The 112,936-nt window shown below is 61.7% G+C and carries 116 protein-coding genes and 1 other RNA gene (2 of these 117 only partly in view); 49 read left to right on the forward strand and 68 right to left on the reverse strand.

Annotated elements, in window-relative coordinates:
• A protein-coding gene (locus K328_RS0110685) for a UbiD family decarboxylase (protein WP_028465972.1) crosses the window boundary here: on the forward strand, positions 1-619 show its 3' portion. 890 nt of this gene lie to the left of the window's left edge; 619 of the gene's 1,509 nt are visible here — the last part of the coding sequence; its start codon lies beyond the left edge, outside the window; its stop codon occupies positions 617-619.
• Between the two features lie 9 nt (positions 620-628).
• Here K328_RS0110685 and K328_RS23505 read toward each other — a convergent pair whose 3' ends face one another.
• Positions 629-1,183 (reverse strand): hypothetical protein, encoded by a 555-nt coding sequence (locus tag K328_RS23505; RefSeq protein ID WP_051284787.1) that lies wholly within the window; start codon positions 1,181-1,183, stop codon positions 629-631.
• Between the two features lie 189 nt (positions 1,184-1,372).
• On the opposite strand from K328_RS23505, the gene K328_RS0110695 reads away from it, so the two are divergent.
• Positions 1,373-2,719 (forward strand): TldD/PmbA family protein, encoded by a 1,347-nt coding sequence (locus K328_RS0110695; RefSeq protein WP_028465973.1) that lies wholly within the window; start codon positions 1,373-1,375, stop codon positions 2,717-2,719.
• Between the two features lie 104 nt (positions 2,720-2,823).
• Positions 2,824-3,309: a YHS domain-containing (seleno)protein gene (locus K328_RS0110700; RefSeq protein WP_028465974.1), complete on the forward strand. Its 486-nt coding sequence runs from the start codon at positions 2,824-2,826 to the stop codon at positions 3,307-3,309.
• A 12-nt stretch (positions 3,310-3,321) separates the two neighbouring features.
• Here K328_RS0110700 and K328_RS23510 read toward each other — a convergent pair whose 3' ends face one another.
• Positions 3,322-4,305: a diacylglycerol/lipid kinase family protein gene (locus K328_RS23510; protein WP_051284788.1), complete on the reverse strand. Its 984-nt coding sequence runs from the start codon at positions 4,303-4,305 to the stop codon at positions 3,322-3,324.
• 227 nt (positions 4,306-4,532) lie between these two features.
• On the opposite strand from K328_RS23510, the gene K328_RS0110710 reads away from it, so the two are divergent.
• The 5 genes from K328_RS0110710 to lpxK all read left to right on the forward strand — a co-directional run bounded on the left by K328_RS0110710 (position 4,533) and on the right by lpxK (position 9,451).
• A complete protein-coding gene (locus tag K328_RS0110710; RefSeq protein ID WP_028465975.1) occupies positions 4,533-5,303 on the forward strand; it encodes a UDP-2,3-diacylglucosamine diphosphatase in 771 nt (256 codons plus the stop codon).
• Between the two features lie 13 nt (positions 5,304-5,316).
• Positions 5,317-6,363: a glycosyltransferase family 4 protein gene (locus K328_RS23515; protein ID WP_051284789.1), complete on the forward strand. Its 1,047-nt coding sequence runs from the start codon at positions 5,317-5,319 to the stop codon at positions 6,361-6,363.
• 102 nt (positions 6,364-6,465) lie between these two features.
• Positions 6,466-7,179 carry a lysophospholipid acyltransferase family protein gene (locus K328_RS0110720; RefSeq protein WP_036553869.1) on the forward strand — a complete coding sequence of 238 codons (714 nt, stop codon included), beginning with the start codon at positions 6,466-6,468 and terminating at the stop codon, positions 7,177-7,179.
• A complete protein-coding gene (locus K328_RS23520) occupies positions 7,176-8,477 on the forward strand; it encodes a 3-deoxy-D-manno-octulosonic acid transferase (protein WP_051284790.1) in 1,302 nt (433 codons plus the stop codon). Before K328_RS0110720 ends, K328_RS23520 begins: the two co-directional genes overlap by 4 nt.
• Positions 8,474-9,451, forward strand: a complete 978-nt coding sequence (gene lpxK / locus K328_RS0110730) for a tetraacyldisaccharide 4'-kinase (RefSeq protein ID WP_028465977.1) — start codon at positions 8,474-8,476, stop codon at positions 9,449-9,451. Before K328_RS23520 ends, lpxK begins: the two co-directional genes overlap by 4 nt.
• Before the next feature lie 11 nt (positions 9,452-9,462).
• On the opposite strand, the gene K328_RS0110735 is transcribed toward lpxK, so the two are convergent.
• Both K328_RS0110735 and xseA read right to left on the reverse strand, forming a co-directional pair.
• Entirely contained in the window at positions 9,463-10,281 is an 819-nt protein-coding gene (locus K328_RS0110735; protein ID WP_245577486.1) for a M23 family metallopeptidase, read from the reverse strand.
• Positions 10,278-11,879 (reverse strand): exodeoxyribonuclease VII large subunit, encoded by a 1,602-nt coding sequence (gene xseA / locus K328_RS0110740; RefSeq protein ID WP_028465979.1) that lies wholly within the window; start codon positions 11,877-11,879, stop codon positions 10,278-10,280. The genes K328_RS0110735 and xseA overlap by 4 nt, the downstream gene beginning before the upstream one ends.
• Positions 11,880-11,930: 51 nt before the next feature.
• Between xseA and purD the strand changes: the two genes are divergently transcribed.
• Together purD and K328_RS0110750 are read left to right on the forward strand one after the other, a co-directional pair.
• On the forward strand, positions 11,931-13,220 hold the full coding sequence (gene purD / locus K328_RS0110745; RefSeq protein ID WP_028465980.1) for a phosphoribosylamine--glycine ligase: 1,290 nt from the start codon (positions 11,931-11,933) through the stop codon (positions 13,218-13,220).
• Positions 13,221-13,362: 142 nt separating this feature from the next.
• On the forward strand, positions 13,363-15,156 hold the full coding sequence (locus tag K328_RS0110750; protein WP_028465981.1) for a bifunctional diguanylate cyclase/phosphodiesterase: 1,794 nt from the start codon (positions 13,363-13,365) through the stop codon (positions 15,154-15,156).
• A 36-nt stretch (positions 15,157-15,192) separates the two neighbouring features.
• Here K328_RS0110750 and K328_RS0110755 read toward each other — a convergent pair whose 3' ends face one another.
• From K328_RS0110755 to K328_RS0110765, 3 genes are all read right to left on the reverse strand, one after another.
• Positions 15,193-15,468, reverse strand: coding sequence for a hypothetical protein (locus K328_RS0110755; RefSeq protein WP_028465982.1), 276 nt, complete (start codon positions 15,466-15,468; stop codon positions 15,193-15,195).
• Positions 15,469-15,586: 118 nt separating this feature from the next.
• On the reverse strand, positions 15,587-16,519 hold the full coding sequence (locus K328_RS23525) for a diguanylate cyclase (protein WP_342665342.1): 933 nt from the start codon (positions 16,517-16,519) through the stop codon (positions 15,587-15,589).
• A gap of 107 nt (positions 16,520-16,626) precedes the next feature.
• The gene (locus K328_RS0110765) at positions 16,627-18,588 is read right to left on the reverse strand and encodes an acetoacetate--CoA ligase (protein ID WP_028465983.1); all 1,962 of its coding nucleotides are present in this window, start codon (positions 18,586-18,588) and stop codon (positions 16,627-16,629) included.
• A gap of 191 nt (positions 18,589-18,779) precedes the next feature.
• Between K328_RS0110765 and K328_RS0110770 the strand changes: the two genes are divergently transcribed.
• Both K328_RS0110770 and K328_RS23530 read left to right on the forward strand, forming a co-directional pair.
• Positions 18,780-19,325: a GNAT family N-acetyltransferase gene (locus K328_RS0110770; RefSeq protein WP_028465984.1), complete on the forward strand. Its 546-nt coding sequence runs from the start codon at positions 18,780-18,782 to the stop codon at positions 19,323-19,325.
• Between the two features lie 170 nt (positions 19,326-19,495).
• Positions 19,496-20,467 carry a DMT family transporter gene (locus tag K328_RS23530; protein WP_169721199.1) on the forward strand — a complete coding sequence of 324 codons (972 nt, stop codon included), beginning with the start codon at positions 19,496-19,498 and terminating at the stop codon, positions 20,465-20,467.
• Here K328_RS23530 and K328_RS0110780 read toward each other — a convergent pair.
• On the reverse strand, positions 20,464-20,961 hold the full coding sequence (locus K328_RS0110780; RefSeq protein WP_028465985.1) for a DUF3429 domain-containing protein: 498 nt from the start codon (positions 20,959-20,961) through the stop codon (positions 20,464-20,466). The genes K328_RS23530 and K328_RS0110780 overlap by 4 nt on opposite strands.
• Positions 20,962-21,099: 138 nt before the next feature.
• Between K328_RS0110780 and K328_RS0110785 the strand changes: the two genes are divergently transcribed.
• Positions 21,100-21,861: an SDR family NAD(P)-dependent oxidoreductase gene (locus K328_RS0110785; RefSeq protein WP_028465986.1), complete on the forward strand. Its 762-nt coding sequence runs from the start codon at positions 21,100-21,102 to the stop codon at positions 21,859-21,861.
• 133 nt (positions 21,862-21,994) lie between these two features.
• Here the strand turns inward: K328_RS0110785 and cobB are convergent, their stop codons facing one another.
• Positions 21,995-22,720, reverse strand: coding sequence for a Sir2 family NAD+-dependent deacetylase (cobB, locus tag K328_RS0110790; protein WP_028465987.1), 726 nt, complete (start codon positions 22,718-22,720; stop codon positions 21,995-21,997).
• Between the two features lie 9 nt (positions 22,721-22,729).
• Positions 22,730-23,185, reverse strand: coding sequence for a nucleoside deaminase (locus K328_RS0110795; RefSeq protein ID WP_245577488.1), 456 nt, complete (start codon positions 23,183-23,185; stop codon positions 22,730-22,732).
• A 77-nt stretch (positions 23,186-23,262) separates the two neighbouring features.
• Between K328_RS0110795 and K328_RS23535 the strand changes: the two genes are divergently transcribed.
• The 3 genes from K328_RS23535 to K328_RS0110810 are packed head-to-tail and all read left to right on the forward strand — an operon-like array spanning position 23,263 to position 25,388.
• Positions 23,263-24,366, forward strand: coding sequence for a pseudouridine synthase (locus K328_RS23535; protein ID WP_084608287.1), 1,104 nt, complete (start codon positions 23,263-23,265; stop codon positions 24,364-24,366).
• Positions 24,317-24,889 carry a 16S rRNA (guanine(966)-N(2))-methyltransferase RsmD gene (gene rsmD, locus K328_RS0110805; protein WP_028465989.1) on the forward strand — a complete coding sequence of 191 codons (573 nt, stop codon included), beginning with the start codon at positions 24,317-24,319 and terminating at the stop codon, positions 24,887-24,889. Before K328_RS23535 ends, rsmD begins: the two co-directional genes overlap by 50 nt.
• Positions 24,890-24,917: 28 nt before the next feature.
• The gene (locus K328_RS0110810) at positions 24,918-25,388 is read left to right on the forward strand and encodes a GFA family protein (protein ID WP_028465990.1); all 471 of its coding nucleotides are present in this window, start codon (positions 24,918-24,920) and stop codon (positions 25,386-25,388) included.
• A gap of 6 nt (positions 25,389-25,394) precedes the next feature.
• Here the strand turns inward: K328_RS0110810 and K328_RS0110815 are convergent, their stop codons facing one another.
• The 6 genes from K328_RS0110815 to K328_RS23540 all read right to left on the reverse strand — a co-directional run bounded on the left by K328_RS0110815 (position 25,395) and on the right by K328_RS23540 (position 31,353).
• Positions 25,395-26,279, reverse strand: coding sequence for an ABC transporter ATP-binding protein (locus K328_RS0110815; protein ID WP_028465991.1), 885 nt, complete (start codon positions 26,277-26,279; stop codon positions 25,395-25,397).
• A complete protein-coding gene (locus K328_RS0110820) occupies positions 26,279-27,028 on the reverse strand; it encodes an ABC transporter ATP-binding protein (RefSeq protein WP_028465992.1) in 750 nt (249 codons plus the stop codon). Before K328_RS0110820 ends, K328_RS0110815 begins: the two co-directional genes overlap by 1 nt.
• Positions 27,025-28,083: a branched-chain amino acid ABC transporter permease gene (locus tag K328_RS0110825; RefSeq protein ID WP_028465993.1), complete on the reverse strand. Its 1,059-nt coding sequence runs from the start codon at positions 28,081-28,083 to the stop codon at positions 27,025-27,027. Before K328_RS0110825 ends, K328_RS0110820 begins: the two co-directional genes overlap by 4 nt.
• Positions 28,080-28,976, reverse strand: coding sequence for a branched-chain amino acid ABC transporter permease (locus K328_RS0110830; RefSeq protein WP_028465994.1), 897 nt, complete (start codon positions 28,974-28,976; stop codon positions 28,080-28,082). The genes K328_RS0110825 and K328_RS0110830 overlap by 4 nt, the downstream gene beginning before the upstream one ends.
• Before the next feature lie 130 nt (positions 28,977-29,106).
• Positions 29,107-30,360, reverse strand: a complete 1,254-nt coding sequence (locus K328_RS0110835) for an amino acid ABC transporter substrate-binding protein (protein WP_084608238.1) — start codon at positions 30,358-30,360, stop codon at positions 29,107-29,109.
• A 159-nt stretch (positions 30,361-30,519) separates the two neighbouring features.
• A complete protein-coding gene (locus K328_RS23540; RefSeq protein WP_028465996.1) occupies positions 30,520-31,353 on the reverse strand; it encodes a nitroreductase family protein in 834 nt (277 codons plus the stop codon).
• Between the two features lie 205 nt (positions 31,354-31,558).
• Between K328_RS23540 and K328_RS0110845 the strand changes: the two genes are divergently transcribed.
• The 7 genes from K328_RS0110845 (at position 31,559) to K328_RS23545 (ending at position 37,946) form a co-directional block, all read left to right on the forward strand.
• Positions 31,559-31,765: a hypothetical protein gene (locus K328_RS0110845; RefSeq protein ID WP_028465997.1), complete on the forward strand. Its 207-nt coding sequence runs from the start codon at positions 31,559-31,561 to the stop codon at positions 31,763-31,765.
• 62 nt (positions 31,766-31,827) lie between these two features.
• Positions 31,828-33,264, forward strand: a complete 1,437-nt coding sequence (locus K328_RS0110850) for an amidohydrolase family protein (RefSeq protein ID WP_028465998.1) — start codon at positions 31,828-31,830, stop codon at positions 33,262-33,264.
• Between the two features lie 105 nt (positions 33,265-33,369).
• Entirely contained in the window at positions 33,370-34,104 is a 735-nt protein-coding gene (locus tag K328_RS0110855) for a succinate dehydrogenase/fumarate reductase iron-sulfur subunit (RefSeq protein ID WP_028465999.1), read from the forward strand.
• Positions 34,104-34,433: a succinate dehydrogenase gene (locus K328_RS0110860; protein WP_028466000.1), complete on the forward strand. Its 330-nt coding sequence runs from the start codon at positions 34,104-34,106 to the stop codon at positions 34,431-34,433. Before K328_RS0110855 ends, K328_RS0110860 begins: the two co-directional genes overlap by 1 nt.
• Positions 34,430-34,771: a succinate dehydrogenase/fumarate reductase transmembrane subunit gene (locus K328_RS0110865; RefSeq protein ID WP_245577490.1), complete on the forward strand. Its 342-nt coding sequence runs from the start codon at positions 34,430-34,432 to the stop codon at positions 34,769-34,771. The genes K328_RS0110860 and K328_RS0110865 overlap by 4 nt, the downstream gene beginning before the upstream one ends.
• Positions 34,768-36,525, forward strand: a complete 1,758-nt coding sequence (locus K328_RS0110870) for an L-aspartate oxidase (protein ID WP_036553874.1) — start codon at positions 34,768-34,770, stop codon at positions 36,523-36,525. The genes K328_RS0110865 and K328_RS0110870 overlap by 4 nt, the downstream gene beginning before the upstream one ends.
• A gap of 134 nt (positions 36,526-36,659) precedes the next feature.
• Positions 36,660-37,946, forward strand: coding sequence for a DUF3422 family protein (locus tag K328_RS23545; RefSeq protein WP_036553875.1), 1,287 nt, complete (start codon positions 36,660-36,662; stop codon positions 37,944-37,946).
• Between the two features lie 299 nt (positions 37,947-38,245).
• Here the strand turns inward: K328_RS23545 and K328_RS0110880 are convergent, their stop codons facing one another.
• Genes K328_RS0110880 through K328_RS0110890 form a run of 3 tightly spaced genes read right to left on the reverse strand, consistent with a single transcriptional unit; the run spans position 38,246 to position 43,192 of the window.
• Entirely contained in the window at positions 38,246-40,012 is a 1,767-nt protein-coding gene (locus K328_RS0110880; RefSeq protein WP_028466003.1) for an amidohydrolase family protein, read from the reverse strand.
• A 34-nt stretch (positions 40,013-40,046) separates the two neighbouring features.
• A complete protein-coding gene (locus tag K328_RS25790; RefSeq protein WP_084608239.1) occupies positions 40,047-42,176 on the reverse strand; it encodes a S8/S53 family peptidase in 2,130 nt (709 codons plus the stop codon).
• Positions 42,164-43,192, reverse strand: coding sequence for a trypsin-like serine protease (locus K328_RS0110890; protein ID WP_028466005.1), 1,029 nt, complete (start codon positions 43,190-43,192; stop codon positions 42,164-42,166). Before K328_RS0110890 ends, K328_RS25790 begins: the two co-directional genes overlap by 13 nt.
• A 497-nt stretch (positions 43,193-43,689) precedes the next feature.
• Between K328_RS0110890 and K328_RS0110895 the strand changes: the two genes are divergently transcribed.
• From K328_RS0110895 to K328_RS0110905, 3 genes are all read left to right on the forward strand, one after another.
• A complete protein-coding gene (locus K328_RS0110895; RefSeq protein ID WP_028466006.1) occupies positions 43,690-44,337 on the forward strand; it encodes a hypothetical protein in 648 nt (215 codons plus the stop codon).
• Between the two features lie 162 nt (positions 44,338-44,499).
• Complete coding sequence (locus K328_RS0110900; protein WP_028466007.1) at positions 44,500-45,462, forward strand: fumarate hydratase; 963 nt, start codon at positions 44,500-44,502, stop codon at positions 45,460-45,462.
• Positions 45,426-46,103, forward strand: coding sequence for a fumarate hydratase C-terminal domain-containing protein (locus K328_RS0110905; RefSeq protein ID WP_028466008.1), 678 nt, complete (start codon positions 45,426-45,428; stop codon positions 46,101-46,103). The genes K328_RS0110900 and K328_RS0110905 overlap by 37 nt, the downstream gene beginning before the upstream one ends.
• 134 nt (positions 46,104-46,237) lie before the next feature.
• Here the strand turns inward: K328_RS0110905 and K328_RS26665 are convergent, their stop codons facing one another.
• Together K328_RS26665 and K328_RS26365 are read right to left on the reverse strand one after the other, a co-directional pair.
• Complete coding sequence (locus tag K328_RS26665; protein ID WP_156901275.1) at positions 46,238-46,669, reverse strand: hypothetical protein; 432 nt, start codon at positions 46,667-46,669, stop codon at positions 46,238-46,240.
• Positions 46,662-47,828 (reverse strand): ImmA/IrrE family metallo-endopeptidase, encoded by a 1,167-nt coding sequence (locus K328_RS26365; protein WP_084608240.1) that lies wholly within the window; start codon positions 47,826-47,828, stop codon positions 46,662-46,664. Before K328_RS26365 ends, K328_RS26665 begins: the two co-directional genes overlap by 8 nt.
• 26 nt (positions 47,829-47,854) lie before the next feature.
• Here K328_RS26365 and K328_RS0110915 point away from each other — a divergent pair, with 26 nt between their 5' ends.
• Complete coding sequence (locus K328_RS0110915) at positions 47,855-48,343, forward strand: hypothetical protein (protein WP_028466010.1); 489 nt, start codon at positions 47,855-47,857, stop codon at positions 48,341-48,343.
• Positions 48,344-48,406: 63 nt separating this feature from the next.
• Here K328_RS0110915 and K328_RS0110920 read toward each other — a convergent pair whose 3' ends face one another.
• The 6 genes from K328_RS0110920 to K328_RS0110945 form a co-directional block, all read right to left on the reverse strand.
• Positions 48,407-49,279, reverse strand: a complete 873-nt coding sequence (locus tag K328_RS0110920; RefSeq protein WP_028466011.1) for a hypothetical protein — start codon at positions 49,277-49,279, stop codon at positions 48,407-48,409.
• Between the two features lie 257 nt (positions 49,280-49,536).
• A complete protein-coding gene (locus K328_RS0110925; RefSeq protein WP_205620650.1) occupies positions 49,537-50,049 on the reverse strand; it encodes an HIT family protein in 513 nt (170 codons plus the stop codon).
• A gap of 107 nt (positions 50,050-50,156) precedes the next feature.
• Positions 50,157-52,874: a cation-transporting P-type ATPase gene (locus tag K328_RS0110930; protein ID WP_028466013.1), complete on the reverse strand. Its 2,718-nt coding sequence runs from the start codon at positions 52,872-52,874 to the stop codon at positions 50,157-50,159.
• 88 nt (positions 52,875-52,962) lie between these two features.
• Complete coding sequence (locus tag K328_RS0110935) at positions 52,963-53,259, reverse strand: YciI family protein (RefSeq protein WP_028466014.1); 297 nt, start codon at positions 53,257-53,259, stop codon at positions 52,963-52,965.
• 54 nt (positions 53,260-53,313) lie between these two features.
• Entirely contained in the window at positions 53,314-54,192 is an 879-nt protein-coding gene (locus K328_RS0110940; protein ID WP_028466015.1) for a prephenate dehydratase, read from the reverse strand.
• Between the two features lie 19 nt (positions 54,193-54,211).
• On the reverse strand, positions 54,212-54,967 hold the full coding sequence (locus K328_RS0110945) for a 3-deoxy-manno-octulosonate cytidylyltransferase (RefSeq protein ID WP_028466016.1): 756 nt from the start codon (positions 54,965-54,967) through the stop codon (positions 54,212-54,214).
• Positions 54,968-55,234: 267 nt separating this feature from the next.
• Here K328_RS0110945 and K328_RS0110950 point away from each other — a divergent pair, with 267 nt between their 5' ends.
• The 4 genes from K328_RS0110950 to K328_RS27160 all read left to right on the forward strand — a co-directional run bounded on the left by K328_RS0110950 (position 55,235) and on the right by K328_RS27160 (position 58,073).
• Positions 55,235-55,831: a c-type cytochrome gene (locus K328_RS0110950; RefSeq protein ID WP_028466017.1), complete on the forward strand. Its 597-nt coding sequence runs from the start codon at positions 55,235-55,237 to the stop codon at positions 55,829-55,831.
• A gap of 69 nt (positions 55,832-55,900) precedes the next feature.
• Positions 55,901-56,677, forward strand: a complete 777-nt coding sequence (locus tag K328_RS0110955) for an inositol monophosphatase family protein (protein WP_028466018.1) — start codon at positions 55,901-55,903, stop codon at positions 56,675-56,677.
• A 600-nt stretch (positions 56,678-57,277) separates the two neighbouring features.
• A complete protein-coding gene (locus K328_RS23555) occupies positions 57,278-57,814 on the forward strand; it encodes a hypothetical protein (protein WP_036553883.1) in 537 nt (178 codons plus the stop codon).
• 103 nt (positions 57,815-57,917) lie between these two features.
• The gene (locus tag K328_RS27160; protein ID WP_425411517.1) at positions 57,918-58,073 is read left to right on the forward strand and encodes a DUF6471 domain-containing protein; all 156 of its coding nucleotides are present in this window, start codon (positions 57,918-57,920) and stop codon (positions 58,071-58,073) included.
• On the opposite strand, the gene K328_RS0110970 is transcribed toward K328_RS27160, so the two are convergent.
• Together K328_RS0110970 and K328_RS0110975 are read right to left on the reverse strand one after the other, a co-directional pair.
• The gene (locus K328_RS0110970; protein ID WP_156901277.1) at positions 58,052-58,840 is read right to left on the reverse strand and encodes a hypothetical protein; all 789 of its coding nucleotides are present in this window, start codon (positions 58,838-58,840) and stop codon (positions 58,052-58,054) included. The two genes, K328_RS27160 and K328_RS0110970, sit on opposite strands and share 22 nt — an antisense overlap.
• Before the next feature lie 182 nt (positions 58,841-59,022).
• Positions 59,023-59,289: a hypothetical protein gene (locus K328_RS0110975; protein ID WP_028466020.1), complete on the reverse strand. Its 267-nt coding sequence runs from the start codon at positions 59,287-59,289 to the stop codon at positions 59,023-59,025.
• Between the two features lie 321 nt (positions 59,290-59,610).
• Between K328_RS0110975 and K328_RS0110980 the strand changes: the two genes are divergently transcribed.
• Positions 59,611-60,543, forward strand: a complete 933-nt coding sequence (locus K328_RS0110980; protein ID WP_028466021.1) for a 2-hydroxyacid dehydrogenase — start codon at positions 59,611-59,613, stop codon at positions 60,541-60,543.
• Positions 60,544-60,570: 27 nt separating this feature from the next.
• Here K328_RS0110980 and K328_RS0110985 read toward each other — a convergent pair whose 3' ends face one another.
• Complete coding sequence (locus K328_RS0110985) at positions 60,571-60,933, reverse strand: MarR family transcriptional regulator (protein WP_028466022.1); 363 nt, start codon at positions 60,931-60,933, stop codon at positions 60,571-60,573.
• A 127-nt stretch (positions 60,934-61,060) separates the two neighbouring features.
• Positions 61,061-62,449: a leucyl aminopeptidase family protein gene (locus K328_RS0110990; protein WP_028466023.1), complete on the reverse strand. Its 1,389-nt coding sequence runs from the start codon at positions 62,447-62,449 to the stop codon at positions 61,061-61,063.
• 171 nt (positions 62,450-62,620) lie between these two features.
• Here K328_RS0110990 and K328_RS0110995 point away from each other — a divergent pair, with 171 nt between their 5' ends.
• Positions 62,621-63,280, forward strand: coding sequence for a glutathione S-transferase family protein (locus tag K328_RS0110995; protein ID WP_028466024.1), 660 nt, complete (start codon positions 62,621-62,623; stop codon positions 63,278-63,280).
• Positions 63,281-63,290: 10 nt separating this feature from the next.
• On the opposite strand, the gene K328_RS0111000 is transcribed toward K328_RS0110995, so the two are convergent.
• From K328_RS0111000 to cobU, 3 genes are all read right to left on the reverse strand, one after another.
• On the reverse strand, positions 63,291-64,607 hold the full coding sequence (locus K328_RS0111000) for an MATE family efflux transporter (RefSeq protein ID WP_036553886.1): 1,317 nt from the start codon (positions 64,605-64,607) through the stop codon (positions 63,291-63,293).
• A 124-nt stretch (positions 64,608-64,731) separates the two neighbouring features.
• Entirely contained in the window at positions 64,732-65,709 is a 978-nt protein-coding gene (gene cbiB / locus K328_RS0111005; protein ID WP_051284795.1) for an adenosylcobinamide-phosphate synthase CbiB, read from the reverse strand.
• A 566-nt stretch (positions 65,710-66,275) separates the two neighbouring features.
• Complete coding sequence (cobU, locus tag K328_RS0111015) at positions 66,276-66,806, reverse strand: bifunctional adenosylcobinamide kinase/adenosylcobinamide-phosphate guanylyltransferase (RefSeq protein ID WP_028466027.1); 531 nt, start codon at positions 66,804-66,806, stop codon at positions 66,276-66,278.
• Between the two features lie 99 nt (positions 66,807-66,905).
• Between cobU and K328_RS0111020 the strand changes: the two genes are divergently transcribed.
• Positions 66,906-67,109 (forward strand): hypothetical protein, encoded by a 204-nt coding sequence (locus K328_RS0111020; RefSeq protein ID WP_028466028.1) that lies wholly within the window; start codon positions 66,906-66,908, stop codon positions 67,107-67,109.
• Between the two features lie 21 nt (positions 67,110-67,130).
• Here the strand turns inward: K328_RS0111020 and K328_RS0111025 are convergent, their stop codons facing one another.
• Positions 67,131-68,651, reverse strand: a complete 1,521-nt coding sequence (locus K328_RS0111025) for a gamma-glutamyltransferase family protein (protein ID WP_028466029.1) — start codon at positions 68,649-68,651, stop codon at positions 67,131-67,133.
• Positions 68,652-68,872: 221 nt separating this feature from the next.
• Here K328_RS0111025 and K328_RS23565 point away from each other — a divergent pair, with 221 nt between their 5' ends.
• Positions 68,873-69,871, forward strand: a complete 999-nt coding sequence (locus K328_RS23565) for a 2-hydroxyacid dehydrogenase (protein ID WP_051284796.1) — start codon at positions 68,873-68,875, stop codon at positions 69,869-69,871.
• Positions 69,872-70,096: 225 nt separating this feature from the next.
• On the opposite strand, the gene K328_RS0111035 is transcribed toward K328_RS23565, so the two are convergent.
• Complete coding sequence (locus K328_RS0111035) at positions 70,097-70,963, reverse strand: LysR substrate-binding domain-containing protein (RefSeq protein WP_028466030.1); 867 nt, start codon at positions 70,961-70,963, stop codon at positions 70,097-70,099.
• A gap of 147 nt (positions 70,964-71,110) precedes the next feature.
• Here K328_RS0111035 and acdA point away from each other — a divergent pair, with 147 nt between their 5' ends.
• Both acdA and K328_RS0111045 read left to right on the forward strand, forming a co-directional pair.
• Positions 71,111-72,346: a 3-sulfinopropanoyl-CoA desulfinase gene (gene acdA / locus K328_RS23570; protein ID WP_036553894.1), complete on the forward strand. Its 1,236-nt coding sequence runs from the start codon at positions 71,111-71,113 to the stop codon at positions 72,344-72,346.
• A gap of 37 nt (positions 72,347-72,383) precedes the next feature.
• Complete coding sequence (locus K328_RS0111045) at positions 72,384-73,991, forward strand: thiamine pyrophosphate-binding protein (protein ID WP_028466031.1); 1,608 nt, start codon at positions 72,384-72,386, stop codon at positions 73,989-73,991.
• A 111-nt stretch (positions 73,992-74,102) separates the two neighbouring features.
• Here K328_RS0111045 and K328_RS0111050 read toward each other — a convergent pair whose 3' ends face one another.
• From K328_RS0111050 to ftsE, 4 genes are all read right to left on the reverse strand, one after another.
• Positions 74,103-76,445 (reverse strand): adenosylcobalamin-dependent ribonucleoside-diphosphate reductase, encoded by a 2,343-nt coding sequence (locus K328_RS0111050; protein WP_028466032.1) that lies wholly within the window; start codon positions 76,443-76,445, stop codon positions 74,103-74,105.
• A 130-nt stretch (positions 76,446-76,575) separates the two neighbouring features.
• The gene (locus K328_RS0111055) at positions 76,576-77,235 is read right to left on the reverse strand and encodes a YdcF family protein (protein ID WP_036553896.1); all 660 of its coding nucleotides are present in this window, start codon (positions 77,233-77,235) and stop codon (positions 76,576-76,578) included.
• Positions 77,232-78,137 (reverse strand): cell division protein FtsX, encoded by a 906-nt coding sequence (locus K328_RS0111060; RefSeq protein ID WP_028466034.1) that lies wholly within the window; start codon positions 78,135-78,137, stop codon positions 77,232-77,234. Before K328_RS0111060 ends, K328_RS0111055 begins: the two co-directional genes overlap by 4 nt.
• Positions 78,138-78,140: 3 nt before the next feature.
• Positions 78,141-78,890, reverse strand: coding sequence for a cell division ATP-binding protein FtsE (gene ftsE / locus K328_RS23575; protein WP_051284797.1), 750 nt, complete (start codon positions 78,888-78,890; stop codon positions 78,141-78,143).
• A gap of 227 nt (positions 78,891-79,117) precedes the next feature.
• Between ftsE and K328_RS0111070 the strand changes: the two genes are divergently transcribed.
• Entirely contained in the window at positions 79,118-79,945 is an 828-nt protein-coding gene (locus K328_RS0111070) for a DUF3426 domain-containing protein (protein WP_028466035.1), read from the forward strand.
• A 33-nt stretch (positions 79,946-79,978) separates the two neighbouring features.
• On the opposite strand, the gene K328_RS23580 is transcribed toward K328_RS0111070, so the two are convergent.
• The 4 genes from K328_RS23580 to argH form a co-directional block, all read right to left on the reverse strand.
• Complete coding sequence (locus tag K328_RS23580; RefSeq protein WP_051284798.1) at positions 79,979-82,651, reverse strand: TIGR02302 family protein; 2,673 nt, start codon at positions 82,649-82,651, stop codon at positions 79,979-79,981.
• A gap of 167 nt (positions 82,652-82,818) precedes the next feature.
• On the reverse strand, positions 82,819-84,066 hold the full coding sequence (gene lysA, locus K328_RS0111080; protein ID WP_036553899.1) for a diaminopimelate decarboxylase: 1,248 nt from the start codon (positions 84,064-84,066) through the stop codon (positions 82,819-82,821).
• A gap of 42 nt (positions 84,067-84,108) precedes the next feature.
• A complete protein-coding gene (locus tag K328_RS26870) occupies positions 84,109-84,255 on the reverse strand; it encodes a hypothetical protein (RefSeq protein WP_169721200.1) in 147 nt (48 codons plus the stop codon).
• A gap of 37 nt (positions 84,256-84,292) precedes the next feature.
• Entirely contained in the window at positions 84,293-85,708 is a 1,416-nt protein-coding gene (gene argH, locus K328_RS0111090) for an argininosuccinate lyase (protein ID WP_028466037.1), read from the reverse strand.
• Positions 85,709-85,723: 15 nt separating this feature from the next.
• On the opposite strand from argH, the gene K328_RS23585 reads away from it, so the two are divergent.
• Entirely contained in the window at positions 85,724-86,302 is a 579-nt protein-coding gene (locus tag K328_RS23585) for a TlpA family protein disulfide reductase (RefSeq protein WP_051284799.1), read from the forward strand.
• 52 nt (positions 86,303-86,354) lie between these two features.
• On the forward strand, positions 86,355-87,389 hold the full coding sequence (locus tag K328_RS0111100; RefSeq protein ID WP_036553901.1) for a TAXI family TRAP transporter solute-binding subunit: 1,035 nt from the start codon (positions 86,355-86,357) through the stop codon (positions 87,387-87,389).
• 88 nt (positions 87,390-87,477) lie between these two features.
• On the opposite strand, the gene K328_RS0111105 is transcribed toward K328_RS0111100, so the two are convergent.
• The 6 genes from K328_RS0111105 to K328_RS0111130 all read right to left on the reverse strand — a co-directional run bounded on the left by K328_RS0111105 (position 87,478) and on the right by K328_RS0111130 (position 91,437).
• Positions 87,478-87,705, reverse strand: a complete 228-nt coding sequence (locus K328_RS0111105) for a hypothetical protein (protein ID WP_028466039.1) — start codon at positions 87,703-87,705, stop codon at positions 87,478-87,480.
• Positions 87,706-87,839: 134 nt separating this feature from the next.
• Positions 87,840-88,715 (reverse strand): 3-hydroxybutyryl-CoA dehydrogenase, encoded by an 876-nt coding sequence (locus tag K328_RS0111110; RefSeq protein ID WP_036553904.1) that lies wholly within the window; start codon positions 88,713-88,715, stop codon positions 87,840-87,842.
• 108 nt (positions 88,716-88,823) lie between these two features.
• Positions 88,824-89,759 carry an FAD-binding protein gene (locus K328_RS0111115; RefSeq protein ID WP_028466041.1) on the reverse strand — a complete coding sequence of 312 codons (936 nt, stop codon included), beginning with the start codon at positions 89,757-89,759 and terminating at the stop codon, positions 88,824-88,826.
• Positions 89,759-90,508 (reverse strand): electron transfer flavoprotein subunit beta/FixA family protein, encoded by a 750-nt coding sequence (locus K328_RS0111120; protein ID WP_028466042.1) that lies wholly within the window; start codon positions 90,506-90,508, stop codon positions 89,759-89,761. The genes K328_RS0111115 and K328_RS0111120 overlap by 1 nt, the downstream gene beginning before the upstream one ends.
• A 125-nt stretch (positions 90,509-90,633) precedes the next feature.
• Positions 90,634-91,203 carry a cob(I)yrinic acid a,c-diamide adenosyltransferase gene (locus K328_RS0111125; RefSeq protein ID WP_028466043.1) on the reverse strand — a complete coding sequence of 190 codons (570 nt, stop codon included), beginning with the start codon at positions 91,201-91,203 and terminating at the stop codon, positions 90,634-90,636.
• Positions 91,204-91,242: 39 nt separating this feature from the next.
• The gene (locus K328_RS0111130) at positions 91,243-91,437 is read right to left on the reverse strand and encodes a twin transmembrane helix small protein (RefSeq protein ID WP_028466044.1); all 195 of its coding nucleotides are present in this window, start codon (positions 91,435-91,437) and stop codon (positions 91,243-91,245) included.
• Between the two features lie 286 nt (positions 91,438-91,723).
• On the opposite strand from K328_RS0111130, the gene K328_RS0111135 reads away from it, so the two are divergent.
• The 3 genes from K328_RS0111135 to K328_RS0111145 all read left to right on the forward strand — a co-directional run bounded on the left by K328_RS0111135 (position 91,724) and on the right by K328_RS0111145 (position 93,804).
• Positions 91,724-92,434: a J domain-containing protein gene (locus K328_RS0111135; RefSeq protein WP_245577493.1), complete on the forward strand. Its 711-nt coding sequence runs from the start codon at positions 91,724-91,726 to the stop codon at positions 92,432-92,434.
• Between the two features lie 175 nt (positions 92,435-92,609).
• On the forward strand, positions 92,610-92,927 hold the full coding sequence (locus tag K328_RS0111140) for a hypothetical protein (RefSeq protein WP_028466046.1): 318 nt from the start codon (positions 92,610-92,612) through the stop codon (positions 92,925-92,927).
• A gap of 28 nt (positions 92,928-92,955) precedes the next feature.
• On the forward strand, positions 92,956-93,804 hold the full coding sequence (locus tag K328_RS0111145) for an NUDIX hydrolase (RefSeq protein WP_036553907.1): 849 nt from the start codon (positions 92,956-92,958) through the stop codon (positions 93,802-93,804).
• Here K328_RS0111145 and K328_RS0111150 read toward each other — a convergent pair whose 3' ends face one another.
• Positions 93,805-94,509 carry an SDR family oxidoreductase gene (locus tag K328_RS0111150; protein WP_028466048.1) on the reverse strand — a complete coding sequence of 235 codons (705 nt, stop codon included), beginning with the start codon at positions 94,507-94,509 and terminating at the stop codon, positions 93,805-93,807.
• Positions 94,510-94,611: 102 nt separating this feature from the next.
• On the opposite strand from K328_RS0111150, the gene K328_RS0111155 reads away from it, so the two are divergent.
• A complete protein-coding gene (locus K328_RS0111155) occupies positions 94,612-95,505 on the forward strand; it encodes a LysR substrate-binding domain-containing protein (protein WP_028466049.1) in 894 nt (297 codons plus the stop codon).
• Between the two features lie 15 nt (positions 95,506-95,520).
• On the opposite strand, the gene K328_RS23590 is transcribed toward K328_RS0111155, so the two are convergent.
• Positions 95,521-96,147, reverse strand: a complete 627-nt coding sequence (locus K328_RS23590) for a gamma-glutamylcyclotransferase (protein ID WP_084608246.1) — start codon at positions 96,145-96,147, stop codon at positions 95,521-95,523.
• Between the two features lie 35 nt (positions 96,148-96,182).
• Here K328_RS23590 and K328_RS0111165 point away from each other — a divergent pair, with 35 nt between their 5' ends.
• Positions 96,183-97,268 carry a DUF2125 domain-containing protein gene (locus K328_RS0111165; protein WP_036553910.1) on the forward strand — a complete coding sequence of 362 codons (1,086 nt, stop codon included), beginning with the start codon at positions 96,183-96,185 and terminating at the stop codon, positions 97,266-97,268.
• Here K328_RS0111165 and K328_RS0111170 read toward each other — a convergent pair.
• The 5 genes from K328_RS0111170 to K328_RS0111190 form a co-directional block, all read right to left on the reverse strand.
• Entirely contained in the window at positions 97,245-98,213 is a 969-nt protein-coding gene (locus tag K328_RS0111170) for a prephenate/arogenate dehydrogenase family protein (RefSeq protein ID WP_425411518.1), read from the reverse strand. The genes K328_RS0111165 and K328_RS0111170 overlap by 24 nt on opposite strands.
• A gap of 2 nt (positions 98,214-98,215) precedes the next feature.
• Entirely contained in the window at positions 98,216-99,340 is a 1,125-nt protein-coding gene (locus tag K328_RS0111175) for a pyridoxal phosphate-dependent aminotransferase (protein WP_028466052.1), read from the reverse strand.
• 63 nt (positions 99,341-99,403) lie between these two features.
• Positions 99,404-100,195 carry a chorismate mutase gene (locus tag K328_RS23595; RefSeq protein ID WP_051284801.1) on the reverse strand — a complete coding sequence of 264 codons (792 nt, stop codon included), beginning with the start codon at positions 100,193-100,195 and terminating at the stop codon, positions 99,404-99,406.
• 223 nt (positions 100,196-100,418) lie between these two features.
• Entirely contained in the window at positions 100,419-100,703 is a 285-nt protein-coding gene (locus K328_RS25795; protein WP_051284802.1) for a putative quinol monooxygenase, read from the reverse strand.
• Entirely contained in the window at positions 100,700-101,482 is a 783-nt protein-coding gene (locus tag K328_RS0111190; protein ID WP_028466053.1) for a class I SAM-dependent methyltransferase, read from the reverse strand. Before K328_RS0111190 ends, K328_RS25795 begins: the two co-directional genes overlap by 4 nt.
• 126 nt (positions 101,483-101,608) lie before the next feature.
• Between K328_RS0111190 and gloB the strand changes: the two genes are divergently transcribed.
• From gloB to K328_RS0111205, 3 genes are read left to right on the forward strand one after another with little or no spacing between them, the layout of a single operon-like run.
• Positions 101,609-102,379, forward strand: coding sequence for a hydroxyacylglutathione hydrolase (gene gloB, locus K328_RS0111195; RefSeq protein ID WP_028466054.1), 771 nt, complete (start codon positions 101,609-101,611; stop codon positions 102,377-102,379).
• A 58-nt stretch (positions 102,380-102,437) separates the two neighbouring features.
• Positions 102,438-103,049, forward strand: a complete 612-nt coding sequence (locus K328_RS0111200; protein ID WP_028466055.1) for a glutathione S-transferase — start codon at positions 102,438-102,440, stop codon at positions 103,047-103,049.
• Positions 103,050-103,055: 6 nt separating this feature from the next.
• Entirely contained in the window at positions 103,056-103,499 is a 444-nt protein-coding gene (locus tag K328_RS0111205; RefSeq protein WP_028466056.1) for a cupin domain-containing protein, read from the forward strand.
• Here the strand turns inward: K328_RS0111205 and K328_RS23605 are convergent.
• The 6 genes from K328_RS23605 to ffs all read right to left on the reverse strand — a co-directional run bounded on the left by K328_RS23605 (position 103,496) and on the right by ffs (position 108,888).
• Entirely contained in the window at positions 103,496-105,109 is a 1,614-nt protein-coding gene (locus tag K328_RS23605; RefSeq protein ID WP_051284803.1) for a glycosyltransferase family 4 protein, read from the reverse strand. The two genes, K328_RS0111205 and K328_RS23605, sit on opposite strands and share 4 nt — an antisense overlap.
• The gene (yddG, locus tag K328_RS0111215) at positions 105,106-106,023 is read right to left on the reverse strand and encodes an aromatic amino acid exporter YddG (RefSeq protein WP_028466057.1); all 918 of its coding nucleotides are present in this window, start codon (positions 106,021-106,023) and stop codon (positions 105,106-105,108) included. The genes K328_RS23605 and yddG overlap by 4 nt, the downstream gene beginning before the upstream one ends.
• A gap of 3 nt (positions 106,024-106,026) precedes the next feature.
• The gene (recR, locus tag K328_RS0111220; RefSeq protein ID WP_036553913.1) at positions 106,027-106,614 is read right to left on the reverse strand and encodes a recombination mediator RecR; all 588 of its coding nucleotides are present in this window, start codon (positions 106,612-106,614) and stop codon (positions 106,027-106,029) included.
• A gap of 31 nt (positions 106,615-106,645) precedes the next feature.
• Positions 106,646-106,969: a YbaB/EbfC family nucleoid-associated protein gene (locus K328_RS0111225; protein ID WP_028466059.1), complete on the reverse strand. Its 324-nt coding sequence runs from the start codon at positions 106,967-106,969 to the stop codon at positions 106,646-106,648.
• 4 nt (positions 106,970-106,973) lie between these two features.
• Positions 106,974-108,770: a DNA polymerase III subunit gamma/tau gene (locus K328_RS0111230; RefSeq protein ID WP_028466060.1), complete on the reverse strand. Its 1,797-nt coding sequence runs from the start codon at positions 108,768-108,770 to the stop codon at positions 106,974-106,976.
• Between the two features lie 20 nt (positions 108,771-108,790).
• Positions 108,791-108,888: signal recognition particle sRNA small type (gene ffs / locus K328_RS26375), an RNA gene on the reverse strand.
• 166 nt (positions 108,889-109,054) lie between these two features.
• Between ffs and K328_RS23610 the strand changes: the two genes are divergently transcribed.
• Positions 109,055-109,450 (forward strand): VOC family protein, encoded by a 396-nt coding sequence (locus tag K328_RS23610; protein ID WP_036553915.1) that lies wholly within the window; start codon positions 109,055-109,057, stop codon positions 109,448-109,450.
• Positions 109,451-109,565: 115 nt separating this feature from the next.
• Here the strand turns inward: K328_RS23610 and K328_RS0111240 are convergent, their stop codons facing one another.
• From K328_RS0111240 to greB, 5 genes are all read right to left on the reverse strand, one after another.
• On the reverse strand, positions 109,566-110,486 hold the full coding sequence (locus tag K328_RS0111240; protein WP_028466061.1) for an NAD(P)-dependent oxidoreductase: 921 nt from the start codon (positions 110,484-110,486) through the stop codon (positions 109,566-109,568).
• A gap of 2 nt (positions 110,487-110,488) precedes the next feature.
• Complete coding sequence (locus K328_RS0111245) at positions 110,489-110,869, reverse strand: carboxymuconolactone decarboxylase family protein (protein WP_028466062.1); 381 nt, start codon at positions 110,867-110,869, stop codon at positions 110,489-110,491.
• A gap of 114 nt (positions 110,870-110,983) precedes the next feature.
• Entirely contained in the window at positions 110,984-111,664 is a 681-nt protein-coding gene (locus tag K328_RS0111250; RefSeq protein WP_028466063.1) for a gamma-glutamyl-gamma-aminobutyrate hydrolase family protein, read from the reverse strand.
• Positions 111,661-112,644, reverse strand: coding sequence for an amidoligase family protein (locus tag K328_RS0111255; protein WP_036553917.1), 984 nt, complete (start codon positions 112,642-112,644; stop codon positions 111,661-111,663). The genes K328_RS0111250 and K328_RS0111255 overlap by 4 nt, the downstream gene beginning before the upstream one ends.
• 11 nt (positions 112,645-112,655) lie before the next feature.
• A protein-coding gene (gene greB, locus K328_RS0111260; RefSeq protein ID WP_028466065.1) for a transcription elongation factor GreB crosses the window boundary here: on the reverse strand, positions 112,656-112,936 show its 3' portion. Its footprint extends 274 nt past the window's final position; only the last 281 of its 555 coding nucleotides appear in the window; its start codon lies beyond the right edge, outside the window; the stop codon is at positions 112,656-112,658.

Genomic DNA, 112,936 nt, shown 5'->3' on the forward strand with positions numbered 1-112,936 from the left:
CTATAATTCGGTCGAGCAATTCCCGGTCTTCAACGTCTCCGCCATTACCATGCGGCGCGACCCGATTTACCTGACCACCTTCACCGGCCGCCCACCGGACGAGCCGTCGGTGCTCGGCGAGGGATTGAACGAGGTCTTCATCCCGCTGATCCAGCAGCAATTCCCCGAGATCGTGGATTTCTGGCTGCCGCCGGAAGGCTGCTCCTACCGGATCGCGGTCATCTCCATGAAGAAGGCTTATCCGGGCCATGCCAAGCGGGTGATGATGGGCGCCTGGTCCTATCTCAGGCAGTTCATGTACACGAAATGGCTGATCATCGTGGACGACGACATCAACGCCCGCGACTGGAAGGATGTCATGTGGGCGATATCGACCCGGATGGACCCGGTCCGGGACGTGACGATGATCGAGAACACGCCGATCGACTATCTCGATTTCGCCAGCCCGGAATCCGGTCTCGGCGGCAAGATCGGTCTCGACGCCACCAACAAATGGCCACCCGAGACCAAGCGGGAATGGGGCGAGGAAATCCGGATGGACCAGGACATCATCGATCTGGTCGACCGGAAATGGTCCTCGCTCGGACTGCCGGGCAGCGGCAAACCGATCTGGAAATAGTCCGGCGCTCTACTTCGCCGGGTAGTCCCGCTCGATCCGCGCATTGTCCCAGGCGTCCAGCGCCGCGTCGACTTCAAGCATGGCGTTCAGGAAGCCGGTGCGGCAGGCGGCGATATCGTCTGTCTGGTGCCCTTCCTCCGCCTGCTCGACCCAGCAGTCGAACTGGGCCTGGGCACGGGCAGAGGCATGCGGCGCCAAAATCCGGGAATCCCGGTCAAAGGCCGAAATCAATCGGTCCCGGGACGATTGCAGTGCCGGACGCTGAGCCTCGCCGAGTTTCCAGTCGGCAAGATCTTCGGGCGGCACGGTTTCGCCCCGGGCGGATGCGAGGGTCTTTTCCGCGAAATGCTCGGCATCGATCCAGTCCGCCATATCATCCGCCTCATAGAGCGCAAAGCGACGGTATTCGGCGGCTAGACTGCGCTCGAACCCGTCACGGGTATCGATCTGGTCACGGACAGCGTCAACGCCGTCATAGAGTTGGAACATCTGGGCGGCGGCCGCTTCGGCAGTGGCCGGGATCAGCATGACGGAGACGGCAAAAGCTGTGAGAATCCGTTTCATCGGTTCCTCCTTCTCAACAGTGGGGTGAGCATGGTTTAGCGGTCGGCTTTGACGGGAACAGGACGGGTTTCGCCACATTCGAACCGCAATCCTGAGCCGCCAAACCGCAATCCCGGACCGGCCCTCGGTTGCGTGCGCCGCCGATCCGCCCTATGTCTCAATCGGTTCTGTGACGGAGACGGAAAAGACATGTCAGATATCGGCGGACTAGACCTGCTGGACAGCCTGATCGCCAAGGCCCGAAAGGCCGGCGCCGAGACGGCGGACGCCATTTATCTTACCGGGCGCTCGCTTTCCGTCTCCCAGCGTTTGGGTAAACCGGAAGCGGTCGAACGCGCCGAAGGCAACGATATCGGTCTGCGCGTTCTGGTCGGGAAACAGCAGGCTTCGGTCTCCGGCTCCGATACAAGGCCCGACGCTCTCAACGAACTTGTCGAGCGGGCAGTTGCCATGGCCAAGGTTGCGCCGGAAGATCCTTTTGCCGGGATTGCCGACGCCAGCCAGATCGCCGGCACCAGCCCTGAAATAGAAATGTTCGATCCGTATGAGCCATCTGCCGAAGACCTTACAAATCTGGCGGCCGCCGCCGAAGAAGCCGGTCTCGCAGTCAAGGGCATTACCAATTCGGAAGGCGGGGACGCCGGCTGGAGCACCACCGAAGTTGCCTTCGCGGCAAGCAACGGATTTTCAGGTCAATATCAGCGCTCCAGCTTCTCCGTCTCCGCCGTCATGCTCGCAGGCGAAGGTCAGGGCATGGAGCGGGACTACGATTATACCGCCAAGGTCTTTTTCGCGGATCTTGAGGATGCCGCCGAGATCGGTCGCCGGGCAGGCGAACGGACGATCCGCCGTCTGAACCCGCAGCGCCCGTCGTCGCAGCGTGTTCCGGTGATCTTCGACCCGCGGGTCAGCCGCTCGCTGCTCGGACACCTCTCCTCCGCCATCAATGGCGTGTCGATCGCGCGGGGCACGAGTTTCCTGAAAGACAAGATGGGCGAGCAGATCTTCGCCGATAGCATCCGTATCGTCGACGACCCGCTGCGCGACAGGGGCTTCCGCTCCCGCCCGTTCGACGCCGAGGGTCTGCCGACCGAAAAGCAGATGATCGTGGAAGATGGTCGTCTCGCCTCCTGGATCCTCGATCTGTCGACGGCGCGGCAGCTCGGGCTGGAGAGCAATGGGCACGCCTCACGCGGCGTCGGCGGACCGCCGAGCCCGTCAGTCACGAACCTTTATCTGGAGCCGGGCGATACAAGCCCCGAGGACCTGATCAAATCGGTTGGCACCGGTCTCTACATCACCGACATGATGGGCTCCAGCGTCAGCACCGTGACCGGAGATTACAGCCGGGGCGCAGGCGGCTTCTGGATCGAGAACGGCGAGCTGGCCTATCCGGTATCCGAAATTACCGTTGCAGGGCACCTCACGGAAATCTTCCGGAACATGACGCCAGCAAACGATCTGACATTCAAATACGGCACCGACGCGCCGACCATTCGCGTCGATGGCCTAACCCTTGCCGGATCGAACGCATAGGCCTTTCGGTTTCTTTCACTAATTCGTGACTCGAAAACTCTGGCAATTACGATTGGGCCACCCCAGATCAGGCCCAATCGAGAAATTTCCTATGGAGTCCGAAGATGAGCTGCAAACGTAGCTTGCCGCGCCTGTTCCTTGTGCTTGTCGCTGTTGGACTGGCTGCTGCAGTGTCCCGCGACCCGACAGACGCGTCCGAAATGAATTTGATCGACCCGACAATCAGCGCACACCGGGGCCTCGCCATCGGCGGATACGATCCGGTTGCCTATTTCACAGACTATGCCGCCGTCCATGGGGACGAAACGTATGCCGTTGAATTCGACGGTATACGGTTTCTTTTCAAAAACGCCGACAATCGCCACCAGTTCCTGCAGGATCCCAATCGCTATATGCCTCAATTCGGTGGCCACAGCACCTTTGCCCTCGCCAAAGGCAAGCTGTATGGCGCAGACCCGACGGTCTTCGACATCATCGACGGCCGCCTTTATCTCAGCCGCAACGAACGGGTGCAGGAGCTCTGGCACCGAAACCCCGACGGCTATATCCGTCAGGCGGAAGAGAACTGGTCGGAGCTTAGCGGTGGCTAACCTCCGACTCGCCTAACAACCTCCTCTGGGCACCACCAGCTTGAGCGGTTGCGACGGCAGGGAAATACTGGCGGGGAGATTGGTCACGATATCCCCGTCCGCCTGCACAGGGTCGCCACTATAGGCTCCCTCCTCGGCCCAGATTGACACCGACCGGGTCTGGACGATCCGGTAGCCGGCCGTCGATGGAAGCCGGCCCATCATCATGTTCGCCGCATAGCGCACCGCGTTCCACCGCCCTGCCCGTTCGAACAGGCAGACATGCAGGATGTCCGCATCCAGCCTGGCGTCGGGCGCGCAGATGAATGTTCCACCATAATAATGGGCTTTCGCGACCACGACCGAGGCCGCCTTGTAGGTGTGGCCATTGATCGCCACCCGGTAATAATGCGGCTTGTAGGATGCCAGCTCTGACAAGGTGGTCAGCACGTAGGCGCCTTTGCCGAGCCGGGCTTTCACCCGTGTGTTCACATTGGCCACCACATCCGCATCGAGACCGACCCCGGCCATCAAGGTAAATCGGTGGCCGTTCACATCGCCTGTATGAGCATCGATGACCGGACCGCGCCAGATCGTATCGGCGATCGCCTCGGCCTTCACTTTCAGGCCAATCTCGGCGGCCAGCACGTTCGCCGTGCCGAGCGGCAGGATGGCCAGCGGCAAATCGCCACCGCTCATCCCGTTCACCACCTCGTTGATGGTTCCGTCCCCGCCAGCGGCCACCACCGCGTCCGGTGCATTTTCCGCTTTCATCAAACTGTGCTGCCGGGCGTGGCGGGCAAAGGCTTCGGCATCGCCCCGCGCTCCGGTCTCCAGAATCGTGACATCGACGCCATGCGCCTTCAGTCGCTCGATGACGGATGAGAAAAGCGGATAGCGCCGTTGTCCCGCCTTTGGATTGTAGATCACAACCACATGGTTCCGGCCATCTCCGGCATCGGACACCAGCGGATCGCTTCCCTTCACCCGGACCGAATCGCCGGTGATTTGATCCAAGTGAAACTCCCGCTCGCGGATTTTTCGCAGCAAAAAAGATGACAGTTTTATTAAGCGACCGCTGCTCTTGATAAATATAAATCGTTTTTTTGTTACGAATTCATGAAGTCATACAAAGTTCATTTTACAAAATATGGGGTGATTCATAATAGAGCGCACAACACACATTGGCCAAAAGCGGTTTTCATTCAAGATCCGGTAAGTTTTCAGAGACGGGATGACGGTAAATGAACAGCCAGAAGGGTATTGACCGTTACCGGGCAATCTGGATTTCCGACATTCATCTTGGGACCAAGGGGTGCCAGGCCGAATACCTTCTCGATTTTCTGAAACATACGGAATCCGATTATCTCTATCTGGTCGGCGATATCATCGATATCTGGCGCATGAAGCGCTCCTGGTCCTGGAAGCAGAGCCATAACGACGTGCTGCAGAAGCTGCTGCGCAAGGCGCGCAAAGGCACCAAGGTTATGTTCCTTCCGGGCAACCACGACGAAATGTTCCGCGGATTCCTCGGCGAGAATTTCGGGCAGATCGAGGTCCGGGACGAGCATATCCATGTCACCCGGGACGGCCGCCGCTTCCTGATCCTGCACGGCGACCAGTACGACGTGGTGGTGAAGTACAACAAGTGGCTCGCGCTGGTCGGTGACGGTGCCTACAACCTCGCCCTCACGCTCAATACCCATTTCAACCAGATCCGCCGCTTCCTCGGCTATCCCTACTGGTCGCTCTCCGCCTACCTGAAGAACAAGGCGAAGCGCGCGGTCGAGTTCATCGGCAATTTCGAACACGCACTGGCCGACGAGGCTTCGAAACGGGGCGTCGACGGCATTATCTGCGGCCACATCCACAAGGCCGAGATGAAGCAGATCGGTGACGTCACCTACTGCAACGACGGTGACTGGGTGGAAAGCTGCACGGCGCTTGTCGAGCATGCGGACGGCCGTATGGAAATCCTCAACTGGGCCGAGGTGAGACAACTCACCTTCGCCTGAGGCGGTAAGCCCCATGAAAATCCTTCTCGTTTCCGACGCCTGGTTCCCTCAGGTAAACGGCGTTGTCCGAACCCTGAACACGGTGATCGGCGAGCTCAAGGCAATGGGCCACGAGGTCGACACCATCACGCCGGACCAGTTCACGACGATCCCGTGTCCGACCTACCCTGAAATCCGGCTTGCCTGCTGGCCCTTCTTCCGGGTCCCGGCAATGATCGAGGCGGCCCGCCCGGATGCCATCCATATCGCTACCGAGGGGCCGCTGGGCATGACGGCGCGGCGCTATTGCGTTCGCAACAAGCTGCCGTTCACCACCGCCTACCACACGAGGTTCCCGGAATATGTCGAGCCGCGCCTCGGCGTGCCCGTGTCCTGGACTTACAAGGTCATGCGCCATTTTCACGGCAGATCCGCCGGCGTCATGGTCGCCACCAAATCCATCCGCGCCGATCTTGAGGCACGCGGCTTTGACAACATCAAGGACTGGAGCCGGGGCGTCGACACGGAGTTGTTCCGTCCCCAGGCCAAGGACGCCATCGACGCACCGAAGCCGGTTTTCATGTTCGTCGGCCGGGTAGCAGTGGAAAAGAATCTTCCGGCCTTCCTTGAGCTGGACCTGCCCGGCAGCAAGGTGGTCGTCGGCGACGGCCCTGACATGAACATGCTGAAAAAGCGCTTTCCGGACACCATCTTCGTTGGCGCCAAGAAGGGTGAGGAGCTGGCCCGGCATTACGCGGCGGCCGATGTCTTCGTCTTCCCAAGCCGGACCGATACATTCGGCCTCGTGATGCTGGAAGCCCTCGCGTCGGGCGTGCCGGTTGCAGCTTTCCCGGTTCCCGGCCCGCTGGATGTCATCGCGTCGGAGAAGGTTGGCGTGCTGTCGGAGGACCTTGGCGCGGCGGCCAAGGCGGCACTTGCACTGTCTCCGGAAGACTGCCGGAATTATGCCCTCGGCTACAGCTGGCGGGCCTGCGCGGAGCAGTTCTTCAGCAATCTGGCCCCCTTCGATTCCGACGCCGCTTTCGGCCGTTTCGGAGCACGATCCGTCAAAGTCGCCTGACGCTTTACGCTAATAAGAACTTGGCCCGGCAACGGTGCCCTAGTATGCATTCCCGTTATCGTGAAAAGCGGCCGATTCGGCCCCAAAGCTCGAACGGAAAGCATGCTGAAACGTCTGTTGCGCACGGATACCGGCCGCGAGGTCGCAAGCCGCCTGTTGGCCACCTTGCTTCGGGGCCTCGCGCGCACCATCCGTTGGCAGATCATCAATCCAGACATCGCGGACACCGTCTTCCGGAGTGAGCAGCCGATGATCGGCGCCTTCTGGCATAATCGCATCATGCTGATGACGGAGATCTGGAACAGCGACCGGCCGTTCGCCATGCTGCAGTCGAAACACCCGGACGGCCGCCTGATCGCCCGGACCATCGAGCATCTCGGCATCGAGGACATCGTTGGCTCGGCCGGCAAGGGAAAGGGTGGAGCCCAGGCCTTGCGCAGCATGCTGCGGGCATTGAAAAGCGGCACCAGTGTCGGTGTCACACCCGACGGGCCGCGCGGGCCGCGCATGAGGGCCTCCGGCGGAGTCATCGCACTTGCCCGGATGAGTGGCGCGCCGATCTACCCAGTAACCTGGAACGTCTCCCGCCGCCGGGTACTGCGGAGCTGGGACAGGTTCATCCTCGCCCTGCCTTTCAGCCGCGGTGTCTATATCTGGGGTGAGCCCATCCATGTGCCCCGGGATGCGAACGAAGCGCAGATGGAAGCCCTGCGTCTCGAACTTGAAGAGCGTCTGAACCAGCTCTGCGCCCAAGCGGACGCCGCCCTCGGAACAGACCCGATCGCGCCCGCCGATCCGGCGCCGGAAGCCTCATGATCTTCCGCCTCTATAGTGTCGCCATGCGCCTCGCCAGCCCACTACTTGACCGGCTGCTGGAAAAACGCCTCGCGCGCGGCAAGGAAGACCCCGAGCGTATCGGCGAGCGCCGGGGCGAGACCACGCGCCCGCGCCCGGCTGGCCGGGTCTTCTGGGTACACGGTGCCAGTGTTGGCGAATGCCAGACGGCACTGGCCCTGATAGACTGCTTGCTGACCCGCGACCCGGAGCTGCAGGTGCTGCTGACCAGCGGCACACGGACCTCCGCCGACCTGATGGCCGGGCGCCTGCCGGAACGGGCAATTCACCAGTTCGTACCGGTCGATCAGCCGCGCTGGATTGCGCGCTTTCTCGATCACTGGGCCCCATCCGCCGCCATATTCGTTGAGTCCGATCTCTGGCCAAATCTTGTCCTTGAGACCCGGGCGCGCGATATCCCCCTGATCCTCGCCAACGCCCGCATGTCGGAGAGCTCCTTCGCGCGTTGGCGGCGTCTGGGTTTTCTGACCGGGCGCCTGTTTGAGGATTTCGCCCTGATCCTGGCCAGCAACGAAGCCCAGAAGAAGGGATTCGAAAGCCTGACCCACGCTCCGGTCGCCTGTATCGGGAACCTGAAGCGTGCGGCCGGCCCGCTTGCGGTCGATGAGGTAAAACTGGTGGAACTGAAACACGCCACCGGGACCCGGCCGGTCTTCCTTGCCGCCAGTACCCATGACGGCGAGGAGGCTGCAATACTGACAGCTCACCGCCATGCCGCGGACAGGATTCCCGACCTCTTGACTGTGATCGCACCGCGCCACCCGAACCGGGGCCCCGCAATCAAGCGTATGGCGGCGGATATAGGCCTCACCGCGGCCCGGCGGTCGACGGGCGCTCTGCCCGATGCGGCAACCGAGATTTATGTCGCGGACACGATGGGCGAGATGGGTACCCTGTTCTCGCTCGCCGATACGGTCTTCGTTGCCGGATCATTCGTGCCCGTGGGCGGACACAACCCGTTGGAACCCGCCCATTTCGGAAAACCGGTCCTGTTCGGCCCGCTGATGGCAAAGAATGCCGATATTGCCGCCGACATGATAGCAGCAGGGGTTGCGGAAGAGGTTGCGGACGGCATTGTACTCGGCGACCGGATAGTCGCGCTGACGGACGACAGCACGAAGCGCAGCGCCATGACCGGCGCGGCACTGGCCTTTGCCCGCGGCCAGTCAAGGATCGCGGAAGACATGGCCAAACGCGTCATGGACATTGTCAACCGGCATGGTGTCCCCGGTGCAGGCCGCGGCGGGCTGTCATCGTGAAAGCGCCTGCATTCTGGCAGCGCGCGGGCCTGCTTCCGGCGCTTCTGACACCTGCCTCCTGGCTCTACCGGGCCGGAGCATGTCTTCGTGCCGCGACGACAAGCCCATACCATGCCTCCGTTCCCGTGCTCTGCGTGGGCAACCTCATTGCAGGCGGAGCAGGGAAAACGCCTGTTGCGCTGGCGCTCGGTCGGGCCTTGGTCCGGCGTGGCCTGAAAGTCGCCTTTCTCAGCCGGGGCTATGGCGGGAAAGAGACCGGGCCGTTGCAGGTTCTGCCGGACAGGCACAGTGCCAGCGATGTCGGCGACGAGCCGTTACTGCTGGCCGAAGCGGCGCCGACCTGGATCGCCCGCGACCGGGCGGCAGGCGCCCGGGTGGCAGCGGATGCCGGCGCCGACATCATCCTGCTCGATGACGGCTTCCAGAACCCGGCCCTCGCCAAGACCATGTCCGTGCTGGTGGTGGATGGCGGCTACGGCTTTGGAAACGGTCATGTCATTCCGTCCGGGCCGTTGCGTGAACCGGTATCGCATGGGCTGGCCCGGGCCGATGCCGTCATGCTGCTGGGAGACGATCCCGGCGGTCTGGAAGACGCGCTCAGTGAAACGCTCCCGGTTTTTCGCGGTCATCTGACCCCAACCCGCGCGAGCGCGGGCTTGCGGGGTGAAAAGGCCATCGCTATTGCCGGGATCGGACGTCCGGAGAAGTTTTTCGACACGTTGCGGACGCTCGGTGTCGAGCTGATCGAAACCCGGTCCTTCGGCGATCACGAACCTTATCGGGGAGAAGATCTGATCGACCTGATCGCCAGAGCCGAGCAGGAAGACGCCCTGCTGCTGACCACATCCAAGGATCATGTCCGGTTGCCGGAAGAGCTGCGGCTTTTGATCCGTCGGGTCGATGTGGAGCTTGTTTGGGAAAACCCGACCGGCATCGAGACCTTGCTGGACAGGATCGCCGCACCCGGCGGCTAGTTCTTCGGCGCCTAGTTTTTCGGGGGCAGTGGCGGCACCAGGACAGCCGCGTCGACACGAACATCGAACCAGTTGATCCGCCAGTCCAGATGCGGCCCGGTCGCCCGGCCGGTCGCTCCGATAGTGCCGATTTGCGCACCACGCTTCACTTCCCCGCCGACTTTCGCCGTCACCGTCTGCATATGCAGGAAGGCCGAGCTGAGCCCGTGCCCGTGATCGATGATCACCGTGCCGCCGGTATAATAGAGATCCTTCTCCGCCAGCCGGACGATCCCTCCCGCAGGCGCGATCACCGGAGAGCCAACAGGCCCGGCGACATCGACGCCAAAATGCGGCCGTTTCGGAACGCCGTTCAGGACCCGCTGGCTGCCATAGACTCCGGAAATCCGGCCTTTCGCGGGCCAAATGAAACCTTCGGCGAAATAGGGACGGTCGGTGTCGATTTTCCGAACCTTGCCGATCTTCGCATTCTCCCGACGGATACGGGCAAGCACTTCCGGCTTCGGCTCGACATATTTCTGTGGCAACCCGTCAATCCGCTGGATGTTGTAGGACCGCTTGGCGATCTTCAGAGCTTTCCGCTCCTCCGTCCCGTCAGCCCCCTTGGCGACCAGCACGGCATCCGGCTCCGCATCACGGCCGAAGCCGAGCACGAATACCCCGTTCGCGCTGACCCGCACGGGACGGCCGTCGAGGGTCAGTTTAACGTCCGGGTCGGTGCGACCCATGATGATCCCGCCCTGGGTGAAGGCGCCATTCATCTCCAGCGTCACGGCATCTGCCGGACGGGCCAGCAGAGTGAGGACGGCAACAAGCAGAAGGCGGATCACAGCAGACTCCCCTGAGCCGGGTCGGGTTTCTTCGGTTTCGGCTTGGGCGCGGGTTTCGGCTCGACCGGACTTTCCGCCACCTTATTCCCACTGCCCGTAACCGAAGCAGATACTCCCCCGATCACCGCATCGCGCGCGCCGTCGCCGAAATGGATGGAAACCCCATCACCTTCCGATAGCGCCTCGGCGCGCGTGACCGGCGCGCCATCTGCATCCCGGACCAACGCGAACCCGCGCTTCAGGGTCTGCTCGTAGGAATTGCTTTCCAGCAGGCGGCCCGCCGCATCCAGCCGTTTTCCCTGCAGGTCAACAACCCGCGCAAAGGCCTGTTCAAACTGGCTTCCGAGCCGGCCAAGATCACGATCAGCACGCGCCGTCCGCTCGGCGATGGGCTCAAGCCGCAAGCGTCCGGCGACCGCACCGAGCTTGCTGACCGCGACCTCTCCAACCCTGCGAATCGAGGATGCCCAGCGCTGTTCCGCTACCTTGAAGCGGCTTTCCATACGGTTGAGTTCGGCCTGCGGGTCCGGGATTTTCGAGGCCAGATCGCGCATCCGGTCATTCGCCCGGGAAAGCCTGCGTTCCGCCGCCGCACCCGCGGCCTGCCAACGATAATCGACGGTCTGCGCCTTCGTCTCGATGATCGAGCGTGGATCGCCGAGCCCGCGCGCAAGGCCGGTAAGTCGGGTTTCCGATTCGGCGAATTTACGGCGCAGCCCGTTGAACAGCCGCGCCTCGTCCTGCATCAGCGTCGCCAGCAAATCGGCCCGTACCGGTACTGCCATCTCGGCAGCTGCCGTCGGGGTTGGCGCCCGGCGGTCGGAGGCGAAATCGATCAGAGTGGTGTCTGTCTCATGCCCGACGGCGGAGATCAGCGGGATCTCGCTCGCAGCGGCGGCGCGGACCACAATTTCCTCGTTGAAGGCCCAGAGATCCTCGAGGCTGCCGCCGCCACGGGCGACGATCAGCAAGTCCGGGCGCGGCACGGCACCGTCCGGCGCCATCCGGTTGAAGCCCTCGATTGCGGCCGCGACCTGATCCTTTGCCGTCTCACCCTGCACCAGCACCGGCCAGACCAGCACATGGCTCGGGAACCGGTCGGACAGCCTGTGCAGGATATCCCGGATTACCGCGCCGGTCGGCGAGGTAACCACACCGATAACCTTCGGCAGAAACGGCAGCGGGCGCTTGCGGGCGGCATCGAACAGGCCTTCGGCGGCCAGCTTCTTGCGCCGGTCTTCCAGCAGCTTCAGCAGCGCACCTTCGCCCGCCAGCTCCATCTGCTCGATCACCATCTGGTACTTCGAACGACCGGGGAAGGTGGTGAGCTTGCCGGTGCAGATCACCTCCATGCCTTCTTCCGGCTGGATCGAAAGCCGCTGCGCCGCGCCGCGCCAGCAGATCGCGTCGAGCACCGACTTCTCGTCCTTCAGGGTGAGATAAAGGTGGCCCGATCCCGCCCGTGTCGGCCGGGAAACCTCCCCCCGGACACGGACATGTTCGAACGCCCCCTCGACGGTCCGTTTGACCTGATGGGAGATCTCGCTGACGGAGAATTCGGGAATATTGCCGAGCGGCGGCGCGCTGTCGTCTTGCATGAGGAGAATTTATGCTACAAGGCCGCCGAGTGAAAGCATGGGAACAGAAAAATGAAGATATTGGTCGTCGGATCGGGTGCGCGGGAACATGCCTTGTGCTGGGCCATTTCGGCCTCTCCCCTTTGCGATCACCTTTATTGCGCGCCGGGTAATGCCGGGATCGCCAATGTCGCCGAATGCATCGCGGTAAAGGCCGAGGATGTCGACGGGGTTGTTGCCTTCGCCAAGGAAAACGCCATCGACTTCGTCGTGGTGGGCCCGGAAGCGCCACTGGTGGCCGGTCTGGTCGACAAGCTGGACGAAGCCGGGATCAAGGCCTTCGGGCCGAGCGCCGCCGCGGCCCAGCTCGAAGGCTCCAAGGCTTTCACCAAAGGCATCTGCGACCGGCACAATATCCCGACGGCCGCCTATGCCCGCTTCACCGATCTGGAAGCCGCGAAGGGCTACGTCACGAAAATGGGCGCCCCCATTGTCGTCAAGGCGGACGGGCTTGCCGCCGGCAAGGGCGTGACCGTCGCCCAGACCGTCAACGACGCGATCTCCGCGCTTGAAGACGCCCTGTCTGGCGGTGCTTTCGGTGCCGCCGGCGAAGAGGTCGTGATCGAGGAGTGCCTGATCGGCGAGGAAGCCAGCTTCTTCGCGCTCTGCGACGGCAAGACCGCGCTGCCGCTGGCCACCGCCCAGGACCACAAAGCTGTCGGCGATGGCGATACCGGCCCGAACACGGGCGGCATGGGCGCCTACTCACCGGCCCCGGTGATGGACCACGCCATGGTCCAGCGGGTGATGAAAGAGATCGTTCAGCCGACAGTCGACGGCATGGCGGCCGAGGGCATGCCGTTCAAGGGCGTGCTGTTCGCCGGTCTGATGATCACCAAGGACGGCCCCAAGCTGATCGAACACAATGTCCGCTTCGGCGATCCCGAATGCGAAGCGCTGATGATGCGGTTGATGAGCGACATCCTGCCAGCGCTGATCGCCTCCGCGGACGGCCAGCTCGACCAGATTACCCTGCGCTGGCGCCCGGAGAGCGCGCTGTGCGTCGTGCTCGCCTCGAAGGGCTACCCCAATTCCTACGAGAAGGGCACGCTGATCGCCGAACTCGCGCCGGACAGCGACACCGTGACCACCTTCCATGCCGGCACCGCGCGCACGGACAAGGGCGTGTTGCTTGCGACGGGTGGACGGGTTCTTGTCGTGACCGCGCTGGGCGAGAGCGTTACCGCCGCCCAGACCCGGGCCTACGAGACGGTAAAAGCCATCAAATGGTCCAATGGTTTTCACCGAAATGATATCGGTTGGCGTGCCGTCGCACGAGAGTCTGCCAATTCAACTAAGTAAAATTTTCTATAAAACAAAATGAATTCTTAGACTTCATTCATTTAACATTCACACACAAAAGGATTTAAAAACGCTCGGAATGAAATAGAAAGCGCAGTAACATCCGCGCCTTAAGTTTCTAGGACGAGTTTTTGTGTTTGATATGAACTCAGCAGTTGCAGCGCCTGCCGCCGACGTGGAGACTGTTGAAACATTCCCCCCGTTGGAAGATGTCCTTAATGGGGTGAGCCACGCGTTCCAGCCAATCGTCCATCTCGACACCGGCCTCACTCACGGGTTCGAAGCATTGCTGCGCGGCACGGACACGCTTGGTTTTGAAAGCATTGCCCAGCTGTTCGATCGGGCTGCCGAAAATGGTGTTGTGGAACAACTTGAGTCACGATTGCTGACCAAGGCCCTGAGCGATTTCGCCAACCTTTCCTGCGCCGAAGGGCTGCATCTGTTTTTCAATGTAGATGCCCGCAGCCTACCCGAGCTCGGGCGTAACGTTCCGAAGACACTGAACACCATGACCGATCTCGGTCTCTCCAGCACACAGCTCTGCCTTGAAGTTTCCGAGAAGTCGGACATCTCGCAGGACAGCGCAGCCACCAAAGCCCTGCGCAAAGCCCGCGACAGCGGCATCCAGATTGCGTTGGACGATTTCGGCGAAGGCTATGCCCGGCTCCGCCTGCTGCATGAAGAACATGCCGAGTATGTGAAATTCGACCGCTACTTCATCAACAATGTCGCCCGCGACCCGAAGAAGAAACTGTTCGTTTCCAGTCTGATCGACATGTTCGAGGTGCTCGGCATCCAGACCATCGCCGAGGGAGTGGAAACGGACGAGGATCTCTCCAGCTGCCGGGAACTCGGATTCGATATGGTCCAGGGCTATCTCGTTGCCCGCCCGACGCTGGATCACGAGAGCCTCAGCCGGAGCTACGAAAGCCTGATCTCGGCCCGGCGGCGCGACAGACGCTCCCGGACATCGGACCAGCATCTTCTGCGCGAACAGATCGTCGATGTGCCGACCCTCAACATCGAAACACCGATGCAGGACGTTTTCGATGCCTTCCGCACAAATGAAAGTACCCGCCTGTTTCCCGTCCTCGATGCCAATCAGCGGCCACTTGGCATCGTGCGGGATGCGGATCTCAAGGCCTATGCCTTCTCGCCCTACGGCAAGGACCTGATCGTTAATCGCAGCTTCGGCAAGAGGCTCGGCGATTTCGTCCGCCCCTGCCCGGTTGCGGATATCCATACCCAGGCGGAACGCATCCTGCAGATCTACAGCCACAATGACGCCCTGAACGGCGTGATCATCGTCGAGAACGCACAATATGCGGGCTTCCTCGACAACTCATCGCTGCTGCGGGTGCTGAACGAGAAGAACCTGATCACAGCCCGCGAAATGAACCCGCTGACAAAGCTGCCCGGAAACACAGCCATCTCGGATTTCATCGCCGACGCGCTGACCGAGGACGACCAAACCCGGGCACTGCTGCATTTCGACTTCGATAATTTCAAGCCGTTCAACGACACCTACGGCTTCCGCCAAGGCGACCGTGCCCTGCTGCTCTTCGCGGAGACTTTGCGGCAGGTCTTCACCGGCCAGGAATTCTTTCTCGGGCATATCGGAGGCGATGATTTTTTCGTCGGTGCCTGCGGCCTGCAGCCGACCGAAATCAGCCAACTGGCCTATGAGGCCCGCAAGCAGTTCGCCATGGATGTGGAAAGCTTCTACGACAAGGAAGCCCGTGAGCGCGGCTCCATCGAAGCGCGTGGCCGGGACGGCCATCTCCGCTCCTACCCGCTCCTGACATGCAGCGCCGCCATGCTGGTGGTCGATCCCGGCGAGCATCAGTCGGATCTGGAAACCGTTCTGACGGCCTTTGCCGACCTGAAGAAACGGGCGAAGGAAGAAGGCGGCTTCGCCTTCCACCAAATTCAGTAGACCGGCTTGATCGAAAAAACCGACTCAGACTTTCCGTCAGAGGCTGCTCGGCGGCTTGCCATAGACTTTCTCGAACGCGACCTTCAGCTCCTCGGTCTCCTCTTCGGTCAGATCGACCATCTCGTCGACGAAGTCTTTCTGTTCCTTGAGGGAGCGTTCGCACATTGAATGGAAGATATCCATCATGACGCGAAAGGCACTGAAGCGCGGGTTTCCCACCGGGTCGGAACGGATTTCAAACACCGAGATAATGCCGCCCATCTTGCGGACCATATGATCCAGTTCGGCTGCTCTGCCCTTGTCAATTGTCACGGTGGCGTCCCCTTAAGCGAATGAAATAACCCATTAAAGATAAAGGCAGGGCATCATACCCGGCATATAAGATGCGGCAATCCCATTCCCGTTCACCCGGGAATACATGCTGCCGGCATCAGACCAGCTCCGCAGTCCAGACCACAACCTGATCCCGGCCGTTGTTCTTGGCCTCATAAAGCGCCCGGTCAGCGCGCTCCATGATATCCTTCAGGCTCCGTCTCGGCACGAGTTGCGCCACACCGAACGAAACGGTCACGCAGAGCGGATCGCCTTTATCAATCGGGATCGGTGTTTCGGAGATGGTCTTGCGGACCCGGTCGAGGACCCGGCGGGCATCCTCCGGGCCGGAATCCGGCAGACAGATCAGGAACTCCTCGCCTCCGAACCGATAAATCGAATCGTACGGCCTGAGCGTGTCCTCGATGATCCGTGTCACGCGGGCGAGTACCCGGTCTCCAGCCTGATGCCCATAGGTATCGTTGACCGATTTGAACCGGTCGATGTCGGCGATCGCGATTGAACAGGGGCGGCCGCTGCGCCGCATCCGCTGCTGCTCACGCATCAGCTCCCGCTCCATGGTCATGCGGGTGTTCATGCCGGTCAGCGGATCCAGGTCGGAAAGCGCTGCCCGAAAGGCCCGGGCCATACGGCCGGCCTGCTCGTTGAAACTGTCGATCTTGTGCAGCAGTGCGTCGTATTCCTCGGCCGGGATTCCGTCATCCTTCCAGCCCCGCACAGCGAGGATAGCCGCATGCGCGTAAAGCCCCTGATGCATGCCGACGAGCATGGCGAAGGCTGGCTGGGAGAAGATGTCATCATCCCGGTTGGTGGAGTACCAGCGGCCGAAGCGGCTCATCCGGTGCGCATCTTCCGTCACCACTTCCGGATCGGGGCGCAAGCGGCAAACCAGCGCCCGGTGAAAGAGCGCGAGCCATTGCCGCGTCTCTTCCATCGCCGCTTCGAGTTCGCGCACGATCTCCTCAAGCTGCGGACGGGACAGCGCTGAGTCCGGTGCCTGCTGTTGCGCGGAGTTATCCTGAGCCGAGATCGTATTTTTCCTTCGTTAAACCTTGCCGATCCCACATCCCGGTCAGAGCCTATCGGCTCTGCCACGCGCAACCAAGCTCAATGAGAGATATCCGCCTGCCGGGCAGGTCAGTCAGTCAGCTCCGGGCGGTTCTCATAAAGCTTCAGCGCTTCCGGGTTGGCCAGCGCCTCAACATTCTTCACCGGGCGGCCATGCACGACGTTGCGCACGGCCAGCTCGACGATCTTGCCGCTCTTGGTCCGGGGGATGTCGGCGACGGCGATGATCTTGGCCGGAACATGACGCGGAGACGCTCCCTTGCGGACCGTGTCCTTGATCTTCTTCGTCAGCGCATCATCCAAACTCACGCCTTCGGCCAGACGGATGAACAACACCACGCGGACATCGTCATCCCAGTCCTGTCCGATGACGAGACCCTCCAGCACCTCCGGCAGTTTCTCGACCTGGCGGTAGATCTCCGCCGTGCCGATCCGCACGCCACCGGGGTTCAGCACCGCGTCGGAGCGTCCGTAAATCACCATGCCCCCGCGCGGGGTCAGTTCCACATAGTCGCCGTGGCACCAGATATTGGCGTAGCTCTCGAAGTAGGCACTCCGGTACTTCGCGCCGTCCGGATCGTTCCAGAACATGATCGGCATGCAGGGGAACGGACGGGTACAGACCAGCTCACCCTTTTCGCCGACGACCGGATTGCCGTCATCGTTGAACACATTGACCGCGAGGCCGAGGCCGCGGGTCTGGATCTCGCCGCGCCAGACAGCGCCGACCGGATTGCCAAGCACGAAGCAGGACACGATGTCCGTGCCGCCTGAAATTGAGGAGAGCTGGATGTCCGACTTGATCGACCGGTAGACATAGTCGAAGCCTTCCGGCACCAGCGGCGAGCCGGTCGAGGTCATCGCCCGGACAGTCGAGAGATCGTGGGTGTCCTTCGGCTGCAGCCCGCCCTTGTTCAACGCGTCGATATATTTCGCCGAGGTGCCGAACAGCGTCATCTTCTCCGCGTCGGCATAGTCGAACAGGATGTTGCCGTCCGGATGGAACGGATTGCCGTCATAGAGCAGCAGCGTCGCCTCGGACGCGAGACCGCTGATCAGCCAGTTCCACATCATCCAACCGCAGGTGGTGAAGTAGAAGACACGGTCGTCCTTCTTCACGTCGCTGTGCAGCTGATGCTCTTTCAGATGCTGGATCAGCGTGCCGCCGATGCCATGCACGATACACTTCGGCACACCCGTGGTGCCGGAGGAAAACATGATGTAGAGCGGCTCGTTGAAGCCCATGCGGGTGAAGTCGATATCGCCCGCCTGATAGGCACCAGTGAAATCGGCATAGCTGACCGCGCCCTTGATATCGCCGATTGGCGGCTCGTCGCGGGTGTAAGGCACGATCACTGTCTTCTTCACGGTCGGCAGCTCGGCCAGAATGCCGGTTATCTTGTCCAGCGTGTCGAACGCCTTGCCACCGTAGTAATAGCCCTCGACGGCGATAAAGACCGTCGGCTCGATCTGACCGAACCGGTCCAGCACGCCGCGAATGCCGAAATCGGGGGAGCAGGAGGACCAGACGGCGCCGAGGCTTGCCGTCGCCAGCGTGGCGATGATGGTCTCCGGCATGTTCGGCATGAAAGCCGCGACCCGGTCTCCGGGGCCGACGCCCTCTGCTTTCAGGGCTTGGGCGAATTTGGAGACCTCGTCATAAAGCTCGGAAAAGCTGAGACGCCGCTTCACCTTGTCCTCGCCCCAGAACACCATTGCATCCGCATCGTCGCGCTGGCGCAGCAGGTTCTCGGCGAAGTTTATCTTCGCGTCGGGGAAGAAGGCCGCACCCGGCATCTTGTCGCCGTCGGCCAGAATCCGATCGCTGCCCTTGTCGCCGACGATGCCGGTGAAATCCCAGACTGCGTCCCAGAAACTTTCGAGCTCAGTCACCGACCAGTCGTAGAGACTGTCATAATCCGTCAGGCCGGCACCGCGCTCGCGATTCACGAAATCAATAAAACGGGTGATGTTCGCGTTTGCGATCCGCTCGGCACTCGGTTTCCAGAGCGGTGTGATTTCTGTCGTCATGTCTCTCGGCGTCCCCTGCTTGCCAGCGTCCCTGTTCTTCGCGCCATTCCCCGGTTGGCGTCTTATCTGTTGCTTCATCCTATAACGGTGGCTCGTGTCAGCGGCAATGCTGCAATGCGCAATCGGCGCTGGTGATCCCCTCTCCGGGCCGGGCTAGCTTCGGTGTCACACACTTTTCATGGACCCATGCCATGACGGCAACACAGGTACCGGACGACATTGAAATCAGGGCCGCCAATGCCGGAGAAGCCTCAGAAATCGCGCATTTTCACGTGAAGATCTGGCGTGAGACATACAGGGACATGGCTCCCGAAGAAGCCCTGCGCGTGCTGAACGAGGACCGCCGCCTACCCGGCTGGATCGAAACTCTCTCCTCGACCGACCTCCGGAAGAACACGCTGATCGCACTCGCGGATGGAAAGATTGTCGGCCTGGTCGGCTACGGACCGCCAACGACCTGGATCTTTGGCGACAGAGGAGAGATCAAGCATCTCTATGTCGATGGCAGCCAGCGCGGCCGGGGCCTTGGACGACGCCTGCTGCAGCAGGCGTTTCAACAGATGGGAGAGCTCGGCTTCAACGGGATCGGCCTGGCCGTGGTCCGCGAGAACATGACGGCACGGCGGTTCTACAAATGCCTCGGAGGCACCGAACATGCCGAATTTCAGGATCCCGGGCCGATCTGGAAGTCCAGCAATATCCTTGTCATATGGCCAGCGGGAACCGAAACAGGCTGACGTAAAGATCCCTTCCGGCCATGCGCATCCGGAAGCCCGGCACCCGCGCGTTTCCGTGATCGACAAGGCAGCAATGCGCAATCAGCGCTGGTAGAGAGTGCGGCGAAGCGTATTCTGGCGGTCTTCCGCAGATTATGGACATGGCGCTGCCGAGCGCCTGCAGAGTCTCAATGGCGCTCGCCGAATCATCGCTGTCTTCCCGCTGGGCCGCCCTGTCTCCCAACACCCAGGGCGCGCTCTGGATTATCGTTTCCTGCGTGCTTTTCTCGATCATGCAGGCAGAGGTGAAGCTGCTCGGTGCCCGGCTCGACACCTTCCAGATCGCCTTCTTCCGCTGTGCTTTCGGGCTTGCCGTGATCCTGCCCTTCATGGTCAAGGCCGGGCCTGCTGTATTCAGGACCAAACGCCCTCTTGCCCATTTTCTGCGAGGCTGCCTCGGTGCCAGCGCGATGGCCTGCGGCTTCTATTCCGTAACCCACATGCCACTGGCAGACGCGACGGCAATCAGCTTCGCCAAACCGCTTTTCATGATCGTGCTCGCCGTGCTGTTCCTGAACGAGCAAGTCCGCTGGCGGCGCTGGTCCGCCACCGCAGTCGGTTTCGTCGGCGTTCTCATCATGGTTCAGCCCGGCTCCTCCGAGATCGGTTTTGCTTCCGGTGTCGCCCTGCTCGGCACGTTCTTCGTCGCCCTGGTCGTGGTCGTGGTGAAAAAGCTGGCCGAAACGGAATCTCCGCTCACCATCCTGTTCAGCTTCGGCATCATCTCAACCTCGATCATGACCATCCCGGCCATCCTGGTCTGGCAGCAACCGACCTGGACTGAAATGGCCATGCTGCTCGCGGTCGGCACCCTCGGCTCTGCCGGACAGGCCTGCGCAGTCAAGGGCTTCAAGGTCGGAGAAGCGACAGCGGTCGTACCGTTCGACTATTCCCGGCTGATCTTCGCCGGCTTCATCGGCTACTGGCTGTTCGCCGACGTGCCCGGTATTCACACCCTCGCCGGCGCTGCCCTGATCGTCACCTCAACGCTCTACATCGCCCGCCGTGAAGCCAAGCTCGGCAAGACGCCCATGCGCAACAAGACCGATCACCATCCGGTGGTGCTGGTAGAGGAACAGCCCGCAACGGAAAAAAGTACCTAATAGGGTACGACCGCTCCGCCGATCCCGGCGTTGGCAAGCGCGATCAGCGTGAAAATAGTCAGCCATTTCCGCAGTTTCGCGTACCATTCCGGCAAAAAACCGGCGTTACAGGCACGGACGTCGATGAAATAGGCGAACGCAATGCCGAGTGTGATCAGCACCAGACCAAAGAACGGCCCCAGCAGGGTCCCGATCCAGGCGATCAGGGCCGGTACCACGCTCCAGCCGTAGCGAGCCCAGGCCGCCCGGTCCATCTCCTCATCGTCCTCTTCCCGTGCTTCTTCCAGCTCGCCCTGCCACATGGCCGCGCCCCAGTGCACCGCGCCGAGGAAGGAGAGGATCGCCGCTCCATAGGTGATCAGGCTGTCGATCAGCACATAGCTGTAAAGCGGGTCCGTCAGCCAGACCGGCAGGGAAATCGCGTAGAACGGGACAAGGCCGCCAAGGCCGAGGATCAGGGCCGGACGGGGCACGTCCTGGAATGAAGGCAGCATCGCGGTTGATCCCTTTATCGCACTGGCCTTTGCCGCGCTGGACGCGCGGGCGGCTTTCGGTTTCACTGCGCCCCGTTATACCGTTCAAGCATCCGGCCGGCAAAGGCCGGACCCGAAAGCACCGGAGGAAACAGGAACATGCAGGTTCAGGGGCAAGCCGCGATCGTCACAGGCGGCGGCAGTGGATTGGGTGCAGGCACCGCGCGCGCACTGGCGGCAGCGGGCGCGAAGGTCGCAATGTTCGACGTCAATGAAGAGGGCGCCAGGAAAGTCGCGGCCGAAATCGGCGGCATCGCCGTACCGTGCGACGTTTCCGATGCGGCTTCCGCCGAAGCCGCCATTGCCAAAGCCCGCGACGCCCACGGCCCGGCCCGCATCCTGGTGAACTGCGCCGGTATCGCACCGGCAGAGCGCATCGTCGGCCGCAACGGCCCGATGCCGCTCGACAATTTCCGCAAGGTGATCGAGGTCAATCTGATCGGCACCTTCAACATGATGCGCCTCGCCGCCGCCGACATGCAGGGCACGGACCCGCTGGAGGACGGAGAGCGCGGCATCGTCATCTCCACCGCCTCCGTCGCCGCCTTCGAAGGCCAGATCGGCCAGAGCGCCTATGCCGCATCAAAGGGCGGCGTGCATGCGCTGACCATCGTCGGCGCCCGCGAATTCGCCAAGGCGGGCATTCGCTTCAACACCATCGCGCCGGGCCTGTTCGGTACCCCGATGCTGCTCGGCATGCCCGAAGACGTTCAGAACAGCCTCGCCGCCACCGTGCCCTACCCGTCCCGCTTCGGCACGCCGGAGGAATACGCGAAACTGGCCATGGCGATGATCGACAATATCATGCTGAACGGCGAGACCGTGAGGCTTGACGGCGCCATCCGGATGCAGCCGCGGTAAATCTCACTCTATCCACAAAACCCGTCATTCCCGCGCAGGCGGGAACCCAGGAGATCGAAGAACACCGTCTGTCTTCCCTGGGTCCCTGCTTCCGCAGGAATGACGATGGAGGAAGGAAGGAGGCGGGCGAGCTTCAAACCCCGCCCAGCAACTCCTCCACATAGGCCGGCACGATCTCGCTGGCTGGACCGTAGCGTTTCTCGGCGAAGAGCGTGGCGCCCTCTGACGGCTCGAGATTGAGCTCGATCGTGTGGGCGCCGTGCATGCGGGCTTCCTGGACGAAACCCGCTGCCGGATAAACGTTGCCAGAGGTGCCGATGGAGATGAAGAGATCGGCGTCGGAGAGCGCTTCGTAGATCTCGTCCATATAAAGGGGCATCTCGCCGAACCAGACGACATGTGGGCGCAGTGTTCCGGCCTCGTTCGTGGTCGGGTTCCGGCTTTCCAGCGTCAGGTCCTCACGCCAGTCGAAGATCTCGCCGGTGCGCTCACAGCGCGCTTTCAGCATCTCGCCATGCATGTGCAGCAGCTTCGAAGAGCCCGCCCGCTCATGCAGGTCGTCGATATTCTGCGTCACCAGCAGCACATCCCCCTGCCAGTCCCGCTCCAGCCGGGCCAGCGCCGCATGGGCCGCGTTCGGCACCACATCGCTGTCGGTCAGGGAACGGCGGCGGGCGTTATAGAACTCATGCACCATCACCGGATTTTTAAGGTAGCCCTCCGGTGTCGCCACATCCTCCAGATTGACCTTCGACCAGATGCCGTCCTCGTCCCGGAACGTGTCGAGACCGGATTCCTTGGAGATACCAGCGCCGGTCAGGATGACGATGGAAGCATTGGGGGAAAGATTGAGCTGCATGGGTGGCTCCTAGCGGCGGTCCTGGAAAAATTTGCGAAGCAGATCACCGGCCCGGCTTTCCTCGACCCCGCCGATCACCTCCGGCATGTGATGGCAGGTTGGCTGACCGTAGATCCGGGGTCCGTGCTCGACCCCGCCGCCTTTCGGATCGTAGGCGCCGAAGACCAGGCGGCGAATACGGGCGAAGCTGATGGCCGTTGCGCACATCGGGCAGGGCTCCAGCGTCACATGCAGATCGCAGTCGATCAGACGCGGCGCACCGATTTTCGCTGCCGCGGCACGGATCGCCAGGATCTCGGCATGGGCGCTCGGATCGCTCAACTCCTCCACCCGGTTACCGGCGGCAGACAGCACTGCGCCGTCCGGGCCGGTGACCACCGCACCCACCGGAACCTCGCCCCGCGCTGCGGCCGCTTCCGCTTCGGCCAGTGCCCGTGCCATAATTGTCTGATGTTCAGTACTCATAGCTCCATACCTAGCGGGAAGCGGTATTGCATCCAAGCCGTTTGCATCCGGACGCATCCGCGCGTAAGACCTGCTTCATGAGTGATTTCAGCGAAATTTTCACCGAAGACCGCGGCCCGGAACGGATCGCCAAGCGGCTTGCCCGCGCCGGGCTCTGCTCACGCCGCGAGGCGGAACAGTGGATTGCCGACGGCCGGGTCGAGCTGGACGGGGAAGTCCTGACAAGTCCTGCCATCACCGTCACCGCAGAGTCGAAAATCCGGGTCGACGGCAAGGCCCTGCCGGTTATCGAACCGACGCGGCTGTGGCGCTTTCACAAACCGCGTGGCGTGGTGACGACGAACAAGGACCCGGAAGGCCGCGAAACCGTATTCGACCGGCTGCCAGCGGATCTGCCGCGCGTGGTCACGGTCGGCCGCCTCGATTTCGATACCGAGGGTCTGCTCCTGCTCACCAATGACGGCGCGCTGTCCCGGTTGCTGGAACTGCCATCGACTGCTTGGCTGCGGAAATACCGGGTCCGGGTTTACGGCTCCATTACCGAGAAATCGATTGCCCTGCTGAAATCCGGCCCAACGGTCGACGGGATCAAATACGGTTCGGTCATTGTCGAGCGGGATATCGAGGGCAAGTCGAACACCTGGCTCACCCTCAGCATCCGGGAGGGCAAGAACCGGGAAATCCGCAAGCTGATGGAACATGTCGGCCTGAAGGTGAACCGTCTGATCCGGGTCTCCTACGGCCCCTTCCAGCTCGGCGATTTGCCGGAGGGCGAGGTTGTGGAGGTGCGGCAGGCCACGCTGAAAGAACAGCTTGGCATCAAAGAAGATAAGGTCGGCACTGCGAAGGCCAAACAGAAGGCGCCGTTCAAAGGCGACCGTCGTCCCGCACCGAAAGGCGGTGCCGGGAAAGATGGAACGACAAAGCCCACGGGCGCTGGCAAACCCAGAGGCGCCGCAAGACCGGGCGGTGCCGTCAAGATCGGGGCCGCCGGAAAATCAGGCGATCCTGGCAAATTCGCAGGCTCTGGGAAGGCCAGCGACGACCGGAAGCCCTCGACGCGGGGCACGGCCGGCAAGCCGAATGTGAAGCGGGACGCGCCCAAAGCTAGCCCCGCTCGAGGAGACAAGAATGCGGATCGTCGCGGGCAGAAATCGCGGAACCAAACTCGCCGCCCCTGAGAACTGGAACACGAGACCCACTGCCGACCGGACCCGGGAATCCCTCTTCGGCGTCCTTGAGGGAGGCAGGATGGGTGATGTCCTGACGGACTCGCTGGTGGTGGATGTTTTTGCCGGCACCGGCGCGCTCGGCCTCGAAGCCCTGTCGCGCGGGGCCACGGAAGTGGTTTTCATCGAGAATGACCGAGAAGCCGTCTGGGCCCTGCGCGAGAATATCACGCGCCTGAAAGCCGGTGACGCTGCCACGGTCATCGAGGGCGACATCCTTTCCCTGCATCGCACAGCGCCGCGCCCGGCGGATCTGATTCTGATGGACCCGCCCTACAATAGCGGTCTCGCCGCCCCTGCGCTGGACCAGCTGCACAAATGCGGCTGGGTCGGCGGGAAAACGCTGATCGTTGTCGAATGCGAAAAGTCAGAGCAGCTGGAAATCCCGGAATGGCTGGAAGTGCTGGATAACCGGCGCTACGGCAAAGCCCAGATCAGCTTCCTGCGCCCAAGCATGTCCGGCGACGCGGACTGATCGAACGCCAAACAAAGGGAGTTGCGCCATGCACCTAGAAGGGTCCTGCCATTGCGGCGCCGTCCGCTTCAGCCTGGAAAGCAAGCATCCCACCCCGTTCAATCGCTGCTACTGCTCGATCTGCCGAAAGACGGCGGGCAGCGGCGGCTATGCGATCAATCTGTCCGGAGACTTCGACAGTCTGAAAATAGACGGTGCGGAGAACATCTCGAAATACCACGCCAAGATGGCAAGCGGTGAAAGCCCGGCCGAGCGCAGCTTCTGCAAGAATTGCGGCTCTGCCCTCTGGCTCTGGGACCCGCGCTGGCCCGAACTGGTGCATCCGCAGGCAGGCGCCATCGATACACCGCTCCCCGCAGCACCGGAATTGACGCATTTGATGCTTGAGTCGAAACCGGACTGGGTATCGCTCGAAAAAGGCGCGAAGGACCAGTGCTTCGATGCCTACCCGGAGGAAAGCATCGAAGCCTGGCACAAGCGGTTGAAACTCGAACGATAAGAGCCGCTACCCTCCGAGGAACAGCCGCCCTACTTCCGGGTTAGCCAGCAACTCCTCGCCAGTACCGGCCATCGCCGTCTGACCAGAAACAAGCACATAACCGATATCGGCGAATTCCAGGCCCTTCTTGGCGTTCTGCTCCACCATCAGGATGGTCTTGCCCTCGACCCGCTGCAGGTCATCCAGGATCTCAAACACCATGTCGATGAAGCGCGGCTCAAGCCCAATTGACGGCTCATCCACCAGCAGGATTTCCGGTTCCATGACAAGCGCCCGGCTGATTTCCAGCAAGCGCCGTTCGCCACCGGACAGTACCTTGGCCTGATGGTTTCGGCGGGCGGCAAGGCGAGGGTATTTTTCGAAGATACGCTCCGCCGCTTCCTTGGCTTCCGAAGTCTTCTCCTTCAGATAGCCGCCCATCCAGAGATTTTCCTCAACGGTCATGCCACCGAATACGGATTTGTCCTGCAGGATGTAGGCGATGCCCGCATTCTTCAGCTTCTCGTTGGAGGAGAAATTGGTGACGTCCTGACCGCCGACATTGACGGAGCCGGAGAAGATGTTGGTGAAGCCGAAAATCGAGTGCAGCACGGTCGACTTGCCCGCCCCGTTCGGTCCGATCAGGCAGCAGGACTGCCCTTTGCCGACCTTGAGGGAGAAGTCGTGCAGGATCTCCATCTTGCCGTATCCGGCCTTTAGCTTGTCGATGGCAAGATACGGATCGGGCCCGGCCAGCGCATCGATGCGGGCCTGGTCCGGGCCGTCGGCAATGGCTTCGACCTGACGGACTACATCCTCAACGGAGATGACTGTTTCGACACCGCCGCGGCCATAGCCGCTGATGCGCGTTTCACTCACCGTCACACTCACGGTTTCTTCCTTGTCGCTCATCAGTGTGCTCCCAGATAGGCTTCGACGACCCGCGGGTCGTTCTGGACCTCATCCGGTGTCCCGGTGGCGAGCAGCTCACCATGGGCAAGACATGAGATCCGGTCTGCGAGGTTCATGATCACGCGCATATTGTGCTCGATGACGAAGAGGGTGATGCCGAACTGCTCGTTCGCCCGCTTCAGCCGGTCGATCAGGCCGTTGATCAGGGTCGGATTGATCCCCGCCGTCGGCTCGTCCAGCAACAGAACTTTCGGCCGGTTCATCAGCGCCATGGCGAATTCCAGCAGCTTTTGCTGACCGAAGGACAACTCGCCCGCGATCAGGAACCGCTTCTGATAGAGCCCGACGAATTCCAGAAGTTCCTCGGCAAAGGCCTCTGTCTCCCGGTCATGCATGGAGCCGAACATGGAGCCGAGGCCCTCATCCCGGTGCGAGACCGAGATCAGCATGTTCTTCATGCAGTCCATTTTCGAATAGATCCGGGTCTGCTGGAAGGTCCGGAGCAGGCCGAGCCGGGCAATGTCCGGCACCCGGAGCCTGGAGATTTCCTGCCCCTTGAACTTGATCGAGCCTTCGTCGATCGGGTGATAGCCGACAATCGAATTGAACAGGGTGGTCTTGCCCGACCCGTTCGGCCCGATCAGCCCGGTGATGCCGCCCTCGGCGACATCAATGCTGACTTCCTTGTTCGCGACGACGCCGCCAAAACTCTTGGAGACACCGCGCACCTCGATTAGCGATCCGCTCATTTGGCTGCCTCCGCCTGACCCGTTCGGGTCGTTTTCTCATCCACCGTCACGCCAAACAGAGATGGCCAGCGATCCTGCGCCCAGCCAAGGATACCCTGTTGAAAATAGACGATATTGATGATGATGATGGCGCCGAGAGCAACCCACTGCCAGCCGAGCAGATGGGTCCAGGTCACCTCCTTGACGATGTGGAACAGGATGGCACCGAGTACCGGCCCCCAGACCGTTCCCTTACCGCCGAGCAGTGCCATTGCCACCATGAAGATACCGAAGGTCGCGGTCGGGAAGGCCACCTCCAAAGGCTCGATGAATCCGGACATATTGCCGAAAACGGCGCCGGCCATGCCCATAAAGAAGGCCGGGACCATCCAGGCCGTGACCTTGTAGCGGGTGGTATGGATACCCATCGCCTCGGCCTTGTCCTCGTCATCCCGGATCGCATTGATAGCAAGCCCGAAGCGGGTCTTGTAGATCGCGCGGATTACGACATGTGCGAGGATGGCGAGCACGAACAGCAGCACATAGAATACCTGTGAGCCGCTGGCCGCCTCGCCCGGGAAGACTGGCATGGAAATGCCGCTACCGCCGCCGACATAGGACCAACCGCTGACCAGTTCGGCCACCGCGACCGCAAGGCCCAGCGTGCCAATGGCAAAATAGGGACCGCGCAGCCCAAGCATGAATGGACCGATGATGAGGGCGAAAACGGTCGCCACGACACCGCCGAAACCTATGCCAAGAAGCAGCCCCGTCCAGTATTGCTCCACCGTGAAATCCACCTTGATGGCGCCAAAGGCCGCAGTGTACTCCGCAACATCGTAGACAATACCGATCTGCACCACCGCAGAGGCATACATACCGATCCCGAAGAAGGCGATGTTGCCGAGCGAGTTGTAACCCATCTGCCCGCCGGTCATGTCCCAGGTCACCGCCATGAGCACCATGAGCCAGAGAATGGCCATCTGGCTGGTGAAGGCCGGTGCCAGCAAAGGCACCAGAATTCCGGCGGCAACGAGGACGCCGTAGAGTGAGAGGTCGAGTTTCTGAGCGCTCATCGGACGACCTGCCTTAACCGGTACATTTGGAAGAGCCGCACCATGAGCACGACGACGAGCAAGCCAACCACGGCCGCGACTGCGAACTCCGCCCCAAATATGAAGCCGGAGTAATTCTCCCAGACCCCGAGACCGAAGCCAGCGACAATCACGCCCGGCAGATTTCCTAGTCCGGCCGCTGTCACGATGATGAAGGCCCGGATCGAATGCACGAGCCCGTAGAAGGGCTGGATATTCCAGATCATCGCCACCAGCACCCCGGCTGCGCCGCAGATGGCAGCGTTGAGTGCATAGGTGAAGGCATAGACCTGATCCGTGTTGATCCCAAGAACGCGCGCCGCACGCGGGTCCTGCGACGTTGCCCGGATCGCCTGCCCCATCCGCGAGTTGCGCATGAAGAGCACGATGCAGATCGCCAGTATGGCCGCCAGCCCCAACCCGACAAAGCGGATCGCGGGAATGCTGAGCTCTCCGATATCAAACGTGCCGAAACCGGCTTCCGCGATCTTCACTTCCGGACCGAAACGCAGGTTCAGCGCCTGCTGGATCAGCAGGCTGAGCCCGAATGTGGCCAGCAGGGACGTGAACATATCCCGGTCGACAACACGGCGGATGATCGCCGCGTAAACGCCCCAGCCGAGCACGAACAGAACGACGAAAGCGATTGGCAGGGCCAAAATCGGATGTATTCCCCAGAGCGTGCATTGATAGGCCACATACCCACCGAGAATCACCATGTCGCCCTGCGCCAGGTTTTTCACGTTCATGACGCCCCAGACCAGGGCCAGCCCATAGGCGGCGAGGACAAATATCCCCCCGATCAACAACCCCTGAACCAGAAGGTCCACGGCGAAGATCGGCGCCTGGAATAAAATCGAGATATTGTCGAGCATTTAAGGTCGCAATCCTTCCCGCAACGCGCCCTGGGGCCTCAAACGTGGCCTGGCGAGTCAATAGCTTTCAAAGGATAGGAGAACGGCAGAAGAGCAATGCCCCTCCGCCGTTCACTGTTCGGTTATGCGATCAGTATTTCGGCTGACGCGGATGGCGTGCTTCCGAAGACGCCCATTTCAGCGGCGCCACCACGTTCAGATTGCCGTCCTGAATTTGACGCAGCACCATCGGCTTGGCGATGTTGTTGCCGGCCGGCGAGAACTTGATACCGCCATAGAAGGTGTTCATGTCAGTATCGGCAATCGCGTCGCGCAGTGCCTCGGAATCGAAGCTGTTCGCCCGTTCGAACGCATCTTTCCAGACCATCACAGCGGCAGTTGCCTGGGCAGCCTGATAGGGAACGTTCTTGTATCCTTCGAAAGACTTCTTGAAGAGCGAGTCATACTCGGCAGCGGTGCCGAACAGGTCGTCCTTGTAGCTCAGTGTTTCAGCCCACTGGGTCGGGCAAAGAATACCTTCAGTCGCACCGGCTCCGAATTTGCTGATGATTTTCGCGGCCTCGCAGTGAGTCATGGCAATCATCGGCGTGCTGATCTTCAGCTCCGCGATCTGGCGAGCCGCGGTAGCCGCTCCCTTGGAGTGACCGGAGATAACCAGCAGGTCCGGCTTGAGTGCCTTTACCTTGGTCAGGGTCGAGGTCATGTCGGAAAGGTCGCGCGGCAGCTTGTCGTCGATGACGATCTTCATGCCGAACCGCTTCGCATCGTCGACCACACCGGCCCGTACGTCGAGCGAGAACGGATCGTTCTCGAACGCCATAGCCACTTTGACGTCGGACGGCTTCTTGCCGTTCTTCTTGGCGATCTCAGCAGCGAGCTCGATTGAACTGGCGAGGTACTGCTCGGAGGTGGACAGCACGGCAAACAGATAGCGATAGCCTTGGGTAAAGAGCGAACGCGATGCGCCTTCCGCCTCGACCATCGGGATCTTGTATTTCTCGGTAACCGGCGCGATCGCCTTGGTCAGACCGGAGCTGTACGGGCCAAGCATATATTTGACGCCGTCCTGACTGATCAGACGCTCGGCAAGCTGCGCGCCACGGGCCGGGGTCGACTCGTCATCGTAGTAGACGATCTTAAGCTTGTAGCTTTTGCCGCCAACGACCACGCCGCCATTGTCGTTGATCACCTTCACGCCGAGCTCGTAACCGTTCTGGGCGTGAATACCGTTTGTCGAATATTTGCCGGTCAGCGAAATCGCCGAGCCGAGAATGATGGTATCGCCTTCAACCTTGGCTTCTGCCGGAGCAGCGGCAAGGCCGAGCGATGCAGTCAGCGCGGCCGCAACCGTAGCGGCACGCAAATCCATTTTCAGGAAACGCATTTCAAGTTCCTCCCTTGTCCTAGAGAGGATGCAGGCACATGCCCTAACCGCAATTTTTGTTTTTTTAGCGGCGCACTCTCCCTATTAGGTGAAACGTTAGGAAATCCCCCACGGCAACGCCAGCCCTTTTTCCGCCATGCGCGAAGGGCAAGTCATGCCTCACTCAAGATTGAAGCCTTTGCGCTTTAAATATTTGGCCAATTGCTTGCGTTCCGGTTTCGAAACTTGACGCGCTTTGTCCTCTGACCATCCGTATTCTTGCGCCAGCCCGTATTCATCGACCGATCTTTGCTTTTCATCCGGGATTTGAAAACGCGCGCTCCGGCGAGCGTCATACTCCGCAACCTCCTGTTCAAGGCGGCTGTCGTCATAGCGATCCGTATGAACGAACACGGAGGGCGGCAACCGCAAGCTGATATGTCCATCGCCAGCAGGCCAGCCGAGGCAGAATCCGCAGATCGGAAAAACGTGGTCCGGCAACTCCAGCAGCTCAGAGATCACCTCGATATGGTTCCGAACAACACTGATCGGACAGCAGCCGAGCCCGGCGGCTTCCGCCGCACGAATAAAATTCATCAGCACCAGTCCGGCGTCGACCGCCGCATTCAGCACGGAATCCATATGATCGTTGGCAAAGGGCTTGCCGCGCATCTCCGAGACCTTGCGGATACGCCTGTTATCGGCGAGGAAAACCATGAAGACAGGCGCGTCAGCAATCCAGGGCATGGCCGGCATCAGTGCTTCGATCTTCCGGCGTTTCTCCGCGTCCCGCACGATCAGAACACCCGATTGCTGAAGATCCGATTTGGCCGGAGCCGAAAAAGCCGCCGCCAGCAACACCTCCAGAAGATCGTCCGGCACCGGGTCCGGCTTGTACCGGCGATGGGAACGGTGAGAGAGAATATGGGCAAGATCGCCCTCGGCCGGCATATCCCGGCCCGCATCGACCGGCAGGCCAAACCTGTCTTCAATCAAATCGGCGATTGTCTTCATGACTGCGCGCGTCCCTTCTCTGCGAATAAGCCGAGAGTAGGCAGTCCATGTGCCGGACCGCAACTCCCGCCCATGCGGCGCATACAACTCCTGGTGTCGCACGGGGCGGTTCACGAAAACCTCTCCGCGCCTTGACTCGACCGGCGGAATGATTACGAATCGGCAGCCCGCTGACGGGTTCACGCCGCTCTTATGGAGGAAAACGGTGTCTGACAAATCGGATTTCGAGAACCGAAATCGCCAGTCCATTTTCAAGCGCCTCGGAATGACGGAACTTGAAAGCCTCGGTCTTCCTGCCGACCCGGCGACGGAAGAAACAGGTACATCTGATGTCGGCGGCAACGGCCCTTGCCCGGAACACCCCCTCGGCAGCGATCTTTTTTATGTCCTCAGAAACGCGTATCGTCCCTGATCAGACGGCTCTCTGACCGTTTGAGTATCTACTAATTCATAGTTGTTTGCCCTGGAGAGACGATGCGCAATCTTGTGATTGGCGGCGGCACCGTCGTCACGATGGATTCCGGACGGCGGATTATCGACGGCGGCACGGTGCATGTCCGGGACGGACGGATCGTGGCCATCGCCGGGCCCAACGAAGCAATCAGCACGACGGAAAGCGCGGAAATCATCGATGCGACCGGCATGCTCGTTCTGCCAGGCCTGATCGACACCCATGCCCATGCCGGGCACGCGCTGGTAAAAACTCTCGGCAGCGACGACAGCGGAACCTGGTTCAACGCCTGCCGGCAGATCTACACGCTTGGCTCGGACGAGGAATTCTGGCGCGCCGACGCAGCGCTTTTCGCCCTCGAGCGGATCAAGGCGGGCGTCACCACCGGTGTCTCCATGCTGGGTGGCGGCGACAGTATCAGCAGAACCGATCATCCCGGTGTCGCGGATGCCCATTTCAACGCGATCAAGCAGGCAGGCACCCGCGCCATGCTCGCCGTCGGGACCAACCGGCCGCCCTTCCCGTGGCGTTTCAGGGACTGGGATCACGGCGAGGATGAGCGGGATATCAGCTTCGAGCGGCAGCTCGACATCTGCCGCCGGATCGCCGCGTTCTGGCATGGCGCGGAGAACGGGCGGCTTTCGGTCGCGCTGACTTATCCGGTATCGCGCCTGGACGAGTCCCTGCCGGATGGCGTGACAGCAAATCTGGTCACCGATCACGCAAGACAGACCCGTGCCCTTTCGCGGGAGTTGGGCCTGCGTTTCACCCAGGACGGACACCGCGAGGGCAGCATCGCCTATGCCCACGACACACAGGATCTGCTCGGCCAAGATGCCTTCCTGTCCCACTGCACCAATCTGACCGAGGCGGATATCGCCGCCTTGCGCGAAACTGGTGCCAGCGTGGTGCACAATCCGTCCGCCGTGGCCTCGATCAAGGGCCGCTGTCCTGTGCCGGAGCTGATCGATCAGGGCATCACCGTCGCCATCGGCTCGGACGCGCCCGCGCCGGATCGGTCCGGTGACATGATCCGACACATGCAGCAGGCCATGCATTATCACCGCCGTTATTTCCGTGACGACCAGATCCTGCCGCCCGGCAAGGCGCTGGAAATGGTGACCATCGATGCCGCGAAGGCCATCGGCATGGAGAGCGAGATCGGCTCGCTGGAGCCCGGCAAGAAAGCCGACATCGTGCTGCTCGATCTGCGCAAGCCGCATCTGGTGCCGGCAAACATGCCGCTGCACCGGGCGGTCTATTTCGCAAACGGCGCCGATATCGACACAACCATTGTCGACGGCGCAGTTCTGATGCGCGGCCGGGCCGTTTCCAGTCTGGACGAAGGCAGCGTGCTGGACGCGGCGGACGCCGCCATCGCCAAGGCGCTGGAGCGGACAGGCCTCACCTCCCTGCTGGAGACCCGGTCAGGCTTCTGGGGCCAAAGCCGCTACGATTAGGCACCGGGACTAGCTGCCGGTACTGAACCGGACTTTTTCCACGCCCGCCTCTTTCCGTCCTCCAAATTCGGCGCCACACTCCCCAACATAAAAAGGAGTGGTGGAATGCAAGACACCGCCGATAGGGAAGAAATGCTGACGGTGGAGATCTGGCGCGGCCGCGAAGACGGCGCGCTCCAGACCTATCGTGTGCCGCGCCGGGAAAGCCAGACCGTGCTGGATGTCGTCACCTGGGTGCAGCGGAACGAAGAGCCCGCGCTGGCCTATCGTTTCGCCTGCCGGGTCGGGATGTGCGGCTCCTGCGCCATGCAGGTGAACGGCAAGCCCCGCTGGACCTGCCGGACCCATGTCTCTCGCGTTGCCGAGAACGGTCTTCTCAGGATCGAACCGCTGGCCAATCTGCCAAGGATCAAGGATCTCGCCACCGACATGGCGCCATTCTTCGAGAAATGGCAAGGCGCCCGCGGCCGGCATGAGCCGACCCGTACCCGTCATGAGCCGATGGCCCCGGTCTCGTCCGAAAGCCCGGCCCGGAAAGCTGCGAATGCCGGGATTGAATGCATCAATTGCGCGGTCTGCTACGCCGCCTGCGATGTGGTTGGCTGGGATGAAAACTATCTCGGCCCCGCAGCCCTGAACCGGGCCTGGACGCTCGCGAACGATGAGCGGGACGCGGACAAGGCGGGACTGCTCCAGGCGGTGTCGCAAGGCGGCGGCTGCCATTCCTGTCATAGCCACGGAAGCTGCGTCGAGCATTGCCCGGTCGGCCTCAACCCGACAGCCGGTATCGCCGGACTGAAGCGGATGACGCTCGCCGCCCTGATGAAGGGCGAGCTCTGATGCTGGAAGCCCGCCTCTATCTTCTGCAACGCGCCAGCGCCATGTTGCTGGTCCCGCTGGTGCTCGCTCATCTGGTGATGATCCTCTATGCCATCGAGGGCGGACTTTCAGCGGCGGAAATCCTCGGCCGGACCCGGGGCAATTTTCTTTGGGCAGCGTTCTACGGCCTGTTCGTGACGGCGGTGGCTTTGCATGCGCCCATCGGGTTGCGCAACATCCTGCGGGAATGGACCGGCTGGCGCGGCCGTTCCCTCGATCTCGCCACGCTCGGCTTCGGCGCCCTGCTGCTCGGCCTCGGTCTCCGGGCCGTGCTGGCGGTGACGGTATGATGCGCGCCTCACGGAACTATCCGGGCTGGTGGGCGGCGCTCGGTCACCGGCTTTCCGGCCTTGCCCTCGCGCTGTTTCTGCCGGTGCATTTCCTCGTGCTCGGGCTGGCATTGGATAGCGATGCCGCGCTCGACAGCGTGATCGCCTGGACCGATCAGCCGCTGGTGAAGGTCGCCGAATGGGGGTTGGTCATGCTGCTGACCCTGCATCTCGGCTTCGGGGTGCGGGTGCTGGCGCTGGAATTCCTGCCCTGGCGCGATCCCCTGAAAACCCTGATTTCCCTTGGCGCCGGCGCTTCGGTGCTGGCAGGCCTGCTGTTCTGGATCGTCGCGCTATGAGCCAACCTCTAGAGACCCTCCGCACCGACATCCTGATCATTGGCTCCGGCGGGGCCGGGCTGATGGCGGCACTGCATGCCCTGCAGGCGGACCCGGATCTGGACGTCACCATCGCGGTGAAGGGACTGATCGGCAAATGCGGCTGCACCCGGATGGTGCAGGGCGGCTACAATGTGGCGCTGGCACCCGGCGATTCAGTCGAGCGGCATTTCATGGACACCATCGTCGGCGGCAAATGGCTGCCGCGCCAGGACCTCGCCTGGAAGCTGGTCGACAAGGCGGTGGAGCGCATCCATGAGCTGGAAAACGAGCTTGGCTGTTTCTTCGACCGCAATCCGGACGGCTCCCTGCATCAGAAGGCCTTCGCCGGGCAGAGCTTCGACCGGACCGTGCACAAGGGCGACCTGACCGGGATCGAGATCGTCAACCGGCTGATGGAGCAGATCTGGGCGCGCGGCGTGAACAAGCTGGAAGAGCACCGCGCCATCGAGTTGATCCCGGCCCGGGACGGCAGCGGCATCGCCGGGGTTCTGCTGGTGGATATGCGGACTGGCCAGTATCGCTATGTCGAGGCCAAGGCCGTGTTGCTGGCGAGCGGTGGCGGGCCGACGATGTATCTTTATCACACGCCGTCCGGCGACAAGGCCTGCGACGGCATGGCCATGGCGCTGCGCCGAAACCTGCCGTTGCGGGATATGGAGATGGTGCAGTTTCATCCGACCGGACTGCTGGCGGGGACGGATACGCGGATGACCGGGACCGTGCTGGAAGAAGGCTTGCGGGGCGCCGGCGGGTATCTTCTGAACGGCGCGGGCGAGCGCTTCATGAGCCGCTATCACGAGCACGGAGAGAGGGCGACGCGGGACATTGTCAGCCGGTCGATCTACGCGGAAATGCGGGCCGGAAATACCACACCAAACGGGGGTATTTTTATTGAGATGGCCCACCTCGGTCCGGAGAATGTTTCCAAGAAATTCAAAGGGATGGTCGAACGCTGCGCCGATTGCGGCTTCGATCTGGCCGGCGGACGTGTGGAAGTTGTGCCGACCGCCCATTACATGATGGGCGGTGTGGAATTCGAGCTGGATTGCGGCACCGGCCTGCCCGGTCTGTTCGCCGCAGGCGAGGATTGCGGCGGGGTTCACGGCGCAAACCGGCTCGGCGGCAACGGCGTCGCCAACTCCACCGTCTTCGGCGGCATCGCCGGGGAGAGCATGGCGGCTTATGTGCAAACCGGAAGCGCCGCCTGGCGCGAAGCCGACAAAACCGTGCTCGAAGCCGGCATTTCCCGTGCAGAACACCCCTTTCAGGCGCGCGGCGGCAACCTTTCCGACCTGCGCGAACGGCTGAGCCACTGCATGTGGGACGATGTCGGCATCCTGCGCACCCGCGACGGGCTGCGCGCGGCCCTGACCGCGCTCGGCGATTTCCGGGCGGAGCTGCACGAGACCGGACTCGCCGACGGTGACCGGGCCTTCAACATGACCTGGCACGACTGGATGAATCTGGAGAGCCAGATCGATGTCAGCGCCGTCATCGCCACGGCCGCGCTCGGCCGCGAGGACAGCCGCGGCGCCCATTTCCGCGAGGATTTCCCGGAGACCGGATCGCTGGAGGAAACCTGTTTCACCCGCATCACCCAGTCCGATGCCGGGCTGGCGCTGGACATGGTACCGGTGGATTTCTCCATCGTCGCGCCGGGCCAGTCGCTGATCGAGGACGAGGCCGGTGCGCCCCCAAGCGCAGCGGAGTAGATGGCAACCGCAGCGGAGTAGCGCCCGGAATAAAGCGCGGCCAGTAAAGCGCGGCGAGACGCCTCATAGGCGAAGCGGCCGCACATGGGTAGAGTGAGCATCGGACCGGCTCTGCCTCTGGAGGGCAAGACAGAGTGAAATTTCATCCCGAACGGGACTCGCTGACCCTGGAATTGCACGCCCGCCCGATCCGTCCGGTGCGGGCGCCGCTGCGCATCAGCCATATCGGTTTCGGCACCGGCGAGCATGGCGGCGACCGGGATTTCGAGGATCTCGTCGCGCTCTGCCGCAAGTTCGGCAAGGCCGAGCCCTCCGCCGACATGAAGCATTTCACCGCCGATCTCGGTCCCTTCACCGTGAAGTGGGAGCGCCATACCGAGTTCTCGACCTACACCTTCGTCCGCGAGGAGAGCTTCGAGGCGCCGTTCGAGGAGACCGTTTTCGGATTGCTGCCGGCGGACTGGAAAGAGGCGAAGTTCGGCGAGGTCATGGTCGCGGTGCATCTCGCGGTCGCGGACGGCGTGGACGCACCGCTCGACGGCAACAAGCTGTCCCGCTGGTTCGACGGAAACGAGGTGTTCGCCAATCGCATGGAGAAGGAACGGGTCGAGATCTACGGCGACCTGCGCACCCATGACGACGGCTTCGACAGGATGTATCTGCGCGCCGGCGACCTCGGCCAGGAACTGCTCGGCCAGACCGTGCAGCGGGTGCTGGAGCTCAACACCTATTGGCGCCTCTCCCTGCTTTCGCTGCCGATTGCCCGGGAAAGCAGCCCGAAGCTGGAACGGATCGAGCGCGGGCTGGCGAAGATCGCCGCCGAGCTCGCCGACGGCGATCAGGATCGCAGCGACGAAAGCCTGCTCGACCCTCTGGCCGCGCTCTCGGCGGAGCTGGAGACCATCATCGCCAGCTCAAGCTACCGCTACCGCGCCAGCACCGCCTATTTCGAGATCGTCGAGGGCCGGCTGCGCCAGCTCGGCGCGGTCAACCTGAACGGCTACATCCATCTGTTCGACTATCTGATGCGCCGGATCGATCCGGCCCTGCGCACCTGCTGGTCGGTGCAAAGCCGGCAGGAAGCGATCTCGAAACGCGCCTCGCGCCTGTCCAGCCTGCTGCGCACCGGCATCGAGGTGAAGGTGGAGCGGCAGAACCGGGATCTGCTGGACAGCATGAACCGCCGCGCCGCCCAGTCCCTCGCCATCCAGCGCACGGTCGAGGGCCTGTCCGTGGTGGCGATCAGCTATTACGCGGTCAATCTGCTGAAATATCTGCTCGACGGCATGGTGAAGGCGCACCTGATCACGCTCGATCCGACAATCGTCTCCGCCGCCTTCCTGCCGGTGCTCGTCATCGCACTCTGGTTCAGCCTGCACCGCCTGACCCGGCGGGCGCTGAAAAAACCGGACGGCAAATAGCGCCGCTCGGCGCATGTTTTGGATGTTTGTATTTTTTCAAGCCTGCTGATGAGCACCCTGTGAAGACTGTATGAGCAGCGTCGGGAGAGGCGCTCTGCCGCGCAGTTAATGCAGGGACTCCGGCTGCGGGCAGCGATACGCTGTTCGCGCAATAGGGGAGGCGCGCCTGGTGGTGAAAATCTGACGCTTGGTACCCGCTGGGAATGGCGGGAACCGATCCGAAGCAGACGTTGAAAGTCTATGAGCAGATCAACCCTCTGCAGACAGAGAGCCTTTCACAAGTGGCAATTCTCCACAGCTCAGATGTAAGGGAGTTTTCGTGGGCCCAGCCCATAACGCTCGTAAAACTTGAGTAGGCGCGACCTGGTTGCCCCCCTCTGATCCAAGCCCAGGAACCGAATGGCATTCTCACGGAACAGTCGTTCCAACTGATCTTTGGAGAATCCGACCTCACTCTCGAAAAAGTCATAAATTCGGCTGGTGTAACCATCATAGGCAGGAATGCGCCCCAACATTGTCCAATCGGTTCCGAACACAAGATGATGGCATTCTGGATCAAATTCCACACACCATCGGCGCATGCAGTCGGCGAGAACTTTTTGGCTCCCTCGGGGTACGAAACCGATCTCGCTAAGGAAACTGATGTCGGCGTAAAGTTGGGCATCAGGATGCGCGCGGATGAATCGACCGATGGTCCATTCCCAGGTTGCTTCCGGGTAATCAACGTTGCCGGGCGCCCCCGCCGATCTATCCTGTTCGTTGAAGCGGCCAAAGTGGCCTAGGAGCACTCGCAGTTTCGGAAATTTCTCCAACGCACGAGCCCAGTAATATGGATCTCCTCGATCCCCAGTTCCCTTTGCGGCACTGTTCGAATTGGTGGCGTGGCTCAAGATTGGCACGTCGAGGTCTATGCACAGCTCGAACAAATCCGACATGGCTTCATCTAGAAGGTAGGCTGTGCAGTTCTTGTGCCCCATAGGCGAGGTGTCACACGAGCCCGGGCCAGACGGTGGCCGCAGTTTGGCGAATCGTTCTAGGACCGTCACCTGATAGTCAGGGACCGGCTCCTCTGTATTCGCAAACGGGCGGAACCCCATTGGTGGATATAGTTTGACGCCGGCGAACCCGTGGTCATTCAAAGCCGTGCTGACTAGTTCCAAAGGATCAAAGGCGTTCGGGAGATTCTCAGCCTCAAAATAGCCGCTTTTGTAGAGAGCTCGCCGTAGCGGGTCATAGGCGACATAGCCGTGAACTGCGGGCCCGTCCTGCCGCCGGGCGACGTGACCCATGACTAGGACCTGATCCTCGAGGGTCGACTTCGTGACATGTTCGCCAAGCCAAAAATCGTAGTCGATCAATGCAGGACAAACCATGATTGACTCGAAACGCTGTTTGCGATGGTCCTCTGACAACTGGTCGACGAGGACATAGCGGTATCTCGTGAACAATCTGAACCACCGGAGCGTCCGACCGATTTTGGTCTCCGAGCGATAAGCCAAGGCGGCGATGGCTTGGTTTTGTTCGATGGATCTTTCGTCGTCGCCGGCGGGCGCGACAGGAAGGCCCGCCGCCTGGAACACCAGCGCATTGGCAATCAAAGGAGCATCTGGCGACAGGTCATCTAAAGCGCTAGGCAAAGGCTGCGGGGTGAGAGATGCCGCGATTGCATCAACGATCAACTCGTCATTCACTACAGTGTCGCGATGCGCGGCTAGGGCCGCAGCTCTCGCCTCCAGAACGTCGATTTCCTCACTCGCCGATGGCGCGGACGCGCGTCCCAGAACGAAGGTGAGGAGCCAGATTAGCCCATCTACGATATCCGGATCTTCGAGATCAACGGCCTGCGGTATCAGTTCAGGATAGCGCTCCAGGAAGACTATTTTGAGGAAGCGGATGCTTGGCAAATCGCTCGCGTTGAATATGTGCGCGTGTGCATCGACGATTTTAAGGACTGCAGGCTCGCTCGCTTCCAGTTCTTTCGAATCATAGATGCATGCGGGCAAAGTGGCGGTCGCAGCCAATCCGCCGGAAAGGGCAAGTACCTGACGGCGATCTATAGGTCTCATCGTTTGGCTCCGTTGCGTTAGCTGCCGGCCGGGGTCACTTCAATCCCAGGACGAGATCCTCGACATTCGCAAATTCGAAAGTCGATTCCTGGGGCGACTCAATGAGATGGATGCCGGCGTCATCGATCCTGTGAGTGATCTGAAAAACGAGTTTCCCTGACGCGGCACCGTCGAAACGACAGACAGACTGTAATTGCTTGTCTTTTCGGGCCGAGAAGACCAAGCCTTCATTGCCTTTTTTCTTGAAAGCCCAGAGACGGTCCAATTTGGTGTACTTCTGTCCCTGACACCACAGATCACGGACATGCAGAACTTTTCCAAGATAAGTGCCCGACTGCTCACCGTTGACGCGAACAATATCTTCAAACCAGAGAAGCGACTTCCAGATGTTAAGACGAACGCCGTAAGCAAGTCGATCACCCATGAATGATCTAGGAACCAGATCGCCAGCAGCGATGAGCCTGTTCTTGATCTTCGTCGCGCTCGCGTCCCTATCAAGGGACCGGAGCAGGGACGCCGCGAAAGTCACAAGGGGTGTTGCTTGAGAGGTGCCGCTCAAGGCTGCTGTCTGAGTCTCCGAATTGCCGATCCAGGAAGTGATCTTGCAGCCAGGAGCAGCTAAATCGACGGCTTTATCTCCGCGGTTACTGAAGTCGGCCAGCCCTCCCGACCCATCTGTCGCGGCTACCGTGATCACATTCGGTGTCAGCGGTCCCCCCAGGACCGCCGGGTAGATGTCTAAGGTGCTGATGCCATCTGTCTTGGCATTGCCCGCAGCAACAATGAACAAGTTGGACTGGTTTTCGATAAGGCTGGAGAAAGCGACTTCGGCAACGTCACTGGTGTAGGCGATGCTTAGATTGACGATCCAATCTCGCGGGTTGGAAAATAATTGAACCAGCGTTTCGTGTGTTCCTTTGAGCAAACGATTCTGGCCCTTGCCAATATTTACAATTGTCAGTTTTACCCATGGATCATCGCCTTCCTTTCGCAGAGAAGGGAGGTACGCTGAAAACTGCGGTCCGCCAAGAACAAGCCCAGTGACATGTGTGCCATGCCCACTCACTTTGTTTACGGTAAGGCCGTTGCGTCTGTAAAAGTAGTTAAGCGGCTGAATGCCACCGACATTAACTTCGATCTTCGATTTTTCATTCCAATTAAAATAAGTAGATTTGAAAGGGCTTCCTGAGAAATTGTCCTCGAGATCTGGATCCGCACCAAAAAAGCCATTATCAACAATGGCAACCTTGGCGGTCGTCGCTATTTTGTTAATTTCTCGAATCTTTCGGCGACCAAATGAGTGACGATATGCCTTAGCTGTCCGCTCAAACACATTATCGTCGATATCTGACGGTGTGCAGTTTGTCTGGTTTGCCTCCGAAATACCACCCGGCGTCGTTTCGACTGGCGACACGATACGGCCTTCAAGGGAATCGACCTGTTGTCCCTCCGCTCCCTGGCTGGCATTTCTTTTCTTGCTGAAAATCTGCTCCAGATCTTCTTGAAATTGCTGTACCGATTTTTCCTGCACCGGAATTAAAGTCGTTGGCAGAGTCATGTAGTTGGCCCGAAGTACCTGTCCGACGCCAATAGCATTGATACTGGTCAAATTTGGACTCTTCCGGAAGAACTCCTCCATAGCCTTGGTCGAACCGCCGGCACCTGTCAGTAACTTATATATCGCTCCGGCCGTTTGCCCTGGTCGGATAACGACCTCTCGACCCTCATCATAAACCTTGGTGTAGAGGCATGCAGGGATCTTCAGGCGTGTGACATGTCCGGCTTGGAGATTGTAAGGCGAATCAAGGTCGTTCGCTTCGGCGAAGGCGTACATGTAGTCTTTGGTTACCCGTCCGCATAACTGCCGCACTACCAAGTTTACTGCGGCGTCCAGATCATCAGTGAAGTCCGCTGTGTCCCAAATGTACGGCTCTGCGTTTTTTGCGATATAGAATGTCGTTTCCCGTTTGTAGTTGGGAACTAAAGCGCGGATCGTAACGGCCATGTCTTCGGCGTCCAGCAATGTCAGTTCACGTCCAAGGCCAAGGATGAGTGAACTTTCGGATTCTTGAGCTCGTGCTGCATGAGGAGAAACGGAAAGAAGTGCTGATACTAGGCAGATGCAGGTCCAATTTAATTTGCCGATATCTTTCAATTTCGACATGGGTAATCCCCCGCTTTCTTATTGAGCCCACAAATGAAAACGCCTGCGTCGGCGCGTTGGGCGAGCCAACCCTGGGCCCAGTCCGCAAATCCCGGCGTACCGATTGCGCTCAGCCGCGATATCAGATCGAACTTGCCGTCAGCGCGAAGTTCAGCGTCGATCGACGAATTGACGCCGATGATTCGGCGCGTTTCAGCGCTGTTATCGCCGCTCTCGTTGATGAAGGCTGGCCCACCTGAATCCCCGGGACAGACAGCGGGCGTCTTTCCCAATACAGACCGCGTCGTGAAGAACGCATTGCCGAGTTCATCTTGTCCAGGCGCGCGCTCAATGATCTGATCGCCTATGCGAAGGAGCCCGTCCGCCTCGTCGTTTGCACGATCTGGAAAGACGCGATGCGCGATTATCTTGATCGCCGTGCATCCATATCCTGTCAAAAGTACCGCTTGGCTAGCAACGGCCCGCCGCCGGGTATCCAGCACTTCGAAATCGAGTGCCTTGATAGACGCTGGTCGTTGGCCTCCGTCGTCAATCCAGCAAAGTGCTAGGTCTTCGCTGCTCAGCTTGTTGCCGATCCGGCGAATACCACCTGTAAATGTTCCGGCCAAATAGGACGGACTGATATCGCATGTCATTCGAAGCCGACGGTCATCGACCACGATAGAGGGCGACCGCACATTTCCGTCGCCAAGATCCACGCAATGAGCTGCCGTTAGCATGACGTTCGAGCCAACCAAGGCACCAGTGCAGAATTTCCGGTAGCTGCCGAAACTCGGCCGCTCCGCAAACACCAATGTTGACCAACTGCCCACCTGAATCGTGCGCCCATTCAGGAGTTGTACCTGGCCGCCGCTAGCGACGTCTGACAGTAATTTGAACTCCATGGGGTTTCCGGATTGAGCTCGGAGTTCTTGCGAACCGGAAAACATGGCAATGGCAATAGCTGCGAAAGTAATGATGGCCTGAAAGAGGAACAGGCTTGGAGGGATCACTCTCAAATTGATAACATTTTTCATAATGAAATTCGCACAATCTATTCGCGAAGTTCTATAGTGCCAAATTTTTGAATCAATTAAAAGTAATGGAGAAAATCTATATATTTTAATACGTTAAGAAAAATGCGATGATAAAAACCATACGAACGAGATCGTCTCTCAAGAATACTGAGAAACGAACTGTCTCGCTGGGCGTAAATCTGCACCCGTTTTAAGCTGAACGACACTCGACGAATCAAGTCTCGTATTAAGACGTATCTAGCTATCAGCGAGGAGTTGCAAGTGACCGCTCCCCACCCCGGCAGGGCCTGACGGCCTATTCGGCCGCCAGCACCTGGAGAGGTCACTCCGGGTTTGACACCGCAGACCAGTTTCTCAAGATTTCGGACGGCGGGCGCTGAAAAAACCGGACGGGAAACAGGGCACATTCACTAAACTTTATACGGCAGCCCCCGACGGATTTCCCGTCATGGGCCGTTCTTTATTCCGAGACACCGCTTACCGGATCGGAATTTCTCATGACCACGCACACTATCTTGCCTCCCCGCCTTATGGCCCCCCACCTTCTCGGCCCCCGCCTTCTGCTGCTCCGCATCGCCGCCGGCCTGATCGGCATGCTGATCGCCTTCGCCGCAGGCGAGGCCCTGTCCGCCTCCTGGAACAATCCGGACAGGCATGATCGCGGCAATTACCCCGACAGCTATTGCCGGACCTATTACAAGAACAAGAATGTGCATCATCGCGGGTCGGGGCATTACGAGATCGTGCGTGGCAAATGCCACTGGGTCACGTCCCGGAAGCAAACGCGCACCGTCTATAAGGTCGTGCCCGTATACCCGGCAACACCCCCGAAAGTGATCCGGGTGCCGACCTATGTGCCCGTGCCTGTCCCCACTCCCGCGCCCACTCCGGCGCCCGTCACCACAGCCCATTGCCGCGAGTATCAGGACACGATCAGCATCGGCGGTTCTGCGGTTCCGGCATACGGTACCGCCTGCCTGCAGCCTGACGGCGCATGGCAGCAGCAGGCAGGCAAGACACCCGCGTCGGGCGATTATTGCCGGGAGTTCCGGCGCAGCGTCGCGGTCGGCAGCAGCAATCAGCAACAGGTCGGCACAGCCTGCCTGCGGCCCGGCGATGTCTGGGAGATCGTCAGCGTTCATTAAGAATCCGCTCAAACCCGCGCCCAGGGCCGGGACGCACGGCCGGGACGCACCGCCGGAACGGCACCCGTTCCGGCCGTGCCCTTCCCCAAGCGCGGGAAAAGGGTCTAGGCTTTCTCCCGACAGGTTGCCCCTCGGGGTGGCCTGACACAGGGAGGAACGCCGGTGATCAGTAAAGAAGCAGCCGAACAGGCTGCCTACGAGATCATGTTCAAGGCCGGGATCGATATTCCGGACGATTATCTCGCAGGCATCAAGGGGATGGCCGCGGCCGAGGACGGGGATCTTTCCGCCTTCGTGCTGGAAGCCATGCTGGAGAATTACGAGGCGGCGTCGGAAGACCGCCGCCCGATGTGCGCCGATACCGGCGTGCCGCGCTATTACGTGAAGGCCGGGAACGAGGCGAAGATCGAGGGCGGCTTCATCGCACTTGAGCAGGCGCTGCGCTCCGCCACCGCCCGGGCCACGCACGATATTCCGCTGCGCCCGAACCGGGTGCATCCGCTCTGGCGGACGGATCACAACAACAATATCGGCATCAACGCGCCGGAGGTGGAATACAGCTTCGAGCCGGACGCGGACTGGGTCGACATCACCACCGTGCATAAGGGCGGGCTGTTCGGCACCGATTACCGGATGCTGTTTCCGGGCGACGGGATCGACGGCATCAAGCGCTTCTTCCTCGACGGCATGATCGCTTTTGGCAAACGGGGCCTGGCCTGTCAGCCGGCGATTGTCGGCGTCGGGCTCGGCGGCTCGAAAGACACCTGCATGGTGCTCGGCAAACAGGCCGCCTGCCTGCGCATTGTCGGCGACCGCAACCCGGACCCCGAAATCGCCAAGCTGGAGCTGGAGCTGCAGGAGCTGGGCAATTCCATCGGCATGGGCGCCATGGGATTTGTCGGCAAGAGCATGGTGGTCGATTGCCATATCGAGGCTGGCTACACGCACACCGGCGGCATGCCGATGAGCCTGCACGCCTTCTGCCTCTCCTCCCGCCGCGCCACAATGCGGCTTCATCCGGGCGGCAGGGCGGAATTCCGCACCGATCCGACCTGGTTCACCCCCTATATGCGACGGGAGACGGTCTCATGGGAAAAGCCCCAGAGCGCAAGACAGTCCGCCTGAAGACACCCGTCACGGACGAGGCGCTGGCCGCGCTGGAACTCGGCGACGTGGTCTATCTCGACGGGCTGATCTATACGGCCCGGGAAGGCGTCTACAAAAAGATCCTGGCAGACGGCGCGGCCCCGCCCGCCCCCTTCGCGGAGCTCGGCAACGTCAATTTCCACTGCTCCCCCGCCGCCGTGCAGCAGGAAGACGGCAGCCTGCACGTCAGCGCCGTCACCGCGACGGCCAGCTTCCGGTTCTCGAAATGGATGAAGGACTGGTTTGCCGCCTCCGGCGCCAAGATGGTGATCGGCAAGGGCGGCATGTCGGAGGAGGATTACAAAACCCTCTTCGTCCCCGCAGGCGCGGTCTACCTGACGACAGTCGGCTACGGCACCGGCGCCCTGCTCGGACGCGGGATCAAAAACGTGAAGGCGGCACACTGGCTCGACGAGCTCGGCATCGCCCAGGCCATGTGGGTGCTGGAAGTCGAAAAATTCGGCCCGCTGCTGGTCGAAAGCGACCACGCCGGGAACTCGCTGTTCGAACGGAACAACCGGGAGATCAATGAAGGGATCGACAAGCTCTATGAGGGGCTGAAGAAGCCGTCATTGCAGCGGTTCGGGGAAACGGATGATCGGGAGCAGGAGTTGATTTGAAGCACAGACGCCCCCTGGAAAGCGTCGTGGAGATTGCGCGGAGATGAGGCGTATGTCTCCTTGATTTCTGAACCAAGACCGTGAGGTGAGAATTAAAACTAAACTCCCAGAGGGGTAGATCGTTGCCGCAATATCTAATCGGCTTCACTCGCAACCCATTCAGTTACGTCTTCAGCAGCACAATCGACGTCAGAGTAAAAAGGCAGAGTATGCTTGTCAGTCAAGACAGTTGCGGGTTGCGAGATGGAGATCGCGGCAGCGTATTGATTTGAGTTGTCATCATAAGGGCTAAGTGTGAATCCTGAGTTCATTTTATCAGCGCAACGAGCTGCAGCAACGTGATGAGCTTTCGTAATTCTAATCTTATTCGGCACGAATGGTTCAATTTCATCCGCTTCATCTTCATAAATTTCTTTAAATTCTGACCAAACTTTTGCTGGAACGCCGATCTCTCCGTCTTCCAAGCGTTTCAATGCGACTTGTTTCAAGTTTCCAGACATAAGTGATATTTCTCGGAGTCCTTGGACGTCGATGATGTGTTCGGACGGTTGACTTCCGTCACTCATCCATCAACTCCAAATTAAATAAATCACTTGATTTTAGAGATTTTGTATACTCAAAATATGAATACGCATACTTTGGCTTTAATCCAGATGCACGATATACATCGATTTCAGAAACTAAATTCCGATTTAATAATTTGCTGAATACATCGGCAAAGTGAAATCCATATTTTGCGAGTTTGACTTTATATTGTTCTGTTGGGCCGCCTCCGCCAGTTTGAGTGTTCTTGTCAGGATTTCCGAGGCGCTGAATAAAAGATTTCCACTCGGAATACGTTCCTTTTTCGAAGACTCCTATCTGTTCAAGCCTGAGCGCGGAAGCTTCCTGACTAATTTTGAGGCGACTGGAAATTCGTCTAATGAACTCGGGGTCAGGTGTGCTCGGCGTTCGATGTAAATCGATCAGCTCAGAAATAATGTTTTTCGGAACCAGAAAGCTCCCGGCAAATCTATTGCACCTGCGCTCGATCTCGTTCTTCTGAACGAACGGGTCAGAAAAACCTGTCTTGTTCATTAATACATGAGCGAGCTCATGTATTAGCGTGAATAAGCGGCGGCCACGAGTTTGACGCTTTGTGTTGATTAAGATTACAGGGGCGTCTGGATCTGAAAGACAAAACCCACTCCCATCCTCTGTGTCAAAGGAATCGTGGAGGACAAAAATTCCAAAATCTTCAATTTTTTTGCGGCAAATCGTGTAAAACTGAGCAGTATCTTTAGAGGAAATTTGATCCTCAGCTGTAATTCCAAGCTGAGAACGAACTTCATAAGCAAGTTCTTCAATCTCTCTGTCTTTTTTTGCTTTGAAGTGCGGCAGTTTTCCGGGAGTTAGATTCAGGTTTTGAGCGGCGGTTCGCTGTACGCTTTCGGCAAACTGAAGCGCTTTGATGGCTGAGGGCGATCTAAAAGTGGCAGCGGGCTTATCCGAGCGAAAATCAAGGACTGGAGCAGGGAAATTCGGCAATCTTTCCATGTAAAATATAAAAGGCGGCACTTTGAATGTGCCTGCGATGCTATTCAATAGAGAGCGCTTGGGCTCTTTATCGGTATCCAATTCCGCTCGAAGTTGGCTCTCTCCCAACCCGAGCCGACCGGCCAGTTCACGGTAGCTAGTAGACTGAGAGGCAAGTAAGGCCTCTATGATGTTAGGATTGTAATCCAAGGCACACCTGCTCGGAGGAATTGTGATTGCAGTATGGTGATTTCTTAACGTTGGTGCAACTGAGCGTTGGCCTGCATCTCGGCACCGCACTGTTGCAGCTATATGGAGATATTGGCATGCAGCCTTTGATCCGTATTCTCGATAGAATCAAAATATTACTCCAAGACGACAAGGTAATAATTTCGAATACTGAACAATACTCAGATGAATTTGATTCTCTAGATGCAAAATTTGAAATATTTAAAATTAGCCTTTTCAATGAATATAAAAAATATGTCGCAATAAATTTTTTAGTAGCGGCGGGTTTGTTCATAACATTAATTGTTTTAACATATTTATCCCACTACGAGGTGTCGGTGGCGGGCCACCAGTGCATGGTTGTCGTGATTGCTTTAGGGGTTCTTCCGGCGCCGTTGTCCTTGCTGGTGTTGTGGACCGAAGCAAATCGCAAATTAAAGCCCATTTTGAATGAAGCTGACGATTTGGAGAGACGGATAATAACGAAAGCGAGTTAGACTCGTTTTCAATCAAAGGGACACGCGCCTCGATTGCCCGCAACGAATACGACGGCGCAGACACTATTCCCCCTTGAACGCGCACATCCATAATTTCTGGTACGGGAACTCAATATCCGCACGCTGCCCTGGCTCAGATACGCGCCCCAGATTTCTCCCTATATTTTCTGCATTTCCGCCGCCCTCCGAAAGCCTGCCTTCTACAGTCCGGTTACCGTCGCCCGGATGGCTTGACCGCAAGAGGCCGTAGGTCCCAGTGAATTCACGCGCTTGATTCCCGCTAGTGCCGCCACTGACTCGATCAGGCGCGCTTCCAATTTTATCGACGGCGGTTTTCCCACCCCCTGTCGTCGAAAGATCGTTTGGACGGAACAGCGCGGAGACAACGTGACCGTGCTCCGGGAGGTTATCCACCTCAAGCGTCACTCCCAGTTGCGGCGCGGTCCCGGCGTCCGCGAACGCCGTGCCGCCCATCTCGCCTATCTTGGTTGGGTCCGATGTGGCCAGAACGAACCTTCCGTCCAGGCCTTCGTATTTCTCGAATGGCTCCTTGCATTCGCCATGGGTAAAGACGACGACAGCGCCCTTCATGGAATCGCGCAAACCAAGAAGTGACTGGAAATCATCACCAAGTTCAGAGCCCCTGATTGCCGCCGCGACAATTCCCGGATTGTTTTGCAATGATGATTCCACTGTTGGAGCCAGAGCATATTGTGCCGTTTTCTCCGCTGTGGTCGTCGCTACTCGCGTGGATACCGATTCGATCACGAAATACCCGGCAGTACCGAATATCGCCAAGACCCCGAGCACGAGGCTCATGACGTACCAGTTAATATGCTGCTTCATGCCATCACTGAGAGGTTTCGATCCCTCGTCCAGAGAATGCAATTTGATCATGTCTTGAATGATGGCTCTGTCATCTGAACTGATTGTCATTTCACCCTCCTACCAAGTGATCATTCACCCCGGAATGCGATACCGGCGCCTCACACAGGACGCGCGACAAGAAGTGCATCGCCATTAATTACCGCAACATACACTGCATGATTGAATATTGCTGCAATTATTAGAATTAAGGGGACACACACCCTAATTGCTCACCGCAACCGTATCGCGTCCAAACCCTAACCGTCATCCCGTCGGAGGACGGGACCCAAGGATAAAATCAAAGGGAAACCTTACTGAACTGCCGACTAGCGGATCAGCTCCCTTTTCAATTCGGATGCGACACGTTCAAGGTTCGGAGGCTGGAAATCCGGCGTGTCGGTCTTGCGCGCGTGCAGCAGCGCGGGCCGGACCGAGTCTATGGACTTCCCGAATGCGCGCATCCAGTCATATCGCGGCACGACCCAGACGTGAAAATGATGCTTGGTGTCTTCATTATAGAAGAAATAGGCGTGCTCGACACCGAGTACCGCTGCCTGCGCACGGCGGATGCGCTGCAAAAGAGGGATGAGTGCCGCGCTTTCGGCCACGGTCATTTCCGTCAGCAGCCTGAAATGCCGCTTCGCCGCGACGATGATCAGCCCCGGAACCGGATAAGCAACGTCTTGATGACAGTGAAAATGCTCGGTCTCGGCGACCGCCCCGCATGGGACCGGTCGCCTGCCGGAAACAATTTCACAACTGAGGCAGTTTGTGGCCATTGAGCCTCCGGCCAGTGCTTTTACCCCTGCAGCGCCTTTTCCCAGATCGTCTTGCGCCACGGTGTCACGATCACTGCCTCGAACACACCGTTCAGGGCGAACGCGGGAATTAAAGGGACACGCGACTTTATCACCCGCCGCAACCATAGCTCGCCCAACTCCGGTCGTCACTCCGACCGGAGCTTCCAGATGCGCAGGCGGAGTTGCTTCTCGGTTTCGATGATGGCGAACAACGCGACGCCGATGGCGACGATAAGCACGCCATCCAGGAACGGTACGGGGTGTGTGCCGAAGACGCGTTGCAGCGGCGGGAGGTAGGTGATGATGAATTGTGCGGCCGTAACGGTGGCGACGGTGGCCCAGACGACTTTTGTGCCGCGCGCCGCCTGCCATGTCAGCGAGGTGCCGTAGATATTCCGGATGAAGAACAGGTGGAAGATCTCCATCACCACCAGGGTGTTCATGGCCATGGTGCGGGCCAGCTCGACGGGATAGCCGCGATCGGTGGCATAGGTGTAGATACCGAACACGCCGCCGAGAAACAGGGCGGAGACGAAGACGATATGCCAGCCCAGTTCTCCGGTCAGCAGCGGTTCGCCCCGGCGGCGGGGCGGGCGCCGCATCGTGCCCTCTTCCGTCGGCTCGAATGCCAGCGCCATGCCCAGCGTGATGGCGGTGATCAGGTTGACCCACAGGATCTGGACGGGCGTGATCGGCAGCGACATGCCGAACAGCAGGGCGACAATGATGGTCATCGCCTCGCCGGCATTGGTCGGCAGGGTCCAGCTGATGACCTTCTTGATGTTGTCATAGACGGTCCGGCCTTCGCGCACGGCCGCCGCGATCGAGGCGAAATTGTCGTCCGCCAGAACCAGCTCGGCCGCCTCCTTCGCCGCTTCGCTGCCTTTCAGCCCCATGGCGATGCCGGCATCGGCGCGCTTCAGCGCCGGCGCGTCGTTGACGCCGTCTCCGGTCATGGCGACGGTGATGCCGTGCGCCTGCAGGGCCATGACCAGCCGTAGCTTGTGCTCGGGGCTGGTGCGGGCAAAGATGTCCGTCTCCAGGATGCAGGCGCTCAACTCGGCGTCGCCCATCGCATCCAGATCGGCCCCGGTCAGAACCCTGTCGGGATTTTCCAGGCCGATCTGCCGGCCGATCGCGGCGGCCGTGCCGCGATGGTCGCCGGTGATCATCTTCACCCGGATGCCGGCGCTCCGGCAGTCGGCTACCGCCTCGATCGCTTCCGGCCGGGGCGGGTCGATCAGCCCGACAAGACCGACAAGGGTCAGGCCCCCCTCCACGTCCGAAAACTCGAGTACCGTGTGTGCGGGATCGACCGGCCGCACGGCAAAAGCGAGAACCCGCTGGCCCTGGGCCGCGATCGCCTCGGCCCGGGCATGCCAGTATTCCGCGACCAGCGGCTCGGTGCCCCCTGCCGCGGTCCGCTGCGCGCTGCACATTGCGAGGATCTGTTCCGGCGCGCCCTTGACCGACACGAACGCATGATTTTCATGGTCGTGATTCAAGATGGCCATGAACCTGTGCCTGGCATCGAACGGGATCGCGTCGGTGCGCGTCCAGGTGACCAGCTCCGTGCGCCAATCGATACCGACCTTGCCGGAAAGCGCCAGCAGCGCGCCTTCCATCGGGTCGCCCTCGACATGCCAGACGCTGTCCCGTTCGTGCAGGGACGCGTCGTTGCACAACACCGCCGACCGGCCGAGCTCTTCGAGAATACGATGCTCCCGCACGCTGGCGGCAGCATTGTCCAGCGTGATCGCGCCGCGCGGCTCATAGCCGGTACCATCCAGCGCGAAGGTATGAAGGTTGGTGACGACCGAGGCGACCATCATCTCGTTCCGGGTCAGCGTCCCGGTCTTGTCCGTGCAGATCACCGAGACGGAGCCGAGGGTCTCGATCGCCGGCAGGCGACGGACAATGGCATTGCGCCGCGCCATGGCCTGAACGCCGACGGCGAGGGTAATCGTCAGAACGGCCGGCAGCCCTTCCGGTATGGCCGCCACCGACAGGCCGACGACAGCCATGAACATCTCCGCGAAGTCGGCATGCCCGACGACATAGCCGAAAACCAGCAGGGCCGCCGCGATCAGCAGGATCAGCACGGTCAGCCATTTGGCAAAGGCGTTCATCTGCCGGACCAGCGGCGTGGTCAGCGTTTCGACGGTGGCAAGCATGCCGCTGATCTTGCCGATCTCGGTACCGGCGCCGGTGGCGACCACGATGCCCCGGCCCTGCCCGCTGGTGACCAGCGTCCCGCTATAGGCCATGCAGACCCGGTCCCCCAAGGGGGCTTCGGGTTTGACCGGCCGGATATGTTTTTCCACCGGCACCGACTCGCCGGTCAGGATGGCTTCCTGTATCTGCAAGCTGCTCACACGCAGAAGCCGCAGATCGGCAGGAACCTTGTCGCCAGCCTCAAGCAGCACGATGTCGCCGGGAACGAGGCTGTCGCCCTCCACCGCCCGTCGCTCCCCACCGCGCAGCACAGATGCCTTGAGGGCAAGCATCTTGCGGATGGCGTCCATCGCCCGTTCCGCCTTGCCCTCCTGCACGAAGCCGATGACCGCGTTGGCGACAACGACGGCGAGGATCACAAGCGTGTCTATGAGATGGCCGAGGGCCGCCGTGATCGCGGCGGAGCCGAGCAGGACGTAAATCAGGATATTGTGGAAATGCAGGGCGAAGCGGACGAGCACGCTGCGTTTGGCGGGATCCGGCAGGCGGTTGGGCCCGTATTCTTCAAGCCGTGCCGCCGCGTCTTCCATCGAAAGACCGCCGGCATGCGTCTTCAAGTCATGCAGCGCCTCTTCGACCGGCGATGCGTGCCAGGCGCTTTCTTTCGCGTTCTTTGCCGCTTCCGTCATGACGCGCTCCCCTGCGGATTTCGAGCGATGCCTCAATGGCCGGAGAGCCGGGGCCTCGCTCGAAATCACATGGCTTTGCCGGCGTCGCTTAGCCCTGCAGCGCCTTTTCCCAGATCGTCTTGCGCCACGGTGTCACGATCACCGCTTCGAACACACCATTCAGGGCGAACGGATCGTTCCTGGCGAAGTCTTCCGCCACGGCGCGGTCCTCGGTGTCGAGGATCAGCAGGCTGCCGTCCATGGTCTCGTCCGGCCCGCCCGTGGTGGCGCCGCCGGCCATGATCAGGTCCATCTTGGACTTCAGGTACTCGACATGGGCCGGGCGGTGTTCGACGCGCTTGTCGAGGGCGCCGGGCTTGTCCCGGGCGATGATGGCGTAAGGCATGTGATGCTCCCTTGTGCGTGTGTGTTGGCGGCTTTGTGTGTTGGCGGCGGCTGATTATTCCCCGCCGTTGCCGTTCTTTGCCTGTTCCAGGCGGAACGGGTGGGCCGGATAGGTGCCGAGGATCTTGACCGCGCCTTTCGGGCAGAAGAACTGCAATTCCTCCAGCGCCAGCTTCAGCGATGTCTCTTCGGGATGGCCCTCGGCATCGACATAGAACTGCGCCGCCGAGAAATGCCCTCCGACGAGATAGGATTCCAGCTTGGTCAGGTTGATGCCGTTGGTGGCGAAGCCGCCGAGCGCCTTGTAGAGCGCGGCGGGCACACTGCGCACCCGGAAGATGATGGTGGTCACGCACGGACCGTTCCCGGCCGGCGGCACGACGCCCTCGCGGGCCATGAGCAGGAAGCGGGTGGTGTTGTGCTCCGCGTCCTCCACGCCCTCGCGCAGGATCTCCAGACCGTAGATCTCGGCCGCCAGCTTCGGGCCGATGGCGGCGATGGTCTTGTCCCCCAACTCGGCGATGGAGCGGGCGGCGCCGGCGGTGTCGGAATGCTGCACCGGACGGGCGCCGAGTTCGGCCATCAGTTTGCGGGACTGGGCCAGCGCGTGGACGTGGGAGCGGATCTCCTTCACGTCCGAGATTTTCGTGCCCGGCACGCCGAGCAGCATGGCGTTGATGCGCTGGTAATGCTCGCCGATGATATAGAGGCCGGATTCCGGCAGCAGGTGATGGATGTCGGCGACACGGCCGGCGACGGAATTCTCCACCGGCACCATGGCGCACAGCGCGTCCCCATTCTTCACCGCGTCCAGCATGTCCTCAAAGCTCGGGCAGGGCAGCGGCTCCAGGTCGGGACGGACGGCCTGACAGGCCATGTGGGAGTTGGCGCCTAGTTCGCCCTGGAAGGCGATTTTCTGCTTTTGCTCGGACACGGGTCGGGAACTTTCGGGTTCAGGATTTTGCAAGAATTCTGCGGGCTTTTTCCAAGTCCGCCGGAGTATCGACACCGAGCGGAACCGTGTCAACGCGGGCCACGTCGATCCGCATGCCGGCTTCCAGCGGCCGCAGCTGCTCCAGCTTCTCGCGCAGCTCCAGCGCCGACGGCGGCAGTTTGACGAACCGCTCCAGCGCGGCCCGGCGATAGGCATAGAGCCCGATGAAGTGGAACAGCGGGCCCGGGCCATGAGGCACCGTGGCGCGGCTGAAATACAGCGCCCGGCCCCGGCTGCCATCCGCCTCCCAGGCGACGACAGGCTTGGTCACGCTCGGATTGGTGATGTCGTCCTCGTCCACGATAAGCGCCGCCGGCGCGCCGATATCGACCTCGGCCCGGTCCAGCACGGCGAGCGCGCCACGCGGCACGGCGGGATCGAGCACCGGCAGGTCGCCCTGGATATTGACGATGGCGTCGTGTTTTGCGTCGGGGTCGAGCTTTGTCAGCGCCTCCCAGATCCGGTCGGAGCCGGAGGGATGGCCCGGGTCTGTCAGCACCGCCTCCCCGCCATGATCGCGGACGGCATCGGCGATCTCCTGCTCGGCGCAGGCTACGGCAACCCGGCCGAGATCCGCTTCCTCCGCCCGGCGCACCACATGCACGATCATCGGCAGGCCGCCGATATCGGCGAGCGGCTTGTTCGGCAGCCGCTCCGACTTCATCCGGGCGGGGATCAGGACAATAGGATTAGAGGGTGTCGCGTTCGCGGCCATGTCAGTCTCGCTCTTCGTCTTTCCGTTCCCCGCCGGACGCCCCATTCTGCCATTTCTTGCGGCGAAATGTCGCGCGGCCAGGGCGCTCTGTCCGCATGCCGGTAAATGTCCGGACTTGCGTCTTAGAGGGCGGAACCTTATAGGAAACTGTTAAAGGACTGTCGCCTGCCTAATTTGGCGAAACGGTTCGTATGTGAGATAGCTGGGCCGCGCGGAGCCTTTCCGGGCACCGATGCGGCGGGAAACAAAGGCGGGACGAGGTTCGGCATGTCATCTTCTCTGGAATTCAACAAGCTGGCCGCGGGCGTTCTGTGTGGCGGATTGCTTCTGATGGGCGTCGGCAAGTTCGCAGGCGTGCTGGTGCACCCCGAGCAGCTCGAAACCAATGCCTATACGGTCGAAGTCGCCGAAGGCGCCGCAACGGCCGCCGCGCCGACCGGACCCGCTCCGATCGAGCCGATCCTCGGCCTTCTCGCCAGCGCCGATGTGGCCAGCGGGCAGAAAATCGCGAAGAAGTGCGCGGCCTGCCACAGCTTCGACAAGGGCGGCCCGAACAAGGTTGGCCCGAACCTCTTCAATGTCGTGATGGCCGCCAAGGGTCATGTTGACGGCTTCGCCTATTCCGATGCGCTCCTGTCCTCTGGCGAGACCGACAACTGGACCTACACAGCGCTGAACCACTTCCTGCTGAAGCCGAAGGATTATGCGCCGGGCACGAAGATGAACTTCGCCGGCATCAAGAAGGCTTCCCAGCGCGCGGACCTCGTTGCCTATCTCCGCTCTCTCGCGGACAGCCCGGCAGCGCTGCCGTCGGCCGAGGAAATCCAGGCTGCGGACGACGCGTTCAAAGCCGCTGGCGGCTGATCGCCAACTGATTTCTGGATCAAGCCGGGCCCGGATGTGGCCCGGCTTTTTCATTTTGGGAGCAAGACTATGACCAGGCCCTCCACGACTGAGCTCGCCAGCTTCGCCGCCTCGCTCGCCGATGCCGCCCGCGGTGTCATCCGGCGCTATCACAATTTCGGCGTCAACATCGAAGCCAAGGCCGACGAGAGCCCGGTGACCGTGGCCGACCGTGGCGCGGAGCGGGTCATGCGCGCGCTGATCGAGGAACGCTTTCCGGAGCACGGCATCGCCGGCGAGGAATATGGCAAGGTCCGTGAGGATGCCGAATTCGTCTGGTCGCTCGATCCGATCGACGGCACCAAGGCCTTCATCACCGGCAGCCCGCGCTTCGGCACCCTGATCGGCCTGGTCGAAAACGGCAAACCGGTGCTTGGCGTGATCGACATGCCCGTGCTGGACGAGCGCTGGATCGGCGGCCGGGACTACATGGCCCGCATGAACGGCTCCCCGGTCGAGGTCCGCGCCTGCCCGCAGCTCTCCGACGCCATTCTCGCCGCCACCTCACCCGCCATGTTCGAGGGCACCGAAGAGATCTACGCCAAGCTCTGCGCCGGCACCCGCTATCAGGTCTATGGCGGCGACTGCCACAATTTCGCGACGCTTGCGGGCGGCCATGTCGATCTCTGCGTCGAGGCCGGTCTGCAGGATTACGACTTCCTCGCCGTGGTCCCGGTGATCGAGGCCGCAGGCGGCATCGTCACCGACTGGGAAGGCAACCGCCCCGCCCCGGGCTCCACCAACCGCATCTGCGCCGCCGGCGACAAGCGGGTCCACGAAGCCGCGCTGAAGATCCTGAACGGCTGACGCTGGTTTCTTTCCTTCTCTCTCTTCATCGTCATCCCGGCCGGAGAGCCGGGACCTAGTCCTTCATAGAGCACAGTCCGTCATCGCCTGGGTCCCGGCTCTCCGGCCGGGATGACGGCCTGCGAGTGGTGAGAGCGCCATGACCTGTCGGCGGATTGCTGTCCAGGCGTACCGCGGATAGCGCCTCTCCAGAGATCGCTTCAAGGAATTGACCCCCGGCCTATCAGAAGCGGGCCTGATTTAATCGACTGATCCGCGCATGTATTGCAGGGCGGCCCGTTCCCGGGAGATCGATTGAATGCTCGCTGATGTAAAACCATTTACTCTGTTGACATATGTCAACGAACCGCTCATATTCGGCGCATGTAATGAATAGGCCTCGCCACACGAGCAAGGAGGTCGAAGATGCAGTTCAGCACGCTGAATCAGAGGGATGGACCTGGCGACCCCAAGGTCATTGGGGGCGTCTGTACTGCCCGCACCATGACCGTAATGGATGCCAGGTTGGTGTAAATAGTACGCCCAAAAATTCCGGGAACCACGCCAGGCAGATCCTGCGAGCAATGGCTCGTTGTCCACACAAACACGGGGAGGCCGACAATGAAGACGTTTGAATTCAGCGTTATCGCATCCGGGCTGGACCCGCGTGCGGAGGGTTTTGAGGCCCGGTTTTATGACGGCGGATGTGACGATGCCCTGGTGTCGTTTCAGAAGGGGCACATCATTATCGACTTCGCACGGGAGGCGGAGACTTTCGAAGATGCGATTGCCTCGGCTCTGGAGAACGTCGCATCGACCGGCGCGCAGATCGACCGGCTTGAACCAGACCCGCTCGTCAGTCTGTCGGATATCGCAAAGCGCGCGGATATAACCCGCGCCGCCGTTTCCAACTATTACAGAGGTCAGCGCGGCCAGGCCTTTCCGGCACCGGTGGCCAGAATCACCTCGGACAGCCCCCTTTGGGAATGGTCCGTGGTTGCCCAATGGCTGGCATGCAACGGCAAACTCGCCCCTTCGATTGCTATCGAGGCGGAAATCGTCCGGCAGGCAAATCTCGCTGTTGCGCGTGGCGACATCCATATCGGACCGTTTCTCCGGCAACGCGCCCAAAAATACGAAAAGCAGCTTTGCGCCTAGAAGAACGCCCCCCGGAGCAGGCTGCCACCACCCCACCCCAAGATCGTCATCCCGGACCTGATCCGGGATCTCGGCATGACGCGCTGCGCTCTATGATCCATGGATCCGGCTCACTGAGAGGCTTGCGAATATGAGCGTACCGAAGAAAGAAGCGAACCTTCGCAATAAACTATCGCGCGGAAAATTTATCGCAGCCTCCATGCTGCAATTTCTATCGGCAATCGGGTGCCAGCAGATTTACATGTCAGCCGATGTCTGAACGATGTTGACGCTCGTAACCTCAAGCTCTTCGATCAGTTGGAGCGGCTTCTTGTCCTCATCATACTTAAGATGGAGGACCAACGTCACTTTAGCTTGAGTCCGATAATCTCCGACAATCACAACGGTCAATTCGTAGTCGCCAGATCGGTTGAACATCGTAACATTGCTGATCGTTTCAACAGAAGCGACTTCAGGCCGTCCTACACCCTTTAAGACGCAGATGAACTGACGCACGTATGGGTCAATAAAAACAGAGTCATGCATCATCGCTTCTTCGCGACTACCGCACCAACTTAGCTGCTGCGGATCGTGTAAGCACTCTTCCGGTTCATCTCCAAGAAGCTTAACGCTTGTCAAATACCCGACGCACTGAAACGGCCGCTTCGATATGTTGTCGCAAGCTAGCCGAACTTCGGTGATGTTCTCTCGGATGTCCATCCACGGGTGCCCACTGATTGATCTCTGGATGGAGCCCCGACGCTTTTCCACGATGCAGATTGACGAGTCCCAAGTGATCTTGAGTGTCGGCTTTAGAGACTCCTCTAAATCATCGATACGCTGCACTTTCTCCACGTCCCAATCACCCGGAACGCGCCACACCTCATAGAGGTACATGCAAAAGATGATGATCAGTGAGAGCCCCGCGATTCCGAGGCGGGAAGCGACCTCATCGAAAGCGGCATCAGGAGAACCAAACACAGCTAAGCCCCAAATGGCTCCGAAGGCGCTCAATAACGAAAGAACGGCGGCGCCCGGTGAATTCAACACACGACCCCACGCGCGTCGGAACGCTTCCTTGTGAACCCGTCTCCAGTATCCCGCCATCCACTAACTATAGCGTGAACACAAGCTTAGGTGCACCTGATACCTAATTCTGGTCCTACGAAGGGATGACGGCACTGGATTTTGGGGATGGCGAAAAAGCGCTCTCCGGCCCGGGTTGTGGGTCAGTTTGAAATTGATGGCAACAAAAGGGCAATGGCTTGAGCGGCTACAGCTACACCAGTCGCCAAGGCCGCCCTGCTATTCCAAACTGTTTGGACGCGCGCGGTCTCCAGGACATCGTAATCTTTGCCGTGTCCTGTATCGATAATTTGGAAGTCTTGTGATTCTGGATCTGGCGGCACCTTCACAATAGACGACCAGAACCACAGACCCGCTGCAGCCATGCCCGCTATGATCGAGGCCCAATTTAGAATGGCGATTGCAGCCATTGTCGCTCCGCTTCTTGCTTTCGCTCTTACGGGTCTCCAACCAACCCAACTTTAGATGCACCGTCGCATTGTGGTTGTAGATAGAGATTGCCGCGATCTTCGCGGGTAGCAATGTCCGCTATCACCTTAGGCAATTGATTCAGATCGCGCGGTCAATTTTAGTTTTTTCACATAAGCTGAATACAGCGTCCGTGGCACGACTATTACATAGCAGATCAAGACCGCTAGACTCCAACCGACCCACCCCGTCCGCCTTTGCTCCAGCCCGTCCCCGTGCTAGGACCGAATTCCTGCCTTTTGAACAGATTTCCGGAGAGTTCCATGCCCGCCGTTATGTTCCGGTCCACGAGCGATTCCGCGCCTGCCTGGGAAGAAATGCTGAAGCAGCGGATTCCGGGTCTCGACTTCCGGTCCTGGCCGGATATCGGCAATCCGGAGGATATCGAGTTCGTGCTCGCCTGGAAGATGCCTCCTGGCACGCTTGATGGCATGCCGAACGTGAAATGCATCTGTTCCCTCGGTCAGGGCGTGGACCATATTTTCGCCGATCCCAACCTGCCGAAAGACGCGCAGATCATGCGGCTGGTCGATCCCTGGATGTCCCAGGCGATGAGCGAGTGGGTGCTGCTGCATGTGCTGCGCTACCACCGTCAGGCGCCGGAATATGAGGAGCTGCGGAAGAGCAAGACCTGGAAATCCCTGCCGGCGCCGGATACGGCGAGCCGCAAGGTCGGCATTCTCGGCCTCGGCGCGCTCGGCGCGGATGCCGCCTCCAAGATCGCCGCGCTCGGTTTCGACACAGCCGGCTGGAGCCGGACGGAAAAGCAGATCGAGGGTGTGAAGAGCTATTATGGGGAGGACCAGCTTATGGACTTCCTGGCCCGGACCGAAATCCTCTGCTGCCTGCTGCCGCTGACCAAGGCGACCGAGGGCGTAATCAATGCGAAGACCCTGGCCGCGCTGCCCGAGGGTGCCTTCGTGATCAATTCAGGCCGCGGCGGTCATGTGGTCGAGGAGGATCTGCTGGCGGCACTGGACAGCGGCCATATCGCCCATGCCGCTCTTGACGTGTTCCGCACCGAGCCGCTGCCGCAGGACAGCCCGTTCTGGGAGCATCCGAAGGTCGATCTCTGGCCGCATGTCTCGGCCCAGACCAACCCGGTCAGCGCCGGAGATCAGGTCGCCGACGCGATCCGGAAAGTGTTCAGCGGCGAGACGCCGGACAATCTGGTCGATCCGAAAATTCAGTACTGAGTGGAATGTAGGAACAGGCGCCCGGCGTCAGTCGGCCGCGTCTGCCTCGAACCGGCTGCCGCGTGACGCGTCGACGACAAGGTCGCCGAACTCGGTCAGGAAGACCGAACCCTTCACGGTCCGCTGCACCAGCACGCTGCGCCGGTCCGCCTCGTCCGGGCGGCGGCGCACGAAGCCGTATTCGCCGAGACGGTCAAGCGCCCGGGTAATGGCCGGTTTCGAAACGTTCAAAGCGGCGGCGAGCCCGCGCACCGTGTGCGGCGGATTCTCGATATAGACGGTGAGCAGGACCGCCAGTTGCCGGGCGGTCAGGTCCGGCGTATCGCGCCGGACGCTTTCGACCAGGGCTTTGCGCCAAATGCCTAGGGCTTGTATCGAATCGACAGCCATATCCGGTACCAGCATAACCCTGTTTGTTACGAATTCGATTTGACAATACAGGGAGCAACCGCACCGCGCAACGAAAGATCGTTCGCGAAACGCGAATTTACTGTCAGCTAACCGTATTTACCGGCCGTTAACCATAACGTTTGCGCAACATTTTATAAAAAGCCCGTATACCCATGACTTCCCCGCCTTCCGGGCGGCCCGGCCGGGACTTCAGGTTCCAGGCCATCACGTCGACATGAGCCCATCGTGTCTCCGACGAAACGAAGTGCTCCAGGAAAAGCGCCGCCGTGATCGCGCCGCCATACCCGCCCGATCCGGTACTGGAAAGATCGGCGTTCGGCGACTTCAGCATCTCCCGATAAGGCTTGTGCAAGGGCAGCCGCCAGAGCGCGTCCCGCGTCTCCAGCCCGCCTTCGAGAAGATCGGCGGCAAGCGCGTCATCGTTACAGAAAAGCGCGGGCAGGTCGGTGCCCAGCGCGACCCGGGCAGCGCCGGTCAGGGTGGCGAAATCGAGAATCATCTCCGGCTTTTCACTGTCGGCTTCGGTCAGCGCGTCGGCCAGCACAAGGCGGCCTTCGGCATCCGTGTTGCCGACCTCGACGGTCAGTCCCTTGCGCGACGGCAGGATATCCATCGGCCGGAAGGCGTTGCCGGAGATCGCATTCTCCACCGCCGGGACCAGCACCCGGAGCCGCACCGGCAGCTCCGCGTCCATGACCAGTTTGGCGAGGCCCAATGCGTGCGCCGACCCGCCCATATCCTTCTTCATCATCAGCATGCCCGCAGCGGGCTTGATATCCAGACCGCCGCTGTCGAAGATCACGCCCTTGCCGACAATCGTCACCTTCGGATGGCTTTTCTTGCCCCATCGGATATCGATCAGCCGCGGCGCCCGGTCGGCGGCCCGGCCGACGGCGTGGATCATCGGGAAATTCTCGGCCAGAAGCGCCTCGCCCTCGATGATCTCGATCTTCGCCTTGTAGCTCTTGGCGAGATCGGACGCCGCGTCTGCAAGCTCTTCCGGGCCGAGATCGTTGGCCGGCCGGTTGATCAGGTCGCGGGCAAGCCCAGTCGCCTCGGCAAGGCGGCGCACCTCGTCCTGATCGGCGCCGTCGGGCCAGACCAGCTCGGCCTTGAAGACGGTCTTTTCCTTGAACGTGTCGAACCGGTAATGCGCCAGCGCCCAGCCGGTCGCCGCGCTTGTTGCCGCCTCGGGCGACAGCTCCGCCTCAAGGTAATAACGGCCCTTCGGTAGCACGGCCGGCAGCGGCGCCAGATCCCAGAGGCCACCTCCCGGCACCTCCTGCTCCTCCACACCGAACAGGACGCGCTCGAGCCCGCCATCGGCATCGGGCAGGAAGCAGGTCGCCCCCGGCGCTGCCGAAAACTCCGATTCGCCGATCCAACGCGCGGTGCGGGCGTCCGCTGCTTTCCGCCATGCCGGCAAGGTGGCGGCGCTGACCGGGGTCAGCGGAATGGATTTCGGGGTCGCTTTTCCAACGAAACGGAACGGCATCGGGGGGCTCCAGTAAAAGAGACGGTGCTTTTGTTCTAGCCTGCACGGCAGACCCGCTCAAGCGAAGCCGCCATGGATCGCCCCAGCTCGGCGCCCTGTTGCATGTCAGAGGTTGCGCAGCAGGCTCCAGCCGGTTCAAATGGCGGCAACAAAGCTCGGAGGAAAACCGTTATGGCGCCGTACAGCCTCATCATTGGAAACAAGAACTATTCGTCTTGGTCAATGCGGCCGTGGCTGATGATGACCGCGTGCGACATCCCGTTCGAGGAAACAGTGATCGCGCTCGACACGCCGAACACGCGTCAGGAAATCCTGCGGCATTCGCCGTCCGGCTTCGTTCCGGTCCTGAAAGACGGCGAGCTGACGGTCTGGGACAGCCTGTCTATCGGCGAGTATCTGGCCGAGAAGCATCCGGAAGCAGGGTTGTGGCCCGACGACCCGATCGCCCGCGCGCGGGCCCGGTCGGTTTCGGCCGAAATGCATTCCGGTTTCGGCGCCGTGCGCAAGAACATGCCGATGAATGTCCGCTCCAGCTTTCCGGGGCACGGACGGGCGCCCGGCGTGCAGGAAGACATCAACCGGATCTCGGCGATCTGGCGCAATCACCGGCGCCGGGTGACCGATCCCGCCGACGGCCCATTCCTGTTCGGCCACTTTACGATCGCGGACGCGATGTTCGCCCCGGTGGTCTCGCGCTTCCGCACCTATGGTGTCGAACTGGCGGATGAAGCCGCGGCCTATGCCGAGGCGGTCTGGGACTTTCCAGCCATGAAGGCCTGGGTGGAAGACGCCAGGAACGAGCCGATGGTGATCGACCGGCACGAATTGTAGGCCGCCTGGACTAGCCCGCCAGTCCGCGTTCCAGCCGGGGGTAATACAGCGCCATGGTCCCGGCCCTGACCAGCAGGAACAGGCAATAGGCGGCCCAGAGCCCGTGGTTGCCGTGAAGACTGGTCAGCGGATATGCCGCCGCGACGAAGACCGCGAGGGCGATCAGCATGCCGTTCCGCATCTCCGCCCCGCGCGTCGCCCCGATGAACATTCCGTCGAGCTGGAAGGACCAGACCGCGACAAGCGGTATCGCCGCCGCCCACGGCAGATAGTCACGGGCGACATCCCGCACTGCCTGGATGCTGGTCATCAGGTCGATGAAGAGAGAGCCCGCGGCGAAAAACAGCACCGTCATCAGGACGGCCAGAACGGCGGCGCCCTTGGTGGTGGCAATCACCGCCGCACGCAGTTGCACCCGCGACCGCCGTCCGATCGCCTCCCCCACCAGCGCCTCTGCGGCATGGGCATAACCGTCCAGGCCGTATCCCGCGACGCTTTTGAAGATAAGAAACACCGCATTGGCCGCCAGCACCGTGTCCCCGAGCTTCGCGCTCTCGTTCATGAAGAAGGCGGAGGCCGTCAGCACCGCCAGCGTGCGGATGAAGATATCCCGGTTCACCGACATCATCGCCTTCAGGCGCCGGACCGCGGCAAGTTCCCGGAGACGCGGCAGGCGGACATCGCGCGGCGCCAGGCGCCAGACCAGCACGGCACCGACCAGAAGTCCGATATACTGGGCAATCACCGTCGCCAGCGCGACGCCTTCGATGCCCCAGCCGAGCCCGAGCACGAAGATCAGGTTCAGCACCACATTCACAGAGTTGATGACGACCTGCTGGATCAGCCCGCCGCGCATCGCCTGCATGCCGAACAGCCAGCCGAGAACGGAGAAATTGCACAAGGCCGCCGGTGCGGCCCAGACACGGATCATGAAATAGGACCGCGCCGCCTCCTCGACCTGCTCGCTGCCGTCCAGGATGGAGAAGGCAAAGTCCGCCATCGGCACAGTCAGGGCGAGGCAAATGCCGCCGAATAACAGCGACAGCAGCAAGGCCCGGCCGAGACTGGCCAGAACCTCCGTCCCGTCCCCCGCGCCTTTCGCCTGAGCGACAAAGCCCGTGGTGCCCATGCGCAGGAAGCCGAAGCCCCAATAGATGTAATTGAACAAGAGGGTGCCGAGCGCCACGCCGCCGATATAGAAGGCGGCATCCAGATGGCCGACCACGGCCGTATCCACCGCACCGACCAGAGGCACCGTCAGATTTGACAGCACGACGGGCCAGGCGAGGTTCCAGACCCGGCGGTTGATGGTCGGCTGGAGGGACATGGTTCGTGCTGCCTTCGATTGCTCGGGGTGGCGGGGTGTAATCCGGCCTCGACCATAAAGACAAGCCTGTCCGGCCGATCCGAATAAAATCGAACGGCGACCCATCAGATCTGTGGAGGCGGCTTCACGCGGCCAGAGCCAGCAAGCCCGCAACAAGGATCAACGCGCCGCAGGCCAGCCGGAACAGGACAAGGGCCCGGCGGATATCGCCCATACCGGCATCCGCACCGCCCGCTCCCATCCAGGAGTCGTCGACAGTTTTGCCGCCATAGACGCGCGGCCCGGCAAGACGCAGCCCGAGCGCGCCCGCCATCGCCGCCTCCGGCCAGCCTGCATTGGGCGAGCGGTGCAGACGGGCATCCCGCAGGGTCGCCCGGACCGAGGAGCGGGCATCCGCACCGGGCGTCACAAATGCGGCCGTCCAGATCAGTAGGGCGGACAACCGGGCCGGGATCAGGTTCGCCAGATCGTCCAGCCGGGCGGATGCCCAGCCGAACATCAGATACCGCTCATTTTTGTGGCCGATCATGCTGTCGGCCGTGTTCAGCGCCTTGTAGGCAAGCAGTCCCGGCAGACCGCCGATCAGGTACCAGAAAGCCGGCGCCACCACGCCGTCGGAAAAATTCTCCGCCGCCGTCTCGATCGCAGCCCGGCTGACACCACCCTCGTCCAGTTGCTCCGGATCGCGCCCAACGATCATCGAAACCGCCCGGCGGGCGCCCGGCAAGCCATCTGTCTCGAAGGCGCGGGCCACTGCGGCGACATGATCGTACAGGCTTTTCTGCGCCAGGAAGACGGACGCTATCGCCGCTTCCAGCAGCCACCCGTAGCTCACGAATGAAACAAGGCGATGCAGCAGCCAGCCAATGAGCGCGGCGGCGGCAAGCAGCAATACGGCCAGCATGACACCGCCCCGGCGGCGGGCCGCATCGCCGGCCTCGGATCGGTTCCAGCGGGTCTCGCCCCAGCCGATCAGGTTGCCGAACAGGACTACCGGGTGCGGCAGCCTGTTCCACAGGGCAGGCGGATCGCCGATCACCGCGTCAAACACCAGCGCAAGGCAGAGAATGCCAGCCGTGCTCTGCAATGCCGCTTCGATCATATCTGCCCGTTCCCGCCGGTTTTCAGGTTCACGCCGACTGACACCATTTCAGGCGCCGTTTCCAGAGAATTCTATCGGTGCAAATGTCTTGGAGCGCATCCGGGCTGTGCGCTCTGGAGACAAAAAAAGTGGCCCGGTCATGACGACCGGGCCATTTCGATTCAAGTGAGTTCTCACAAGGAGAATCGGCTAAGGGACTCACCACATACGACTCTACGCCTTCCGATTTTAATTTACAATACGTAAACACATATCGTTTAATTAGTTAAATCGTCTCCTCATTTACGTTTGAAAGGTTTGCTGATGGGACGGCGTTATTTCACACGCAGACGGCACGCTATAAAGGCCAGCCGTCTCTGGGTCAGGAGCACGACGTGGATTGCCGCGCCGTGCCTTATGTCATGGCTGGCTTACAAAGCTGTCACGCATGGTACGCTGGATCTTGCCGCGGTCGTCGTGATTGCCGTTTTGGCCGCTATTTATCTGGTTTCGGTGCTGCGCGTGCGTGGGTTGTCCGGAGAATGGACCTTTTTCTGAGACGGCCGCCCTTTGGGCCAACTGCCCCGTCAGCTTCCCTTTACCTGAACCGGAAGTCCGGCAACGACCAGGGTCACCCTGTCTGCGATCGCCGCAATGCGCTGGTTGAGACGCCCCGCATGATCGCGGAAGGCGCGGGCGAGTTTGTTCTCCGGCACGATGCCGAACCCGACCTCATTGGCGACCAACACCACTTCGCCTGATGACGCGCTGACGGCCGCACAAAGCCGCTCAATCTCCGCATCGATATCCGCGTCGCCAAGAAGATGGTTCGTCAGCCACAGGGTCAGGCAATCGACGAGCAGAACCCGGCCGGGCACGGCTTCCCGCCGCAAAACCGCCGCCAAGTCTTTTGGCTCCTCAATCGTCTGCCAGCCGTCTGCCGCACGGTCCGCCCGATGCTGCGCAATGCGGGCCTTCATCTCGTCATCATGCGCTTCGGCTGTCGCAACATAGATCCGGGCGCCTTCACGCGCCTTGCACAAGCTCTCGGCATAACGGCTCTTGCCGGAACGGGCGCCGCCCAGTACCAAGGTCACCAATCCGCTGCTCTGCGTCATTCCGGCTGTTCCTCATTCGGCTGTCCCGCACGCACGGAGCAGAGTACACTTCGGCAAGCCCTGGTCATACCCGGGCAGGTCGGCAAACAGGAGCAAGATATGCCACAAGACGATCTCACCATGAGCGCACAGCTGCTTCTGGAATCTGTCGAAGAAGAAAACGCCGACTTGCATGAAGCCTGGGAACAGCTTGAGCGCATTCTCAACACCATGCGCGCCGAAGGCCTGCAGCCTCCGGAAGACCTTCTGAAGCTGGAAGAACGCATGAAAGCCGATTTCGCGGCGGCCAGCAAAAACGCCTGACGCGGAAGACCGGTCCGGTCGCTAGCGCACCATCCCCGAGGCCCTGGCCCGGGGATCGCCGACGGCGGCGGCCGTACCGTCATCATTCACCGCAACCGCCTGCACCGAGGCCAGCATCGGATCCCGGCCCGGGCTCAGCTTGAGCTGCAGTTTGCGCGCCTCGGCAATGCCGGCGACGGTCTCCCCAAGCTCGGCATCCGCCAGAAGCGTTTCGGTTTCCGCATGTAGCCGGGCGCGGCCAACCGCATCCGGCAAGCTGTCGCCGAGCACCAGGCTGTTGAACAACACCTGCATGATCGATGTCGGAATCCGGGTCGAGCCGGAAGCGCCGATGGCCATGCGCACCTTGCCATCCCGGAACATCAGGCTCGGCATCATGCTGGAGACAGGGCGCTTGCCGCCGACCACCTCGTTCGGGTTTCCAGGCCACGGGCTGAACAGCATCATCTGGTTGTTCAGCAGGATACCGGTCCCGGGCAGCACAACGCCTGAATGGTTGTTGTTGGAATAGGTGATGCAGGCCGCATTGCCGTCCTTGTCGATCACGGCGAGGCTTGTGGTCTCGCTCGACTCACCGGAGGCAACCTTCACGAACGCCGGGTCGCCATAACCGGCGGCCCGCTTCCGGAACATCTCCAGCATCGCACCCGCCAACAGGTCGTAATGCGCGCCGTCCGTGACGCTCTCGCCCTCCAGCGCCGCCAGTCCGGCGAACACCAGCCCGCCCGATGACGGCGGCGGCATGGTCGCGACGTCATGCCCCTTGAACCGTGCAGTCGCAGGCGCCCGCCAGATCGCCTCGTAACTTTCCAGATCGGCGCGGCTGAGGAAACCGTCATGGGCCTCCATTTCCGCCAGCAACCGGTCCGCGAGGGCGCCTTTGTAGAAACAGTCCGGCCCGTCTTTCGCGATCATCCGGAGGGACTGGCCATATTCCGGGTTGGCCATCTCTTCCCCTGCCCGGTAGAGGCTGCCATCGGGCTTCAGCAACAGTTTGCGCGTTGCTCCGGTAAGGCTCAGCAGAGCTTCCGTGCGGGCCATGCGCAGGGCTGCCTTGTGCCCGACCTTGAAACCGCCTTCCGCCAGCCTGATCGCCGGCTCCAGCACATCGGCCATCGCCAGCTTGCCGAATTTCGCCTGCGCCTCGCCAAGCCCGCGCACCGAGCCCGGGACCGCAACCGAGCGATGGCCGCGCTCATTCTCGCGGCCCTTCACCCGGACGATATAAGCGTTGTCGGTATCCACTGAGGGATAGAGATCGTACCGCGCCGTCATCGGAGCCACACCGAGGAAGTCGACGGACTCGGTCTTTCCGCTGGCGGCATCGTGCAGGATCATGAAGCCGCCGGCGCCGATGCCGGAATCAAGCGGCTCCACCGTGCCCATGACATAAGCCGCGGCAATCGCCGCATCGATAGCATTACCTCCAGCCTCAAGGACATCGAGCGCGGCCCGCGTTGCATCGGCATTGCCGCACGCCGCCGCACCTGCTTTTGGCGTGCCCTGTTGCCATGTCGTGATGCTCGGTTCCCGCTCGGCCATGTCGTCCTCTGGATGCGTAATCTTGGAAGCGCGCGAGTGTGATCTATTCCGGCGCGCCCTGCACTCGAATATTGCGGTATGCAGAATATACGTTCCAGCATTGATCGCACAGCTCGCCGACAATCGTGCAAGCACCGGCTCTTGCCCGCCATCCGCCACCGGTCTATGTCGGAGCGTGGCCCCGTGCCGTTCCGTTATCCGCGCCGAGAAAGAGATATCCCGTGTCGAAGACCCATCGCCTGCTCCTGACCCAGCCGAAAGGCAGCCCGCGCTACGAGATGCTGAAGAACAATCTGGAGACGGATTGGGAAATCGAAACCTGGTCGAAGGATGACGGCGAGGACGCCTTCCGCGAGCGGATTGCAGATGTAGAGGTGCTGGTCGGCGGCGGCGTGCCGGATCTGCCGCAGGGCATTCCGCTGAAGCTGTTCCAGATCCCCTTCACCGGTTACGACTGGACCGGTCCGGAGAAGATCCCGGCGGGCACAGTGGTCTGCAATACCTTCGAGCACGAGACCACGATCGCCGAACATGTCCTCGCCGGCATGCTGGAATTCCAGACCGGCCTGATGCGCGAGACCCATCCGATGATGAAGGAGAAATCCTTCAACGGCCGGGACATCTCGAAGGGCCCGATGCATCGCGAGATGCGGGGCGCGACCGTCGGTATCGTCGGCTACGGTCATATCGGCCGTGAAGTTGCCAAGCGCTGCAAGGCTTTCGACATGCGTGTGATGGCGCTGTCCCGCACCAAGCGCGACGAGCCGGAGTTAGTCGACTGGTACGGCACCCTCGACGACATGGACACATTGCTGGCGGAAAGCGATTTCGTCATCGTCACGGCACCGCTGAACGACGACACCCGCAGCATGATCGACCGCGAAGCCTTCGGCAAAATGAAGTCCGACGCGGTGATCTGCAATGTCGGGCGCGGGGCGGTGGTCGACGAGGCCGCGCTATACGAAGCGCTGTCGAGCAAGCAGATCCGGGGCGGCATCATCGATGTCTGGTACACCTACCCGTCGAAGAAAGACCCCAATCCCTGGCCGTCCAAGTTCCCGTTCCAGAAGCTCGACAACATCATCATGTCGCCCCACAACTCGGCCTGGAGCAACGAGATGGCCAACCGCCGCTGGTCCTTCGTCGCCGCCAATCTCGACCGCTTCGCCCGTGGCGAGGAGCTGCAGAACTTCTGCTTCGAGGGCACCCGCCAGGGCTGAGTGGTAAAGGATGCCTGATCGCATCCCCCTACTCCGTTACCTAACACACCGCCGTCACCCCGGCGGAGGCCGGGACCCAGTGATCATGGAGCACGGACCGCCATCCCCTGGGTCCCGTTTTTCAACGGGATGACAAAAAAGGGCGGGGTGACAAATGGGGAAATCGGGATCTCGATGCGGCCGCGGCAAGCCATGGTCTTGAGCAAAACACGTTAGCCGAGAACGCTACAGCAAGCCGGTTAATGCCGCGACAAGTACAGCGGTGAGCGTGGCCCGGGTTGAGGCATGCCGTTCGACAACAATGACCCGGCGGGTCGTAACGGGGTCTCCGAACGGCAAGACCCGGATTCCCTCACGTCTCTCCGGATCAAGCGCATAGGCAGGCACCACTGCGACGCCGAGCCCGCCGGACACCATTTCGATGATCGGCTCGATCGCATCCAGCTCCATCGCCTCATCCACGGCCAGCGCGCGGTCGCGTAAGGCATGCTCGATGATCCGGCCGACGCCGGTGCGCCGGTTGAAACGGATGAAGGGATGACGTGTCAGCAATTCGGCATCCGTCACGCCAGACAGCCCCGACGGCGCAATCACAGAAAGCGGCTCCTCAAAAATCAGATGGCCTTTCAGCTCCGGGGGCAATCGATCCGGCGCGGTCAGGATGGCCGCATCCAGCTCCCCATGCGCAACCCGTCCCAGCAGGCCGGCGGAAAGGCCGCTTTCGATCCGCACCCGCAGATCCGGATATTGCTCATGCAGGCTTGTGAGTGCGCCGGGAAGAATGCCGGTACTGGCGGTCTGGATCACGCCGAGCCGGAGCGTGCCTGCGACATGCCCGTCCGGCTGCACAGACTGTTTCAGGTCCTCGTACTGGGTCAGAATCGCCCGCGCCTTCGGGATCAGCGCGGTGCCCCGGTCGTTCAGCACCGGCGGGCGGCGGGACCGGTCGAACAGATCCGCGCCGAGTTCCTGCTCAAGAGCGCGCATCTGCATGCTGACGGCGGACTGGGCAACCCCGAGCCGGTCGGCGGCAGCGGCGAAACTGCCCCGGGAGGCGACTTCGAGAAAGATCTGCAGGCGGCGAAGAGACATTGGCTTTTCTTCACTATTTCTGAATTTAAGTATCAGAAATATGCGCTTGCCTGAAGTTATTCCCAACCGCACACTTCACGGACCTGTGAGAGGCGCGTGAGATCCGCGCTCCGCAAAAACAAGAACGCCTGCGTGAGGAAGCCGCCCATGTTTTTCGACCTGACCCCGGAGCAGAAAGACCTGCAGGCCCGCGCCCGCGCCCTTGCGGCGGATGTGATCGCCCCGCGCGCCGCAGAGGTGGACCGCAGCGAGCAGTACCCCTGGGACAACATAAAGGCGCTGACCGACGCCGGTTTCATGGGCATGACCGTGCCGAAGGAATATGGCGGGCCGGGCCGCTCCTATCTCGATACCGTGCTGGTGATCGAGGAGATGGCGGCAGCCTGCGGTGTCACCGGCCGCATCGTGGTCGAGGGCAATATGGGCGCGATCTCGGCCATCATGACCTACGGCACCGAGACCCAGAAGAAGCTCGGCGCCGAACATGTCTTGTCCGGCGACAAGCTGGCCATCTGCATCACCGAGCCCGATGCGGGCAGCGCCGCGACGCTGATGACCACCCGGGCCGACAAGCGCGGCGATACCTATGTGCTGAATGGCAAGAAGCACTGGATCACCGGCGGCGGGGTTTCCCGCCTGCACCTGATCTTCGCCCGCGTCTTCGACGAGGACGGCACCGAGCTTGGCATCGGCGGCTTCCTCGCCGACAAGGATAAAGCGGACGGACTTGTCATCGGCACCCGCGAGCCGACCATGGGCCTGCGCGGCATTCCGGAAACCGAAGTGATGTTCGAGGATCTGGAAATCCCGGCCTCGATGGCGTTGTTGCCGCCGAGCGGCTTCAAGCGCGGTTTCGCCGATCTGATGAGCGCCTATAACGCACAGCGCGTCGGCGCCGGAACCGTGGGCATGGGCATCGCCGCTGGAGCCTACCGGCACGCCCTTGCCTTCGCCGGGGAACGCGAGCAGTTCGGCCGCCCGATCGCTGAATTCCAGGGCCTGCAATGGATGCTGGCGGACATGTCCGTGCAGCTCGAAGCCGCCCGCTCGCTGATCTACCGGGCGGCGGCCAGCGCCGAAGGCCCGAGCGCCCCGTTCCCGGATGCGACGCTCGCGGCGCAGGCCAAGATCATGGCGTCCGAGATGGCCATCAAGGTGACCACGGACGCCCTGCAGGTGTTCGGCGCGCGCGGCTATTCCCGGAACTATCCGATGGAACGGATGCAGCGGGACGCCCGCATGTTCACGATTGGCGGAGGCACCGCGCAGATCTTGCGCACCGTCGTTGCCTCCCGCATCCTTGAGCGGAAATTGCCGCAGACCCGCGACGGCCACCAGCGGCTCGCCGAAAAACAGGCCGCCATGCGCCTCGCCGCCGAATAGTCTCTTCAGACTGGCCCCGTCAGACAGGAACAGCCCCATGCGTATTGCCGATGTGATTGCCCGCCGCCTGTACGAGGCGGGGGTCCGCTATGCCTTTGGCGTGCCGGGGGGCGAGGTGCTGACCCTTGTGGATGCGCTGGAGAAAGCGGGCATCCGCTTCCTGCTGGCCAAGCATGAGAATGCCGCCGGGTTCATGGCTGAAGGCGTCTGGCACATGACCGGTGCGCCGGGCGTGCTGGTCTGCACCGTCGGTCCGGGCGCCGCGAACGCGGTCAACGTCACCGCCAATGCGGAGCAGGACCGGGTGCCTCTGATCGTGCTGACCGGCTGCGTCGATGCGGGTGAAGCCGTCACCTACAATCATCAGGTCTTCGACCACACGGCGGTTTTCGGGCCGGTCTGCAAGGCCAGCGTCACCATGCCCGAAAAGAACGCGGACGCGCTGATCGACAAGCTGGTGCGCCTCGCCATGGCGGACCGGCCGGGCCCGGTGCATATCGATCTGCCCATCGCCGTCGCGGCGAAAGAGGTCGCAGACGCCAAACCGGTAAGACGCCCCGCACCGCAGCTCTCGGCCCCCGCGCCGGGAGATGCGCTGGATGCCGCCCGCGCCGCACTGGCAAAGGCCGAACGGCCGCTGATCGTCGCCGGGCTGGATGTGGTCAATCAGGATGCCGCCGACACACTTGCGGATTTCGCCCGGAAATTCGGCGCCCCGGTGATCGCCAGCTACAAGGCGAAAGGCGTACTGGCGGAAGACGACCCGCTATCCCTCGGCGGTGCCGGCCTCTCGCCGCTCGCCGACACGCATCTGAAACCGGTGATCGAGGCGGCGGATTTCATCCTCCTCGCGGGTTATGACCCGATCGAGATGCGCCCCGGCTGGCAGAACCTGTGGGATCCGGCGGAGAAGACAATCGTCGAGCTGCTGGCCGCGCCGGAATACTCCTACATGCATGACGCCACGATAACCTTCCACGCCCATGTCGGCGAAAGCCTGAAGGCCCTCGCGAACGGGGTCGAGCCGCGTGCCACCTGGCCCGGAAGCCTGATCGCGGACACACGGTCGGCGCTCGCAGGCGCCTTCGGCCAGAACGAGGCTTGGGGCCCGGCAGCCATCACCACCACCGTCCGCGCCAACACCCCGCGCGACGCGGTGCTGACCGTCGATAGCGGCGCCCACCGCATTCTCGCCAGCCAGATCTGGGAAGCGCAGGCACCGCACACAGTGCTGCAATCCACCGGCCTCTGCACCATGGGCTGCGCCCTGCCCCTCGCCACCGGCGCCAAACTCGCCGCGCCCGACCGGGCCGTGGTGGCCTTTACCGGCGACGGCGGCTTGGAAATGGTGCTGGGAGAGCTGGTGACACTGCGCGACCTGAAGCTACCGGTGATCGTCGTCGTCTTCGTCGACGCCTCGCTGGCGCTGATCGAGAAGAAGCAGCGGGAAATGAGCTACGGCAATGCCGGGGTCGATATGCAGGAGACGGATTTCGTCGCCATCGCCGAAGCGCTCGGCGGGATTGGCATCTGGTGCGAAGACCGGGAAACGCTGGCCTCCGCAATCAGAACGGGCCTCGCCACCGACACCTTCACCCTCTGCGCCTGCCGCATCGACCGGCAAAGCTACGACGGCCGGATTTAAGTCCACAACGTCATCCCGGCCGGAGAGCCGGGACCTGGCAGATCATAGGGCGGAGTCCGTCTGCATAAGATCCCGGATCAGGTCCGGGATGACGGAAGAGACCTCAGCCCCTCACCCGCACTTCGAATAGCCGCAAGAGGTGCACAGGTCGCAGCCTTCCTGCTTCATCAGGGAGACGGAGCCGCAGGTCGGGCATTGGGCCGGGATCGGGCCGCCGGCGATCGGGCCGTCATTGACGACCTTTTTCTTGCCGCCGAAATCCATTTCCAGCGTGTCCGGGTCTTTCAGGAAGCCAATATCCTGCAGGTGCTGCTCGATCACGCCGCCGATGGCCGCGAGCAGGGAAGGCACGTATTTGCCGCCCATCCAGCAGCCGCCACGCGGATCGAACACCGCTTTCAGCTCCTCGACCACGAAGGAGACGTCGCCGCCGCGCCGGAAGACCGCGCTGATCATCCGGGTGAGCGCCACGGTCCAGGCGTAATGCTCCATGTTCTTGGAATTGATGAAGACCTCGAACGGGCGGCGGTGGCCGGTCTGCATCACGTCGTTGATGGTGATGTAGATGGCGTGATCGCTCTCCGGCCACTTGATCTTGTAGGTCTTGCCCGGCAGCTCCTCCGGCCGGCCCAGCGGCTCGGTCATATAGACAACATCGGGGTTCGCCGCGGGGTCTGTCGTGACCGGGGCGGTTGCCGCTTCCTGATTTGTGTTGGCGGGCGTGTTGGCCGGCGCCGGAGCCGCCTCTTCCTTCTTCTCGTCCGAGACACTCAGCACCGAGCCGGTGATCTCGTTCGGGCGGTAGGTCGTGCAGCCCTTGCAGCCCTGCTCGTAGGCCGAGAGATAGACGTCCTTGAAATCCTCAAAGGAAATATCGACCGGCACGTTGATGGTCTTGGAGATCGAGCTGTCGATATATTTCTGCACAGCAGCCTGCATCGCCACGTGATCCTGCGGCGTCAGCGTCTGGACACTGACGAAGGCATCCGTCAGCTCCGCGTCGTCGCCCTTCAGGTGCTTGTACATCCGGTAGGCATAATCCGAGACTTCCTCGGTCTTGCGGCTGCCGTCCGGCATCAGCACGGTGCGGTTATAGGCATAGCTGAAGACCGGCTCGAGGCCCGAGGACACATTGTCGGCGACCAGCGAGATAGTGCCGGTCGGCGCGATGGAGGTCAGCAGCGCGTTGCGGATGCCGTGCTCCCGGATCAGATCCTGCACGTCCTGGTCCAGCTCTTTCACCGATTCGCTGGCCAGATACTTGTCCGCGTCGAACAGCGGGAACGCGCCCTTCTCCTTCGCCAGATCGACCGAGGCGAGATAGGAGTGACGGCGCAGCGCGGCCATCCATTTCTCCGTCATCGCCACCGCTTCCGGTGAGCCATAACGCAGACCGCAGAAGATCAGGGCGTCGGCCAGGCCCGTAACACCGAGACCGATGCGGCGCTTGGCCTGTGCCTCGTGCGCCTGTTCCGGCAGCGGGAATTTCGAGGTGTCGACCACATTGTCCATCATCCGGACGGCGAGCGGCACCACGCGGGCCAGCTCGTCCAGATCCAGCTCCGCATTCTCTTCGAACGGGTTCTTCACGAAGCGGGCGAGGTTGATGGAGCCGAGCAGGCAGGCGCCATAGGGCGGCAGCGGCTGCTCGCCGCACGGGTTGGTGGCGGCGATGGTCTCACAATAATGCAGGTTGTTCCGCTTGTTGATGCGGTCGATGAAGATCACGCCCGGCTCGGCATAGGCATAGGTCGCGGCCATGATCTTGTCCCAGAGATCGCGCGCCTGCACGGTCTTGAAGACGGTGCCGTCGAAGACGAGATCCCACGGGTCGTCCTGCTTCACCGCTTCCATGAATGGATCGGTGGCGAGAACGGAGAGATTGAACATGCGCAGCCGGGCCGGGTCCCGCTTCGCCTCGATGAAGGCTTCCACGTCCGGATGGTCGCAGCGCAGCGTCGCCATCATGGCGCCGCGGCGGGAGCCCGCGCTCATGATGGTGCGGCACATGGCGTCCCAGACATCCATGAAGGAGAGCGGACCGGACGCGTCCGCCGCCACCCCGTGCACCCGCGCGCCGCGCGGCCGGATGGTGGAGAAATCGTAGCCGATGCCGCCGCCCTGCTGCATCGTCAGGGCCGCTTCCTTCAGGCCCTCGAAGATCCCGGCCATGTTGTCCGGAACCGTTCCCATGACGAAACAGTTGAACAAAGTGACCTGACGGCCGGTGCCGGCGCCGGCGAAAATCCGGCCGGCGGGCAGATAGCGGAAATCGGCGAGCGCGGTATAGAACTTCTCCGCCCAGGCTTCCTGATCGGTCTCGACCTCGGCGAGAGCGCGCGCGACGCGCTGCCAGCTCTCCTCGATGGTGCGGTCGACAGGCTCGCCGTCTGCGGTCTTCAGGCGGTACTTCATGTCCCAAATCTGCTGGGAAACCGGGGCGATTGAAGTCATTCCGGGCTCGTCCGTTCTATCTCGTCAAACACTATATATAGCCGCGCGCTATCGGGAGGACGCTATATATATGCACCTTGGTCGCGTGTCTATCCTGTCACGCCGAAAGAGCAGCATAACACGAGAACCCTCATCCGGGCATCATCGATGCCAGCGTCACCCGCAGCCAGGCAGCCTGGTACTTGACGTATTCCGACAGAATCAGAAAGCGCGACTGCGGCGATTTCCACCATTCGGCAAGGCCCGGATCGGCCGGGCGCACCGGATACTCGCTGATCTCGATATCCGGCATCGCTGCCCGAAACTCGATTCGCGAGCGGGCCATATGGTAATTCGAGGTGACGAGGATCATCGAGCGATAGCCGCCCGCCTTCATCCAGCCAGCCGCCTCCTCCGCATTGCCGATGGTATCGTGGGCCCCGTATCCGAGCGCCACACAGCAGGCCATCGTCTCCGCTTCGACGGCAACGCCGCTCTCCGCCATGGCGGCGCGGAATTCGGATGGGCTGACGATATCGTTGACCCCGGTGACCAGTAACTCCTTCGCATGCCCTTCAAGCAACAGGGAGACCGCAACGGGAATTCTCCGGCTCCCGCCTGTCAGCACGACGATGGCATCCGCCTCCGGTGCGGCACGCGGTGCATCCGACGGCATGGCGGCAAGGAACCAGAAGAAGCCGCCGACCCAGAGGCCGCCGGCCACAACGGCCACGCTCAGGATGCCGACAAGCCACCCCCTGAGCGGACCCGCCTTCCAGTTCCGGCCGTCCTGCCGGCTCTCGGTGCTCACGGGTTCATCTTTCGGAGCGCGCCCAGCACGGAAAGCCGCGCGGCGATCCAGGCGACAAAGGCGACCAGCACCGGCGCGGACGCGATCAATATCCATTCGACGATGCCGGCAGGCAGCCCGCCGAGCAGGGTCGGGATCAGGTTTGCGCTATCCACCGCCTCCGGCTCCAGCGCGGCGGCGACACCGGCCAGCGTCGCAACGGCAAGAAAGCCGCCGACCAGACCGCCGCGCAGTGCCATCTTCAGGACGTGGGCCTGAAATTCGGAGGCAATATAGCCGTCGCGGGCGCCGATCAGGTGCAGGATCGAGATGACTTCGCGATGGATCGAGACCGAGGTGCGGACGGCGAAGATCACGGCGACCACTGATGCCCCAATTACCAGCGCCAGCACCGTCAGGCCAAGCGCCTCGACCGCCCGGGTCAGCTTCGCCACATGGCTCATCCACTGGGTATGGGCCTCGACCATGGCGCCGGGAAAGAGTTCGCCGAGCCGGGCCTCGAACTGTTTCAGATCGACCTCCGGCGGGGCGGCGAAATGCAGATCGAACAGGCGCGGCAGGGGCAAGTCGGCAGCGAGTTCGGCACCGAGCCACGGCGCCAGCAGCTCGACACTGCGGGAGGTATCGACCCGGACCAGCCGCAGGATCCCGGGGAGCTGCCGCATCATCCGTTCGGCCTGACTCAGTCGCGGCGCATCGCTGCCCTCGGTGACCGCGGCCGGGATCTGTACCGTGACCACGCTGCCGAGGGCGAAATCCCAGCGTGCGGCGAGCTGATGCGAGATCACCGCGCCGACCGAGGCGAGCACGGCGAAATAACACATGATGCCGAGCAGCCAGGGCAGGTAGCGGGCGGATGGATCGTGCGACAGCGGAATGTCGCCGCGGGGAATAAGAGCCATGCCTCAGCCCCTGTGACGGTGCTTGCTGGGATTGCTGGTCCCGCCGCTGGTGGCCGCACCGACAGGACGCGGCTCGCTACGCCGGCTACCCTGTCCGCGGACACGGGTCACACGCCCGCCATCAACATTGAGACAGGGATGATCAAAGCGCTCCACCAGCGCCCTGTTATGGGTCGCGATCAGCACCGTGGTGCCCATCTTGTGCAGTTCCTCGAAGAGATAGAGCAGCCGGACGGCGACCCCGTCATCGACATTGCCCGTCGGCTCGTCGGCGAGCAAGAGCTGCGGTCGGCCGATCACGGCGCGGGCGATGGCCACGCGCTGCTGCTGTCCGCCGGACAGCGTGTGCGGCAGCGAGTCAAAATGGCCGGAAAGACCGACCCATTCAAGCAACTCCGGAACGTATTCGCGGATCGCCGATTCGCGCGCCCCGGCGATGCGCAACGGCAGCGCGACATTGTCCAGCGCACTCAGATGCGGGATCAGCCGAAAGTCCTGGAACACGATGCCGATGCGCCGGCGCAACGCCGGAATACCGTCCCGGCCGATGGTCGCCGCGTTCTGACCGAACAGGGACAGCCGTCCGCGCGACGGCTTCAGGCCGAGATACATCAGCTTCAGCAGGCTCGATTTTCCGGCCCCGCTCGCCCCGGTGATGAACTGGAACGAGCTTTCCTCGACCGCGAAATTGACATCGCTGAGGATCGCCGGGCTCCCGGGATAGCGGAGCTCCACCTTGTCAAACTGGATCACGGCGCGGCGCGCCTCCCTCTCCCAGATACCCGGTCCCAGACACCAGACCGGCCCGCGAAAATGGTTTCGCGAGATTTTCCGGTTGCTCAAGTCCCCATGATTTCAGATCGTCAGCTTCATTGAAAGCATTGGCATGCAAAGCCCGACTATCGAAAGCGTGGCGGACAGTAGGCGCGCGTGTCGGCTTTGCCTATAGTGGCCGGACCGTCAGTGGACAACAGGATCACATGAAACTCACCTGTCCCGAATGTAGCCAGTCCTTCAGCGTACCGGACAACGCGATCGGCCCCAAGGGCCGCAAGCTCCGGTGCAGCAAGTGCAGCCACGAGTGGCATCAGACACTGGAAATGCTGGAAGAAAAGAAGGCGCCGAAGCCCGCCGCAGCCGAATCTCCCGCCGCACTGCCGCCTGCATCGGAACCGGCCACAGCGGACGGTGAGGAAGAGGAAGTCGTCCCGTTCGGACGATTCGGCAGCGGCGAGGCCGATCCCGATGCGGAACCCGCCTTCGAAAAAGACGAACAGGAAGATCAGGAAGGCGTATTCGGCGCCCCCCCGATCCCGCGCGGCCGCATGCCGCTGTCCCGGCCACCGAAGCGCCGGCGCAAAGGGCTGGTCGCCGCGATCGCCGGTATCGCCGTGCTGGTCGTACTCGCCGTTCTGTTTGGCGCACGGGGCTCTCTGGTCGCCGCCTGGCCGCCGATCGACCGGCTCTATGCCTCGATCGGGCTGGGTGTTCCGGTGATCGGCGAGGAGCTGGTGATCCAGAATGTCGCCGTCTGGCGCAAGGCGGACGGCTCGATCGAGCTGCTGGTCATCAAGGGAGAAGTCCGCAACCCGACAGAGCAGATGCAGACTGTACCGACGCTGGCCGGCAAGCTCACCGGCAGCCAGGGCGATATCATGCAGGAATGGCTGTTCCGGGCGGAAAACCAGGTCATGCTGCCGGGCGAGAAGACCAACTTCGAATACGAGCTGCCGCAACCCGGCGCCGATGCGGCGGAGGTGACCATTACCTTTTCAGAACGAGCTCTCGGCGGCGGTCTTGGATACTAAAGTGGGCTCGGATACTAGATTTTACTGACCCGGTCAGAACCGCTTCAGCAGACGTTCGATGTAATCCAGCTCAAGGCTCGGCCGTGACCGGTCGCCCGAGCGCTCCCGCAGTTCGTCGAAAATCCGCCGGGCGCGCTGGATATCGCTTTCCGTCGGGATCTCGACATCGTTGTTGTCGTTGAAACCGTATCCGGTGCGCCGGCGGTTCAGGGGATCGCCGTCCTCCGATTCGAAATCGTCCTCATCGGCGCTCTGGGCGTTCGGGTTTTCCTGTCCCTGACCGTTCGCCATCTCACGCAGGGCCTCGTTCAGGGATTCCGCTCCCTGCTGCATCTGGCCGAGAGCATCGCCCTGCGGCCCGACAGCCTGCCCCGGTGCGTTCTCACCGAGCGCCTCGGTGGCATCGCGCATGGATTGCTCCGCGTCGCCGAAGCCTTCGGGGATCTGCCCGAGGCCCTCGCCGACCTTGCGCATGAACTCGCCGAGCTGCTTGCGCAGCTGTTCCTGCATTTCCGCAAGCTCCGCCGCCAGTTCCTCGGCCGTCATCTGACCGTCGCCCTGACCGGGTGACTGGCCCGGCTGCTGCTGACCGTTCTGACCCGGTTGCCGGCCTGGCTGCTGCCCCGGCTGTTGGCCGCGCTGCCCCTGTTGCTGACCCTGCCGGCCAGGTTGCTGGCCACGCTGGCGCTGGTGCTGCTGGAAGGTCCGGTCCATCAGGTCACGCTGCTGCTGTGACAGGTCCTTCAGCTGGCGCATCATTTCCTGCAATGCCTGCTGCTGCGGCGACATCTGCTGCTGCTGCATGCCCATCCGCAGGTTTTCCATCATCTGCTGGAGTTGCGACAGCATCTGCCGGGCCGCGTCGCGCGCGCCGGTTTTCGCCATGTCCCGCATCTGATCCAGCATCTTCATCAGATCTTCGCGGCGCATCATCTGGTTCGGATCGATCTGCTGGCGCTGCATCTGATCGCCACGCTGGGCCTGCTTCATCATCTGTTCGGCCATGGCCCGCAGATACTCGTCTATCGCCTGCTGCATCTCCTGCATCAGCCGCTCGATCTCCTGGTCGCTGGCATCCCCGGCCAGCGCCTCCTGCAGCCTGCGCTCGACATCGCGCAGCTTGCGCATGGCGGTGGAAACCTCGCCATCCTCGATCCGCAAGGCGACATCCCAGAGCAAACTCTGCAGCGCTTCGACGCCTTCCGCGTCCGGCGCTTTGAAATAGAGCCTGTTCGCCGCCGTTTTCAGGCCGAGAAAGACAACAGTATCGTGGAAATAGCGACCCGGCCGGGCAGCCAGGGTCAGCAGGATTTCGGAAATATCGATGCGCTCTTCCGGCTCACTCACCAGACGCTTGCGCTGACCGATCACGGCAATCGCCACTGGATGACTGAAGACCCGCTCCGGCAGCACCATCTCGACCGGCGCGCTTGTTCCGGCCTGATCGAGGTCGTCCGACGCCTCAAGCGTGATCCGCACCTTGTGTCCCGCCCAGGGGTGCGGGGTCAGATCGTTGAAGCTGCGGCCGGTGATTTCCTTCCGCTCCCCGGCCACCACCGGCATGGCAATCTCAATCGGCGTCTCATCGGTGATGCCGTCATCCCCAACGCGATGAATCAGCGCCCGGACCCGGGCCACACCATAATCGTCTTCCGCTTCATAGCGCACGATCAGGGCCTGCCGTTCAGAGCCGGCCGGCGGCTCCGTAAAATCGACCGACGGCACCAGATCCGGCAGCACATTGATGCGCCATTGGGCGAGCGCCTCATCGTCCTGCATCACGGCAAGCCGGGTACCGCGTGAAATCGGTGTCTGTATCTGATGACTTTCGGGAGCGATGGTCTCAAAGCTGACCCGCTCCGACGTGCCTTGCGACATGCCTTCCGCTGTCTTGTCGGCAGTGCCCGCAAGAACGCCGTCCTCAATGATCAGCTCAGGTGTCTCCTCGCCGCCATTGACGGTCGCCAGGAAACGGCTGCCGACCGGGATCGCAACGGTTCCCGGCTCTGACGGAACCTCCTCTGACGTATCTTCCGTCTGGATCGAGGCCGAACGGGAGAGCAGGATCGGGGCCATGCCGGTGTAATCCGGCGGGCTGACCCAGACATCCGCGAGCGACGATGGCGCAGCTCCCGCGCCCCGCAGTTCAGGCGTGACCGCGGCGCGCAGGCGCTCGCCCGGATTCTGCCAGCCCGCGACCAGCCCGATGAAGAGAATCAGTCCGACGAGGGAACGCAGGCCGAACGGGTCGAGCCGCGTCGCAACCGGCTCCGGACTGCCTACATGGACCTGCCGGCGGACATCGCCCAGCCGCTTCAGATGGGCCTGCCAAAGGGCGGCTTCCGTCCTGCCGCCGCCGGCGACCGCGTCGCTCAGGGCCGAGAGAGGCCGGTGCCGCAAACCCGACCAGCTTTCCAGCCGGCGCAGGATCTGACTCTCGCCCGGCCAGGAGAAGGCGATGATCGCGCGCCGGAATGTCCAGAGGAAGAGCACGAGCACGATGGCGAGAAAACCCGCCTGCAGCCAGCCGCCACTGATCTGTCCCAGTGCCTGGGGCAGTTCGATCAGGGAAAATCCAAGAAACAGTCCAAGCAGGGCGAGCGGCCAGCGGAAGGCCGGGAAAAACCTCTCCCATGCCAGCACAAGGCCGGTCGTCCATACCTTCAGCCGGTAGGAGAATGAAGCCGTCTGGGCATCGTCACGCATGCAAAGACCCATCCCCGGCATAGCGCCGTGTCATCAGGGACGGATCCCGACCGCCTCCCCCGCTGGCTTAACCACCCGCGGCGGCACGGGAACCTGTCGATAACTCATACTCTCCCGGAGACGAACGCCCCGGTCAAGCCTGCGACAGGTCAGCTAGCCCGGCCGGACTATTCTTCAAGAGCCAGCATTTCATCGAGCGTCTGACGCCGGCGGACAACTTTGTAGCTATCGCCATCGACCAGAACTTCCGGCACGAGCGGCCGTGAGTTGTAGTTCGAGCTCATGACGGCACCGTAGGCACCCGCCGATTTCAACACGATAAGGTCCCCGTCGCTGATCGGGCCGAGACGACGGCCACGGGCCAGGTAATCCCCGCTCTCGCAGATCGGACCGACGATATCGGCCAGACTGTCTTCCTCACCGGCAACTGTTTCGGCAACGGTGACAATGTCGTGATGTGCCTCATAGAGGGTCGGGCGGATGAGATCGTTCATGGCGCCGTCGACAATCACGAAGCGCCGGGCACCGCCCTGCTTCACGAACATCACCCGGGTCATGAAATAGCCCTCATTGCCGACCAGATAGCGGCCCGGCTCGACCGAGAGCCGGCAATCGAGATCGCCGACCGTGTCCTTCACGATCTCCGCATACTCCGCGAGATCCGGCGGCGTGGTGCCGTCATAGGAAATGCCGATACCGCCGCCGAGATCGAGATGATCGACCTTGTAGCCCTGCTGGCGAAGATTGAGCGTCATGCCCCGCAGCCGGTCATAGGCCGCGCGGTATGGTGTGACATCCATCAGCTGGGAGCCGATATGGACCGACATGCTGTTGAGGCTGATATTCTCAAGCTCGGCCGCGAGCGCAAACATGTCCGGCGCCCGTTCGATATCGATACCGAACTTGTTTTCCTTGCGGCCGGTCGTGATCTTCGCGTGGGTCTTGGCGTCGACATCCGGATTGACCCGGATCGCCGCCGGCGCGACCACGCCCTTGGAGGCGGCAACCTGGTTGAGAAGCCGGAGCTCGTTTTCCGATTCGACGTTGAACTGATGAATGCCGGCATCCAGAGCCGCCGCCATCTCGTCCGCCGTCTTGCCGACGCCGGCGAAAACGATCTTGTCCGCCGCGACACCGGCCCGCAGGCTGCGCTGCATCTCGCCGCCGGACACCACATCCATGCCCGCGCCCAATTCGCCGAACAGCCGGATCACGGCCAGGTTCGAATTGGCTTTCAGAGCGTAGTAGATCGAGACCGGAAGACCGGCGAGCGCCTTCTCCAACGCACGATACCGCCCGATCATTCCGGCCTTGGAATAAACGTAGACGGGGCTGCCCACTTCGTCGGCGATACGCGCGAACGGAACCTGCTCAACAGTCAGGGCGCCGTCCACATAGGAGACTTGCTCACTCATTTCATCAAACTTTCGGTCGGGTAACGTCTTCTGGCTGACGCGTTATTGCGTCGGATAGGTGCGCGGGAAATCGGAGGATTGTCCGGAGGGCGGTTTGAGACTGCCCTTCTTGCCGCACGCGGCCTGGCTGAGGGCCAGACCGGCGAACAGGACTGCAAGCAGTCCAAGCCGGGTCATCCGTTTCAACATCGCACCTCTCCCCCGTTCTTGCGTCAACATTCGCGCGTCAGCCGAGGAACCGGTCGCGGGCACGGGCGACCTGTTCACGCACATTGTCCGGAGCGGTTCCTCCGTAGCTGGTCCGGCTCGACACCGAGGCATCGACCGTCAGCACGTCGAACACACCGTCGGTGATGCCCGGCTCAACCGCCTGCATTTCCGCCAGGCTGAGATCCTCTATACCGCAGCCCTTGTCCTCGGCCAGCTTCACAATGGTGCCAGTGACATGGTGCGCCCGGCGGAACGGCATGCCCGCCGCCCGGACCAGCCAGTCGGCCAGATCGGTTGCGGTCGGGAAACCATCCTTCAGGGAAGCCCGCATCGGCTCGGGATTGGCCTTCATGTCGCGGATCATGCCCGCGGTCGCGGCGATGCAGAGACCGAGAGAGTCGACGGCGTCGAACACCGGCTCCTTGTCTTCCTGCATGTCCTTGCCATAGGCCAGCGGCAGGCCCTTCATGACAATCAGCAGCGCATTGAGATCGCCGATGATCCGGCCGGACTTGGCCCGCACCAGCTCGGCCGCGTCCGGATTACGCTTCTGCGGCATGATCGAGCTGCCGGTGGTGAAGGCGTCGGACAGCGTGATGTAATTGAACTGCGCGCTGGTCCAGATCACGATCTCTTCGGCCAGACGCGAGAAATGCGTGGCGCAGATCGACATGGCGGACAGGAACTCGAGCGCGAAATCCCGGTCGGAAACCGCATCGAGCGAGTTCGCCGACGGCCGGGCGAAGCCGAGCGCTTCCGCCGTCTTGTGCCGGTCGATCGGGAAAGACGTTCCGGCCAGCGCCGCGGCGCCGAGCGGGCATTCGTTCATCCGCTCCCGGCAATCCCTGAACCGGCCGAGATCCCGGCCGAACATCTCGACATAGGCCAGCAGGTGATGCCCGAAGGTAACCGGCTGCGCCGTCTGCAAGTGCGTGAAGCCCGGCATCACCACATCGGCATTACGCTCGGCCTGGTCGACCAGCGCTTCGATCAGCCCGGTCAGGCTCGCATCGACGGAGTCGAGCGCGCCACGGACCCAGAGCTTGAAATCGGTCGCCACCTGATCGTTTCGGGAGCGTGCCGTATGCAGCCTGCCCGCCGCGTCGCCGATCAGCTCAGCCAGCCGGTTCTCCACATTCATGTGGATATCTTCCAGCGCGCGCGAGAATTTAAAGCTGCCGTCGCGGATCTCCGCGTCGATTTGCTCTAGACCCAGGCGGATAGCCTTACCATCTTCTGCGGTGAGCACCCCTTGGGCCACGAGCATTTCCGCATGGGCGATCGAGCCCTGGATGTCCTGGGCCGAGAAGCGCTTGTCGAAGCCGATTGACGCGTTGATCTCTTCCATGATCGCCGCGGGGCCGGACGCGAAGCGTCCGCCCCAGATCGTGCTGGCGCCTTCGTTCTTGGGGTCGTTGTGCCGTTTGTTCATTAGGGAGATGCCCCGGTGTCTTGGATTTCATCAGTAGCGGTCAAGAAGACGGTATTCGCCGGACTCGTCGCAGCATTCCTGGCCGCGATTGCCGGTTCCGCCGAAGCCGAGCCCCCGCTGGTGGGCGACATGGTCAAGTTCGTGCCCAGCGCCGGGGACCGGACCGCGCCGGACACCCCCTTCATAAGCGCCACGGGCGAACCCATCAAGCTGGACTCGTATCGCGGCAAGACCGTTTTGCTGAATTTCTGGGCCACCTGGTGCGCCCCCTGCGTCAAGGAGCTGCCGTCCCTTGATCGATTGAACGCCGAACTCGGGGCTGAACTCGGGAGCGACAGGTTCGAAGTGCTGCTGGTTTCGATCGATCGTGGCGGTCCCCGTGTCTTCGAGCCTTTCCTGGAAAAACTCGGGATCAAAAGCCTCGCATCCGCTGCCGACACGAAAACCACACTGTTGCGGGCCTTCAAGGCACCCGGACTGCCGACCACCTTCCTGATTGGACCCGACGGCGCGATCAAGGGTCGTTTGGTTGGGGATGCGGAATGGGATTCCGCGGCTGCGAAAGATCTGATTAACTATTATGCTTCAAACTGATAGTCGGTATAGATAGTTCCATTACTCACCGCCTGACCGAGACCGGAAGACGATGACGCAGATCCCCCGCCCGTACTTCATCCTGATTGTCATGATCCAGGCTGCGGTACTTGCGGGAAGCGGAACCATCGGCAGCCGGCCCGCCACCGCCCAGAATCAGATGATTTTCTTCCAGATTGCCACCGGCGGTGTGGACGGAACCTATTATCCGCTCGGCACGACAATCGCGAATGCCATCTCCCGGCCGCCGGGCTCTCCGCCCTGTGAGGAGGACGAGGAGTGCGGTGTGAAGGACCTCGTGGCCGCCGCCCAGAGTTCCAGCGGGTCGGTCGATAATGTGAATGCTGTGGAAACCGGCCTCGTCAACTCCGCCTTCGCCCAGGCCGATATCGTCTATGCCGCTTATTCCGGTACCGGACCGTTCGCCGGGCAGCAACCGATGACCCAGTTGCGCGGCCTGGCGCATCTCTACCCCGAGGTTCTGCATGTGCTCGCTCGCAAGGCTGCGAAGATCACCGGCGTGAAGGATCTGGTCGGCAAAAGGGTTTCAATCGACGAGCCCGGGTCGGGGCTTCTCGTTATGGCGCGGGATATTTTCGCAGTGTACGGCATCGACGAGAACGAGATGATCGCGTCCTACCTGAAGCCGGGACCGGCAGTAGACATGCTTGCCCGGGACGAGCTGGACGCCTTGTTCCAGATATCGGGCATGCCAAGCCATCTGGTCGCCACCACTGCGGAAAACCAAGATGTCGATCTCCTGACCCTGAACGGTCCGCCGGTCGGCAAACTGCTCGACGCACACCGGTTCCTGACCCGCTACACCATTCCGGCAGGCACCTATGAGGGCGTCGGGGAGGTGGAAACACTCTCCGTCGGCAGTCAGTGGATCGTCTCGGAGAATTTGCCCGAGCAGCTGGTGTACGATATCTGCCGCGCGCTCTGGAATACGAACACACGGAAGATTCTGGACGAGGGCCATCCCCAAGGCCGCAACGTCAAACTCGAGTCTGCGCTCGTCGGTATTGCTATCCCGCTGCACAGCGGGGCAGAGCGCTGTTATCGCGATCTCGGTGTCTTGCAGTAGCAGGAGCGGCACGGAGAAACCGGTGACATGACAGAGTCACGTCACACCGGTTGCCAGTCCCCGAAAACAGCGCGTCTAGCCTGCTCTGTCAGTGCACCGAGAACGTGTGGGCTTCGTTAATTGCGCGCCCTTTTATGCGTTTGCGAGTATAGGGGTCGAGATTGTCAAAGCGCTGTTGCGCAAAGATAAGGTCGATCGCTCTTCCCGAATTGAGGGCAGCACTAAGCGCGTCCGCGACATGACTTTCGCGTCCGGTAACATCCGCCACAGATATCTGGAGAAGCCGCAATGCCTTTTCGGCAACCGATACGGTCATAGTCCAATCCTTCCTTCTAAAGGATATTTATTCCCCACCGTTTTGGTAGGTCCGTGAGTTATAGATAAAATTTTATCGAATTACAAGGAAATTTCTGCCTATCCGGCAATATGTGCCGGGCTGAGCCGCGCGGCTCAGCGGGTCGGCACCGGCTCATCGCCGGAATAGTCATAGAAACCGCGGCCCGTCTTGCGCCCGAGCCACCCTGCTTCGACGTATTTCACCAGCAGCGGGCACGGCCTGTACTTGCTATCCGCCAGCCCATCATAGAGCACATGCATCACGGCAAGGCAGGTATCGAGACCGATGAAATCGGCGAGCTGCAACGGGCCCATCGGATGATTGGCACCGAGCTTCAGCGCCGTGTCGATGGAATGAACCGAGCCCACGCCTTCGTAGAGCGTGTAGATCGCTTCGTTGATCATCGGCATCAGAATGCGGTTCACGATGAAGGCCGGGAAATCTTCCGCGACCGACACTGTCTTACCGAGCGCCAGGGCCAATGCCTGAACGGCCTCGAACGTGTCCTGCTCTGTGGCAATGCCGCGGATCAGCTCGACAAGCTGCATCACCGGCACCGGATTCATGAAATGCATGCCGATGAACCGGCCCGGCCGGTCCGTGACAGCAGCAAGCCGGGTAATCGAGATAGAGGACGTGTTGGTGGCGATAATCGCATCGGCCGAGAGATGCGGCACCAGCGTCTTCAGGATCTCGCGCTTGATCGACTCATCCTCGGTCGCCGCTTCGACGACGAGATCGCAATCACTGAAAACCGCGTAATCTGTACTTGTGGAAATCCTGGCAAGAGCCGCGCCCACGTCGGTATCCCCGACCTTGCCGCGCGCCGCCTGGCGGTGCATGTCCCGCTCGATCTTTTCCATCGCTTCGGCAAGCTGGGATTCTTCGAGATCAAGCAGACGGACATCGAAGCCCGAAAGCGCACAGACATGGGCGATGCCGCCGCCCATCTGTCCAGCTCCGATCACACCGATCGTGCGCAGGTCCATATTCCTTCTCCCCGGTCTTTCCGGGCGGCCCCTACAGGGCCGTCCAGTGACGGGCAGCATGGGACGCCCGTCACCGGTTGGCTGTCAAGTTTTAGTGGCCGTCTGGCGTTAGCCGTCCAGTTCCTTGCTGAGAGCCGGAACGGCCTCGAACAGGTCAGCGACGAGGCCGTAATCGGCGACCTGGAAGATCGGCGCTTCCTCGTCCTTGTTGATAGCGACGATGACCTTGCTGTCTTTCATACCGGCAAGATGCTGGATCGCACCGGAAATGCCGACGGCGATATAGAGATCCGGCGCCACGACCTTACCGGTCTGGCCGACCTGATAGTCGTTCGGCACGAAGCCCGCATCGACGGCGGCGCGCGAGGCACCGACGGCGGCACCCAGCTTGTCCGCAACTTCTTCCAGCATGGCGAAGTTCTCGCCATTCTGCATGCCGCGACCGCCGGAGATGACGATCTTGGCGGAGGTCAGCTCCGGACGCTCCGAGCTGCTGAGCTCGGCACCGACATAACTGGTCAGACCGGAATCGCCCTTCGCATCGGCGGCTTCGACAGCGGCAGAACCACCTTCGGAAGCAGCGGCATCGAACGCCGTGGTCCGCACGGTGATGACTTTCACCGCGTCGGAGGACTTCACCGTGGCCATCGCGTTACCGGCATAGATCGGACGCACGAAGGTGTCCGCATCGACAACGCCGGAGATCTCGGAGATCTGCTGCACGTCGAGCAGGGCCGCAGCGCGCGGCAGCACGTTCTTGCCGAAGCTGGTGGCCGGGGCCAGGACGTGGCTGTAACCGGTGGCGAGAGCCACCACCAGCGGCGCAACGTTTTCCGCCAGACCGTTGGCGTATTCCGCTGAGTCTGCATGCAAAACCTTGGAGACACCGGCGATCTTGGCGGCAGCGTCCGCGGCAGCGGCTGAACCGCTTCCGGCCACGAGCACGGTGATGTCGCCGCCGATTTCGGCAGCGGCAGTCACGGTGTTCAGGGTGGCGGGGGCGATTTCCGAATTATCGTGTTCGGCAACGACGAGAACGCTCATCAGATCACCTTTGCTTCAGTACGCAGTTTCGAAACCAGCTCGGCGACGTCGGCGACCTTGACGCCTGCTTCGCGCTTGGCCGGCTCTTCCACCTTGAGGGTTTCGAGGCGCGGCGCCGGATCGACACCGAGATCGTCCGGTGAATACTGGTCGATCGGCTTCTTCTTCGCCTTCATGATGTTCGGCAGCGAGGCATAACGCGGCTCGTTCAAGCGCAGATCCGTCGTCACGATAGCCGGCAGTTTGAGCGAGATGGTCTCGAGACCACCGTCGATCTCGCGGGTAACCTTGGCTTCGCCATCGCCCATTTCGATCTTCGAGGCGAAAGTCGCCTGGCCCCAACCAAGCAGCGCGGCCAGCATCTGGCCGGTCTGGTTGGCATCGTCATCGATGGCCTGCTTGCCCAGGATGACGAGTTCCGGCTGTTCCTTGTCGACCACAGCCTTCAGCATCTTGGCGACGGCCAGCGGTTCCAGGTCGCCGTCATGCAGCACATGGATACCCCGGTCCGCGCCCATGGCAAGCGCGGTGCGGATGGTTTCCTGGCACTGCTGGGCGCCCAGCGATACGGCGATAACCTCGGTCGCGGTCCCGGCTTCCTTGAGGCGGATGGCCTCTTCGACGGAAATCTCGTCGAACGGATTCATGGACATCTTGACGTTGGCGAGCTCGACCCCGGTCTGGTCCGCTTTGACACGAACCTTGACGTTGTAGTCGATGACCCGTTTGACGGGTACGAGAACCTTCATGGCGACCCCGGTATAGATTTCAGTTTCAATAGCGGCACTCGGTCATAGGCGAAGCGTTTTTCGCCTGTCAAGCTGACGCCGCCGCCTTATGCCCTTTATCCGACATCCGGCAACGTGGCGGCTTTTCAGCGATTTTTACCCGGAACCCATAGCACATCGCCTGCTCCGTCATCATTGATATGCCGAGCAAGCACGAACAAATGGTCCGATAGACGATTGATAAACTTGATAGCATCCGCACTGACAGCCTCTTCTTCGGCCAATGCGGTCATGGATCGCTCCGCCCGTCGCGCCACCGTGCGCGCCAGGTGCAGATAGGCCGCGGCGGGCTTGCCGCCCGGCAAAATAAAAGAATCCAGCGGCTTCAGCTTCTCATTCATAGCGTCGATCTCGCGCTCGAGGCGCTCGACCTGTGCAACATCGATGCGAAGCGGTGTCCATTTCGGGTTTTCCTGCTCCGGTGTTGCCAGATCCGCACCGAGATCGAAGAGATCGTTCTGAATCCGGGCCAACATGGCATCGACCTCCGGATGCCTCTCCGTATGCAGCCGGGCGAGGCCGATAACGCTGTTCGTCTCGTCGACCGTGCCGTAGGCCTCGGGCCGGAGCGCGTGCTTCTTGACCCGGGTTCCGTCCCCCAGTGACGTCTCGCCGGCATCCCCGCCGCGGGTGTATATTTTGGTCAGCCGAACCATCTGAACGCCCCCGAAACTATTTTGTGCAGAGCTGTCGCGTCAGCGGCTCAGAGCCAGAGCGATCATGAAGATAACAACCGCAACGAATTGAAATAACACACGATATCGCATCAGCTTGTTCGAGCGCTGAGGAGCCCCAGGCCCGCCACGGGCCATGGACACGAGGCCGCCGAAGAGCGTGCCGAGCACGAGCAGCAGCGAGCAGGCCATCAGGATGATTACAAAAACATTCATGCGCCCCATATAGAACGCAGCACTAGGATTGACCAGTGCCGAAGGTTCACGGCGGCAATCCGCCACAGCACAGACGCGAAACGATTTGATGCAAATGCCGTTTAATTCCGACCCAAAATTTACCCGTTGTTAAACAATTGGACCGAGATCGAAACAGATTTAACATTTCGTAACTCCGTTATGAGTTGATTCGCCCTCTTTTTCCGAAATATACTTCCTGAGTGGCCCCAAGATTTGCTATTCGAAGCCCGTGACCCCCAATTTGTAGTAGGATACCCGACTCCAGATGCCTGACGATTCAGCCCTGAATTATGCAACCGCACACTACAAAAACGATGCCATTTCAATTAATTACAAGAAGAGTCAATCCTATATCGTGCCCTGTTCGAGCAGTTTTCGCGACCGTGTAACAGCATTTGCAGATTCACAGGGCGCCAGCGTTGCCGATCTGGCGCGCGGTGTATTCCTGCTGGTGCCAAACGAAACCGTGATGGCGACAGACGACCCGGGAGAGCCCGCACCCGACGACCGGGAAGTGGTTAAACTCCAGTCCGGACCGTCGAAAGGCCGCACTCTGCGCCGGAAACCGCGTTTGCAGCTTCGCCTGCCGATCGGCTACGACATTGCCCGCCTGCGCCGTGCCCTGTCTCTTGCGTTGAAAATGGCCGAAGGCGAGAAGACCCTCAGTGTCGAGTCAGCCGACGACCGCAAAAAACGCAGCGATGACCAGGCCGTTCGCGTACGCCTTGAGGAAGATATCGAACAATTACAGCGTATTATCGGCGATCTCGCCTTCGAGCCGTTGCGTGAGGGGATCACGAGCCGGAGCGAGGCACTGCACGTCATGGGCTTTGCCCCGACCGCCGTGCCGGACCAGAAAGCCATTCGCGGCCGGTATCGCCGACTGGCACTGGTATTCCATCCGGATTCGCCGTTCGGCGACCATCAGCGCATGAGCCAGCTCAACGAAGCCCTGGAGAAACTGACCCGCGCTTGAGGCCGGTGCTCTTGACGGTTCTCCTGGGGCACAATAGGTTCTGTTTCATGATGAATTACGCATTCCGGCGCTTGGCCGGTCGAATTATCGGGCGAATTAGCAACCCGGTCCTCTGATAGGGCCGGGCAGTTGCTGTTTTCCCTTATTCGACCCCCAAAGCCGGAGTGGTTTTGTCATGCAAGACGTTGTTGCGTCTCAGTCTTTTCTCCCCAATACCTCCGAAACCCGCACCAAAGCGGATGTGACCGCCTGCTTTTCCGTTCAGGCCGTCGCGGACCCCTCGGTGATGCCGCGCGTCCTGGAATTATTTGCCAAGCGCGGCCTGATTCCTGCTCGCTGGCACAGCGATCTCGGCGGCCGGCGCCGAGACGAGCTGACCATCGACCTGCAGGTCCAGGGCCTGACCCGTTCCCAGCGCGACCACACGGCGGCCATCCTGCGCGGCATGGTGTACGTGACGTCTGTTCTGGTATCGGAAAAGCGCTACTCCTGATCCAACCCGCCGGCGGAAAGGTCTGCCGGTGAGCGGATATCTGCATTATCTGAAGGTCTGCAACGCCTATAACCCTGCCGATTATCGTCCCTGGTCGATTTCGGGGACGACGATCGGGCAAGTCCGCCATCCGGTGGCCGAGCATCTGACCGGGTTCGGTTTTGCGGATCAGGGTAGCATCCTTACGCTACCGCCAGCCTCGTTCGAGGAGCTGAGCGGAACCCTGGAGACAGCGGCCGACGGATTGCGCGCGGCCGGTCTCGCGGCAAAGCCCCGGGACGAGCTTTACCCGCTGCTCGCCCATCCGGACAGCGCACCCCTGGCCGCTCTCGACCGGGGCGCCGCCACCGAATTCGGCATCCTGAACAGGGGCTTCCACCTGAACGGCATTGTCCGGCGCGTGGACGGGACGTTCATGTGGGTCGCCCGGCGCGCACGGAACAAGGCGACCTACCCCGGCAAGCTGGACAACATGGTCGCAGGCGGCCACCCGCTCGGCATCTCCCCCTTCGACAACCTGCTGAAGGAATGTCACGAGGAAGCCGGCATCCCGCCGGAGATTGCCGCGACGGCGCGGCCGACCGGGACCATCAGCTATCAGATGGCCATTCCGGCCGGCCTGCGGCGGCACATGTTCTATACCTACGATCTGGAACTCGATCCGTCCTTCATCCCGCAGCCAATAGACGGCGAGGTCGAAAGCTTCGAGCTGCTGCCCATCGGCCAGGTCATGGAGATCGTCGAGACCGACCCGGACGCCTTCAAATACAACTGCAACCTCGCGATCATCGACTTCCTGGTCCGGCATGGCTTCATCGCGCCGGACCATCCGGATTATTTCGAAATCGCATCGGGATTGCGCCAACCGCTCTTCTGATCAGACGGAACGGGTGACACCACCGTCTATCCGCAGGTTCTGGCCGGTCATGTAGCCGCCATCGCCGGATGCGAGCCAGGAGATCAGTGAGGAAACTTCCTCGGCACGGCCATAGCGGCCGAGCGGGATACGTGCCTTGCGATCCTCGGTTTCGGGCAGACTGTCGATGAAGCCCGGAAGAACGTTGTTCATCCGGATATTGTCGGCCGCGTACCGGTCCGCATAAAGCTTGGAGAAAGCGGCCAGACCGGCCCGGAACACCCCGGATGTCGGGAACAGCGGATCGGGCTCGAAAGCGGCGAAGGTCGAGATATTGATGATCGCGCCGCCGCCCTGTGCCTGCATCAGCGGCGTTACCAGACGGGTCGGACGGATGACGTTCAGCAGATAAACCTCCATCCCGTCGTGCCAATCCTCATCCGTCAGATCCAGAACCGGCCCCTTCGGACCGTGTCCGGCAGAGTTCAACAGCACATCGACCCGTCCCCAGCGCTCGACGGCGCCATCGACCAGACGCTTCAGATCCTCGACCGACCGGTTTGAGCCGGTCACGCCGAAACCGCCCAGCTCTTCGGCGAGAGCTTCGCCCTTACCGGACGAAGAGAGGATACCGACGCGAAACCCGTCCGCCGCCAGCCGGCGCGCCGCATCTGCGCCCATTCCGCTACCACCAGCCGTAACCAATGCAATTTTTTCTACAGACATTGGACTTTTCCTTCGGGAGAATTTTCCTGTTAAAGGAGTATATGCGCAAAGTAAACGGCTCGAGCCAGTCAGTTCCTCTACCTCATGAAAGTAGAACTTCTATTGGCTGAAAAACTCCATCTTCCACCGGTCAATGCGCTGAAAGCCTTCGACGCCGCCGGGCGTCATCTGAACTTCCGGGCCGCGGCGGACGAGCTGGGGGTTTCCCAGGGCGCCGTCGCGCAACAGATTCGCGGTCTTGAAGCACATCTCGGCCTCAAGCTGTTCGACCGGCATTCCAAGGGGCTTGCCTTCACGGCCGAGGGACGTGGATATCACCAGCAGGTCAGCGCCGCCTTTGCCATGCTGCAGGAGGCGACACTCCGGCTGGCCCCCACGCCGTCCAAGGTGACGATCAGCGTCACGCCGACTTTCGCCGCCAAGTGGCTGATACCGAACCTGCCAAGCCTGACCGCGCGCCACCCGGAAATAGACTTGCGGGTTCTCGCAACCGATAGCGTACTGAGCTTTCATGGCGACGGCATCGACCTCGCAATCCGTCAAGGTTCGCCTCCCTTCGGGGCTGCCATCGATGCCCGGCTACTGTTCCATGGCAATATTGTCGCGATTGCCGCTCCTGCCCTGGTGCAGGGGCGGGATCTGCCACTCTCCGCACATGACTTCAGCGCGCTCCCGCTGCTGCAGGACACACATGATCTGTGGCCCGCTTTTCTGCGGGAGGTGCTCGGGATCCGCGACTGGGCGGGAAAGAACAGACTGAGTTTCAGTCAGACCTCGCTCAGCATCGATGCGGCGCTGGCCGGTCAGGGCATTGCCCTGGCCAGCCGCTTTCTGGTGGAGCAGGATTTTCTGGCAGGACGACTGGTTGAGGTTGCGGACGGCTCTTTCAATGGTGGGCGGGACTTTCATCTGCTCGCACAGAAGAGCACTACCCGCCCGCCGGCCGTGATAGCCGTGATGGAATGGCTTCTCGGCAAGAGCGAGAGGCAAAACTGAAGCGTCAAACGCTGGTCAGATCGCCGTTTCCGGCCGGACGCCCGGGTGATTGGCGGGATGAGCCGGCGGTCCGCCAGGAGCTTCCGGGATCGCAAGATCGCCCGCCAGCATGGCATCCACCGTCCGCAGCAAGGTGCCAAGGCGCCGATCCGGCATCCCGAGTTCGACCAGATGGGCAACTGTGTTGGCCAGATAATCCCGGCATGGCCCGGCGGTCCCGACGCCCTGGATCACCAGGGCCGCCCGCTGTTCGACCGTCAGGTCCGCCGCGTATTGCGCATGGGCACGATTCACGACATAGGACTGGGCCACGACGCGGCGGTCGGACATGGAATCGATGACCGGCAGGTAACGAGGATCGTAAACGCCTGTGATCATTTCCCTTTCGTGCAGATAATCCAGCACGGCGGATCTGTCTTCGGATGCGATCCGGTAGGCAATACCGCGGCAGGACCCGCCCCGGTCGAGCCCGAGCACCAGTCCCGGCCGCTCAGGCGTGCCGCGATACCTGTGCGACCATACACAGAAATCGCGATGATACCCATTGAGCCGGACCGGCAAACGCTCCACATAGTCGAAGCCCGGCCGCCACATCAGCGAGCCGTAGCCGAAAACCCATAGATCGCCGCTGTCGGTAGTCATATCTTTCGGGACACTCGGGAAGTAATTTGCACCAGATGACCAACGAGATAACCACACCACCGGCGCCGCACAAGAGCCCGCGACGCATCGGTACCGTTCTTTCCTTCGTGCTGGCGCTCGCGGTGCTGACCTATGTCGGCAACTGGTTCGCCGCCGCGTTCTGGCTGGAAGGCCGGATCGATGACTGGGCCGCCGCAGAACGCGCCAAGGGCAACGAGATCGCTTACGGCACATTACGCTTCGAGGGTTTTCCCTTCGAAATGAGCATCCTTGCGCCTGACGTTCTCTACCAGCGGAACCGGGAAGCCGTGGTCGAAACAGTGGCGACCGACCGGCTGCGGCTGTCCGCCAAGCCCTGGGCACCGCTCGATCTGACGCTGACGGCGGAGAACGGCCTGACCGCGGTCCAGAAGGCCCCCGCGCAAGGCACAACGGTGACCCTGACATCGGCGCCCGACACCACGATCAATGCCAAGTTCTACAATTCAGGGGTGCTGGAGCATGCCCGGCTGAGTGCCGCCAGCGGCCGGCTGGTCTCGCATCGGGAGGGCGATCCCGTCGGCCCGCGCGAAGCCGCCCGCCTCGGCGCAACAACCGCGACACTGGATCAGGCCGACAGCGTTGCCAGCCATACGGATGCGTCGGCCGTCGTCAGCCTCACCACCGCCCGTCTGGAAACGCCTGCCCTGAAGCAGCTCGGCTCAGCGGCAGACCATGCCAGGCTCTCTCTCGAAGCGACTCTGCGCGGCGCGCTTTCCGGTACCGATGCAACGGATCTTGCGCTTTGGCGGGATGCGGGCGGAACCGTCGATATCGACCGCTTCACGCTGTCTCTCGACCCGGTGGCGCTGAAACTGAACGCGACACTCGCGCTGGATCAGCTGCTCCGTCCGGAAGGTGCGGGCACCCTGGAAATCAAGGGGTTCGATGAAGTCATAGAAGACCTCATCAGCGCCGGTCATCTGACCCGGGACGCCGCAGAAGTTGCCCGTCTCGTGCTGGGCGCCTTCAGCCGCAACAGCGGCACAGACGGAACCCGTGTCGTCAGCATGCCGGTCTCGGCACAGAACGGACGCGTCAGCGCCGGTCCCTTCACCTTATTCCGGTTTCCCGCCTTCTGAGTCCGCATCCTCTTTGTTGGCGTCCGGCCCCCAGGGGTTGGAGCCTTCCTGATGCGCCTCGACAACACTCCGCCGGACTTCCCGCGTGCGCTCGAAAAACTCATAGAGCTTGTCGCCCTCGCCCCACCGGATCTGCCGCTGCAGAGCGGTCAGATCCTCGGTGAAACGCTGCAGCATCTCCAGCACCGCTTCCTTGTTGTTCAGGAAGATGTCGCGCCACATGGTCGGGTCCGAGCCGGCAATTCGGGTGAAGTCCCGGAAACCGCCGGCGGAGAACCGGATCACGTCCTGCCGCTCCTGCTCCTCAACATCGAAGGCCGTGCCGACGATGGTGTAGGCGATCAGGTGAGGCAGGTGAGAGGTCAGCGCCAGCACCTTGTCGTGGTAGGCCGCATCCATCACCTCGACGATGGCGCCGACCCGGGACCACAGTGCCTCGACTTTCGCCGTTGCCATGAGGTCGACACCGTCTTCCGGCGTCAGCAGCCAGAAGCGGCCCCGGAAAAGCTCGGCAAAACCGGCATCGGGGCCGGATTTCTCCGTTCCTGCGACCGGGTGACCGGGGACGAAGTGAACGCCTTCCGGAACCAGCGGCGAGACGTCACGTACCACCGCCATTTTCACCGAGCCGATATCGGTCAGGACCGCGCCCTGCTCCAGATGCGGTGCGATCTCGGACATGATCGCGGCATAAGCGCCGACCGGCGCGCACAGTACGACACCGTCAGCGCCGGTCACGGCCTCTCCGGCGCTCTCGTGCACACTGTCGACGATGCCAAGCTCCAGCAGCCGCGCCCGGACTGCCGGATCACGGTCGAAGGCCGCAAGATGCGCGGCACCATTGCCAGCCTGACGCACGGCACGGGCGATGGAAGAGCCGATATTGCCGACGCCTATCAGCGCCAGCCGCTTGAAGACAGGCTCGTCCTGGGGAAGATCTGTCATGCTCATGATGCCGGCCTTTCCTTGCCGAGAAAGTCTGCCAGCGCATCGACCACATCGCGCATTTCCTCGCCGGTACCGATGGACAGCCGCACGGTGTCGGGCACGCCGTATCCGGCCATCTCCCGCACCAGAATGTTCCGGTCCGCGAGGAAAGCGCGGGCCGCTGCGGCATTGCGCCCCTCTTCTCCCGGGAAACGCAGCAGCAGGAAGTTGGTCACGGTCGGCAGCGCCTCAAGACCGAGCTCGGTGAACTTCTCCACGCTCCAGGGCAGCCAGCGGTTGTTGCTCTCGACCACCGCTTCCTGGAAGGCCAGATCCTCGACCGCGGCGATGCCGGCCGCGATGGCCAGCGAGTTCACACCGAACGGCTGCTTGATGCTTTCCAGCGTCGCCGCGATATCCTTCGGCGCGTAGGCCCAGCCGAGCCGGAGGCCCGCCATGCCGTACAGTTTGGAGAAGGTCCGCAGCATCACGACATTGTCGTGCGCCTCGACCAGCTCGATACCGCTGTCGAAGTCGTTCTTCGTTACGTATTCGCAATAGGCGGCGTCCATCACCAGCAGGATATCGTCCCGCAGCCCGGCCCGCAGGCGCTTCACCTCTTCCTGCGGGATATAGGTGCCCGTCGGGTTGTTCGGATTGGCGAGGAACACCATGCGGGTGCGGTCGCTGACAGCGGCGAGGATCGCATCGACGCTGACGGTGTATTCGTCGTCCGGCGCCATCACCGGCACACCGCCCGCAATCCGGGTCGCCATCGGGTAGACCAGAAAGCCGTATTGGGTGTGGATGGCCTCGTCGCCCGGCTCGAGATAAGCGAGGCAGAGCGTCTGGATCAGCTCGTCGGAGCCACAACCGAAAACGATGCCGGCCGGATCGATGCCATTACGCTTTGCCACCGCTTCCGCCAGCCGGCTGGCGGCGACGGCAGGGTAGCGGTGCAGGTCCGGATCGGCCGTGTGCATGGCCGCGAGCGCCTTCGGGCTCATGCCAAGAGCGCCTTCGTTCGCGGACAGGCGGATCACCCGCCCCGGCTTGCTCGCACCACCGTGGTTCGGCGTGTAGCTGACCATGGTCGCGATGGAGGATTTCGGTTTGATCGATGGCGTCTTATTGCTGGAAGACATGATTTTATCAGTTCAAAAAGCGTACAGGGAGATCGGATCTGGGTCCGGCGGCGGGCCGAGAAATCAGCCGGCGTGAACCGGGACCGCGTAAGCGCCGATGCGGTAATAGGGCACCTCGCCTTCGCGGCCGCCCAGATGTCGCTCCAGCCCTTCCGGGATCTCCAGGAACCCGTCCTGTTCGATCAGCCGGTAGCCGTCGCCTTCATCCACCACATCGCCCGCGATCTCGACGCCGTCGCGCACCGCGAACAGCGTCTTGTCCTCACCGGAGGCTTCCGGCTCCTGCCCGGCGACGATGAAGGCATCGCCTGCGAAACCATTCACCCCGACAGCAGCACCAGTCTCGCAAAAAGGAAGCCGCGCAATGATGCGCGGCGTCGCCAGACCGGTTCTGTCGGAGCACAGCTGCGGCCACCATCGTGCAGCGGTCATCGGGAAGCCGGGCAGCACGCCAAGCGTCGCCGCGCCGGCGGCAACCGCATTCAGCACAGCTTCGGCGCTGTCCATACGCTCGATCGTCGACGAGATACCGCAATGATCACGCGCCAGATCGTAGACCTTCTCGGCGCCTTCCGGCAGGTAGACTGCGGCATGCACGTGCGTCTGCATGTTCAGGTTGGCGCTCAGAATCTCACGCCAGAACCGGATCAGCGTCGGAATGTTCAGGTAGGATTCATTGCGCGCGACGAGGCGGCGGATGATCTGCGCCTCGCGGCCCGGCCGGAAATAGGGGCCTCGGTCTCCGCCCTTGGCGTCGGCGACCTGCTTGCCGATCTCGACACGGCGCATCAACAGATCGTGCAAAGCCACGTCGATCCCGTCGATCTCCCGCCTCAGATCATCAAGCGTGCTCACCGGACTAGCCTTCCAATCGAACCCCGAACGGGCCCAATCGGACCCGAAAAAAGAAGAATGCCGCAGAGTCGTACTCCGTCGAACTCCCGGCGCGGCGGCTAGCAATAGCCGTGGCAGGCAGCGAATTCAAGCGGACAGAGAACCGGTTGGCGGAAATCGGGACAGCTTCGGCTGGTTGAATGCCTGACCAGCTGTCCCGGAAATCGGAAAATTAATGCGCAGATCAGGCGATCTGGTCGCAGATCGCCAGCACCCGCTCCTTGACCAGCGGGGTCGAGAATTCCCGGAAATCGGCCATGAAATCGGCCGCCTTGTGTTCCTCGAATGCCGCCATGTCGGTGTAGGATTCCCAGAGCTGGAAAGCACCCGGGTTTTCCTGATCGCGGGCGACGAGGAAGCCCTTGCAGCCCTCCTGGGTCAGGCTATTGGCGGCGTGCTGCTTCAGACGCGCCTCAAAGGCTGCGGCGTCACTCTCGGCAACAACCAGCTTCACGGCGATCACGATCATTTCGGTTTCCTCCTCTGTAAATTTTCAGCCAATTGGCCATGACCGCCGGCTGTGTTCAGGGCTGTCGCCCGGCGCCTGGGCATTGGCAACAGTTGCCTGATTTTCACAGCCCGCCCCTTTGGCCGGGCATAGATCTGTTTCGTTGCCTCGATCAGTACCACGCCAGAGAACCGGTTGAACCAGCGCTCGCCTAGTTTTTCCACGGCGGAGGCGGAACGCAGCAGCAGCGGCGAGTTCGAAGGCGGCATGTAGAGCGCATGCGCGGTGAGCGAGGGCGCGAACATGTTGTCTTTCAGCAAGCGCGAGAGCTGCGAGGGGGAATAGGGATGGCCGTGTCCGAAGGGGGTGCGATCGAGCCGGGCCCAGATACCGCGCCGGTTCGGCACCACGACCAGCAGCTTGCCGTTCCCGGCCAGAACCCGCCAGACTTCCTGCAGCATGGGTCGCAATTGCTCGGTGCATTCCAGCGCATGGACCAGCAGCACCCGGTCGACGGAGACATCCTGCAACGGCAGCTCGGCCTCGTCGGAAAGACAGACCAGCCCCTTGCCCTCGCGCGGCCAGTGCAGCACGCCCTGCTGGGACGGCATGACCGCGATCACCCGTTCCGCCTCGTCCCGGAACGGGCGCAGGAACGGCGTCGCGTAACCGAGCCCGAGCACGGTCTCGCCCTTGGTGTTCGGCCATAGCTCACGGATACGGCGGCGGATCATCCGCCGGGCTACCTGCCCGACGCGCGTGCCGTAAAAATCCCAGAGATCGACTGCATCGTTGAACATGTTCCATACCGGCAGTTCACATGTCGCGAAGGGATCATAGTCGCCCGCTTGGCCGCGTCAAAAGGTTGATGCTACGGTCCCGCCTGCGTTTTCACGATGCCCCACCGGATTCCAAGGAGCGAAGCAATGGCCCGTCTCGAAGTGGTGCTGGTCCCCGCCAGATCCGACAATTACGTCTACCTGCTGCATGACGCGGACAGTGGCGCGACCGCCGTGGTCGATCCCGGCGAAGCGGCGCCGGTGATCGCGGCGCTTGAGGCACGCGGCTGGAAGCCGAGCCACATCATCAACACCCACCATCACGGCGACCATATCGAGGGCAACGAGGCGGTGCGGGAGAAATACGGCTGCACCCTGGTCGGCCCGAAATCGGAGACGGCACGGATCTCCGGTATGGACGTCACGCTGGCCGAGGGCGATGCGTTCGAGTTTGCCGGGCACAAGGCGCAAATCTTCGAGACACCGGGCCATACGCTGGGCCATATCGCCTTCTTCTTCCCGGATTCGGATATCCTGCTCTCCGGCGACACGCTCTTCGTGCTCGGCTGCGGCCGGGTGTTCGAAGGCACGATGGAGCAGATGTGGGATTCGCTGAAAAAACTGCGCGCCCTGCCGGCCTCGACCCGGATCTATTGCGGCCATGAATATACCCAGTCGAACGCCCGCTTCGCGCTTTCGGTCGATGGCGGCAACGCCAGGCTGAAAGCCCAGGCGGAGGCGATCGACAAAGCGCGGGCCGCGGGCAAGCCGACCGTGCCGTCAACACTCGGCGATGAGCTGGAGACGAACCCGTTCCTGCGCGCGGACGATCCGGCGCTGGCCGCCGCCATCGGCATGGAGGGTGCCGATCCGGTCGCGGTCTTCACCGAAGTGCGGCATCGCAAGGACAATTTCTAAGCCCTAGATCGGGGCCTGCCGGTTCTCAGAGCCGGTTTTCCAAGGGAGCGAACAACACATGAAACTGCTTTATTCCCCGGCGTCCCCATTCGTCCGGAAAGTCCTCGTGTTCATCAAGGAACTCGGGCTTGAGGACAAGGTCGAGCTGGCCAAGGTAACCACCACGGTGGTCAACCAGAGTGCGGAGCTCGCCGCCAGCAATCCCGTGGCGAAAATTCCGGCGCTGGTGCTGGATAACGGCAAAGGCCTGTACGATTCGCGCGTCATCACGGCCTATCTCGACTCTCTGGTCGCCTCCCCGTCCTTCTACCCGGCGGAAGGCGACGCGCGCTGGGACGTGCTTGCTATGGAAGCCCTGGCGGACGGCCTGATGGATGCGGCGGTCAATGCCCGCTACGAGCGCGGTCTGCGCCCGGCCGAAAAGCAATGGGACGACTGGGCCGACGGCCAGATCAAGAAAGTTCACGGCGCGCTGAAGGCTCTCGACGGCGCGGCCGCGTCTTTCGGCGACAGGATCGATGCCGGAATTGTCGGCGCGGCCTGCGCCTGCGGCTATCTCGACTTCCGCTATCCGGATATCGGCTGGCGCGAGAACTATCCGGCGCTCGGCGCCTGGTACGCCAAGTTCTCCGAGCGCAAATCGATGCAGGAAACCCAGCCGCCGTCCTGATCGATCATGAGCTCAGCCGACTGGAAAGCCATCGTCGCGAAACTCGGGATGCAGCCGCATCCCGAGGGCGGCTATTACGCCGAAACCTGGCGCGACGCGCCGGGCGACGGCAGCCGGGGCGCGGTCACGCAGATCTATTATCTGCTGCCGGCCGGAGAAGTCTCCGCCTGGCACCGGGTCACGGACGCGACCGAGATCTGGCATCATTACGCGGGCGCACCGCTCGTCCTGACCCTATCGCCGAACGGGCATGACGCAGAAGCGCATCATCTCGGCCCCGACGTGCTGGCCGGGCAGAAACCGCAAGTCGTCGTGCCGGAAGGCTGGTGGCAGGCGGCGGAAAGCCTCGGAGAATGGACGCTCGTCGGCTGCACCGTGGCGCCTGCCTTCGATTTTTCCGGCTTCGAAATGGCACCGCCCGACTGGCGGCCGATCCCACGCAATAGCTAGAGCCGTTCAATCACGCCCATCTTCAGCAACCAGGCAAGCGCACGGAAAGTGCGTGCCGCCTCGGAAACGGCGGTCTCGGGCAGATCTTCCTGCATTTCCATGACACCCTGCTGACGCATGGCGGCAACCAGCGCTCTTCCATCATCGAACGACCGCCGGTCCATGGCGCTGATCGGGCTTTGCGCCAATTGATCCAGCAAGGCTTCGGCATCGCTTACAGGCTGAACCTTGAAAGCCCGGCCAATGGTCTCACTGGCGAAGCCCGCGAACCTGCGGAACGGATCCGTAATCTGCGGGCTCGGCTTCGGCTCTTCTTCAATATAGAAAGCCCGGCGCTCTTCCAGCTCCTGCCAGAGCGCTTCATAGGCGCGCACGATCACCGGCCAGTCATATGTCTGAAGAGCACGGCTCCGGGCCGCCTCCCCCATGCGCCCCGCCACCTCCGGTTCGGTTGCAAGAACAGCGAGAGCCTCGACCGTCTTCGGAATATCCACCGCCACATGCTGGGCCACGACACCCACATGCACGTCGTAATCGTCCTGCTCGGCGGCCAGACGCCAAGCATATTCATGACCCGCGCCGGGCGGCGGCATCAGGGTCGGGATCAGGAAGCCGGTCTCGCCATGCACCACCGTATCGCGATAGCCGTCCCAGTCGCTGACCACCGTCGGCAGGCCCGCCGCCATCGCTTCGACCGGGGTCAGCCCAAAACTCTCCTGCACATTATCCACGAGCGAAACAAACACGTCAGACGCGGCCAGCACGGCGGCTTTCACTGCCGGGTCGCGGGCATCCGCCTTTATCACCTGCACATTCGGCGCGAAGCTTTTCGCCGCCGCATCGAAGGCCGCTTCGGTTTCCGGATTGTAGTACCAACCCGCCTCGATCAGCGTGACCGGTCGGCCGATCCTCGCCGCCAGCATTTCCAGCGCCCGATAGAAGGGTGTCGGGTGTGCTTTCGTGTGATAGCTGAGCCGCCCGAGGAACAACACGACAAAACTGTCCTCGGCGATCCCCTGTGCCGCGCAAAAGGCTTTGCCTGCTGCTGGATCGATGGCGGAGAAGCTGCCGACATCGACCCCGAGCGGGATCACCGGCAATTGCGGCAGGAAAGTCGGCTTTCGCCCGACAATATCGCCAAGCGCGTCCGCATAACCGTCGGCCAGCGAACGGACCAGCCCCCGGATCGGCTCCGACGCACAGATCAGCGCATCCCAGGACGTCATCGGCGCCACCAGCATGTCACGCACTGCGTCCTGCGCCCGGGACGAGGCCATTGCATGCGTGATACCAGTCAGCGAATAACGCCCACGCCCGATCAGGCGGCGATGCCAGGCACGCTTCGCCAGCGCCGGTCCCGGCATGAAAAGTCCGCCTTGATCTGCCAGTTTCCGCGGCTGGTGAGCCGGGACATGGATCAGCTCACGGTCCGTCGGAAAATCCGCCTTGAAGCGTTCGAAATCGACCGGCATCGCATGTATCGGGACCGCACCTTCTATGCCGTGGTTGAGATAGGCGGAGATAAAACCGGCATTGGCAACCTGGCGTCCGACAAGCCGGGATGGATCACCCGCCTCCGTGACAAAGTGAAGAGCGGTACGTCCGATCATTCTTCTTCCTTCGTGTTCGACTGCGGCGTCTTCCGCCGGAAGATCATGTCCTTCGAAGCCAGCACGGCGCCGCCAACGATCAACAGGCAGGCCAGGGCGACAACCGCCGTGAAGGGCGCCAGCCCGACCAGGATGAGCAGGAGCGTCGACAGCAAGGGCGCCGCGTAGGACGACGCGCCGAGCGCCTGGATATCCCCGCGCTTCACACCGTAATCCCAGGTGAAGAAAGCGCCGCCCACCGGGCCGAGCCCGAGCAGGGCGACCGCACCCCATTCCAGCATGCCGTCCGGCCAGACCGTCTCTTCGAACAGCAGATGACAGATCACGCCGAGCAGGGCCGCGACGGCGCAAAAGCCACCGACAGCCTCGGTCGGAACGGAACCGAAGCGGCGCGACAGCACCGAGTACCCGGACCAGGTAACGGCACAAACACAGGCCGCGCCATAGCCGAAGCTGTAACGCGGATCGAGTTCCAGACTCTGGCCGCGCGTCACCAGCAGGGCTGCTCCGCCCAGCCCGAGCAACGCACCCGCGACATGAAACCAGCGCAGCCGCTCACCCGGCAGCAAGGCCGAGAAGATAACGATCAGCAAAGGCCAGAGATAGGCGATCAGGCTGGCCTCGACGGTCGGCGCGTTATCGATCGCGACGAAATAGAAGAAATGGTAGCCGAACAGACCGCCGACCCCGAGCAGCCAGACCATCGGTTTTTGCCGCATATAGCTGAGCGGGTTTTCCCCCCGGATCAGCCAGAAGACGCAGGCGATCAGGGTCGCCACCGTGAAGCACATAGCGAGAAGCTGGAACGGCGGCACCTTGCCGGTGAGCGCGGTGAACAGCGCCAGCGCCGCCCACATGAGCACCGCGGTGAAACCGATGGCGGTCGCCTTCAGGCGGACTGCACGCTGGTCCATATCCTAAAGAGCCCGGCGGGCCTTAAGGGCCTGGGTCAGAGTTCCGTCATCGAGGAAATCAAGCTCGCCACCGACCGGAACGCCGCGCGCCAGACGGGTGATGGAGAGATCGAGCCCGGCAAGCCGATCGGAGATGTAGTGCGCCGTCGTTTGTCCGTCGACGGTCGCATCCATGGCCAGGATCACTTCCTTCACGTCCGGTGCGCCGGAACGGGCGATCAGCCCGTCGAGATTGAGATCGTCCGGACCGACACCGTCGAGCGCCGAGAGCAGGCCGCCGAGCACGTGATACCGACCCTTGAAGGCGCCGGCCCGCTCCAGCGCCCAGACATCGCCGACATCCTCGACAACGCAGATCACCGAGCCGTCGCGGCTCTCGTCATTGCAGATGTGACAGGGATCGCTGGCATCGAGATTGCCGCAGACCGAACAGTCGCGCACCGCTTCCGCCGCCGCGCCGAGTGCATCGGCCAGCGGGCGCATAAGCGTTTCCCGCTTGCGCAACAGATGCAGCACCGCCCGGCGGGCCGAGCGCGGGCCGAGGCCCGGCAGCTTCGCCAGATAGTGCATGACGCGGTCGAGCTCATCCATCGCTTGGGCTGTCCTGCCGGCCGCTATCGGATCAGAACGGCAGCTTGAAGCCCGGCGGCAAAGGCAGCCCGCCGGTCAGCTTCTGCATTTCGTCCTGCATCTTCTCGTCCGCCTTCGCCTTTGCGTCGTTGGCGGCGGCGATGATCAGGTCTTCCAGCACCTCGGTATCGGCCGGATCGACGAGGGAGGGATCGATCTTGATCCCCTTCATCTCGCCCTTGCCGGTCATCCGGACGGTGACCATACCGGCGCCGCTGGAGCCCTCGACTTCCAGTTCCTGCAATTCCGCCTGCATTTCCTGCATGCGCTCCTGCATCTGCTGGACCTGCTTCATCATGTTGCCGAGATTTTTCATCTGGTCATGCCTCGTTCGCTTGACTGTCTTCGTCGCTGTAAGGAGCGGCCTCCGGGGCAGCCTCCTCGGGGATCTCCCTGACCAGCGGTCGAATGGCTTCTATCGTGCTTTCGGGGAAAGCTTCAAGCACCGCTGCGACCACCGGGTGTTCGGAGATCGATTTTCGCTTCGCCGCCTCGGCATTCGCCTTGCGCTCCGCCAGGGTATGGATGTCCTCGTCGCCCGGCATCGCATCGTTCGACTCGACGGTCCAGAGAATGCCCGTCCACTGCTTCAGCTTGGCTGCGACCTGGCCCGGCAGACTGTCCGGCGCACTGGGATCGAGCACGATTTCCAGCCGTCCCGCCTCTGCGGAGATCGGCCGGACCGAGCGGCTGAGCTGTGCGTGCAGCAGTGCCTCGCGATGCTCCTCGAACAGGGCGACCACAGCCTCGAAGGTCTCGGGTATAGCTGGCGCCACCGGTTCTTCCGGGGCTGATGGCGGAGCGGCGACTGGCTTCGGCACCATCGCGACCGGTGCCGGAGTGCGTTCCGTCTGAGGTGCCGTCTGGTTTTGCGCGGCCGCCGGTTGGCGTCCCGGAGCCGCGTCAGGCTTTCCCGCCTTGATCGCCTTTACCAGATCGCCGGGCGGCGGCAGGTCCGCCGTATAGGCCAGCCTGATCAGCACCATCTCAAGCGCTGCCAGCGTCGAGGGCGCAGCCTGAACCTCACCGAGCCCCTTCAGGAGCATCTGCCAGGTCCGCGCCAGAACCGGCAGCGTCAACTGGTCCGCGAAGGTAACGCCGCGCGTCCGTTCCAGCTCGGAAGCGCCTTCCAGTGCCGAGTCGCGGGCTGTTTTCAGCCGGGTGATCAGGTGGGTCAGATCCAGCAGATCCTGCAGCACGACCACCGGATCGGCGCCGGAAGCATACATGGAACGAACATCGCCCAGTGCCTCGGCGATATTGCCGCCCATCACCTTCTCGAACAGATCGAAAACCAGCGCCCGGTCGGCGAGGCCAAGCATGTCCTGCACCTGGGCCGCCGTGATCCGGCCGTCCGACAGTGCCATCGCCTGATCGAGGATCGAAAGACCATCGCGGGCCGAGCCGTCGGCGGCGCGGGAAATCAGCGCCAGCGCCTCCTCGTCCGCCTCGACGCCTTCCTTGCCGCAGATGGTGCCGAAAAGCTCCATCAGCTCGGAAACATCGAATCGGCGCAGATCAAATCGCTGGCAGCGCGACAGCACGGTGATCGGCACCTTGCGGATCTCGGTCGTCGCGAAGATGAATTTCACATGCTCCGGCGGCTCTTCCAGCGTTTTCAGCAACGCGTTGAAGGCGTTGCGAGAGAGCATATGCACTTCATCGATGATGTAGACTTTGTAGCGGGCGGAAACCGGCTTGTAGCGCACCCCGTCGATGATCTCGCGGATATCGTCGACGCCGGTGCGCGAGGCCGCATCCATCTCCATCACGTCGACATGCCGGTCCTCGGTGATCGACCGGCAGGGGTCGCACACACCGCAGGGCGTCACGGTCGGCCCGCCGGAACCGTCCGGCCCGATGCAGTTCAGGCCCTTGGCGATGATCCGCGCCGTCGTCGTCTTGCCGACCCCGCGTACGCCGGTCAGCACAAAGGCGTGCGCCAGACGGCCGGAGGCCAGTGCGTTGCGCAAGGTGCGGACAAGCGCGTCCTGACCCTTCAGGTCGTCGAGCGTCTGCGGCCGGTATTTCCGCGCGAGCACACGGTATTCCGCAGGTGGCGCAACAACGTCGCCCGCGGGGCCCTCAATGGTCTCGGAAGGTGTCTGATCGTCCATGCGGGAGATCATAGGGGAGAGGTGGAAGACTGGGAAGCGACCCGAGCGAAAACTCGTTACGGCTGCTTCCTTCCGGACCTGACCGGATTGGCGAGGAGCTCGTCCGTCCCAGCCTTCCGAGGGTTCTATATCGGGGGAACGGTGCGGAATGCAAGGAGAGTCCGCCCGGCGAAGCGTAAGCAACTCCGGTCGATGCTAAAAACATTTCTTGATAATGAGTGTCATTTGCATAAATTCCCTGAATAAGTGCGCCTGAAACAGAAGCACCGCCCGGAGGAGACTGCATGTCCGAGAGTACAAGTCTGGGGCCGTGTACGCCCTTTTTCATCGTTGAAAGCCTGCCTGTCTCTCTGGAGCATTATCTTGAGAAAATGGGCTTCGAATGCCGCTTCATGGCACCGGAGAGCGATCCGCAATTTGCCATTGTCGGGCGCGGGCAGGCGCAGATCATGGTCAAGTCCATCGACAAGACCGTCCCGCCTCTTCCGAACCATGTCCGGCACGAATGGGCCCGTTGGGACACATTCGTCCATGTCGCCGATCCGGATGTGCTCGCCGAAGAGCTGAAAGAGCGCAGCGTTGCGTTCAAGGAGCCTCTCGCCGACACCGACGACGGCCTGAGGGGGTTCGAGATTGCCGATCCGGACGGCTATGTCTGCTTCTTTGGCAGGCCGCTCTGATCCACCGCGACCCAATGATCTCTGGGTCCCCGCGTGCGCGAGGATGACGGCTTAAAAAGGTCGTCATTCCTGCGAAAGCAGGAACCCAGGGAAGACGGGCTTGCTTCCGAAACAATCAGCCCTTGGTCGGCTCCAGCTTCTCCCCGTTCCGCTCTTCCCAATACTGGATAGAGGCGGAATGGTCGCTGCCCGGATGGGCTTCATTGAACTCACGCCAGATGCCGGTCAGCAGGTTCAGGATCGGCATGTCCTGACCCTGGCTTTCGGCAAGGCCCGCGGCGATGCCGACATCCTTGGTCATCAGGGCGGTGGCAAACCCTGCGTCGAACTTGCGGGTCAGCACCGAGGGCTTGAACTTGGTCTCGGTATTGTTGCTGCGGCCGGTCGAGACGTTGATCACGTCGATCATCACGTTCGGGTCGAGGCCGAACTTGGCACCGACCAGAATGGCCTCATTGGTGGCGCTGAGGGCGATGGCCGAGAGATAGTTGTTCAGGCACTTCATGGCATGGCCTGAGCCGAGCGGGCCGGTGCGGATGACCACACGGCTCATCGGCTCCATGATCGCCTCGGCCGCATCGAGCGCCGCTTCGTCCGCACCGCCGAGCATGATGGCGAGCGAGCCTTCCTCGGCCCGCCAGGTGCCGCCGGAGACCGGTGCATCGCACAGCACGATGCCTTTTTCCTTCAACGCCGCGCCAAGTTCGACCGTACCGGTCGGCTCCGACGAGCTCATGTCGATGGCGACGGCGCCTTTCTTCATGCCCTTCGAGGCATTGTCCGCACCGTCGAGCAGCGCAATGCGGGCCGCCTTGCCGTCCGGCACCATGGTGACGACGATATCCGACGCCGCGCCAAGCGCTTCCAGGCTCGGCGCCACCTCGCCACCGATTTCACCCGCGAATCGCTGGGAAACCTCAGGTCTGAGATCGAAAACGCGCACGTCGTAGCCCGCCTCGACCATATGCCGGGCCATCGGCCAGCCCATCATGCCGAGGCCGATCCAGCCGACGATCGGTTTAGTGTCGGAAGCCATGCTCAGACTCCCTGTTCTTTGAAGACTTCGCGAGCGATCTTGAAGGCGCTGACGGCAGCCGGGAAGCCGGCATAGGTCGCCGATTGCAGGAAGATCTCCGCAATCTCCTTCTTGGTGACGCCGTTGTTCAGCGCGCCAAGCAGATGCAGGCGCAGTTCGTGCTCGCGGCCCATCGCGGACAGCATGGCGAGGTTCAGCATCGAGCGGGTTTTCAAATCGAGTCCGTCCCGGCCCCAGCATGCTCCCCATGCGTGGGTGGTGACGAACTTCTGCAGGATCATCGAGAACTCGTCCGCGTTATTGAAGCTGTTCTCGACATACTCGTCGCCGAGCACCTTCTTGCGGGTCGCCAAGCCCTGTTCGAAAAGCTGATCCAGATCCATTGGGGTCTCCTCCCTTGATTTTCGTAATTGTATACGAAGGTACCGAGACCGGCCGTGGCTGACCAGAGAGCGGTCGGGAACGAGCCGCAGCCTCAATCGGCAAGAAAGCGGGGTTTACTTTTCCCCGGCGGCGGCGCGGATCAGTGCCTTGTAAAGGCGCTGCTGCGGCCGGTTGAAAACCAGAAATTCCGGATGCCACTGCACCCCGAAAAAAAGCTGGTCACCGGTACTCTCGATCCCCTGCACCATGCCCCGCCGATCATGTGCCGACACCCGGAGGCCCTCGCCGATTCTATCGACCGACTGATGGTGAATACTGTTCACCTGGCACCAGCTCACCCCGAGCATTTCTCGCAGGCGCGATCCCTCGTCGATTTCGATCCGCTTCACCGGCAACGGCGTCCGCCGGGCCCGGGTGCCGGGATAGGCCTCGGAGATTTCATTGTGCAGATCGCCGCCGAAATACACATTCAGGATCTGGGCCCCACGGCAAATGCCGAGGACAGGTCGTTTTCCATCCCTGAACTGATCGAGCAGCGCGAGCTCGAAGGCATCCCGCTCCGGATCAATCGCCTCCTCTATCGTAACCTCGCCGCTATAGAGCGCCGGCGCGAGATCGCTGCCGCCGCCGATGATCACCCCATCGAGCGCATCGGCATCAAGCGGACGGTCAGGCCCGAGCCGAACGCTCCGCCCGCCGGCACGCCAGATCGCGAACCGGTGAAAGGACAGCGGGATCAAACCGGATTTGCTGGATGTGGAGATCCCGATCAGCGGGCGGTAGCGGTTACTCATTCAACACCGAACAAGCGGCGCAAACGCCCGGAAAAACCGGCCTGTCTTGCCGCGCGAAAACTGACGATGGCCGCGCCAAGCCGCTCCGGATCAGCAGCCAGTTCTTCCACCGTAACCCAGCGGTTCCATTCGGTTACCGCAGACCAATCCGGATCGCCGAGATCGGCATTCGGCAGGCGATAATGATAGGTCGGGCGCGGTTTGATCAGGACATCCGTTATCCGGCTGCGTACCCGTTCCGGCGCCAGATGGGTAAAGAGCGGCAGCATATCAAGCTCGCGGTTCCGGGTCGGATTCATCTCGAGATAATCGTCAATCATTGTCTCAAGGTCCGCCGGGTAGTCAGGCGAGAGAATTCTCCGCGCGTAACTCTCCGGGAAATGGGCAGTGTGCGGCAGAATGCGGCGGGTGATATCGACGGCTACCGCGTCTCTGAGATTTTCGGACAGCAGGAGATAGGCCTGCAAGACACGCAGGATTTCCTCCGGCGCACCGGTTGCGACCTCCACATTCAGATGCAGCCCGAAGGCATAAAACGCGCTTTCCCGGGTGCCGAGGGCCCCATGCCGGCGCAGGAGCGCGAACACGTCATCAAGCGCCCCCAGACTGGACCAGGGGATCGGCGGAAACACGATCTCCACCGGCACCAGCCCGGTCAGGGCATCGCCCAGCGGACCGCGCCAGTCGTCCGGCAGCTCAAAGTCCCTGAACAGGGAGCTGGAGCTGTCCGCTGTTCCTTCCGCACCGGAATTCCCATGCACATACTGGAGATCAAGTTCGACGGTGGCCTCACCCCATTCTTCATGGCGCAGGATGGTGCGGTGCGCGTCGATTTTCTCCGCCTCGCCGCCGAAGGCATCCAGCAGGAGATCCACCGTCTGTTCCACCGACAGCCCGGCAAATTCCAGCTCGACACCGACCCTGCGGTCCTGTCCTTTCGCAGTCTTTGCGACCGGAGGCAATTTGGGAGAAACGGGCATCGGCGCTCCTGCTATTTGCTCTCGTATGAGATCTTGATTACCTCGACCGATTGCGGACCGCGCGGGGTGCGCACCTCGACCACGTCGCCAATCTCGGATTTCAGCAAGGCCCGGGCGATCGGCGAGATCCAACTGACATCGCCACGGTCAAGATCGGCCTCGTCAATGCCAACGATGCGGAAGGTTCGCTCGTTATCCTCCTCGTCCGCGTAGGTGACCGTCGCGCCGAAATACACCCGGTCCTTGTTCGGCTGTGCGGCCGGGTCGACGATTTCCGCAGCTTCCATCCGCT

Source organism: Nisaea denitrificans DSM 18348, assembly GCF_000426505.1.
Taxonomy (GTDB): Bacteria; Pseudomonadota; Alphaproteobacteria; order Thalassobaculales; family Thalassobaculaceae; genus Nisaea; species Nisaea denitrificans.

Bases quoted from the DNA above. Each gene is read 5' to 3' on its own strand.
- K328_RS0110865 (WP_245577490.1), top strand. From the start codon at position 34,430: ATGATGCGCGCCTCACGGAACTATCCGGGCTGGTGGGCGGCGCTCGGT.
- K328_RS0111250 (WP_028466063.1), bottom strand. From the start codon at position 111,664: ATGAGTAACCGCTACCGCCCGCTGATCGGGATCTCCACATCCAGCAAA.
- K328_RS0111120 (WP_028466042.1), bottom strand. From the start codon at position 90,508: ATGAAGGTTCTCGTACCCGTCAAACGGGTCATCGACTACAACGTCAAG.
- K328_RS0110920 (WP_028466011.1), bottom strand. From the start codon at position 49,279: ATGACAATCAGTTCAGATGACAGAGCCATCATTCAAGACATGATCAAA.
- K328_RS0110830 (WP_028465994.1), bottom strand. From the start codon at position 28,976: ATGCTCGACAATATCTCGATTTTATTCCAGGCGCCGATCTTCGCCGTG.
- K328_RS0110990 (WP_028466023.1), bottom strand. From the start codon at position 62,449: ATGCCGTTCCGTTTCGTTGGAAAAGCGACCCCGAAATCCATTCCGCTG.
- K328_RS0110905 (WP_028466008.1), top strand. From the start codon at position 45,426: ATGGGAAAAGCCCCAGAGCGCAAGACAGTCCGCCTGAAGACACCCGTC.
- K328_RS23610 (WP_036553915.1), top strand. From the start codon at position 109,055: ATGTCCGAGAGTACAAGTCTGGGGCCGTGTACGCCCTTTTTCATCGTT.
- K328_RS0111035 (WP_028466030.1), bottom strand. From the start codon at position 70,963: ATGTCTCTTCGCCGCCTGCAGATCTTTCTCGAAGTCGCCTCCCGGGGC.
- K328_RS0110780 (WP_028465985.1), bottom strand. From the start codon at position 20,961: ATGCTGCCTTCATTCCAGGACGTGCCCCGTCCGGCCCTGATCCTCGGC.
- K328_RS0111025 (WP_028466029.1), bottom strand. From the start codon at position 68,651: ATGGCCGAGCGGGAACCGAGCATCACGACATGGCAACAGGGCACGCCA.
- K328_RS0110935 (WP_028466014.1), bottom strand. From the start codon at position 53,259: ATGCCTTACGCCATCATCGCCCGGGACAAGCCCGGCGCCCTCGACAAG.
- K328_RS0110785 (WP_028465986.1), top strand. From the start codon at position 21,100: ATGCAGGTTCAGGGGCAAGCCGCGATCGTCACAGGCGGCGGCAGTGGA.
- K328_RS0110945 (WP_028466016.1), bottom strand. From the start codon at position 54,967: ATGGCCGCGAACGCGACACCCTCTAATCCTATTGTCCTGATCCCCGCC.
- K328_RS0111100 (WP_036553901.1), top strand. From the start codon at position 86,355: ATGACGCAGATCCCCCGCCCGTACTTCATCCTGATTGTCATGATCCAG.
- K328_RS23505 (WP_051284787.1), bottom strand. From the start codon at position 1,183: ATGAAACGGATTCTCACAGCTTTTGCCGTCTCCGTCATGCTGATCCCG.
- K328_RS23515 (WP_051284789.1), top strand. From the start codon at position 5,317: ATGAAAATCCTTCTCGTTTCCGACGCCTGGTTCCCTCAGGTAAACGGC.
- K328_RS0111115 (WP_028466041.1), bottom strand. From the start codon at position 89,759: ATGAGCGTTCTCGTCGTTGCCGAACACGATAATTCGGAAATCGCCCCC.
- K328_RS0110890 (WP_028466005.1), bottom strand. From the start codon at position 43,192: ATGAAAAATGTTATCAATTTGAGAGTGATCCCTCCAAGCCTGTTCCTC.
- K328_RS0111130 (WP_028466044.1), bottom strand. From the start codon at position 91,437: ATGAATGTTTTTGTAATCATCCTGATGGCCTGCTCGCTGCTGCTCGTG.
- K328_RS0111110 (WP_036553904.1), bottom strand. From the start codon at position 88,715: ATGGACCTGCGCACGATCGGTGTGATCGGAGCTGGACAGATGGGCGGC.
- K328_RS0111190 (WP_028466053.1), bottom strand. From the start codon at position 101,482: ATGTTCAACGATGCAGTCGATCTCTGGGATTTTTACGGCACGCGCGTC.
- xseA (WP_028465979.1), bottom strand. From the start codon at position 11,879: ATGCAAGACGACAGCGCGCCGCCGCTCGGCAATATTCCCGAATTCTCC.
- K328_RS0111105 (WP_028466039.1), bottom strand. From the start codon at position 87,705: ATGACCGTATCGGTTGCCGAAAAGGCATTGCGGCTTCTCCAGATATCT.
- K328_RS23590 (WP_084608246.1), bottom strand. From the start codon at position 96,147: ATGACTACCGACAGCGGCGATCTATGGGTTTTCGGCTACGGCTCGCTG.
- rsmD (WP_028465989.1), top strand. From the start codon at position 24,317: ATGCGGATCGTCGCGGGCAGAAATCGCGGAACCAAACTCGCCGCCCCT.
- K328_RS0110955 (WP_028466018.1), top strand. From the start codon at position 55,901: ATGACCAGGCCCTCCACGACTGAGCTCGCCAGCTTCGCCGCCTCGCTC.
- K328_RS0110825 (WP_028465993.1), bottom strand. From the start codon at position 28,083: ATGAGCGCTCAGAAACTCGACCTCTCACTCTACGGCGTCCTCGTTGCC.
- K328_RS0110980 (WP_028466021.1), top strand. From the start codon at position 59,611: ATGCCCGCCGTTATGTTCCGGTCCACGAGCGATTCCGCGCCTGCCTGG.
- K328_RS0111205 (WP_028466056.1), top strand. From the start codon at position 103,056: ATGAGCTCAGCCGACTGGAAAGCCATCGTCGCGAAACTCGGGATGCAG.
- K328_RS0111050 (WP_028466032.1), bottom strand. From the start codon at position 76,445: ATGACTTCAATCGCCCCGGTTTCCCAGCAGATTTGGGACATGAAGTAC.
- K328_RS0111140 (WP_028466046.1), top strand. From the start codon at position 92,610: ATGCAAGACGTTGTTGCGTCTCAGTCTTTTCTCCCCAATACCTCCGAA.
- K328_RS0111125 (WP_028466043.1), bottom strand. From the start codon at position 91,203: ATGGTTCGGCTGACCAAAATATACACCCGCGGCGGGGATGCCGGCGAG.
- K328_RS0110950 (WP_028466017.1), top strand. From the start codon at position 55,235: ATGTCATCTTCTCTGGAATTCAACAAGCTGGCCGCGGGCGTTCTGTGT.
- K328_RS0110795 (WP_245577488.1), bottom strand. From the start codon at position 23,185: ATGAGTACTGAACATCAGACAATTATGGCACGGGCACTGGCCGAAGCG.
- K328_RS0110855 (WP_028465999.1), top strand. From the start codon at position 33,370: ATGCAAGACACCGCCGATAGGGAAGAAATGCTGACGGTGGAGATCTGG.
- cbiB (WP_051284795.1), bottom strand. From the start codon at position 65,709: ATGATCGAAGCGGCATTGCAGAGCACGGCTGGCATTCTCTGCCTTGCG.
- K328_RS0110695 (WP_028465973.1), top strand. From the start codon at position 1,373: ATGTCAGATATCGGCGGACTAGACCTGCTGGACAGCCTGATCGCCAAG.
- K328_RS0111245 (WP_028466062.1), bottom strand. From the start codon at position 110,869: ATGGATCTGGATCAGCTTTTCGAACAGGGCTTGGCGACCCGCAAGAAG.
- yddG (WP_028466057.1), bottom strand. From the start codon at position 106,023: ATGGACCAGCGTGCAGTCCGCCTGAAGGCGACCGCCATCGGTTTCACC.
- K328_RS0111070 (WP_028466035.1), top strand. From the start codon at position 79,118: ATGAAACTCACCTGTCCCGAATGTAGCCAGTCCTTCAGCGTACCGGAC.
- K328_RS0111240 (WP_028466061.1), bottom strand. From the start codon at position 110,486: ATGGCTTCCGACACTAAACCGATCGTCGGCTGGATCGGCCTCGGCATG.
- K328_RS0111175 (WP_028466052.1), bottom strand. From the start codon at position 99,340: ATGTCTTCCAGCAATAAGACGCCATCGATCAAACCGAAATCCTCCATC.
- K328_RS23580 (WP_051284798.1), bottom strand. From the start codon at position 82,651: ATGCGTGACGATGCCCAGACGGCTTCATTCTCCTACCGGCTGAAGGTA.
- K328_RS25790 (WP_084608239.1), bottom strand. From the start codon at position 42,176: ATGTCGAAATTGAAAGATATCGGCAAATTAAATTGGACCTGCATCTGC.
- K328_RS0110930 (WP_028466013.1), bottom strand. From the start codon at position 52,874: ATGACGGAAGCGGCAAAGAACGCGAAAGAAAGCGCCTGGCACGCATCG.
- recR (WP_036553913.1), bottom strand. From the start codon at position 106,614: ATGGATGAGCTCGACCGCGTCATGCACTATCTGGCGAAGCTGCCGGGC.
- cobU (WP_028466027.1), bottom strand. From the start codon at position 66,806: ATGACGCAGAGCAGCGGATTGGTGACCTTGGTACTGGGCGGCGCCCGT.
- K328_RS0110765 (WP_028465983.1), bottom strand. From the start codon at position 18,588: ATGACGACAGAAATCACACCGCTCTGGAAACCGAGTGCCGAGCGGATC.
- K328_RS0110985 (WP_028466022.1), bottom strand. From the start codon at position 60,933: ATGGCTGTCGATTCGATACAAGCCCTAGGCATTTGGCGCAAAGCCCTG.
- acdA (WP_036553894.1), top strand. From the start codon at position 71,111: ATGTTTTTCGACCTGACCCCGGAGCAGAAAGACCTGCAGGCCCGCGCC.
- K328_RS0110995 (WP_028466024.1), top strand. From the start codon at position 62,621: ATGGCGCCGTACAGCCTCATCATTGGAAACAAGAACTATTCGTCTTGG.
- cobB (WP_028465987.1), bottom strand. From the start codon at position 22,720: ATGCAGCTCAATCTTTCCCCCAATGCTTCCATCGTCATCCTGACCGGC.
- K328_RS23520 (WP_051284790.1), top strand. From the start codon at position 7,176: ATGATCTTCCGCCTCTATAGTGTCGCCATGCGCCTCGCCAGCCCACTA.
- K328_RS0110835 (WP_084608238.1), bottom strand. From the start codon at position 30,360: ATGCGTTTCCTGAAAATGGATTTGCGTGCCGCTACGGTTGCGGCCGCG.
- K328_RS23540 (WP_028465996.1), bottom strand. From the start codon at position 31,353: ATGAAGACAATCGCCGATTTGATTGAAGACAGGTTTGGCCTGCCGGTC.
- K328_RS0111230 (WP_028466060.1), bottom strand. From the start codon at position 108,770: ATGGACGATCAGACACCTTCCGAGACCATTGAGGGCCCCGCGGGCGAC.
- K328_RS26665 (WP_156901275.1), bottom strand. From the start codon at position 46,669: ATGAGTGACGGAAGTCAACCGTCCGAACACATCATCGACGTCCAAGGA.
- K328_RS0110810 (WP_028465990.1), top strand. From the start codon at position 24,918: ATGCACCTAGAAGGGTCCTGCCATTGCGGCGCCGTCCGCTTCAGCCTG.
- K328_RS0111045 (WP_028466031.1), top strand. From the start codon at position 72,384: ATGCGTATTGCCGATGTGATTGCCCGCCGCCTGTACGAGGCGGGGGTC.
- K328_RS0110870 (WP_036553874.1), top strand. From the start codon at position 34,768: ATGAGCCAACCTCTAGAGACCCTCCGCACCGACATCCTGATCATTGGC.
- purD (WP_028465980.1), top strand. From the start codon at position 11,931: ATGAAGATATTGGTCGTCGGATCGGGTGCGCGGGAACATGCCTTGTGC.
- lysA (WP_036553899.1), bottom strand. From the start codon at position 84,066: ATGAGTGAGCAAGTCTCCTATGTGGACGGCGCCCTGACTGTTGAGCAG.
- K328_RS0110700 (WP_028465974.1), top strand. From the start codon at position 2,824: ATGAGCTGCAAACGTAGCTTGCCGCGCCTGTTCCTTGTGCTTGTCGCT.
- gloB (WP_028466054.1), top strand. From the start codon at position 101,609: ATGGCCCGTCTCGAAGTGGTGCTGGTCCCCGCCAGATCCGACAATTAC.
- K328_RS23605 (WP_051284803.1), bottom strand. From the start codon at position 105,109: ATGATCGGACGTACCGCTCTTCACTTTGTCACGGAGGCGGGTGATCCA.
- K328_RS0110820 (WP_028465992.1), bottom strand. From the start codon at position 27,028: ATGAGCGGATCGCTAATCGAGGTGCGCGGTGTCTCCAAGAGTTTTGGC.
- K328_RS0110770 (WP_028465984.1), top strand. From the start codon at position 18,780: ATGACGGCAACACAGGTACCGGACGACATTGAAATCAGGGCCGCCAAT.
- argH (WP_028466037.1), bottom strand. From the start codon at position 85,708: ATGAACAAACGGCACAACGACCCCAAGAACGAAGGCGCCAGCACGATC.
- K328_RS0111000 (WP_036553886.1), bottom strand. From the start codon at position 64,607: ATGTCCCTCCAGCCGACCATCAACCGCCGGGTCTGGAACCTCGCCTGG.
- K328_RS0110720 (WP_036553869.1), top strand. From the start codon at position 6,466: ATGCTGAAACGTCTGTTGCGCACGGATACCGGCCGCGAGGTCGCAAGC.
- K328_RS0111060 (WP_028466034.1), bottom strand. From the start codon at position 78,137: ATGGCTCTTATTCCCCGCGGCGACATTCCGCTGTCGCACGATCCATCC.
- K328_RS0110710 (WP_028465975.1), top strand. From the start codon at position 4,533: ATGAACAGCCAGAAGGGTATTGACCGTTACCGGGCAATCTGGATTTCC.
- K328_RS26870 (WP_169721200.1), bottom strand. From the start codon at position 84,255: ATGTTGAAACGGATGACCCGGCTTGGACTGCTTGCAGTCCTGTTCGCC.
- K328_RS23535 (WP_084608287.1), top strand. From the start codon at position 23,263: ATGAGTGATTTCAGCGAAATTTTCACCGAAGACCGCGGCCCGGAACGG.
- K328_RS0111200 (WP_028466055.1), top strand. From the start codon at position 102,438: ATGAAACTGCTTTATTCCCCGGCGTCCCCATTCGTCCGGAAAGTCCTC.
- K328_RS0111170 (WP_425411518.1), bottom strand. From the start codon at position 98,213: ATGACAGATCTTCCCCAGGACGAGCCTGTCTTCAAGCGGCTGGCGCTG.
- K328_RS23555 (WP_036553883.1), top strand. From the start codon at position 57,278: ATGAAGACGTTTGAATTCAGCGTTATCGCATCCGGGCTGGACCCGCGT.
- K328_RS0111150 (WP_028466048.1), bottom strand. From the start codon at position 94,509: ATGTCTGTAGAAAAAATTGCATTGGTTACGGCTGGTGGTAGCGGAATG.
- K328_RS0111165 (WP_036553910.1), top strand. From the start codon at position 96,183: ATGACCAACGAGATAACCACACCACCGGCGCCGCACAAGAGCCCGCGA.
- K328_RS0111225 (WP_028466059.1), bottom strand. From the start codon at position 106,969: ATGAAAAATCTCGGCAACATGATGAAGCAGGTCCAGCAGATGCAGGAG.
- K328_RS0111020 (WP_028466028.1), top strand. From the start codon at position 66,906: ATGCCACAAGACGATCTCACCATGAGCGCACAGCTGCTTCTGGAATCT.
- K328_RS23530 (WP_169721199.1), top strand. From the start codon at position 19,496: ATGGCGCTCGCCGAATCATCGCTGTCTTCCCGCTGGGCCGCCCTGTCT.
- K328_RS0111135 (WP_245577493.1), top strand. From the start codon at position 91,724: ATGCCTGACGATTCAGCCCTGAATTATGCAACCGCACACTACAAAAAC.
- K328_RS0110975 (WP_028466020.1), bottom strand. From the start codon at position 59,289: ATGGCTGCAATCGCCATTCTAAATTGGGCCTCGATCATAGCGGGCATG.
- K328_RS0110815 (WP_028465991.1), bottom strand. From the start codon at position 26,279: ATGAGCGACAAGGAAGAAACCGTGAGTGTGACGGTGAGTGAAACGCGC.
- K328_RS0110880 (WP_028466003.1), bottom strand. From the start codon at position 40,012: ATGAGACCTATAGATCGCCGTCAGGTACTTGCCCTTTCCGGCGGATTG.
- K328_RS0110850 (WP_028465998.1), top strand. From the start codon at position 31,828: ATGCGCAATCTTGTGATTGGCGGCGGCACCGTCGTCACGATGGATTCC.
- K328_RS0111255 (WP_036553917.1), bottom strand. From the start codon at position 112,644: ATGCCCGTTTCTCCCAAATTGCCTCCGGTCGCAAAGACTGCGAAAGGA.
- K328_RS25795 (WP_051284802.1), bottom strand. From the start codon at position 100,703: ATGATCGTGATCGCCGTGAAGCTGGTTGTTGCCGAGAGTGACGCCGCA.
- K328_RS0110750 (WP_028465981.1), top strand. From the start codon at position 13,363: ATGAACTCAGCAGTTGCAGCGCCTGCCGCCGACGTGGAGACTGTTGAA.
- K328_RS0110895 (WP_028466006.1), top strand. From the start codon at position 43,690: ATGACCACGCACACTATCTTGCCTCCCCGCCTTATGGCCCCCCACCTT.
- K328_RS0110860 (WP_028466000.1), top strand. From the start codon at position 34,104: ATGCTGGAAGCCCGCCTCTATCTTCTGCAACGCGCCAGCGCCATGTTG.